Genomic DNA, 112502 nt, shown 5'->3' with positions numbered 1-112502 from the left:
GTGCCGGGCCACGGTCACCCCGGGCAGGTCGAGGCATTCGCCGGTACGCAGGTCGTACACCTGCTTGTGCAGCGGTGACGCGACCGTCGGCACGCCGCCACGGCTGCCCACGATGCCCCGGGACAACACGTACGCGCCGGTGACCGGGTCACGGTTGTCGATCGCGAACAGTCCGTCCACGGTGTGGAAGAGGGCCACCTGCACCCCGTCGACGAGGGCGGCGACACCCCGCTCCGGTTCCAGCCGGTCGAGGGGGCAGACCGCCGTCCAGCCGAGGGTGGTCATTGTGGTCATCGTGATGCTCATCGCCGTACCTCCGGAAGGCCGAGCGTGACGGGACGACGGCCGTGGCCGTCGGATGGGCTGTCGCCGCGCGCCGGCACCGGCTGGCCGCGCTCCACGGCGAAGGTGATCGACGGGTCGGGCACGTCGGGGGCGTTGACGAAGGAGGTGTACCGGCGCAGCCGCTCCGGGTCGTCCAGTACGTCACGCCACTCGTCGGAGTACGACGCCACATGCCGAGCCATGGCCGCGTCGAGGTCGGCGCAGATGCCCAGCGAGTCGTCGACGATGACGGCCCGCAGGTGGTCCAGGCCGCCGTCCATGGCCTCGACCCAGCCGGCCGTGCGTTGCAGCCGGTCGGCGGTGCGGATGTAGTAGATGAGGAACCGGTCGATGAGGGTGACCAGTTCCTCGGTGGACAGGTCAGTGGCGAACAGGTCGGCGTGCCGGGGCCGGAAGCCGCCGTTGCCGCCGACGTAGAGGTTCCAGCCCGTCTCGGTGGCGATGATGCCGAAGTCCTTGCTGCGGGCCTCGGCACACTCGCGGGCGCAGCCGGAGACCGCCGACTTGAGCTTGTGCGGGGCGCGCAGCCCCCGGTAGCGCAGTTCCAGCGCCACGGCCAACCCCACCGAGTCCTGTACGCCGTACCGGCACCAGGTCTCGCCGACGCAGGACTTCACCGTGCGCAGCGCCTTGCCGTACGCGTGCCCGGACTCGAAACCGGCGTCCACCAGCCGCCGCCAGATCTGCGGCAGCTGTTCCACCCGTGCCCCGAACAGGTCGATCCGCTGCCCGCCGGTGATCTTCGTGTAGAGCTGGAAGTCCCGGGCCACCTCGCCGATCACGATCAGCTTCTCCGGGGTGATCTCGCCGCCGGGGATCCGGGGCACCACCGAGTAGCTGCCGTCGCGTTGCAGGTTGGCCAGGAAGTGGTCGTTGGTGTCCTGCAACGACGCCTGCTCCCCGTCGAGCACGTGCCCGCTGCCCAGCGACGCGAGAATCGAGGCCACCACGGGCTTGCAGATGTCGCAGCCGCGTCCCCGGCCGTGCTCGGCGACCAGCCGGGAGAAGGTGCGGATGCCGCGCACGCGCACGATCTCGAACAGCTCCCGGCGGCTCACGTCGAAGTGCTCGCAGAGCGCGGTGGACTGGGCCACCCCGGCCGCGTCCAGGAGCTGCTTGAGCATCGGCACGCAGGAGCCGCAGCTCGTGCCCGCCCGGGTGCACGCCTTCAACGACGGCACGTCCGCACAGCCACCGGCGATGGCGGCGTCCACGTCGCCCCGGGTCACCGCGTTGCAGGAGCAGACCTGCGCGGTGGCGGGCAGCGTCCCGGCGTCCGCACCGCCGCCGTCGGGGGCGAGCAGGGCCAGCGGCGCGGCCGGCAGCGGGCCGCCCACGCTGGCCCGCAGCGTCGGGTACGCGCTGGCGTCACCGACGAGCACCCCACCGAGCAGGGTGTGCGCGTCGTCGGAGAGGACGAGCTTGGCGTACACCCGGGTGGCCGGGTCGGTGAACGTGACGTCCAGGCAGCCCTCGGTGGTGCCGTGCGCGTCGCCGAACGACGCCACGTCGACGCCGAGCAGCTTCAGTTTCGTGGCGGTGTCCGCGCCCGGGAACGTCGCCGCGCCACCGACCAGCCGGTCGGCGACCACCTCGGCCGTCGCGTAGCCCGGGGCCACCAGGCCGTGGCAGGTGCCGTCGACCGCCGCGCACTCGCCGACCGCCCACACCCGCTCGTCGGCGGTGCGGCAGGTCTCGTCGACCAGCACCCCGCCGCGCGGACCCAACGGCAGGCCGGCGGCCCGCGCCAGTTCGTCCCGGGGCCGGATGCCGGCGGCCACCACGACCAGTTCGGCGTCGACCACCCGGCCGTCGGACAGTTCCAACGCGGCCACCGCGCCGTCGGCCCCGGCGCGGATCGCCGTGGTGGCGACCCCGAGATGGGTACGCACGCCCAGATCCTGGACGTAGCGGCGAAGCATTGCGCCACCGGCCTGGTCCACCTGCACCGGCATCAGTCGAGGCGCGAACTCGATCACGTCGGTGCTCAGGCCGAGCAGGCGCAGGGCGTTCGCCGCCTCCAGCCCGAGCAGCCCGCCGCCGATCACCGCGCCGACCCGCCGGCCGGCGGCGTACGCCCGGATCGCCGCCAGGTCGTCGAGCGTCCGGTAGACGAAGACGCCAGGCAGGTCGGCACCGGGCACCGGCGGTACGAACGGGTACGACCCGGTGGCCAGCACCAGCGCGTCGTAGCGGTACTCGCCCTCGGCGGTGCGCACCACCCGCCGGTCCCGGTCGATGGCGGTGGCCGGCTCACCGAGGCGCAACTGCACCCCGTCGTGCGGGGTGTGCACGTTGAGTTCGTCCTCGCTCACCCCGTCGAAGTACGCCGAGAGCCGTACCCGGTCGTACGCCGGGCGCCGCTCCTCGGCCAGTACCGTCACCCGCCAGTGGCCCTGCGGGTCACGGGCGCGCAGCGCGTCCACGAAGCGCTGCCCCACCATGCCGTTACCGACGACGACCAGGTCTGCGCCGCTCATCGCGTCACCTCCACCGATTCCGCTTCGGACAGCCAGTCGACGATGCCGCCGACCGCGTCCCGGCATCCGCCGCATCCCGTGCCGGCCCGGGTGCCCGCCACCACCGCGTCGACCGTCCGCGCGCCGGAGCGCCAGCAGCGCACCAGCGCGCCCTTGGTCACGGTGTTGCACTGGCAGACGACGGCCGCGTCCGGCATCAGCGCCGGTGACGCGCTCGGCGCCGCGACGGCCCCGCCGAGCGCCCGGCCGAGCAGCAGGGCCCGCCGGTCGGCCGGTACCGGATGGCCCCGGTCGAACAGTTGGATCACCGTGCCGATCGCCGGGTTGTCGCCGAGCAGGATCGCGCCGATCAACCGCTCGTCATGGATGCGCAGTCGGGCGTACGTGCCCCGGGTCGGGTCGGTGAACGTCAGCTCCTCGCCCGGCGTGCCGCCGACCGCGTCACCCATCGCGGCCAGGTCGATCCCGGCGGCCTTGAGCCGGGTCACCACCGGGCGGGGCCGGTACCGGGCCAGCGGGTCCGTGCCGGTCAACACGTCGGCGAGCACCCGGGCCTGCGCCCAGGCGGGCGCGACCAGTCCGGTGAGCGTCCCGTCGTGTTCGGCGCAGTCGCCGAGCGCCGAGATGGACCGGTCGCTGGTGCGCAGCCGGTCGTCCACCACTACACCGCGGCGCACGGTCAGCCCGGCGGCCTGCGCGAGGGCGGTCTCCGGGCGTACCCCGCAGGAGAGCACCAGCAGGTCGGCGTGGAGCGACCGGCCGTCGGCCAGGTCTAGCCGGACGCCGGCGTCGTCCGCCGCCACCCCGGCGGCGGGCACCCCGAGCGCGATGGTGACGCCGAGCCCGGTGAGTGTGCCGGCCAGCACCGCGCCGGCCGCCGGATCGAGTTGGCGTTCCATCAGGTGGTTGGTCGGGTGTACCACGGTGGTGGCCAGCCCGCGCGTGGCCAGCCCCCGGGCGGCCTCCAGCCCGAGCAGCCCGCCACCGAGCACGATCGCGCTGCCCGCGTCCCGTGCCACGGCCAGGATGCGGCGGCAGTCGTCCAGGGTCCGGAAGGGGACGACCCGCCGGGGCAGATCGGCCGGGTCGAGGCCGGGCAGGGGCGGCACCACCGCCCGCGCGCCGGTGGCCAGCACCAGGTGGTCGTACCCGATCCGTTCGCCGTCGGCGGTACGGACCTCGCGGGCCGTCCGGTCCACCGCGGCGACCGTGACGCCGGAGCGCAGGTCGATCCCGTGCCCGGCAGCCTCGGTCAACTCCACGTCCGGTTCGCCGATGCGGCCCGCCAGCAGGGTGGAGAGCATGATCCGGTTGTACGCGCGGTGCGGTTCCGCCCCGAGCACGGTGACCTTGCGTTCGTCCCCGCGGGCGTGCAGCTCGGCCGCGAGCCGGGCGCCGGCCATGCCGTTGCCCACGATCACCACCCGGGCGGTCATGCCTTCTCCACCCGGACCGCGCAGATCTTGAACTCGGGCATCCCGGAGATCGGGTCGACCGCGTCGTTGGTCACCGAGTTGGCCCGCCCGGCGCCCGGCCAGTGGAACGGCGCGAAGACCGTGTCCGGTCGGATACCCGGGCTGAGCCGGGCGGGGGCGCGCAGCTCACCCCGGCGGGAGGTGACCCGCACCGGGTCGCCGTCGTCGATTCCCAACCGGGCGGCCAGGTCGGGATGCAGCTCGACGAACGCCTCGGCCGCAGCGCGACGCAACGCCGGCACCCGGCGGGTCTGCGTGCCGGACTGGTACTGGGCCAGCACCCGGCCGGTGGTGAAGTGCAGCGGGTACGTGGCGCACACCTCCTCGGCGGCCGGCCGGTGGTCGACCGGGTGGAACCGGGCCCGGCCGTCCGGCGTGGCGAACCGGTCGGCGAAGAGCCGTGGTGTGTCCGGACCTTCCTCCGTCGGGCAGGGCCAGTAGACGCCGTCGTGGGCGTCGATCCGTTCCCAACTGATGCCGCCGTAGTCGGCGGCCCCACCGGCGGAGGCGCGGCGCAGCTCGGCGAAGACGGTGCCCGGGTCGGCCGGAAACCGGGCCGCCGCAACGGCTTCCGGTCGCGCGGCGGCCGGTGTGGTGCCGGCCGATGCGGCGCTTGTTGGTGCGGCGTCGGCCAGTTCTGCGCCGGGTGCTTCGGCGGCTGCCAGCCTCGCGGCCAGGTCGGCGAGAATCGCCAGGTCGGTGCGGACGCCGGGCGGCGGTGGACGCAACGCCCGCCGACGCAGCACCCGGCCCTCCAGATTGGTCATCGTGCCGTCCTCCTCGGCCCACTGCGCGGTGGGCAGCACCACGTCGGCCAGCGCCGCCGTCTCGGAGAGCAGGAGGTCCGCGACGACCAGCAGGTCGAGGTCGCGCAGCCGGCCCTCGATCCGGGCGGCCCGGGGAGCGGACACCACCGGGTTCGAGCCGAACACCAGCAACGCCCGGGGACCGTCGGCGGTGCCGAGCGAGTCGAGCAGCTGGTACGCCGGCACGCCGGGACCGGGCAACTCGTCGGCCGGTACGCCCCAGACGCCCGCGACGTGCTCCCGGGCCACCGGATCGTCGATCTTGCGATAGCCGGGGAGCTGGTCGGCCTTCTGTCCGTGCTCCCGCCCACCCTGACCGTTGCCCTGGCCGGTGAGGCAGCCGTACCCCGACCCAGGGCGGCCGGGCAGACCCAGGGCGAGGGACAGGTTGACGTACGCGGTGACGGTGTCGACGCCCTTGGCGTGCTGCTCGGCCCCGCGCGCGGTCAGGATGATCACCCGGCCGCCGGTGCCCAGCGCGCGGGCGGTCGCCTCGAGATCGGCCACCGGCACCCCGGAGAGCTGTTCGGCGCGGGCCGGCCACCAGGCGGCGACACTGCGGCGGACCGCGTCGAAGCCGGTGGTGCGCTCGGCCACGTACGCCTGGTCGACCCAGCCCTCGGTGAGCGCGATGTGCAGCAGCGCGTTGGCCACCGCGAGGTCGGTGCCGGGCAGCGGTTGCAGGTGCAGGTCGGCCTGGCGGGCGGTGGCGGTGACCCGGGGGTCGACGACGATGAGCTGCCCGCCGCCCCGGCGTTGCTCGGTGAGCCAGCGCACCAGGGGCGGCATGGTCTCCGCCGGGTTGGCGCCGACCAGCAGCAGCGTGTCGGCGGAGCCCAGGTCGGCCAGGGGGAACGGCAGCCCACGGTCGATGCCGAAGGCGCGCATCCCGGCGGCGGCCGCCGAGGACATGCAGAACCGTCCGTTGTAGTCGATGTTGCGGGTGCGCAGCGCGATCCGGGCGAACTTCCCCAGCGCGTACGCCTTCTCGTTGGTCAGCCCGCCGCCGCCGAAGACCGCCACCGCGTCCCGGCCGGAGCTGTCCTGGATGGCGCGTACGCCCCTGGCGACCCGGTCCAGCGCGGCGTCCCAGGTCGCCGGGCGTAGCTCGCCACTGGCCGGGTCACGCACCATCGGGGTGGTCAGCCGATCCGGGTGGTCGAGCAGTTCGGCGGAGGCCCAGCCCTTCTGGCACAGCCCGCCCCGGTTGGTGGGGAATTCGCGGGGGAGCACGCTCACCCCGGCGTCGTCCGCGCGCAGCGTCATGCCGCACTGAAGGGCGCAGTACGGGCAGTGCGTCGCCACCTGCCGGGGCGTCTGCCCCGGTCGAGTTGCCGGCCGTGCACCGTCTGTCATGTCGGCAAAGCGTGCCGCCGGGCAGTTTCCAGTCCGGGTCCCTTCTGTTTCGGTCCTGTCAAGTGGGCCTCACACCGCACAGGGGCAGCGGGCGCGTTGGCGGGTCTGAGTCGGAGCCTGTGGAGCTGAATCGCTGACGACATCGGTGGTTGAACCGGTGGTTGATTCGTTTGCGACATCAGCTCCGCAACGGCAGCCCACCTCATCTCGCGGGGACGCTCAGCGCAGGTCGGTGCGGTGTGGTTGGCGGGTCAGCGTCAGCCAGCCCAAAAATCGGGCGTGGAGTGCCTGCGGGTCAGGGCGCACGCCTACGGACTACAGGTCGTCAAGCGCGTCGTGCAGGTTCGCTGCCAGGTAGAACGCCAAGGCGATCGAGTGGCCGTAGAACTCGGTCGCCAGGTGGAGCTGAGCCGGCGAACACGGCCAGGGAGCGGCACAGTTGCGGCAGAGCCACGCCGGGCGCATCGGATGGTGCGGGCGAGGTCGGAGGGTCATCGAACACGCACCGGACCGCGCCCGACGGGAGTGCGGGCGGTCGAGCGACGGGCCGCCGGGGCCGACGTGTCCACCCAGATCAGTCCCACGGGCATCACGAACAGAGACCGGCGCGCGATCGCGTCGCCATTCGGGGCCAGCTCGTAAGCGTCGATCCACAGCCACCCGTCGTAGGTCGGCCAGTCCAGCACGCGAATCACGCGGACGAAGATCGGGCGCAGGAACTGCACACTCGCGGCACGCGTCAGGTGCAGGACGTCACCCGCGTGCGGCTTCCGCGGTGTGGGCTCCGGTGTGGGTCTCCGACCCTGCGGCATGTCCGGCATGGTGCTCTCCCCCTGATCGTCACGGTGGAAAGGGGCCGCCCCGGATACCCACTCGTGGAGATCTTGGACAGTTACCGTTCTCTCGGAACGGCAACTGTCCAAGATCTGGACGGGCCGGGGGTGGCCCCGACACGAACGCGTCCGCCGGGTTCGGGTCCCTACCGGCCGCGCCGCCTGGTCTCACCTTGCGGGCGGTGATGGGACAAGAACAGCCCGTAGCGATATGGTCGCGAGACATTCCGCGCATCCGATGGAGGCAGTCGTGAACGATGCGCTCCGAGCCGCGCTAGCAGAGACGGGGCATTCCATTGAGTCCCTGGCAGGGGTAGTCGGGGTCGATCGGAAGACGGTCGCGCGCTGGCTGAACCACGACCACATCCCCCATCCCCGGCACCGGGAAGCGGCGGCGAGTGCGCTCCGACGGCCCATAGGGGACATCTGGCCGGACACTTCAAGACGCCGCGAGCCAATTTGGTTTCGACCATGGCAAGAGATTGAGCGCGAGGCGCTCTCGCTGCGGTCGTTTCAGTCGACCGTCCTCCCCGGCCTTCTTCAGACCGAGGCATATGCCCGCGCCGTGCTCGCCGGGGCCGACGTCATCGCCCGTAGTGACGTCGAGCGACACCTGGCCTCACGGCTCGCCCGGCAGAGCATTCTGACCCGTGAAGACCCGCCACACTTCACGGCCGTTGTCGACGAAGCCGTGTTGCGGCGGCCGGTCGGCGGACGTGCCACCATGCGTGAGCAGGTGCGAGCCCTCGTCGCCGCATGCGAGGCCCCGCACGTCCGCGTGCACATCGTTCCCTCTACCGTCGGCGCGTACGCTGGCCTGAACGGTCCCTTCGTGATCGCTGTGGGGCCCGAGCATCGGATTGCCGGCTACCTCGACAATCAGCTTCAGGGGCAGGTCGTTACCGGCGCCGAAGACGTGGCGGCGATGCTGGCCGCGTGGGAGAACGTGCGCGGTGAGGCGTTGTCCCACTGGCAATCCGTCGATCTACTTGGGGAGATGGCGAAGACATGGAACTGACCGGCGCGCAGTGGCGTAAGAGCACCCGCAGCAGCGGCAACGGCGGCGACTGCGTCGAGGTTGCGGACAACCTGCCTGGAATCGTCGGTGTGCGGGACTCGAAGGACCCGGCAGGGCCGGCATTGGTTTTCGGGCCCGCGGCTTGGCGGGCGTTCCTCGGAATGGCGAAGGCGCACGACCCGACCTGAGCAGCTACAGCACGAAAAGCCCCCGGCTCGCTGGGGGCTTTCGCGTGTCCGGGGTCGGCGATGTTGGCCCAATGGCGCTTATAATGTGGGAAATCTGTCTCACTAAATGGGAGCGCGCGATGGGTGTGGTGGACGTTTTCGACGCGGTGGCCGGCACCTACGACGAGGCGCGACGGCGGCTGGTGCCCTGCTTCGACGCCTTCTACGGCACGGCCGTCGAGGTGGCCGCACCGCCGCTGCGCGCCGCGCTGGCCGCTGGTCGTACCCCCGAGGTGTTGGACCTGGGCGCGGGCACCGGGCTGTTCTCGCTGCTGCTGGCTGCGGCGGTGCCCGGGGTCCGGCTGACCCTTGTGGACGCCGCGCCGGCGATGCTGGCCCGCGCCACCGACGAGTTGTCGGCGCGGTCGGTGCCGCACCGGACCGTCCGGGCAGACCTCTCCGACGAGCTGCCGAGCGGCCGGTACGACGCGGTGGTCAGCGCGCTCGCCATCCACCATTTGGACGACGACGGCAAGCGGGCGCTCTACCGGCGGGCCGCGGCGGCCCTGACGTCCGGTGGGGTGTTCGTCAACGCCGAGCAGGTCGCGGGGCCGACCCCGGCGCTGGACCGGCGCTACGACGAGGTGTGGATGGCGCGGATCACCGAGCTGGGGTCGTCGCCGCAGGAGATCGCCGCGTCCCGGGGGCGGATGCGCTACGACCGCCCGGCCACCGTCGCCGACCAGTGCCGGTGGCTCGACGAGGCCGGTCTGGTCGACGTCGACTGCTACTTCAAGGAGTGGCGTTTCGCGGTGTTCGGCGGGCGCGCCCGCTGAAAAGCGGTCGCGTCCGCTGAGAAGCGCTCGCGTCCGCTGACGATATGCACGTTTCAACGCCCGGGAGCGAGCCGACCAGAGCGTGGATGACTGACGGTCATACCGGTGGGTAGTCTCACCGGCATGACTGCCAAGGTGACGCTGTCGTTCACGGACGAGACGATCGAGGAGGCCCGGCGCTTCGCCAAGCGCGAAGGGCTGTCCCTCTCGGCGTGGATGGACCAGGCGGCCCGGGAGAAGGCGCTGCGCGAGGTCTTCACCGCGCACGCCGCCGCGGTGGGGCGCGCCGGCCTCGACCTGGAGGCCGCCGCCCTCGCCGACGCCCGCGAGGTGGGCATGGTCAACGACCTCTTCGCCGGCCCGCCGCGTGCTGCGTAGGGGTGAGGTCTGGCGCATCGAGGGCGCCCGGGAACGCCTCGGCCTGGTGATCAGCTCGGACGTCTACAACTCCACCGACGTGCCCATCGTGATCGTCGTCGAGGTGGTCGAGGAGTCGCTGCTGCGCGACTCGCCCCTGGCCGTGCCGATGGGCGGGTACGTGGTGATGCCCGACCGGATCTCCTCGCCCATGAAGAAGTGGTTCACCGAGTGCGTGGACGTCGCCGACACCGACACCATGCTCCGGGTCGGTCGCGCGCTGCGCATCCTGCAACAGCTCTGAACCCCGCCTCACCAACGCCCCCGGTCCGTGGTGCGGCGGGCGTTTCCGGGCCGACCCACGAAAGGCACTGCCAGGTAACCCCGCCTCCCTAGCGTCTCTGCTCGTCACACCGACGAGGAGGAGCCGCCGTGAGCACGCTCACCAGCACCGCAGTCACCGCCGATCCGCCTGCCGTCGTCGGACGTCGACGTCCGCTGGACGACTGGCGGCCCGAGGACCCGGACTTCTGGCGCACCACGGGCGCACCGATCGCCCGCCGCAACCTCTGGGTGTCGATCTTCGCCGAGCACGTCGGCTTCTCCGTGTGGAGCCTCTGGTCGGTAACCGTGCTCTTCCTCGGCCCCGCGTACGGCATCGACCCGGCCGGGAAGTTCCTGCTCACCGCCGTACCGGCCGCGCTGGGCGCGGTGCTGCGGCTGCCGTACACCCTGGCGGTGGCCCGCTTCGGCGGGCGGCGCTGGACGATGATCAGCGCGCTTCTGCTGCTGCTCCCGACGGTGCCGATGACGATCCTGCTGGAACCGGGGGTGTCCTACTCCACCCTCATGGTGCTCGCCTGCCTCACCGGCGTCGGCGGCGGCAACTTCGCCTCCTCGATGGCGAACATCAACCTGTTCTACCCGCAGCACCTCAAGGGCCGCGCCCTCGGGCTCAACGCGGGTGGCGGCAACCTGGGCGTACCGGCCGTGCAACTGGTCGGGCTGGCGGTGCTGGCCACCGCCGGCGCCGCGTACCCACGGTTGGTGCCCGCGGTCTACCTGCCGCTGATCGTGCTGGCCGCGCTGGCGGCGGCCCGCTGGCTGGACACCGTGCCCGGGGCGCGCAACGAGCCGGGCGCGCTGCGCGAGGCGGCCCGGGATCCGCACACCTGGATTATGTCGCTGCTCTACATCGGCACCTTCGGGTCGTTCATCGGGTTCGGGTTCGCCTTCGGTCAGGTGCTGCAACTCCAGTTCGCCGACCGGTTCCCCACCCCCGTCGACGCCGCCTGGCTGACCTTCCTCGGGCCGCTGATCGGCTCGCTGATCCGGCCGGTGGGCGGGCACTTCGCCGACCGGCTCGGCGGGGCCCGGGTGACCTTCTGGAACTTCGTGGCGATGGCCCTGGGCGCCGGCACGGTGCTGTACGCGGCCCGCGAGCGCTCGTTCGGGCTCTACCTGACCGGGTTCCTGGCGCTCTTCGTCTTCTCCGGGATCGGCAACGGCTCCACCTACAAGATGATCCCGGCGATCTTCCGGGCCCGGGCCGCGGAGGCGGTGGCCAACGGAACGCGCGACCCGGAGGCCGCCGCGCGGTGGGCGCGACGGATGACCGGCGCGTTGATCGGGATCGCCGGTGCGATCGGCGCCTCCGGCGGGGTGCTGGTCAACATCGCCTTCCGCCAGTCGTTCCTCAGCTCCGGCAACGCGGACGCCGCCTACCTGGCGTTCATCGGTTGGTACGCGCTGTGCTTCGCGGTGACCTGGGTCGCCTACCGCCGCCCGGGGTCGCCCCAGCGGGTCGCCGGCGTGTGAGCCGGGTCACGGCCGCCGCGCTCGAGCGCGGCGGCCCACCCCCGTTTTGACCTGCCGATGGGACGCCGGGTATCGTTGCCTGCTGTTGTACGACATCCAGAGGCGTGCCCTATCAGGTACGCTTGGTCGTTCGTGCGCGCTGGTCCGGCCCGTTAGCTCTGGTCACCTCGGCGCGCGACCCCAGACCGACGACGAGACAAGGTAGACCTGTGCGTACGTACAGCCCGAAGCCGGGTGAGATCGAGCGTCAGTGGCACGTCATCGACGCCTCTGATGTCGTGCTGGGCCGCCTGGCCACCCACGCCGCCACGTTGCTGCGTGGTAAGCACAAGCCGACTTTCGCGCCGCACGTCGACACGGGCGACTTCGTCGTCATCGTGAACGCGGGCAAGGTCGCGCTGACCGGCAACAAGCGCCAGACCAAGGTCGCTTACCGCCACTCGGGTTACCCGGGTGGTCTGAAGCAGGTTGGCTACGACGAGCTGCTGACCAAGCGCCCCGAGCGGGCCATCGAGCTGGCTGTGAAGGGGATGCTCCCGCACAACAAGCTCGGCCGTCAGCTGATCAAGAAGCTGAAGGTCTACGCCGGTGCCGAGCACCCGCACCTGGCCCAGCAGCCGGTGCCGTTCGAGATCAAGCAGATCGCGCAGTGAGCGCGGGCGAAGGAAGCAGCATGACCGACATCACCGAGACCGAGGTTGCCCCCGAGGCCACCGAGGCGCCGGCGCCCGTCGCCCGCGCGCCGCGTGGTGACCGCCCGATCCAGACCGTGGGTCGGCGCAAGGAGGCCATCGTCCGGGTCCGTATCGTCCCGGGCACCGGCAAGATCACCTGCAATGGCCGCGACCTCGAGGCCTACTTCCCGAGCAAGGTGCACCAGCAGCTCATCAAGGACCCGCTGGTCACCGCCGAGAAGCCCGAGGCGTTCGACGTCATCGCCAACCTGCGTGGCGGCGGCACCACCGGCCAGGCCGGTGCGCTGCGGCTGGCCATCGCCCGCGCGCTGATCGTCAGCGAGCCGGACGACCGCCCGGCCCTCAAGAAGGCCGGCTTCCTCACCCGGGACGCCCGGGTCAAGGAGAGCAAGAAGTACGGCCTCAAGAAGGCTCGTAAGGCTCCCCAGTACTCGAAGCGCTGATCTTTCCCAGCGCGTTGTACTTCTGACGGACGGCCGGTCCGCCTCCCCCCGACCGGGGAGGTGGGCCGGCCGTTCCGCTTTCTCCTCATCGGTAGTTGCTCATCGGAGGTTGGCGGGTATGGGTCGGTTGTTCGGCACGGACGGCGTACGCGGGCGGGCGAACGCGGATCTCACCCCCGAATTGGCGCTCGCGCTCGCCGTGGCGGCCGCGCACACACTCGCCGAGACGGACCGCAGTCACCCGCCGCTGGCCGTGGTCGGCCGGGACACCCGGGCCAGCGGCGAGATGCTGGAGGCCGCTGTGGTCGCCGGGCTGACCAGCGCCGGCGCCAACGTGGTACGCGTCGGTGTGCTGCCCACCCCGGCCGTGGCGTTCCTCACCGCCGAGGCCAAGGCCGACCTCGGGGTGGTGCTCTCCGCGTCGCACAACCCGATGCCGGACAACGGCATCAAGCTCTTCGCCGCCGGCGGGCACAAGCTGCCCGACGAGATCGAGATGAAGATCGAGGCCGCGGTGGAGGCGAACGCCACCACCGCCTGGGACCGCCCGATCGGCGCTGGCGTCGGCCGGGTGCACGACCTGCTCGACGGCGCGGACCACTACGTCCAGCACCTCGTCGGGGCGGTGCCGCACCGGTTGGACGGGATCAAGGTGGTGGTCGACTGCGCCAACGGCGCGGCCAGCGAGGTCGCCCCGGTCGCCTACCGCGAGGCCGGCGCGGAGGTCGTCGCGATCCACGCCGAGCCCGACGGGCTGAACATCAACGACGACTGCGGCTCCAACCACATCGAGGCGCTGCGCGAGGCGGTGGTGCAGCACGGTGCCCACCTGGGCATCGCGCACGACGGCGACGCCGACCGGATCGTGGCCGTCAGCGCCGACGGCGACGAGGTCGACGGCGACCAGGTGATGGCGATCCTCGCGCTGGCCATGCGGGAGGCCGGCACGCTCACCCAGGACACCCTGGTGGCGACCGTGATGAGCAACCTCGGTCTGCGGCTGGCGATGTCCGCGCAGGGCATCCGGCTGGTCGAGACCAAGGTCGGCGACCGGTACGTGCTGGAGGAGTTGCGCGCGTCCGGGCTGGCGCTCGGCGGCGAGCAGAGCGGCCACATCGTCATGCCCGCACACGCCACCACCGGCGACGGGGTGCTCACCGGGCTGCACCTGATGGCCCGGATGGCCGCCACCGGAAAGTCGCTCGCCGAGCTGGCCTCGGTGGTCACCAAGCTGCCGCAGGTGCTGATCAACGTGCCGGTCGGCGACCGGACCGTCGGGGCCAACGCGCCGGCCGTCCGCGCCGAGGTCGAGCGGGCCGAGGCGGAGCTGGGGGAGACCGGTCGGGTGCTGCTGCGCCCGTCGGGCACCGAGCCGCTGGTCCGGGTGATGGTCGAGGCCGCCACCGAGGCGGTCGCCCGCGAGGTCGCCGAGCGGATCGCCGCCCTCGTGCGTACCGCCAGCCCCGCCGCGTCGTAGCCGTCCGCACGCCGGGCCGCCGGGCTTGGACCCGGCGTCCCGGCCCGGTCAACGGGTCAGGGCGCGCAGCCGGGTGACCGCCTCAGTCAGCACCTCCGGGCGTTTGCAGAACGCGAACCGGACCAGTCGTCGGCCGGCCTCGACGTCGTCGTAGAAGACCTGGCTGGGCACCGCCACCACGCCGCAGCGCTCCGGGAGCGACCGGCAGAACTCCATCCCGTCGGTGCCGCCGAGGGCGGTGATGTCGGCCGTGACGAAGTACGTGCCCTCCGGGTTCAGCACGTCGAATCCTGCGTCGGTGAGGCCGCCGATGAGTTGGTCGCGCTGCCGCTGCAACGCGTCGCGGAAGCCCGTGTAGTAGTCGTCCGGCAGGGCCAGCGCCACCGCGACCGCCGGTTGCAGCGGCGCGGCGTTGACGTAGGTGAGGAACTGCTTCACCCGCACCACCGCCGAGACGAGTGCCGCCGGGCCGCTCACCCAACCGATCTTCCAGCCGGTGCAGGAGAACGTCTTGCCGGCCGACGAGATGCGCAGCGTCCGCTCCCGCATCCCGGGCAGCGTGGCCAGCGGAATGTGCGCATTGGGCGCGTCCGTGAACACCAGGTGCTCATACACCTCGTCGGTGACCGCGTACGCGTCGAACTCCTGGCACAGCTCGGCCACCAGCGTCAGTTCGGCCGGCGTGAACACCTTGCCGGTCGGGTTGTGCGGCGAGTTGAGCAGCACCAGCCGGGTGCGCGGGCCGAACGCCGCACGCAGCGCCTCCGGGTCGAAGGCGTACCGGCCGTCCGCGCCGGGACGCAGCGTGACCGGCCGCCGGACCGCGCCGGCCAGCGCGATCGAAGCGGCGTACGAGTCGTAGTACGGCTCGAAGCACACCACCTCGTCGCCCGGTTCGCAGAGCGCCAGGATGGTGGCCGCCACCGCCTCGGTCGCGCCTGCCGTGATCACGATCTCGCCGTCCGGGTCGTACGCCAGGTCGTAGAACCGGCGCTGGTGCGCCGCGACGGCCGCGCGCAGGGCGGGGATCCCCGGACCGGGCGGGTACTGGTTCTGCCCGCCGCGCAGCGCCTCGGCGGCGGCGGCCAGCATCTCCGGCGGACCGTCCGTGTCCGGGAAGCCCTGACCGAGGTTGACCGCCCCGGTCCGCACGGCGAGGGCGGACATCTCGGCGAAGATCGTCGTACCGAACGGCCGCATCCGGGCCACCAGCGGGTCGACATCGGTGCTCGTCGTCACCTGCGCCAGCCTACGGTCACCCGCCGATTCGACTCCACCCTCACTCGGGCTCACAACTGGTGGCCCAGGTCCCCTGGGTCTTGTTCGTCACGGGCTCTCCGGCGCCGGTGACCGTGACGGTGCAGCCGATCGGCCTTTCCTCGTAGTCGGACCACCTGGCCTCCACCATGACCCGACTCTGGCCGTTGGTGCGGATGGTCATCCGCCAGGGCAGCTTCGCGCCGTCGACGTGGATGAGATCGCTCTCGGCGTCGAAGTACGCGATGTCCGCCCGGCCCACCCCGGTGACCTCGTAGACCACCGTCACCGGCGCGGGTCCGGATGTCGGGCGGGTGATCGGCTTCTTGGTGGGCACCGCCGTGGGGGTGTCGGGCACGGTGGGCGGCTCGGGCGCGGCGCTCGGCGGCCAGGTGTCGTCGCCGAAGGGGTCGCTGTCGTACGGGTCCTCCGAGACCGTGTCCGGGACCAGTTGGCCGAGCAGTGATCCGGACACGCAGAAGCATCCGCACCCGAGGACGGCGAGTACCGCGACGACCGCGGCGACGATCCCCACCACTCGACCGGCACCGCCGCCGGGGCGGCCGGCCGGCGGATAGCCGGGATAGAGGTACGGCGGCGGGTAGCCGGGCGGTGGGTAGCCCGGTGGTGGGTAGCCCGGTGGTGGGTAACCCGGCGGATAGCCGGCCGGCGGGTGTTCCGGCGGCGGGGGTGGTGGTGTCCAGGCGCCCGGTCCGGCCGGCTCGGGCGTACCCGGGACGGCGGTGGGATCGGGCGTCCACGGGGTGCCGGTGGCGTCGGGTGTCCACCCGGACGCCGGCGGGGGTGCCCAGGGCGCCGGGGGTGCCCAGGGCTGGCCCGGGGCCAGCGGACCCGACGTCGGGAAGGCGTCCGGCGCGTCCCAGCCGGGTGTGGGCCCCACCGGCGTCTGCCCGGGCGGCGGCTCCGGCGACGCCTGCCCGGCCGCCGGTTCCGGTGGCGGGGTGGGATCGGCCGGCTGCGGCGGAGACGACTCGGGCGGCGGCGCGTCGGACATGGCTGCTCCGGGCGGGAGTGGGTAAGGGGTCAGGGAGTCAGCGGAGCGCACGCCGAGCCCGCCGGAAGACTGTCGTACCCGCCGGTCGTCCCGCAACCCCGTCCGGCTCCGTGAAACGGCGGCCCGGCTAGTGACGCTCGTCCCATTGCGGCCCCACAACCGCCGATCGCTCAAATTCGGTGCTTGTTTAGCCGTCTTTCGAGCACCCATGGTGAGCGAAACTGGGTTAGGCTGCGGGCCATGTGTGGAATCGTGGGATACGCCGGCTCGCGCCCGGCGCTGAGCATCGTGCTCGACGGGCTGCGGCGGCTGGAATACCGGGGCTACGACTCGGCGGGCGTCGCGATCGTCTGCGACGGCCAGTTGCTGACCGAGAAGAAGGCCGGCAAGCTCGCCAACCTCGAGAAGGTGCTCTCCGAGCGGGCCGCCGATGACCCGACCTCCTGCGCGGCCAGCCCGATCGGCATCGGTGACGGCACCACCGGCATCGGGCACACCCGGTGGGCCACCCACGGCGGACCGACCGACCGTAACGCCCACCCGCACCTCGCCCCCGACGGCCGCGTCGCGGTGATCCACAACGGCATCATCGAGAACTTCGCCAAGCTCCGCGCCGAGTTGGAGGCCGACGGCGTCCAGTTCAGCAGCGACACCGACACCGAGTGCGCCGCGCACCTGCTCTCCGCCGCGCTGGCGGACCTGCGCGCCGCCGGCCAGCCGGACGGCCCGCAACTGCTCGCCGCCGGCATGCGCGTCGTCTGCCAGCGGCTGGAGGGCGCGTTCACCCTGCTCGCGGTCGACGCCGCGGTGCCCGGCGCGGTGGTCGGCGCCCGGCGCAACTCGCCGCTTGTCGTCGGTCGGGGCGACGGCGAGAACTACCTGGCCAGCGACGTGGCCGCGTTCATCGAGCACACCCGCGAGGCGGTGGAGCTGGGTCAGGACCAGATCGTCCTGATCACCGCCGACAGCATCGAGATCACCGACTTCGACGGCCAGCCGGCCAGCGGCAAGGACTTCCACATCGACTGGGACTCGTCGGCCGCCGAGAAGGGTGGTTACGACTGGTTCATGCTCAAGGAGATCGAGGAGCAGCCGCAGGCCATCGCCGACACCCTGCTCGGCCGGCTGACCGAGAGCGGCGAGATCGCCCTGGACGAGGTCCGCCTCAGCGACCAGGATCTGCGCGACGTCGACAAGATCTTCATCGTGGCCTGCGGCACCGCGTACCACGCCGGTCTGGTCGCCAAGTACGCCATCGAGCACTGGACCCGCATCCCGTGCGAGGTGGAGCTGGCCAGCGAGTTCCGCTACCGCGACCCGGTGCTCGACCGGTCCACGCTGATCGTGGTGATCTCGCAGTCCGGCGAGACGATGGACACCCTGATGGCCCTGCGCCACGCCAAGGAGCAGAAGGCCCGGGTGCTGGCCATCTGCAACACCAACGGCTCGACCATCCCCCGCGAGTCCGACGCCGTGCTCTACACCCACGGCGGCCCGGAGATCGCCGTCGCCTCCACCAAGGCGTTCCTCACCCAGGTCGTCGCCTGCTACCTGATCGGCCTGCACCTGGCCCAGGTACGCGGCATCAAGTTCGCCGACGAGGTCGGCGCGGTGGTGGCCCAGCTCCAGGAGATGCCGGGCAAGCTGCGCGAGCTGCTGGACCGTATCGAGCCGGTCCGCGAGCTGGCCCGTGAGCTGAAGTCCGAGCCGACCGTGCTGTTCATCGGCCGGCACGTCGGCTACCCGGTGGCGCTGGAAGGCGCGCTCAAGCTCAAGGAGTTGGCGTACATGCACGCCGAGGGCTTCGCCGCCGGTGAGCTGAAGCACGGCCCGATCGCCCTGATCGACAAGGGCACTCCGGTGATCTGCGTGGTGCCCTCCCCGGTGGGCCGGGGCATGCTGCACGACAAGGTCGTCTCCAACATCCAGGAGGTCCGGGCGCGCGGCGCGCGGACCATCGTGATCGCCGAGGAGGGCGACGAGGCCGTCGTCCGGTACGCCGACCACCTGATCTACGTGCCGCGTACGCCCACCCTGCTGGCCCCGCTCGTCACCACGGTGCCGCTCCAGGTGTTCGCCGCCGAGATCGCCGCGGCCCGGGGACACGACGTGGACCAGCCCCGCAACCTGGCCAAGTCGGTCACCGTCGAGTAGTCGCCGACCACACCCCGGAGCCCCGGCCACGCCGCACCCGCGGTGGCCGGGGCTCCGTCGTCGACGCCGGGTCGGGTGGCCCGGATCCCGTCGCCCGCAGCCGGTCCGTCGCCGCCCAGGCGGCGCTGCCGTCAACGGCCCAGGCGGCCCGTTCCCGTCACCGGCCCAGCACGACGCGGGCCATCCCGTCCAGCGCCGGGTTGTCCGGCTCCCAGTAGCCGGCGTGTCCGCCGCGACCGCTGCGGACCACCCGGCCGCCGAATCCGGCGTCCGCCGGGTCGTGACCGAACCACAGCTCGTGGCCGGTCCGCTCCGGCCAGGCCAGCGCCGCCGCGAGCGGAGCCGCGCCCATCAGGGCCGGGCGGCCCAGTTCGGCGACCGGCCGGGCCAGGCGGATCACGTCGTCGGGCGCTCTGGCGGCCCACACCTGCCCGGCCGGGACGCCCAGCTCGTCGGCGTGCGCCACACCCACCCCGGGCGAGCCCACGAACATCAACGCGTCGGCCGCCAGCCCGTGCTCCCGGGCGGCCACGCCCACCACCAGCGACCCGTAGCTGTGCCCGAGCACCGTCTGCCGGGCCGGCGGCCCCTCGTGGGTGGCGCGCAACCCCTCCTGGAAACGGTGCAGCGCCGGGCCGGCGTCCCGGGCCTGGCCGGCGGACGACGCCTCGGTGAGGAAGTCCGGGGCGTCGTAATCCAGCCACAGCACCGCCGCGCTGCGCTCACCCGGCGCGAGCGCCGCGCAGCGCTCCAGCACCCGGGCGGCCCGGCCCAGCTCGCCGGGGGCGTCGTCCAGCCCGGCGGTCATCCCCGGCACGTAGGTCAGCACCCGGTCGGCATGATCCGGGTCGTCGAGCGCCACCACCACCCGCCCCTCACCGGTCGGATCCAGCCCCAGCAGGTACGCCCGCGGCTGCCCGCCGGCCAGCCGCTCGGTGAGCGTGTCCAGGCCGGCCAACCGCGCTGCCAGCGCGCGCAGTCGCACCGACGCCAGTGGCCCCGGCGGTACCCGGGCCAGCAACCGCCGCCGCTCGGCCAGCAGCTCCTCGCGCCGCGCGCCGAGCAGCAGGCGGTTGGCCTGGTCGCGGGCCGCCACCGGCACCCCGTCCAGGCCGCCGACCAGGGCCGGTTCGTGCCCGACCAGCCAGCGCCGCTGGGGCGGGGTCAGCCCGGACCACCAGGCGCGTACCACCGGTGGCGACGCCCCGGCGGCCGGCCGGCCGGGCGGCGCCGGGGACGCCCAGCCGGTACCGGCGGCACGGGCCAACTCGGTCAACCGGTCGGCAGCCGCCCGGTCCGCCGCGTCGGCCCGCTCGATCGCCGCTCGCACCGCCACCGCCACGCCCGCCACCGCGATCGCGGCCGCCGGCGTGGAGTGCGACGGGCCGGCCCGTACCCCGCCGGTCCGGTCCACCAGCAGGTCGGCCGCCTCGGCGCGGGCGACCGCCTCGGCGAGTCGCGCCTTCGCCACGGCGAGCTGCCCGGCCAGCTCGGCAAGCGTCTGGTCGGCCTCGATCAGCGCCGGCGTCACCGACGTCAGCTCGGCGCGGAGCCCGGTGAGCCGGGCGTCGGCCGCCGTGGCCGCCGCACCGGACCAGCCGCTCCGCAGCCGTCCAGCCGTGCCGGCCAGCTCGTCGGCGTACCTGTCGACCGGGCCCGTCAACCCCGCCCACGCCGATCCGGCCGCCCGCCAACCGGCCGGATCGGCGGCCCAGAGCTGCCGGTAGCCGACCCCGTTCATCGGGGCACGGTGGCGAACCGACCGGCGGCCCGGTCGTCCACCGTCTCGTACGCCTCGGCCGCGGCACGGACCCCACCGGCGGTCGCCGCCAAGGCCGTGCCCAGCCGGCAGAACCAGGCGTGCCCGGCCGCCTCCAACCCGGCCAACGCGGCGGCCGTACGCCAGCCCGGCGCCGGCACCAGCAGCCCGGGCACCCGCGCCAGACCCCACGCCAACCGGTACGCCTCGTCGTCGAGCGCGCCGGCCTCGGCGCGCAGCTCCTGCGGCCGGACGGCGAACGGCTCCTCGGTCATAGATCCCACCCCCGTGCTGGATCGGCATCGACGCGGTGAACGCTAGGCAGCGCCGGACCGCGTCGGAGTGCCCTGTGGACAGCGGGCCGCGGTCGTACCCCCGGGTGTCCACAGGCGTTGCCCCCGGCGGGCCCGACGGCTAATCTGCCGCCGCCACCGCCGGTAGGGTGGTCTGGTGATCGTCGCTGTCGGCCTCGACGTCGTCCTGGTGGACCGGTTCACCCGGTCCCTGGCGCGGACGCCGCTGCTCGCCGACCGGCTCTTCACCGGGCCGGAGCGGGTCACCCGCTCCGGCGGTCCGCGCTCGCCGGAGTCGTTGGCCGCCCGCTTCGCCGCCAAGGAGGCCGTCGCCAAGGCGCTCGGCGCCCCGGCCGGCCTGCGGTGGCACGACTGCGAGATCGTGCCCGACGCGGACGGGCGGCCGTGGCTGAGCGTTTCGGGCACCGTGGCGGCGGTGGCCGTCGAGCGGGGCATCAACCACTGGCACCTCTCGCTCTCGCACGACGGTGGGATCGCGTCGGCGATGGTGGTCGCGGAACGGTGACGTCGGTCGGGTGGGCCGTGCCGGCCAGCCCGCGAAACGGATGGGACACGGTGACATGAGACCGGTGTGGCGGGTGGCCGACGTACGGGCCGCCGAGGCGGGGCTGATGGGCACGCTGCCGGAGGGCACGCTGATGCAGCGGGCCGCCGCCGGGTTGGCCCGACGGGCCGCCCTGCTGCTCGCCGAGCGCGGCGGCGTGTACGGCGGCCGGGTGCTGCTGCTCGTGGGCTCGGGCGACAACGGCGGCGACGCGCTCTACGCCGGCGAGCGGCTGGCCCGTCGCGGCGTCGAGGTCTCCGCCCTGCTGCTCACTCCGGGCCGGGCGCACGTCGCCGGGCTGGCCGCGCTGCGCGCCGCTGGTGGCCGGCTGGTGGACCGTCCCGCCGGTCCGGTCGACCTGGTCCTCGACGGCATCGTCGGGATCGGCGGCACGGGTGGGCTGCGGGCGAACGCGGACGAGGTCGTCCAGCGCCTGGCCGACCTGCGGGGGCGCGACGGCCAGCGGAGCACCGTCCTCGCCGTGGACGTGCCGAGCGGGGTCGCGGTGGACACCGGGCACGTGCCGCTGTCCGCGTCCGGCCGGCCCACCGCCGTCCGCGCCGACGTGACGGTCGCCTTCGGGGCGCTCAAGCCCGCCCTGGTGGTCGGGCCGGCCGCCGCGCTGGCGGGGCAGGTGGAACTGGTCGACATCGGGTTGGAGCCGTGGCTGCGGGGTAGCCCGGCGCTGCGAGTCACCGAGTGGTCCGACCTGGTGCGGTGGTGGCCGGAGCTGGGTGCCGCCTCGGAGAAGTACACCCGGGGTGTGGTGGGGGTGGCGACCGGCTCGGCGACGTACCCGGGCGCGGCGGTGCTCTCCGTCGGCGGCGCGCTCGCCGGGCCGACCGGCCTGGTCCGGTACGCCGGTGGGGCCCGCGCCGAGGTGCTGCACCAGCACCCCTCGGTGATCGCCACGCCCCGCGTGGCCGACGCCGGCCGGGTGCAGGCGTGGGTGTGCGGCTCGGGGTTGGGCACCGGGGACGACGCGGCGGCCGAGCTGCGGGCCGTCCTGGCGACGTCGGTGCCGGTGGTGCTCGACGCGGACGCGCTGACCCTGCTGGTCGACGGCTCACTCGCCGACCGGTTGCGCGGCCGGGACGCCCCGATCGTGGTCACCCCGCACGACCGGGAGTTCACCCGGCTGTGCGGGGAGGAGCCGGGCGGCGACCGGGTCGGGTCCGCGCTGCGGCTGGCCGCCTGGATGAACGCCGTGGTGCTGCTCAAGGGGGACCGCACGGTGATCGGCACGCCGGACGGCCGGGCGTACGTCAATCCGACCGGCACCCCGGCGCTGGCCACCGGCGGCACCGGCGACGTGCTGGCCGGGTTGCTCGGCTCGCTGCTGGCGGCCGGGGTGCCGGCGGACCGGGCGGCCGCCGGGGCCGCGTACCTGCACGGGCTGGCCGGTCGGGAGGCGGCCCGCGGCGGCCCGGTGACCGCGCCCGACGTGGTGGCCGCGCTGCGCCCGGTCATCGCCCGGCTGTCGTGATCGTCCCGTATCGACCCGAGGAGTACGCCGGGCCGAGCGTCGCCGCCCACGGTGATCAGGCTGGAAAGTAGGCTGGGCGCATGTGGCAGGCCGAGGTACGTGTCGATCTTGACGCGATCCGCGAGAACGTGAGCCGGCTCCGCTCCGGCACCACCGCCGAACTGATGGCGGTGGTGAAGGGCGACGGGTACGGCCACGGCATGCTCCCGGCCGCCCGGGCGGCGCTGGACGCCGGGGCCGACTGGCTCGGCGTCTGCACCCTCGACGAGGCGCTCACGCTGCGCCGGAACGGGATCACCGCGCCCGTGCTGGCCTGGCTGCTCGCGCCCGGGTTGCCGCTGCACGAGGGCGTCAGCGCCGGGGTGGACCTCGGTGCCGCCAGCCTGCCGCAGCTCGACGAGATGATCGAGGCGAGTCGGCGTGCCGGGCGTCCCGCCCGGCTGCACCTGAAGATCGACACCGGATTGTCGCGGGGTGGCGCCACCGTCGCCGACTGGCCGGCCCTGCTCGACGCCGCCGCGAAGGCCCAGGCCGACGGCCTGGTTGAGGTGGTCGGGGTGTGGAGCCACTTCGTGTACGCCGACATGCCCGGCCACCCGACCACCGACCGGCAGCTCGCCGTCTTCCACGAGGGCCTGGCCATGGTCGAGCGGGCCGGACTGCGTCCCCGCTGGCGGCACCTGGCCAACTCGGCGGCCACCCTGACCCGCCCCGACACGCACTTCGACCTGGTCCGTCCCGGGCTGGCCGTCTACGGTCTGTCCCCGGTGGCCGGCGAGACGTACGGGCTGCGTCCGGCGATGACCGCCCGGGCCCGGGTGATGTTGACCAAGCGGGTGCCCGCCGGCACCGGCGTCTCCTACGGCCACACCTACACGACGGAGTCGGACGCGAACCTCGCCGTGGTGCCGCTCGGGTACGCCGACGGGGTGCCCCGGCACGCGTCCAACACCGGGCCGGTGCAGCTCGCCGGCGCGCGGCGGACGATCTCCGGACGGGTCTGCATGGACCAGTTCGTGATCGACTGCGGCGACGACCCGGTGGCCGACGGCGACGTGGCGACCCTGTTCGGCAGCGGCGCCGACGGCGAGCCGACGGCCGACGACTGGGCCGAGGCGGTCGGCACCATCAACTACGAGATCGTCACCCGGTTCGGCAGCACCCGGGTGCCGCGCGTCTACGACGGCGAGCGCCCCTGATGGCGTACCGCATCCCGCGTCCGCGGACCGCGGCCGGCCGCGTGGCCGGCCTGGTCGGCGCGGCCGTCGGGGTGGCGGCGGCCGGCCTGGCCGCCGGCGTCGCGACCGAACGCACCCTGGTCCGCCGGCTCAAGGCCGACCCGGCCGACCGCTACGCCGAGGAGACGTTCGGGGAGCAACGGTACGACGAGGCGTTCCGGCTGGAGCTGCCGGACGGCACCGACATCCACGTCGAGGTGGTCGAGCCGACCCGTCCGGTGCCGGGCCACCCGACGGTGGTGCTGGTGCACGGATTCTGCCTGGACATGGGCACCTTCCACTTCCAGCGCAAGATGCTCGCCGCGCGCGGCGACTACCGGATCGTGGCGTACGACCAGCCCGGTCACGGTCGCTCCGGCCGGTTGGAGACCGGCGAGTACGACCTGGCGGTGCTCGGCCGGACCCTGCGCCGGGTGATCGACCGGGTCGCCCCGGACGGACCACTGGTGCTGGTCGGCCACTCGATGGGCGGCATGACCATCATGGCGTTCGCCGAGCTGTTCCCGGAGCTGTTCGGTGACCGGGTGGTCGGCACGGTGCTGATGGCCACGTCGGGCGGTCTCGTCGCGGAGACCAAGCTGGTCGCGCCGGCGCTGCTGGGCCGGGTCGGTGGTCCGGTGCTCTACATGGTCAGCAACGCCACCCGGTACGGCGGTCCGGTGATCGACAGGGCCCGCAAGTCGACGTCGAACGTGGCCTGGTTGCTGACCCGCAAGTACGGCTTCGGCACCCGCAAGCCCAGCCCCCGGCTGGTGTCCTACGTGGAGACAATGAACTCCCGGACCTCGGCCGACACGGTGACCCGCTACCTGCGTACCCTCGCCACGCACTCGCGTTTTCCGGCGCTCGCGGCGTTGGCGAACGCGCCGGTGCTGGTGGTCGTCGGCGACAAGGACATGATCACGCCGGTGACGCACTCCGAGGAGATCGTCCGGCGGCTGCCGCACGCCGAGTTCATCAAGATCAAAGATAGTGGTCACGTGGTGATGCTGGAGCACGCCGACGAGGTCAACGCCGCGCTGGCGCGGTTCCTCGAATCACTGGAGAGCATGGAGGACCGGTGAGTTTCGTCGTCAAACTGCCGACCGTCGAGGACACTCGGGAGTTCGGCCGCCGGCTCGCCGGGCTGCTGCGCGCCGGTGACCTGGTGCTGTTGACCGGCCCGCTGGGCGCCGGCAAGACCGCGCTCACCCAGGGCGTCGGCGTCGGGCTCAACGTCCTCGGGGACGTCACCTCGCCGACGTTCGTGATCGCCCGCGTGCACCAGCCCGATCCGGCCCGGGGCGGTCGGGTGGCCCTGGTGCACGCTGACGCGTACCGGCTGGGCGCCGCCACCGACCCGCGCGCCGAGATCGACGACCTGGACCTGGACGCCTCGGTGGACGACTCGGTGACCGTCGTGGAGTGGGGCGAGGGCCTGGTGGAACAGTTGGTCGACGCGCACCTGCGGGTCCGCATCGACCGCCGTGACGACGACACCCGGGTCGTCGAGCTGGACCCGGTCGGTGGCGACTGGGCCCGACGGTTGGCCGAGCTGGGCTAGGGCCGGCGTTGTCGGACCTGGTGCCTAGAGTGCGGGGGACCGACCCGCGCTGGAAGAGGTTCCTGATGCCCGACGATGCCCCCGCCCTGGATCTGCTGGCGCTGCTGCCGGAGCAGTGGCGTGCCGTGCTCACCCCGCACCTCGATCCGGCCCGCACGGCCGCGCTGGGCGAGTTCGTCGCCCGGGAGTACGCGACGCAGACCGTCTTCCCGCCGCTGGAGGACCTCTTCTCGGCGTACCGGCTCTGCCCGCCGGAGGCCACCCGGGTGCTGATCCTCGGGCAGGACCCGTACCACCGGGCCGGGCAGGCGCACGGGCTGAGCTTCAGCGTCCGCGAGGGCGTGTCGGTGCCACCGTCACTGCGCAACGTCTTCAAGGAGTTGGGCGAGGACGTGGGCGTGCCCAAGCCGCGCAGCGGCAACCTCGACGGCTGGGCGGCGCAGGGCGTGCTGCTGCTCAACGCGGTGCTGACCGTCCGCCAGGCCACTCCCGGCTCGCACGCGAACGCCGGCTGGGAGGAGTTCACCGACGCCACCATCCGGGCGCTGGACGCGCTGCCGGACCGGGTGGTCTTCCTCCTCTGGGGCGGCTACGCCCGCAAGAAGGCGGGCCTGGTCACCAACTCCCGGCACGTCGTGCTGGAGGCCGGTCACCCGAGCCCGATGAACCCGCGCGGCTTCCTGGGCAGCCGCCCGTTCAGCGCTGCCAACAAGGCCCTCGCCGACGCCGGCCGTCCCACCATCGACTGGGAGCGCACCGCCGGCTGACCCCTTGGTGCGTGCCGTGCCGTCGGCTTGTCGGGCCGTGCGGCATGGCGCGACGAGACCCCGTGGCCCTCGCCGCGCGATCGGGTCAGCCCTGGGCGGCGCGGTGCCGGGCCCGGTAGCGGCGCAGCAGGTCGGCGGCCCGCGGCTCGGTCAGCTCCAACTCGACCAGCGGCACCACCCGGTAGTCGCGGCCACCGTGACGCACCTCGATCGTCTCCGGCAGCTCGTCGCACATGGTCGCCCTGATCTCGCCGTACCGGGTCGACCAGCGATGCTCGCCCGGCTCCTCCGGCTCCAACCACACCCCGCCGAACTCCTCCCAGCGGGCGTTCCAGCGCTGCCCGTAGTTCGCCTCCAGCCAGGCGGTGAACCGCTTCGAGTCCTCCCACCGGAGGGCGATCTCCACGGCATCGACCGGCACCGGCGCGCCCTGCAACAGTGCCGCCGTGCCGCCGGTGAGCACCTGCGGAAGGTCGGGGAGCCGGTCGAGCATCTCATCCAGGCCCAGCTCGTCGATGCGTTCGGCGATCGGCTTGGCTGCCAGTTCGTCGATGCGGGCGTCGAGGTGCGCGTCCAGCGGCTCGACCGCGACCGCCAACTGCACGTCCATCGCGGCGAACAGCCGCTCCAGCGCCGGGATGCTCGGCGAGCGCTCGCCGCGTTCGATCCGGGCCACCGCCGTCTGGCTGACCTCGGCGAGCCCGGCGAGCTGACGCTGGCTCAGCTCGCGTCGTTGACGTTGTTGCCGTAGCGCGGCGCCGAGGAGGTTGCCGAGGCGAGTCGATGACATCCCGGCATGCTGGCCCAGATCGAGGCGTTCCCGACAGCCTGCGGCGGATTGACGACTCAGTGCGGTTGCCCACCGGGATCGGCGTGGGTTCCGGCCGCTGGCTGAAGATGGCGGCGGTCACCCCGGTGAGCGTGATGCCTCTCCGTCATCTAGATGACTCTCCGGCATCACGCTCACCGGGGTTGTCGCCGTTGCCGTTGCCGTCGCCGTCGCCGTCGCCGTTGCCGTTGCCGTCGCCGTCGCCGTCGCCGTCGTCGCCGTTGCCGTTGCCTGGTCGCTTCGTCGCTGGTCGCCCGGGTGTGCCGGGGCGTGTGGCACGAGGGGTTCGGATCGCCCGTCGCCCGTCGCCCGTCGCCCGTCGCTCCTCGTGGTGCCGGTCAAGGGTGTTCAGCGGCGGTCGGCCGGCACGCCGTGCGGTCACGGGGCGGGGCGTGACCGGGGGCGGTGGCGGGGCCGCTAGGCTGGCTAACCGTGCTCGTACTCGTGGTGGACAGCTCGACCCCCGCGGTGACCGCGGCGTTGGTGGAGATCTCGGCGGACGGCGTGACGTCCCGGGCGCACCGGTGCACCGTCGATGCCCGCGCGCACGGTGAACTGCTCGCGCCGCAGGTCGACGCGGTCCTCGCCGACGCCGACGCGCGCCCGCGTGACCTGGGCGCGATCGTCGCCGGGCTCGGCCCAGGGCCGTTCACCGGCCTGCGGGTCGGCCTGGTCACCGCCGCCACCATGGGGCAGGTGCTCGGCGTACCCACGTACGGTGTCTGTTCCCTGGACGCCATCGGCCACCCGGCGGCCGCCGGCGAGCCGGTGCTGGCGGCCAGCGACGCCCGCCGCAAGGAGCTGTACTGGGCCGTCTACGACGGCGCCGGCCAGCGGATCGTCGGCCCCGAGGTGTCCGCGCCGGCGGTGGCCGCCGCCCGCGCCCGGGAGCTGGGTGCGACGGTCGCGGTCGGCGACGGCGCGCACCGGTACGCCGAAGCTCTGGACCTGCCGGTACGGGTCGAGCCGCGCTACCCGGAGGCGAGCGTGCTGGCGCTGCTGGCCGCCGAGCGGATCCGGGCCGGCGCGCCCGGCGAGCGACTCACCCCGCTCTACCTGCGCCGTCCCGACGCCGTGGCGGCCACCGGTCGCAAACCGGTCCTCCCGTGACATCCGTCCGGCTGGAACGGTTCCGCTGGTGGCACGTCGAAGAGGCGATGCCGCTCGAGGCGGACCTGTTCGGCGCCGGGCAGTGGTCGCCGGCCATGTTCTGGAACGAGTTGGCCAACGGGCACCACTACCGGGTCGCCGTCGACACCGACGGGGCGGTACTGGGCTACGCCGGGCTCGCCGGCGCTCCACCCGATGAGGTGTGGGTGCAGGTCATCGCCGTCCGGCGGGACGTCCAGCGGCGTGGCATCGGCCGCGTCCTGCTGGAGGAACTGCTCGCCGAGGCGAACCGTCGGGGCGCCCGCAGCACCCTGCTGGAGGTGGCCGTGGACAACGCCGCCGCCCAGCGTCTCTACGCGACGTACGGGTTCGAGCCGATCGGGGTGCGTCGCGGCTACTACCAACCGAGCAACACCGACGCGCTGGTCATGCGGCGCGACGCCGAGCCGACCGGGGACGGACCACACGACCATGGCTGATGAACCGCTGATCCTGGGCATCGAGACTTCGTGCGACGAGACCGGCGTCGGCATCGTACGCGGGCACACCCTGCTGGCCGACGCGCTCGCGTCCAGCGTCGAGGAGCACGCCCGTTTCGGGGGCGTGGTGCCGGAGGTGGCCAGCCGGGCCCACCTGGAGGCCATTGTGCCGACCATGCAGCGGGCGCTGACCGACGCCGGCGTCACCCTCGCCGACATCGACGCCATCGCGGTCACCTCCGGTCCCGGTCTGGCCGGCGCGCTGCTCGTCGGCGTCGCCGCCGCCAAGGGGTACGCCCTCGCCGCGGAGAAGCCGGTGTACGGCGTCAATCACCTCGCCGCGCACGTTGCGGTGGACACCCTGGAACACGGCCCGCTCCCCGAACCGGCCATCGCGTTGCTGGTCTCCGGCGGGCACTCGTCCCTGCTGCTGGTCGACGACCTGGCCCGGGGCGTCACCCCGCTCGGCGCGACCATCGACGACGCGGCCGGTGAGGCGTTCGACAAGGTCGCCCGGCTGCTCGGGTTGCCGTTCCCGGGCGGTCCGCCGATCGACCGGGAGGCCCGCTCGGGTGACGCGGCCTCGATCGCCTTCCCGCGCGGCCTCACCGCCGCGAAGGACCTGGCCGCCCACCGGTACGACTTCTCGTTCTCCGGCCTGAAGACGGCGGTGGCCCGTTGGGTGGAGGCACGGCAGCGCGCCGGCGAGCCGGTGCCGGTCGCCGACGTGGCCGCGTCCTTCCAGGAGGCGGTCTGTGACGTGCTGACCAACAAGGCGATCGCCGCCTGCCGGGCGCAGGGAATCGAGACGTTGGTGATCGGCGGGGGAGTGGCGGCCAACTCCCGGCTCCGGGCGATGGCCGAGGAGCGGGCCGAGAAGTACGGCATCCGGGTCCGGGTGCCGAGGCCGAAGCTCTGCACCGACAACGGGGCGATGGTGGCCGCGCTCGGATCGCACCTGGTCGCCGCCGGGGTGGCGCCGAGCCGGCTGGACCTGCCGGCCGACTCGGCGCTGCCGCTGACCACGGTCAGCGTGTGACGGGACGCCGGAGATGATCGTGCGGATGTGGGAGGCGCGCGCGGAGGCGTACGGCGTCGCCGACCTGATCACCTGGGTGTGCGACACCGCCCTGCCCGAGTTGGAGCACGACCCGCTCCACGTGTCCAGCGAGGTCTTCTCGTCCACCGACCATCGGGTCGTGGTCATCTCCAAGTGGCGCAGCAACCCTCGTCCGCTGCCCGACCCGCCCGCCCTGCTGGTGGCCCGCGCCCCGCACTCCTGGGACTTCACCCAGGTCGACCGCTGACTCCGGGCCACCTCGCCGGTCGGTCAGCTACGGCGCAGCATCCGGTAGGTGGCGATCCCGCCGGTACCGAGGGCGGCGAGGAAGACCAACCAGACGACGGTGCTGCTCACCCCGACCTGCGGTCCCGCGTTCGCCCCGGCGGCGGCGAGCAGGCCGTCCTTGCCGGGCGCGGGCAGCGCGGCCGGCGGCAGCTCGGGCCACCGGACCAGTCCGGTGGACTCCAACATCTGCATGTGGTGCTGCACGAAGGCGTTGGCGTCCTCGCAGAGCTTGCGGACGGTCGCGTCGCGGGTGCTGGCCCGCACCGCGCCGATCACCGGGAAGATCTTGCCGTGGGCGACCCGGAGTCGGGTCACGAAGATCTGGTCGAACCGGGCGCCGGAGGCTTTCTGCATCTCCGACAGCCAGCCCTTCTGTTCGGCCGTCGGCTCGGAAGGGATGGTGGCGCCGAGTTTGTTGGCCGCCTCGACGACCAGTTCGTCGAGCTTCTGGTGCTCGCCGGCGATGTTGGCGCCGATCTCGCGTACCTTGGCCGACTGTCCCTTCTCGGCGGCCATCTGCCCGGCCGGCATCTCCCACAGTCCGGCCAACCGCACCCCGTTGAGCAGCGTCATGTCGGCGGCGTTGAGTTGCTGCCCACCGGCGGGGGCGGCGATGGCCACGCCGGGCAGGACACCGACCCCCGCGATGATCGCGATGAGCAACATCGCCGCACGGTGCATCCGGTGTCCCGGCCGGCGACGGACGGTTCTGAGCGGTGCCATGTCTGCGGTGCCTCCTCGGTCCGGACCGAAACGCGTCTGGACCGGGCAGCCGCACTTCTGCCGGCCGCCCGTCCGCCCACTGGTACGGACTGATCGTCCGATCAGTTCACCGCCGCCGCGCCGAATAGCGGACGCGGGTCAGCGGGTGACGGCGAGGAAGCCGCCGAGCAGCAGCAGGGTGAGCGCGGCGACGGCGAAGAGGACCAGCAGCTCCCGGCGGCCGTGCCCGATCCCGCCGTCATCCCTGGCCGCGGCTGCGGGGTCGGGCAGGGCCGGCAGGTCCCGGGTCAGGGCGGCGAGGTCGCCGAGGGTACGGGAGGTCCACACCGCGCCGACCCGCTCGGAGAACTCGTCCAGGGTGAGGCGGCCCGCCGTGGTGTGCCGGTGCAGCTCGGCGACCACCCGGTGACGGTCGTCGTCGGAGGCGCGCAGCTCGACGTCCACGCCGGACAGCGTACGCGGGTCAGCCGACGTCGAGGGGGTCGGCGAGCAGTCGTTCGAAGGCCAGCTCGGCGGCGCCGACCAGGGGCGCGTCCGGGCCGAGTTTGGGGGTGCGCAGCCGGACGTGTTCCAGGCACGCGCCGAGGGCGTTGGAGTTGAGCCGGCTGCGGATCTGGGCCGCCGCCGCGAGATAGAGGTCGCGCATGGTGCCACCGAAGATGACCATCTCGGGGTTGAAGACGTTGACCAGGTTGGCGACCCCGAAGCCGAGCCAGTCGCCGGCCTGGCGTACCGCCGTCTGGGCCCGGGCGTCCCCCCGGTCGGCGGCGTCGAACACGGCCAGCAGGGCGTCGCGGCCCCGCGCGTCGGAGCGTCCGGCCGCGCGCAGCAGGCCGTGCTCGCCGATCTCGGTCTCCCAGCAACCGCGGGCGCCGCACTCGCAGGGCATCCCGTCGCGGACCACCTTCATGTGCCCGACCTCGCCGCTGTACCCGCCGTGTCCGGTGAGCCGCCGCCCGCCCGCGATGATCCCGGCCCCGACGCCGACGTCGCCGTACAGGTAGATGACGTTGTCGCAGCCGGCCGCGACGCCCCTGGTGTGCTCGGCGAAGGCCGCCACGTCCGCCACGTTGCCGACCGTGACCGGCACGTCCAGGCCCAACTCGGCTCCGAGCGCCGCGCCGATCGGTTCGTCCACCCAACCGGTGGTGGGGCCGAGCCGGACCAGGCCGTCCTCCCGGCGGACCATGCCGCAGACCGCGACGCCGGTGCCGACGCAGATCGCGCCGGCCGGCACCGCCTGCTGCATCTCCTTGACCGCGCCGGCCAGCAACGGCGCGGCCTCCGCGGCGAGCAGGCCGCGTGGGCGGTCCAGCTCCCGGCGGTCCAGCACCGCGCCGCCCAGACCGACCCGCGCGGCCCGCAGCCGGTCCACCTCGACGGAGTACGCGTACGCGTACACCCGGGCCGACTCGGGCCGGACGACGATTGACGGTCGTCCGGCCCGGCCGGTCTCCTTCGGCGTTCCCTCGCTGACCAGCCCGACGCCGGCCAGGTCGGCGGTGAGCGCGCCGATGGTGCTCCGGTTCAACCCCAGGGCCGTGGTGAGTTCGGCGCGGGTGGTCGCCCCGTGGACGTGCACGTACCGCAGCAGGGCCCCCAGGTTCTGCCGGCGGACCTCCTCCTGGCTGGGCGCCGGGCGCATGCTGGTGCTACCTCCCGCGCGGTCAGCGGGTGCCGGTGGCTGCCGCGCGACGGCGGGAGAGCGCGTCGACGCTCGCGGCCAGCAGGAGCACGATGCCGGTGACCACGTACTTGACTCCCGCGGTGTATCCCATCAGGCCCATTCCGTTCTCGATGACCGCGACCACCGCGCCGCCGAGTACGGCGTCCAGGACGCGACCCTTGCCACCGAAGAGGCTGGTGCCACCGATGACGGCCGCGCCCACGGCGTAGAGGAGTACGTTACTGCCCCCCGTGTTCGGGTCGACCGAGTTGGCCCGGCTGGCGGCCACGATGCCTCCGACGGCGGCCATCGACGAGCAGATCACGAAGGCCGAGATCCGGATGCGGTCGACGCCGATGCCGGCCCGGCGGGCCGCTTCCCGGTTGCCGCCCACGGCGTAGATGTGCCGGCCGTAGCTGGTGCGTTGCAGGACGAACGTCCACACGACCAGCAGCACCGCGATGATCGGCACCACGATCGGCACGCCCTTGAGCGAGCTGATCAGGACGTTGCGGCTGCGCTCCAGGTTGAGGACGTACACCGCCGCGCCGAGGATGACGGCGAGTCCGGCGATCCGCAGCGCCACCACGGCGATCGGGTCGCTGATCAGGCCGCGGGCCACCCGGTTGCGGTGCCGCAGTAGTTGTACCGCCGCGTAGCCCACGACCGCGATGACGGCCAGCGCCCAACCGAGGGTGGGGGCGAGGTTGCGGTTGGCGATTGCGACGAGCACGTCGTCGCGGACGGAGATGTTGGTGCCATCCTTCACCAGCAGCAGCACGATGCCCTGGAAGGCGAGGAAACCGGCGAGGGTGACCACGAAGGACGGAATGCCGATCTTCGCCACGAGCAGACCGATGGTTGTGCCGATCACCAGGCCGGTGGCGATCGCCGCGAGGACGGCGACCCACCAGGGGTAACCGAGCACCGTGACCACATTGGCCAGTACCGCCGCGCAGACGCCGCTGGCGAAGCCGGCGGAGAGGTCGATCTCACCGAGCAGCAGCACGAAGACCAGGCCCATGGCGATCACCGTGACCGCCGCGCCCTGGGTGAAGAGGTTGGCGAAGTTGCCCGCCGACAGGAACGACGAGGGCCGCATGACCGCGAACACCGTGCAGAGCACGATGAGGCCGAGTACGGCCGGCAACGCGCCGACGTCGCCACCGCGTACCCGACTCAGGTAGTTGCGGGCGTGCCCGCCGACGGTCGGCGGCGGTGTGACGGCCGCCGGGCCGTCCTTGCGCACGGCGGTGGTGGTCATCGGTCGCCTCCTGGAATCGATTCGGCCGGCTGCGGGCCGTCGCCGTTGCTGCCCGGCTCGGTGGCGAGACCGAGTGCGCCCGAACGCCCGGCGGTGATCAGCTCGACGATCTGGGCGTGGGTGATGTCGGTGGTCTTCACCTGGGCGACCATCTGGCCGAGGTAGAGCGCGGCGATCCGGTCGGCGACGGCGAAGACGTCGTTCATGTTGTGCGAGATGAGCACCACGGCCAGGCCGTTGTCGGCGAGGCGGCGGACGAGTTCGAGCACCTGGGCGGTCTGCGCCACACCGAGCGCGGCGGTCGGCTCGTCCAGGATCACCAGCTTGCTGTTCCACAGCACCGCCTTGGCGATGGCCACGGTCTGGCGTTGACCACCGGAGAGGCTGGACACGTGCTGGCGCAGCGAGGTGACGGTGCGGACGGAGAGCCCCGCGAGGGTCTCGGCGGCGAGCTGCTCCATGGTCGGCTCGTCCAGGACGAGACCGCTGCGCTTCTCCCGGCCGAGGAACATGTTCTGCACGATGTCCAGGTTGTCGCAGAGCGCCAGGTCCTGGTAGACGACCTCGATGCCGAGGGCGGCGGCGTCGCGGGGGCTGCCGATGTGCACCGGCTCGCCGTTGAACAGGAATTCGCCGGCGTCGGTGGGGTGGATGCCGCTGATGCACTTCACCAGGGTCGACTTGCCGGCGCCGTTGTCGCCGACCAGCGCGGTCACTTCACCCGGGTGGACGGTCAGGGCGACGTCGCGGAGCACCTGGACGGGACCGAAGCTCTTGTCGATCCCGCGGAGCTCCAGCAGGGGGGTCGCGGACACGGGGGTCTCCTTCTTAAGGGAGGGTCGGGGCCCGTCCGGCGGGCGCCGCCCGGCACGGGAGGGGTGCTCCCGTGCCGGGCGGCGGTGGTCGTCCCGGCGGGTACTGCGGCGTCGGTCAGCTGATGCCGGCGTCGGCGCAGGCCTTGGCGTACGCCGCGGTGCAGACCGCTTCCTTGGTCACGTAGCCGTCGGCGATCACGTCCTTGACGTTGTCCTTGTAGATGGCCTTCGGGGTGAGCAGCACCGATGGGACGTCGCGGTTGCCCTCCGGGTCCTTGACCGTCTGGCCGGTGTCCTTCCGCTCGCCCTTGGCGAGCGCGATGGCCAGGTCCGAGGCGGCCTTGGCCTCTTCGCGGACGGCCTTGTAGACGGTCATGCACTGGTCACCGGCGAGGATGTTCTGCAGGCCCTCGGTGCTGGCGTCCTGGCCGGTCACCGGCACCTTGCCGTTGAGCTTGTTCTTCTTGAGGATCGAGATGGCGGCGTTGCCGAGGCCGTCGTTCGCGGCCAGCACACCGTCGATCTTGCCGTTGGCCTTGGTGAGCTGCTGCTCGAAGATCGTCGCGGCCTGGGCGTTGTCCCACGCCGGCACGGCGTCCTCGGGGCCCTTGACGTACTCCTTGGAGTCGAACTTCGGCTTGAGCACCGAGTCGTAGCCGGCCTTGAACAGGGTGGCGTTGTTGTCGGTGGGGGAGCCGTTCAGGTACGACACGACGGGGTTCTTGGCGCCCTTCTCGGTCAGGCACTTCGACAGGCCCTCGCCCTGGAGCTTGCCGACGACCTCGTTGTCGAAGCTCACGTAGTACTGGGCCGAGCCGCCCAGGGTGAGTCGGTCGTAGTCGATGGTGGCGACGCCCTGCGACTTGGCCTTGTCGAGCACGGCCTTGCCGGTGCCGGAGTCCAGGTTGACGATCATCATCACGGTGACGCCGCTGGTGATCATCTGGTCGGCGATGGTCTGGAACGCGGTCTTGTCGTTCTGGGCGTTCTGGATGTCGTACTGGACGCCGGCGGCCTTGAACGCCTCCTCGAGGAAGCGACGGTCCGCGGTCTCCCAGCGGACGGACGACTTGCTGTCCGGGAGGATCACGCCGATCTTGGGAGTTTTGGCGGAGCTGCCGGAGCCGGAGTCGTCGTCGCCGCACGCGGTCAAACCGCCGGTCGCGAGCAGGCCCACGGCGGCGATGGTGAGGATCCCCTTACGCATGTGCAGGGTCCTTTCGGAGGTGGGGGAGGTGTTGTTTTGTTGTGTCCGGCAACGTATTCCGCGTCACACCAGCACCACAAGACCGCGCAGGTCCCAAGTTTGTTGGAAGCGATAACAATTCAGCAACGCAACTGTTACTCGCCGAACATCCCACCAAAAGAACGATGTAACGACAGGTCAGCGGGCCTGCAACGGCGCGGTACGGGCACCGGTGAGCGCCACCAGGTCCGCCGCCGCCAGTTCGAGCTGCAGCCCGCGTCGACCAGCGGAGACGTAGATCGTGGGCAGGTCCAACGCGGAGTCGTCGAGCACGGTGGGCAGTCGCCGCCGCTGCCCGAGCGGGCTGATCCCACCCCGCACGTAGCCGGTCGCCCGCTCGGCGACCGTCCGGTCGGCGAGCGCCGCCCGCTTGCCGCCGACCGCCGCCGCGAGCGCCTTCAGGTCCAGCTCGCCGGTCACCGGTACGACCGCCACGGTGAGGACGCCATCCACCTCGGTCACCAGCGACTTGAAGACCCGCTCCGGCGCCACACCGAGCGCCGCCGCCACCAGGGCGCCGTAGTTCGGGGCGTCCGGTGCGACCCGGTACGGATGGGTACGGTGCGCGATCCCGCGCTTGACCAGTAGTGCCGTTGCCGGAGTGCCCTGTCCCGCCACGCCCCGAACCTAGACCACGGGCCGGCCGATAAGCACGGTCGGCGCTCCGGCCACCCGAGTCAGCACCAGGCTCGCCGCCTGGTCCCCGGCCAAGCGTAGGTCCCGCCGCAACTGCTCCGGCGTCAACGCCGAACCCCGCTTGAGGATCTCCACCCGGCCCACCCGACGCTCGCGCAGCAACGCCCGCAGGCGCTTGAGCGAGAACGGCAGCACGTCGGTGATCTCCAGGCAGCGCGCGTACGGGGTGCGGGTCGGGCGGTCGGCGTAGAGGTACGCGATGCTCTCATCGGCCAGGCCGGCGTCCAGCTCCGAGGCCAGCTCGGCGACGAGGTGCGCGCGGACCACCGCCGGGTCCGGGTCGTACAGGTAGCGGCGCGGGGGCCCGACCGGCGCCTCGGTGTCCCCCGAGCCGGTGAGCCGGTGGATCTCCTGCCGGTACACGCTGGCGCGGCGGGGCACCTCGGCCAGCTCACCACACCAGAGCGCGGCCTCGACCAGGTCGCCGTCCACGGAGACCCACTCCGCCTCCGCGCCGGCCGGGATGAGCGCGTGATCCAGGCCCGGCGCCACCTTCACCACCGTGCGCGGCACCCGCTCGGCCAGGCCGGTCACGAAGTCCCAGGGCGGCGAGTAGGCACGCGGGTCGAAGATCCGTCGTCCGGTGCCGGTGGCCCGCCGGGCCGGGTCGCAGAAGACGCCGTCCACCCGGGCGACGTCGAACGCGGTCGCGTCGCCGCACTCGACCGTGAACAGGTCGGCCAGCCCGGCGGCGGCCGCGTTGGCGGCGGCCATCGCCGCGGTCACCGGGTCGGCCTCCACCCCGTACACCCGGATGCCGGCACGGGCGGCGGCCAGCGCGTCCGCGCCGAGGCCGCACCCGAGGTCGGCCAGGGTGCGCACGCCGGCCGCGCGCAGCCGGGCGGCCCGCCGGTCGGCGACCACCCGGCGGGTCGCCTGTTCCAGGCCGGGCCGGGTGAGGAACATCCCGGCGGCGGCCGGGCCGAACTTGCCCACCGCCCGGTGCCGCAGCTCGGCCTGGGTGAGGGCCGCCGCCGCCAGCGTGGGGGGCACCCCGGCCGCCCGCAGCGCCGACGCCGCGGCCAGTGGATCGCCGCCGGCCAGCTCGGCCGCCGCCGTGAGGGCGGCCGACCCCTCGGGGGTACGCAGTGCCGCCAACTGATCGAGATCCACCGGCCCATTCTCCCGGCCGAGGGGAAAATACCCGCTGGCGGGGCGCGACGCGCTGGCACTCTCCTTGACGGAGTGCTAGCCACGGAATAACCTGCGATTAGCACTCTCGCCCTGAGGGTGCCAGCTTCCGGGTCTCGCGACCCGGGTGCGCACGCCAGGCGGACCGGCACCCGCGACGACGGCCCCGCCCGGTGGCATGAGGCAGATTGACGCTGGTCAGCCCCGCTGGCCGGCAACGAAACCAGTACCCCAGGAGGGTATGCCCGTGACTACCGCGACCAAGGTTGCGATCAAGCCGCTCGAGGACCGCATCGTGGTCCAGGCGAACGAGGCTGAGACCACCACGGCGTCGGGCATCGTGATCCCCGACACCGCCAAGGAGAAGCCGCAGGAGGGCACCGTCCTCGCTGTCGGTCCGGGGCGCGTCGACGACAACGGCAACCGGGTCCCGGTTGACGTGCAGGTCGGCGACACCGTCCTCTACTCGAAGTACGGCGGCACCGAGGTCAAGTACGCCGGCGAGGAGTACCTGGTGCTCTCCGCCCGCGACGTCCTCGCGGTCATCGAGAAGTAAGCAACCGATCAGTGTCGCTGCCCCGGTCCGGCTCGCCGGGCCGGGGCAGCGGCGCTTCGAAGGGACATTCATGGCGAAGATCCTCAGCTTCTCGGACGACGCCCGACACCTGCTGGAGCACGGTGTCAACGCCCTCGCTGACGCGGTCAAGGTCACCCTCGGGCCGCGCGGGCGCAACGTCGTCCTGGACAAGAAGTTCGGTGCGCCGACGATCACCAACGATGGCGTGACCATCGCGAAGGAGATCGAGCTCACCAACCCCTACGAGAACCTCGGCGCGCAGCTGGTCAAGGAGGTGGCGACCAAGACCAACGACGTCGCCGGCGACGGGACCACCACCGCGACCGTGCTGGCGCAGGCGATGGTCCGCGAGGGCCTGCGCAACGTGACCGCCGGAACCAACCCGGCCGGCCTCAAGCGGGGCATCGACGCGGCGGCCGCCAAGGTCTCCGAGGCGCTGCTCGGCCGGGCCGTCGAGGTCGCCGGCAAGGAGTCGATCGCGAACGTGGCGACGATCTCCGCGCAGGACGCCACCATCGGCGAGCTGATCGCCGAGGCGATGGAGCGGGTCGGCCGCGACGGTGTCATCACCGTTGAGGAGGGCTCGATGCTCACCACCGAGCTGGAGGTGACCGAGGGTCTCCAGTTCGACAAGGGCTTCATCTCGCCGAACTTCGTCACCGACCTGGAGAGCCAGGAGTCCGTCCTGGAGGACGCGTACATCCTGGTCACCACGCAGAAGATCTCGGCGATCGAGGAGCTGCTGCCGCTGCTGGAGAAGGTCCTGCAGAACAGCAAGCCCCTGCTGATCATCGCCGAGGACGTGGACGGTCAGGCGCTCTCCACCCTGGTGGTCAACTCGCTGCGCAAGACCCTCAAGGTCTGCGCGGTGAAGGCCCCGGGCTTCGGTGACCGGCGCAAGGCCATGCTCCAGGACATCGCGATTTCCACCGGCGCCGAGCTGGTCGCGCCGGAGCTGGGCTACAAGCTCGACCAGGTCGGCCTGGAGGTGCTCGGCACCGCCCGGCGCGTCGTGGTCGACAAGGAGAACACCACGATCGTCGACGGCGGCGGCCAGAAGGCCGAGGTCGACGACCGGGTGGCCCAGATCCGCAAGGAGATCGAGGCCTCCGACTCCGACTGGGACCGGGAGAAGCTGGCCGAGCGGCTGGCGAAGCTCTCCGGCGGCATCGCCGTGATCAAGGCGGGTGCGGCGACCGAGGTCGAGATGAAGGAGCGCAAGCACCGCATCGAGGACGCCATCGCGGCGACCAAGGCCGCGGTCGAGGAGGGCACCGTGCCCGGCGGTGGCGCCGCCCTGGTGCAGATCCTCCCCGTGCTCGACGACGACCTGGGCTTCACCGGCGACGAGAAGGTCGGCGTCTCGATCGTGCGCAAGGCGCTGGTCGAGCCGCTGCGCTGGATCGCGCAGAACGCCGGCCACGACGGCTACGTGGTGACCCAGAAGGTCGCCGGCATGTCGTGGGGCAGCGGTCTCGACGCGGCCACCGGCGAGTACGGCGACCTGGTCAAGTCCGGCATCATCGACCCGGTGAAGGTGACCCGCAACGCCGTCACCAACGCCGCGTCGATCGCCGGCCTGCTGCTCACCACGGAGAGCCTCGTGGTGGACAAGCCGGAGCAGCCCGAGCCGGCCGCCGCCGGTGGTGGGCACGGCCACGGCCACGGCCACCAGCACGGCCCGGGTTTCTAGGGCCTGTAGCGACACCCGTTCCGGGGCACACCGCCGTACGGCGGTGTGCCCCGGTTTCGTCTGGGCGATCATTACCAACCGCTGACGTCGTTGGCGACCGGCCGAGATGATCGCGCACACTGGGCCGATGAGCACCACGTCACGGCGGTACGCCGCGTTGGCCGGAGTCACCGCCGCCGCCGTCGCGATCGGCAGCGCGGAGCCGGTGGCGGTGCTGACCGGACCCCGGTCGGCACCGCTGGTCGCGGTCGGCGGGGTGGTCGTCGACGCCGTTCCCGAGCCGCTCAAGCAGTTCGCCATCGACGTCTTCGGGACCGCCGACAAGATTGCCCTGTTGACCGGAACGGCCCTGCTGCTGGCCGGGTTCGCCGCCCTGCTCGGCATGCTGGCGGTCCGCTGGCTGGCCGTGGGTCAGGCCGGTATCGCGGCGTTCGGCCTGGTCGGTGTGGCCGCCGCGCTGACCCGCCCCGGCGCGGACGTCTTCGACGCGCTGCCGTCGCTGGTCGGCGGCGCGCTCGGCGCTCTGGTGCTCTGGCTGTTCATCGCCGGCCCGTTCGAGCTGGACCCCTGGCCCTGGACCCCACCCGCGCCGGTGTCGCCGGCCGCTCCTGGCTCGCCGGCCGCTCCTGGCTCGCCGGCCGCTCCTGGCTCGCCGGCCGGGCCTGGTGGCTCGTCGGCCGGGCTTGGTGGCTCGTCGGCCGGGCTTGGTGGCTCGCCGGGCGCTCCTGATGGCTCGCCGGGGGGCGCTGGCGAGCCGGTGTCGCCGGCCGGGCCGCCGGTCCCGGTGACACCGGCCGCGCCGGTCGAGGGGGTCGACCCGGAGTCGCGCCGGCGGTTCCTCACCGGCACCGGAGTGCTGCTCGGTACGGCGGCCGTGGCCGGTCTCGGCGGGCGTTGGCTGGCCGGCCGACGGGGTGTCTCGGCCGCCCGGGACGCGATCCGGCTGCCCGCACCGGCCGTACCCGCACCGGCCGTGCCGGCGGGCGCGGACCTGTCCCTGGCCCAGCTCGCGCCGTACGTCACCCCGAACTCCGGGTTCTACCGGATCGACACCGCCCTGGTGGTGCCGCAGGTGAACCCGGACACCTGGCGGCTGCGCATCCACGGCCGGGTGGGCACCGAGCGCACCTACAGCTACGCGGATCTCCTGGCCCGACCGTTGGTCGAGCGGTACGTCACGCTGGCCTGTGTCTCCAACGAGGTCGGCGGGGACCTGATCGGCAACGCGCGCTGGCTCGGCGTACCGCTGCGGGAACTGCTGGACGAGGTCCAGCCGGACGAGGACGCCGACCAGGTCGTCGGCCGGTCGGTCGATGGCTGGACGTGTGGCACCCCCACCGCCGCGCTGCGCGACGGGCGGGACGCGCTGCTGGCGATCGGCATGAACGGCGAGCCGCTGCCGGTCCAGCACGGCTTCCCGGTCCGGATGGTGGTGCCCGGTCTCTACGGCTACGTGTCGGCCTGCAAGTGGGTGACCGAGCTGGAACTGACCCGCTTCGCCGACTTCGACGCGTACTGGGTGCCGCGCGGATGGTCCGCCCAGGGGCCGATCAAGACCCAGTCGCGGATCGACGCGCCACGGCGGCGCAACCGGCTGACCGCGGGTCCGGTGACGGTGGCCGGCGTGGCCTGGGCGCAGCACCGGGGGATCAGCCGGGTCGAGGTACGCGTCGACGACGGCCCCTGGCAGGAGGCGGAGTTGGCCCCGACGGTGTCCGTGGACACCTGGGTCCAGTGGTCCTGGCGCTGGGACGCGACGCCGGGCGAGCACCGGCTCCAGGTCCGGGCGACGGACGCGACCGGCGAGACCCAGACCGAGCGCACCCAGAGCGTCGCCCCGGACGGCGCCACCGGCTACCACACGGTCACGGTCAACGTCCGCTAACCCCAACCCGCCCCACCCACCCCACCCGGGCCCCCGCTCAGCCCTCGGTGATCATGAAGTTATCGCCACGCTCACGGCGTATCGCGGGTAATAACTTCATGATCACCGAGGCGGGGCCGGCGGGTCAGGGGCCGGGGTGGGTGGGTGGGTACGGCTGAACCGCGCTCCCGCTGGGCGGGAGCGCGGTTCGTGATGTCGGGGTGGTGTGTCGGGTCAGGCCACGTTGCGCTGGGCCGGGACCGTCGACTTGTGCGGGCGGCCCAGGCGGGCCTCCAGACGGGCCACGTCGACCCGGATCTGCCGGCGGTCCGCCAGGTCCTCCCAGCCGACGGCGAGCAGGCGCAGCCGCTCCGACTCGCTGAAGCCGCCCCACACGCCGTACGGCTCGCGGACCGACAGCGCGTGCGCGGCGCACTCGGCGCGGACCGGGCAGGCGCGGCAGACCGACTTGGCCTGGGACTCCCGCCGCAGCCGCGACGACCCACGCTCTCCGTCCGGGTGGAAGAACTGCGCGCTGTCCCGGCCTCGGCAGGCACCGAGCCGCTGCCAGTCCCAGAGGTCGACGATGGGTCCGGGCAGTCTACGTACGTTCGACATCAGCACCCCTCCTCCCGCGCGGCACCGCGAGAATGCTTGTGGCCGGCTTCCGGGCGGCGGGCCGCGCAGGCGCACCGTTCCCGGCCTGGACCCCCCGGTACCCGGGTCGTTGCCGGCTCACACGTCTGTGATCCAAAACGCCTGGCAACTTGCGGCTTTTGCCCCATCTGTCGGAAAAGTTCAGATGATTGCCGGGAACCTCCTCCCCAGCCGACGCCGTCATGGTCTGCTCGTGTGCGGAGAGGAGACCAACACAGTGCGTACCGTTCTTGTGTGCGTTCGGACACCGCTCGCGGCTCAGCACCTCACTTCTGCTGCCGCACGGCTGGGTTTGTCCGCGATCGTTCGTACCGCCGTCTCCGACCCCGAGGTGATGCTGCGACTCGCCGAACGGCCGGCCGACGTGGTTCTGGCCGACACGGCCCTGACGCGGCCGGACAGCGCGGGCTTCGTCCGCCGGGTGCTGGCCCGCGCACCGCAGGCCGCGGTCGTGCTGCTCGGCGCCGAGGAGTCCGAGGCGGCGGCCGCCACCATCAGCGCCGGCGCCCGTGGGTTGATCCAGAACGCCGACCACGACCTCACCAGCGCGGTCGCCAAGGCCCTGCTCCTGCTGACCGCGCCCGGCCGGGCCTCCCGGCAGCGCGTCACCGACCCGGCGCGGGACGCGGCGGCGGTCGGCGGCTCGGGCCGCTCCGCGCCGTCGGTACGCGGCGCCACCGAGCCCGGCTGGACCGCCGCGACCGGCGACGGGCCGGCGGGCGTGGCATCGGTACCGGTGCAGCGGGGCGACGACGAGGTCGAGTCGGCGACCGACGGGACCGCCACCGGGCAGTCCGACACCGTCCGGCCCGGTTCGGGCACCCGTGCCGGCCGGTCCTCGATCGGGCTCACCGAACGGGAACTCCAGGTGCTGCTGGGCATGGCCGAGGGCAAGAGCAACGCGGAGATCGGCCGGGAACTGTTCGTCTCGGAGGACACCGTCAAGACACACGCGCGTCGGCTGTTCCGCAAGCTCGGTGCCCGGGACCGCGCCCACGCGGTCGCCGCCGGCTTCCGAGCCGGCCTGGTCTCCTGAACGCCCGAGCCGCACCCCGCCCTTGATCGTGCTCGAACCCGGAAGTAGTGGTCTCCCCGCGCGGCGAGGCCACTACTTCCCTGTTCCTGCACGATCTTGAGCGAGCGGTCCGGAGGCGCCCCGGACGGCGCGAACGTCAGTCGGCGGTGGCGGTGCCCGGTTCGTCCTCGGTGCCCTCGGTCAGGGTGTCGTGCACCCCGTCGGCGTAGCCACGGGCGTAGTCCCAGGTCACATAGTGGTCCGGATCCGGGTCGTACGCCGGCTCGTGCACCCGGGGCCGCCCGGAGTTGAGCAGGTGCCGCAGGTTGCCCCGCAGCAGGTCCCAGTCGAAGTAGTGCGGTTCCCGGCAGTCCTCGCACTCGATGACCAGCCCGCGCACCCCGATGGGGGCCAGCAGGGCCTGGTAGATCTCCAGGTCGGCGAGGTCCTCCAGCACGTCCTGCCGCTCGACGTCGGTCAGCGGATCCGACGTCGCGTCGTCGCCCGGATCGTCCAGCCCGGCGGTCGGGTCGGCCGGGTCGCCGTTGAACGGGTCGATGGGCTCGTCGTGCACCCCCTCACCGTAGACCCAACGCGGCGCGGCCGTCCGCCCCCGGGCACCGCGCCGAGGCAGCCGCCGCCGATCCAGCTCGCGCAGGTCACTGGGTACGATGGGACGACGTGCCGGCACCGTGGCGTGTTCCGGTGCCCGCCCGCGCCACCTCGCTGAAGCCCATCCGAGCAGCTCAGGGGAGCAATCGTGGAAAATTCGCCCAGCACTGATCTTCCGGCCGGCGGCGAGCACGCCGACCTGGGCGGCCACCTGCCCGAGCTGCCCGCGGGCTCGGCCCGGGTCGTTCCGCTCGGGCTCACCTTCGACGACGTGCTGCTCCAGCCGGGCGAGTCGGACGTCGTGCCCAGCCGGGTCAACACCCGGACGAAGCTCACCCGCAACGTCGAACTGACCGTTCCGCTGCTGTCCAGCGCCATGGACACGGTCACCGAGGCGCGGATGGCGATCGCCATGGCCCGCCAGGGTGGCATCGGCGTGCTGCACCGCAACCTCTCCCTCGAGGACCAGGCGCTCCAGGTCGACCTGGTGAAGCGCTCCGAGTCCGGCATGATCACCAACCCGGTGACCGCCAGCCCGGACGACACGCTGCGCGAGGTGGACGAGCTGTGCGGGCGGTACCGCATCTCGGGCGTCCCGGTGGTGGACGGCAACGGCCAGCTGGTCGGCATCGTCACCAACCGCGACATGCGCTTCGTCTCCGAGCCGGACACCCCGGTCCGCGAGATCATGACGCGGACCCCGCTGGTCACCGCCCAGGTCGGGGTGAGCAAGGACGAGGCGCTCGCGCTGCTGCGCCGGCACAAGGTCGAGAAGCTGCCGATCGTGGACGACTCCGGCCGGCTGCGCGGGCTGATCACCGTGAAGGACTTCACCAAGAGCGAGCAGTACCCGAACGCCACCAAGGATGACGCGGGCCGGCTGCGGGTGGCCGCCGCCGTCGGGGTCGGCGAGGACGCGTACAAGCGGGCCCGCACGCTCGTCGACGCGGGCGTCGACGTGCTGATCGTGGACACGGCGCACGGGCACCAGCGGGCCGTGCTGGACATGGTCCGCCGGCTCAAGAAGGACGTCACGATCGACATCGTGGGCGGCAACGTGGCCACGTACGCCGGTGCGAAGGCGCTGGTCGACGCCGGCGCCGACGGCATCAAGGTGGGTGTGGGCCCGGGCGCGATCTGCACGACCCGGATCGTCGCCGGTGTCGGCGTCCCGCAGATCACCGCGATCATGGAGGCGGCCCGGGCCGCCCGACCGGCCGGCGTGCCGGTGATCGGCGACGGTGGCATCCAGTACTCGGGCGACATCGCCAAGGCGCTGGTCGCCGGTGCCGACACGGTCATGCTGGGCAGCCTGCTGGCCGGTTGCGAGGAGAGCCCCGGCGAGCTGATCTTCATCAACGGCAAGCAGTACAAGGCGTACCGCGGGATGGGCTCGCTCGGCGCGATGCAGTCCCGGGGGCAGGCCAAGTCGTACTCGAAGGACCGGTACTTCCAGCAGGACGTGCTCGCCGAGGACAAGTTGGTCCCCGAGGGCGTCGAGGGCCAGGTGCCCTACCGGGGCCCGCTGTCCGCGGTCGCCCACCAGCTCATCGGCGGGCTGCGGGCCGCCATGGGGTACGTCGGCGCGGAGAGCATCCCCGAGCTGCACCGGCGTGGCCAGCTGATCCGGATCACCGCGGCCGGGCTCAAGGAGAGCCACCCGCACGACATCCAGATGACCGTCGAGGCGCCGAACTACCACTCCCGCTGACCATCCCCCAACAATCTGGAGTCCCCCATGCGTGACGTGGTCGAGATCGGGCTGGGCAAGACCGCGCAGCGCGGTTACCACCTGGACGACATCGCCATCGTGCCGAGCCGCCGGACCCGGGACGTCGACGACGTCTCGACCGCGTGGCAGCTCGACGCGTACCCGTTCGGCATCCCCTGCGTCGGGCACCCCTCGGACGCCACGATGAGCCCGTCGTCGGCGGTTCGGCTCGGCCAGCTCGGCGGTCTCGGCGTGCTCAACGTCGAAGGGCTGTGGACCCGCTACGAGAACCCGACGAAGGTGCTGGACGAGCTGGCCGGCCTCGACGAGGACGCCCGTGCCACCAAGCGGCTCCAGGAGGTGTACGCGGAGCCGATCCGTCCCGACCTGATCGCCGAGCGGGTGCGCGAGCTGCGCGCCGGCGGCGGCACGGTGGCGGTGCGGGTCTCCCCGCAGCACACGCTCGCGCTGGCGCCGGTGATCCTGGACGCCGGGGTGGACATCCTGGTCATCCAGGGCACCATCGTCTCGGCCGAGCACGTGTCGACGACCGACGAGCCGCTGAACCTCAAGGAGTTCATCGCCGACCTCGACCTGCCGGTGATCGTGGGCGGCTGCACCGACTACAAGACGGCGCTGCACCTGATGCGGACCGGCGCGGCCGGCGTCATCGTGGGCATCGGCGGCGACGAGTGGTCGACGACCGAGTCGGTGCTGGGCATCCGGGTGCCGATGGCCACCGCCATCGCGGACGCCGCCGCGGCCCGCCGGGACTACCTCGACGAGACCGGTGGCCGGTACGTGCACCTGATCGCCGACGGTGACATCCAGACCTCCGGTGACATCGCGAAGGCCCTCGGCTGCGGCGCGGACGCGGTGATGCTCGGCGAGCCGCTGTCGCTCTGCGACGAGGCGCCGGCCGGTGGCGCGTGGTGGCACTCGGCGGCCAGCCACCCGTCGCTGCCCCGGGGTGCCTTCGAGGTGTCCGGTGAGCCGCTCGGCTCGATGGAGCAGTTGCTCTTCGGTCCGGCGGACGAGGCGGACGGCCAGCTCAACCTGTTCGGCGGGCTGCGCCGGGCGATGGCCAAGTGCGGCTACCGCGACCTCAAGGAGTTCCAGAAGGTCGGTCTGGTCCTCGACCGCTGACGCGCTCACCCCGTACGCGAAAAGGGCCGGCCCGCGACGTCGCGGGCCGGCCCTCGCGCTACTTCTTGAGGTAGATGGTCAGGTCGGACATGTTGCGGTAGCTGAGCGCCGCGAAGTCCAGTGACTGGCCCCGGTTCGTGGTGCCGCCGGGGGCGGTGTCCATCTCCCAGTTGGCGTGGTGGAAGTCCCGCTCGCCGATGGTCTGGAAGAACTGCTGGAAGTTGATGTCGCCCTCGCCGAGCGGGACCATCTGGTGGCCGTTGGGCACGCTGGTGTCCCGGTCGCCGTCCTTGGCGTGGAAGAGCGGGAACCGGTTGGTCCGGTCCGCCACGTTGAGGATCGGGTCGAACAGGTCGGTCTGCTCCCGACCGGTCGGGTCGACGTACTTCTGGTGCTTGTACCGGGCCACGTAACCCCAGTAGATGTCGAACTCGAAGAAGACGTACCGGGGATCGGTCCGGCCGAAGAAGTACTCCAGCCGCCGGATGCCCGACGAGCGGGTGGGTCGGCCCTGCGCGTCCAGCGGCCCGGAGTCGAGCAGGAAGCTGTACGCGACGTCGTGGTTGTGCGTGTAGAGCCGCATGCCGCGGGCGTGCGCCTGCCGGCCGAGTTCGTTCCAGGTGTCGGCGGCGGCGTCCCAGTCGGCCCGGTACGCGCTGTTGGTCGGGTCGCTTCCGGTGCCGATGTTCTTCATGCCGAGTTCCTCGGCGATGTCCAACTGTTGCTGGAAGGTGGCCGCCTGGATCGAGGCGTGCGTGCCGTTGGCGACGAGGCCGTTGTCGTCGAGGATCTTGCGGATCTCACGGGGGGTGATCTGCCGGCCGAGGATCTCCGTGCTCTGGGTGTAGCCGGCGAACTCGATTTCCTTGTAGCCGATCTCGGCGAGACGGGCGAGGACGCGCTCGAAGCCGTACGGCACGCCGCTGTCGTCGGGCGCGGCGGTGATCCGGTCCCGGACGCTGTAGAGGATGATGCCGCGGTTCTTCGCCGGGATCAGCGGTTCGACCCGCAGCTTGCTCCTGCCCTTGTCCTTCGGATGGGCGAGCGCGGGGGTTCCGGTGGCGAGGACCGGCAGGCCGGCGGCGCCGAGCGCGGCGGCCGCGCCGGCCGAGGCGGCGAGCAGGGAGCGGCGGCTGAGCCGACCGGCGGGGGAGGCGTGGGGGGCGGTGTTTTCTGGCATCGTTCCACCTTTCGCGACGGCGGTTGCCGTCGGTGACGATCAGCAGAGGTGCGACGAGGGATCGGATCGCGGGCGCCGCCGAGCGCCTGTTCGGCGTTCCCGGCGAGGCCAGGGACGGTGATGTTCCGAACGTGTTACATCTTGGGGTCAGACACTAACGTCGGTCGAAGCCGAAAGAAAGCATCGATTCTCTCGAACTTTTGCTTGCATCAACGAAAGTTACTGATGATCGTCAATACCGACGTCCGGCCCGACGTCGCTGACTACGCTCGTGACCGGGAGTCGGCACCGAGGGAGTCGTGCATGGTCCGGAGCGGACGGAGACCGTACCGCCGTCGGCTGACCGCCGCGGTGACGGCACTGAGCTGCGCCGTCGCGCTGGCCACGGCCGGCTGCACGGGCGACGACGGCTTCGCACCCGGTGCGGCGGACGCCGGTGACCCGTACGTCCCGGGGCGCGGCAACGGCGGCTACGACGTCACGCACTACGGGCTGGACGTCCGCTACGACCCGAAGACCGACCGGCTCACCGGCCGGGCCACCATCACGGCGACACCCACCCAGGACCTGTCCCGGTTCAACCTGGACCTGGTCGGCCTCACCGTCGACGAGGTCACCGTCGCCGACAAGCGCGCCGGGCACCGCCGCGACGACGGCGAACTGGTCATCACCCCGCACGACGGGCTCGCCCGCGGCCGGTCGTTCACGGTGACCGTCGACTACGCGGGCGTGCCCACCCCGGTCGACGACGGCGCGTTGGGCAGCGGCGGTTTCCTGCACACCGCCGACGGGGCCATCGCGCTCGGCCAGCCCGACTCGGCGGCCACCTGGTTCCCGGTCAACGACCACCCGTCCGACAAGGCCGGCTACGACATCACGGTGACCGTCCCGGACGGACTGTCCGCGTTGAGCAACGGGGTACCCGGCCCGCGCAGCAGCGCCGACGGCTGGACGACCTGGCGCTGGTCGGAGCGCACCCCGATGGCCAGCTACCTGAGCACCCTGGTGATCGGGAACTACCGGGTGGTCACCGGCACCCACGCCGGACGGCCGATCGTCACCGCGGTCGCCGCGAGCCTGCCGGAGACCGGTGGCGCGGCCGGTTCGGTGGCGCGCACCGGCGAGATCGTCGACTTCCTGGCCAGCCGTTTCGGCCCGTACCCCTTCGACTCGTACGGCGGGATCGTGGTCGCCGACGAGCGGATCGGGTACGCGTTGGAGACGCAGTCCCGGCCGGTCTACGGGCCCGCCTTCTTCACCGGGGACCGCCCCAACCCGGGCGTGGTCGCGCACGAGCTGGCCCACCAGTGGTTCGGCGACAGCGTGTCCCTGCGCCGGTGGAGCGACATCTGGCTCAACGAGGGCTTCGCCAGCTACGCCGAGTGGCTGTGGGAGGAGCACGACGGCGGCCGGACCGCGCAGCGCAACTTCGAACTGCAGTACGCGTCGACCGACTGGTCACAGCCATCGGTCGAGCCAGGCCGGGAGGAGATGTTCGGCACCGCCGTCTACAAACGCGGCGCGCTCGCCGTGCACGCGCTGCGCCGGACGGTCGGCGACGACACCTTCTTCCGCATCCTGCGCACCTGGACGTCCGAGCGGGCCACCGCGAACGCCACCACCGCCGACTTCGTGGCGCTGGCCGAACGGGTGGCCGGCCGACCGTTGCGGCCCCTGCTCGACGCCTGGCTGGTCGGCGGAGCCGCCCCGAGCCTGCCGTGACGACGCCGTGATCATCGGTCGATAGGCTGCCGCCTGCGATCGGGCAGGAGCGCCGGTCGCGCGAGGTGGCCATGCCATCCGCACGGGGCGTACGGGGAGGTTTCGTGATGCGGGGTACGCGGCACAGACTGCGGGCGGGCGTCGGTCTACTGGTGACCGGGGCGCTCCTGGTGTCCGGGTGCGACTCGTCCACACCGGAGGCGGCGGCACCGTCGCCGAGCGCGTCCCCGACCCCGTCGCGGGCCTTCACGGCCGGCGCCGCCGGCGTCGGCGACACGTACTTCCCCAGCTACGGCAACGGCGGGTACGACGTCGGGAAGTACACCGTCAAGGTGCGGTACGACCCGGCGAAGGACCGGCTGACCGGTACGACCACCGTGCAGGCCACCGCGACGGCGGACCTGTCGTCCTTCAACCTCGACCTGGCCGGCCTGACCGTCAAGACGGTCACCGTGGACGCCGCGCCGGCCACCCACACCCGGAACAAGAACGAGCTGGTGATCACGCCGGCGGCCGGCCTCATCACCGGCAACGGGTTCGTGGTGGAGATCGCGTACGAGGGTGTGCCGAAGCCGCTGAAGAACGAACTGCTCGGCGAGGGCGGGTTCCTGCACACCGCCGACGGCGCGATCGCGCTGGGCCAGCCCGAGTCGGCGAGCACCTGGTTCCCGGTCAACGACCACCCGTCGGACAAGGCCGCGTACGACTTCGAGATCACCGTCCCGCAGGGGCTGACCGCGGTCAGCAACGGGGTGCCGGGCGGCAGCACCACCGCGGACGGCTGGACCACCTGGAAGTGGTCGGAGAAGTCGCCGATGGCCAGCTACCTGAGCAACGTGGTGATCGGCAAGTTCCGGATCACCACGGGCCAGCACAAGGGGAAGCCGGTCTACAGCGCGGTCACCACAAAGGTGGCCAAGGGCGCCTCCGACGCGTCGATCGCGCAGACCGTCAAGGTGGCCGACTACCTGGAGACCGTCTTCGGGCCGTACCCGTTCGACGCGTACGGCGGGGTGGTGGTCTCGGACAGCCGGATCGGGTACGCGCTGGAGACGCAGAGCCGCCCGGTCTACTCGGCCGGTTTCTTCAAGCGGGGCGAGAACACCGAGGTGGTCGCCCACGAGCTGGCCCACCAGTGGTTCGGCGACAGCGTGGCGCTGGCCAGGTGGGAGGACATCTGGCTGAACGAGGGCTTCGCGACGTACGCGGAGTGGCTCTGGGCGGAGCACACCAAGGAGTACACCGCCAAGCAGGCGTTCGACATCCGGTACCAGCGGGTGCCCGCCACGGTGTGGAAGACCCCGCCGGGCAAGCCGGGCGTGAAAGACCTGTTCAGCGAGTCGGTCTACCAGCGCGGCGGGATGACCCTGCACGCGTTGCGGGTGGCCGTCGGCGACAAGGCGTTCTTCGAGATCGTCAAGACGTGGGCGGCGGAGAAGCGCAACGGCACCGCCACCACCGCCGAGTTCGTGGCCCTCGCCGAGCGGATCTCCGGCAAGCAGCTCGACGCCCTCTTCGACGCGTGGCTGTACGGCACCAAGAAGCCCGCCCAGCCCAAGAAGCTCTGACCCCCACTCCCCGCGATCTTGCACTTTCTGCGCCGGCAAAAGGGGCGAGTGCGGCCCAATCGGCAACCGAAAGTGCAAGATCGCGGGGGTTCAGGGGGGGCGGGGTCAGTTCTTGACCACCAGGTTGGGGTGGGTTTTCAGGTACGCGTCGGCGCGACCGGCGCGGAGTTCCGTGATGAACTTCCGGCCCTCGCTGGTGAGCTGTTCGCCCTTGTAGGCGCTGCCCTTGCCGACGCCTGAGCCGGGCAGGCCGACCAGGGTGAACTGGTTCTCCGGCACCCCGCTGAGGGCGTACGCCAGGTCGACGATCCGGTTGCCACCGACGTACACCAGGGTGTTGCCCAGGGCGGCGACCACCTGGTCGACGCGCTCGGGCTGCCGGGCCAGGCCCTCGTCGAGGATCTTGCGGGTCAGGGCCTTGATCAGCTGCTGCTGGTGACGCTGGCGGGCGTAGTCACCGCCGGTGATGTAGCGCTGCCGGGCGTAGTCCAGCGCCTGCCAGCCGTTGAGGTGCTGCTCGCCCTTCTCGTAGACCTTCTGCGGTCCGGTGTAGCCACCGGGCGCGCTGTCCCGGTACGTGCCGTCCGGCTTGCGGTGCAGGGACGCGACCCGCTGGTCGACGTAGATGTCGACCCCGCCGAGCGCGTTCACCAGCTTGTCGAACCCGCCGAAGGTGAGCACCGCGCCCGCGTCGATCCGCAGCCCGGTGTAGCCGCTCACCGTGCTGCGCAGCAGCTCGTACCCCTGGGCCGTGCTCGGCTGCTTGGGCTTGCCCGGCACCCGGCTGCCGAAGCTCATCGCGTGGGTGAGCTTGGTCTTGCCGCCCTTGTAGCCGGCCTTGGGGAACGGCGGGATGTCCACCAGCAGGTCGCGGGGGAGCGAGAAGAGGTACGCCCGGCCCAGGCCCTTCGGCACGTGCAGCACCAGAACGGCGTCGGAGTGCGGCTCCCAGCCGGGCACGCTGACCCGGGTGTCCACGCCGACCAGCAGCAGCGTCAGCGGGCCGGTGATGTTCGCGCCCGGCGGTGGGCCGGTCGGACTCGGGCTGGGCGTGGCGGCCGCCGACGGGCTCGGCGAGCCGGCCACCGGGGTGCCGGCGGGCGTGTCGTCGCCGCTCAGCCGCGTGATCACCGCTGTTCCGCCCACGATCAGCGCGACGACGGCGAGTGCCGCCAGCCCGAGCAGCAGCCAGCGTCGGCGCGGCTCCATCGACCCCAGAATCATCCTGTGCTTCCCTCCACCCGTATCCGGAACAACGCTCCGACGGGTGCTCCGGGTTGCGGCCGGGAGGCGCCGGGTCGGTCGGCCGGTGCATGATCGCGCGAAAACGGGCCCTGGCGCGAGCGCTACTGGCGAGTAATGATGCGTCCATGCGGTACGACGTGGTCGTCATCGGGTCCGGCTTCGGCGGCGGCGTCACCGCGCTCCGGCTGGCCGAGAAGGGCTATTCCGTCGGTGTCGTCGAGGCCGGCCGACGCTTCGCCGACGACGAGTTCCCGCAGACGTCGTGGCGTCTGCGCCGCTTCCTCTGGGCGCCCAGGCTGGGCTGCTACGGCATCCAACGGCTCACCCTGCTGCGCTCGGCCACCGGCAGGTCCGGCGGCGGCGTGCTGGTGCTCTCCGGGGCGGGCGTGGGCGGTGGGTCGCTGGTCTACGCGAACACGCTCTACGAACCGCTTGACGCCTTCTACACCGATCCGCAGTGGCGCGACGTCACCGACTGGCGCGACGAGCTGGCCCGCCACTACGACCAAGCGAAACGGATGCTCGGCGTCACCACGTACCCCATCCAGACAGGCGCGGACCGCGCCATGCGGGCGGTGGCCGACCGGATGGGGGTGGGCCACACCTTCCACGCCACCCCGGTCGGCGTGCACATCGGCCGACCCGGTGAACGCGCCGCCGACCCCTACTTCGGTGGCGTCGGCCCGGAGCGCACCGGCTGCCTGCACTGCGGCTCGTGCATGACGGGCTGCCGGCACGGTGCCAAGAACACCCTGGCCAAGAACTACCTCTGGCTCGCTGAACGGCTGGGCGCCACCGTGCACCCGCTGACCACGGTGACGGCCGTCCGGCCGGCCGCCGGCGGCGGGTACGAGGTGCACACCGAACGCACCGGGGCGTGGTTGCGCCGGCGGCGGCAGGTGATCCACGCCGACCAGGTGGTCTTCGCGGCCGGCGCGCTCGGCACCCAGCGGCTGCTGCACGAGATGAAGGCCACCGGGGCGCTGCCCCGCCTCTCCGACCGGCTGGGCGCGCTGACCCGGACCAACTCCGAGGCGATCCTCGGCGCGTCGATCCCCCGGCAACGGGCCCGGCAGCAGCGGACCGACTTCACCGAGGGGGTTGCGATCACCAGCTCGTTCCACCCCGATCCGCAGACCCACATCGAGCCGGTCCGCTACGGCCGCGGCTCCAACGCCATGGGTCTGCTCCAGTCGCTGCTTGTCGACGGCGGACCGCACCGGGTCCGGCGCTGGCTGGGCAGCATCATCCGGCAGCCGGTCCTGGCCGCCCGGATGCTGACCGTGCGCGGCTGGTCGGAGCGGACCGTGATCGCCCTGGTGATGCAGTCGGTGGACAACTCGTTGACCACCCGTTGGCGGCGCGGCCCGTGGGGCCGCCGCCTGGTCGCCGGGCCGGGTCACGGCACCCCGAGCCCGACCTGGATCCCGGCCGGCAACACCGCCACCCGACTGCTCGCCGAGGAGATCGGCGGTACGCCCGGCGGCTCGCTCACCGAACCGTTCGACATCCCGGTCACCGCGCACATCCTGGGCGGGGCGGTGATCGGCGCGACCCCGGCCGACGGCGTGGTCGACCCCTGGCACCGGGTGTACGGCCATCCGGGGCTGCACGTCGTCGACGGCGCGGCCGTGTCGGCGAACCTGGGCGTGAACCCGTCGCTCACGATCACCGCGCAGGCGGAACGGGCGATGTCCTTCTGGCCCAACCGGGGCGACGAGGACCCTCGGCCTCCGCTCGGAGATCCGTACCGACGGCTGACGCCCGTACCCCCGCGCACGCCGGCGGTGCCCGCGGACGCCCCGGCCGCGCTACGCCCCTGACAGGGGCCGGCGCAGGATGTGGTTGACGCCGAACACGGTGTCGCTGACGCGGACGTCGGTGTAGCCGATCCGCTGGTAGAAGCCGTGTGCGGTGTGGCTGGCGCCGGTCTCCACGAACGTGTGCCCCTCGGCCCGGGCCAGCTCCTCGACGTGCCGCATCAACCGACGGCCGATGCCGCGGCCGTGCGCGTCCGGGTCGACGAACATCGTGTAGACCTTGTTGCCGTCGCGGGACACCGTGCCGACCGGGTGTCCGTCCTGCTCGGCGACGTAAATCCGCCGCTCGGCACTGAGTTCGCGGAACCGGTCGGCGGTGAAGTGGTCGCACATCCGGTCGATCAGCTCGGCCGGGTAGTCGCGGCTGTTCACCTCCCGTAGACAGCGGCCGACCAGGGCCGCCAGCGCGTCGCCGTCACCGGGGCGGAACGCCCGGATGCTCAGCTCGGTCATCGGTACGCCTCCGTCCGGTCCGTACGGGGATCGTCGCCGACCGTATCGGGACGCGAAAGGCCCTTGCCGTCCGGACGGACATCACGGGGCATATCGCCAACGACGCGGCCGGCGCGCCGGGTCCGTGGGGCGCGGGTCGGGCCGGCGGTGACACTCGGTAGGCTTTGTGCACATGAGCCTGCCTCGCCCCGTCCTCGTGGTGGACTTCGGAGCCCAGTACGCCCAGCTCATCGCGCGCCGGGTCCGGGAGGCGAAGGTCTACTCCGAGATCGTGCCGCACTCCATGCCGGTCGCCGAGATGCTGGCGAAGAACCCGGCCGCGATCATCCTCTCCGGCGGTCCCTCCAGCGTGTACGCGCCGGGCGCCCCGCAGGTCGACGCCGGCCTGTTCACGGCCGACGTGCCGGTCTTCGGCATCTGCTACGGCTTCCAGGCGATGGCCCAGGCGCTCGGCGGCACGGTGGCCCACACCGGCAACCGCGAGTACGGCGGCACCCCGCTGCGTCCGCGTCTCACCGAGCCGGGCGTGCTGCTCCGCGACCTGCCGGCGGACCTGCCGGTGTGGATGAGTCACGGCGACTGCGTCACCGAGGCCCCCGAGGGCTTCACGGTGACCGCCGAGTCGGCGGGCGCGCCGGTCGCCGCCTTCGAGGACGTCGCCGGTCGCCGGGCCGGCGTGCAGTTCCACCCCGAGGTCGGGCACACCGCGCACGGCCAGGAGATGCTGACCCGCTTCCTGTACGACATCGCCGGCATCGAGCCGACCTGGACGCCCGAGAACATCATCGACGAGCAGGTCGCCCGGATCCGGGCGCAGGTCGGCGACAAGGAGGTCATCTGCGGCCTCTCCGGCGGGGTGGACTCGGCGGTCGCCGCCGCGCTGGTGCACCGGGCGGTCGGCGACCAGCTCACCTGCGTCTTCGTCGACCACGGCCTGCTGCGCGCCGGCGAGGCCGAGCAGGTCGAGAAGGACTACGTAGCGGCCACCGGCATCAAGCTCAAGGTGGTCGACGCGGCGGACCGGTTCCTCGGCGCGCTCGCCGGGGTGACCGACCCCGAGCAGAAGCGCAAGATCATCGGCCGGGAGTTCATCCGGGTCTTCGAGGCCGCCGCCCGTGAGATCGCCTCGCACGGTGACGTGGAGTTCCTCGTCCAGGGCACTCTCTACCCGGACGTGGTCGAGTCCGGTGGCGGCACCGGCACCGCCAACATCAAGAGTCACCACAACGTCGGCGGCCTGCCGGAGGACCTGAAGTTCGCGCTCGTCGAGCCGCTGCGCACGCTCTTCAAGGACGAGGTCCGGGCGCTCGGCCTCCAGCTCGGCCTGCCCGAGGCGATGGTCTGGCGGCACCCGTTCCCCGGCCCCGGTCTGGCCATCCGGATCATCGGCGCCGTCGACCGGGAGCGCCTCGACCTGCTGCGTCAGGCCGACCTGATCGCCCGCGAGGAGCTGACCGCCGCCGGCCTGGACCGGGGCGTCTGGCAGTTCCCGGTGGTGCTGCTCGCCGACGTGCGCAGCGTCGGGGTGCAGGGTGACGGGCGCAGCTACGGGCATCCCGTGGTGCTGCGCCCGGTCTCCAGCGAGGACGCGATGACCGCCGACTGGTCCCGGCTGCCCTACGAGGTCATCGCCCGGATCTCCACCCGGATCACCAACGAGGTCGCCGAGGTGAACCGGGTGGTGCTGGACGTGACCAGCAAGCCGCCGGGCACCATCGAGTGGGAGTGAGCCGGCCTCACGCGGCCGGCGGGGTCGTCGGCGGGTAGGGCGGCGTCGGGGCGTACCCCGGCTGTGGACCGCCGGGCGCGGACCCGGCGGTCGGCGCGACGCCCGCCGGGTGCGGCCAGGCGGGCGCGCCGGTGGGCTCCTCGGGCATCAGGAACCACATGATCGGGTACGCGAGCAGCGCGAGCCCGCCGGTGAGCAGTCCGGTGACCGCGAAGGCCACCCGGACCAGTGTGGGGTCGACGTCGAAGTAGCGGCCGAGGCCACTGGCGACCCCCGCCACCATGCGGTCGGTGGTGGGTCGCCGGAGCTGCTTGTACGGGGCCTGGGGAGCGGCGGTAGGTGTCATGCCTCCACGGTCCGCGCCGACGACCGGCCTGCCCTCGGTGACCGCCCGGATCCCTACCCTGATCGATCCCTGAGCGCGAGCGAGGAGTCAGGAATCCGACTCTTTTCCGTTCCGGTAACGCGGCCCGGGGAGAATTTGGTTCCGTGACCACCATGCTGGAGCCGCTTCGCAGGATCGCGGCATACGCAGTTTGTGCTGATTCAGACGGCCGAGTGTTGCTGGTCCGCGCATCGGAGCGCTCCGGCACACCCGGCACCTGGTCCCTGCCCGGCGGGGCGGTCGACCACGGCGAGGACCCCAACCACACGGTGGTCCGCGAGACCGCCGCCGAGACGGGCCTCTCGGTCGCCGTCTCGGGCCTGGCCGACGTGCTGGCCGACATGCGGGCACTGCCCGAGCGCGGCATCACGATCCACACCGATCGCCTGATCTACCGGGTGGCGGTGCGCGGCGGCACCCTGGCCGACCGCACCGGCGAGCGCCCCACCGACCTGGCCCGGTGGTACACGCTGGACGAGGCGCGGCAGTTGCCACTGCGCTCCTTCACCGCCCGCACCCTCGGCCTCCCCGCCTCCTCGGCCGACGTGGTGCCCGAGGAGGCCCCCGAGTTCCCCTCCTTCTACGCGGTCCCCGGCCCGGACGGGCTGCACCGCGCGCAGCGCTTCGCCGCGTACGCGGTGTGCACCGACCCGGCCGGTCGGGTGCTGCTCACCCGCATCTCCGACGGCTACCCGGGTGCCGGCTGCTGGCACCTGCCCGGCGGCGGCACCGACTACGGCGAGCAGCCCGGCGCGGCGCTCATCCGGGAGTTGGTCGAGGAGACCGGCCAGGCCGGCCGCCTCGTCGAGCTGCTCGGTGTGGCGAGCCACCGCGACGCCGCCTCGCTCGGTCCGGAGGGTTACCCGATCGACTGGCACGGCGTACGCGCCTTCTACCGGGTCGTGGTCGACCAGCCCAACCCGCTGATCATCGGTGACGTCGGCGGTTCCACCTGCGAGGCGCGCTGGTTCGCCCGCGAAGAACTCGGTGCCCTCCCCACCGACCGCCTGACCGAGGTAACCGCCGAAGCAGTCCAAGCCGCCCGCCTCACCTAACCCCACCCCCACCCACCCACCTCCCCGCGTCCCCCCGCGTCGCGGTGATCATGAAGTTATTGTCAGGACACGCCGAGATGGACGGCGATAACTTCATGATCACCGGATCGGTGGCGGGGACGGGGGGAGTGGGGACGTGGGGGATTCGGGGGTTGGTGGGGTGGTTTTGGTGCGGCGGGTGGCTGCTTATGGTCTTCTCGGGGACTTGGGGCGGTTTCTGGTTGTTCGGGGCGATGGTGAGCGGGCCTGGTCGCTGCCGGGCGGGGTCGTTGCGCACGCCGAGCACCCGGAGCGGGCCGTGCTGCGCGCGTTCTCCGCGCAGACCGGGTCGACCGCGTCGGTGCAGCGGTTGCGGGCCGTCGTCGCGGACGTGAGCGGTGACACGGGCGGCGTCTCGGTGCACACCGACCGGTTGCTGTTCGATCTGGCCGGACGGGACGGTGTGCCGGAGGTCACCGACGGTGGCGTCGAGACCCGCTGGGTCGGTCCCGAGGCGGCGAGCGAGTTGCCGTTGACGCCGTTCAGCGCCGAACTGCTCGGTCTGCCCGCCGTCCCGCTGCCGGCCGACGCGTACCCGACCGCCCCGCCCGCGCCGTCGCATCCGGACCGCCGGCTGCGCTTCGGGGCGTACGGGCTGGTCACCGATCCGGCCGGACGGATCCTGCTGACCCAGATCGCCGACGGCTACCCGGGGGCCGGCAAGTGGCACCTGCCCGGCGGCGGCACCGACCACGGTGAGCAGCCGACCACCGGGCTGCTCCGGGAACTGGTGGAGGAGGGCGGTCAGGTGGGCCGCGTGGTGGAGCTGCTCGGCGTGGACAACCTGCACAACCCGGCCGCGCTCGGCCCGGAGGGCCGGCCGCTGGACTGGCACGGCGTCCGGGTGGTCTACCGGGTGCTGGTGGACGCACCGACCGACGCCGTGGTCACCGAGTCCGCCGGTGGCTCGACCGCACGGGCGGGCTGGTTCACCGCCGCCGAGACCGTTGACCTGCCGCTGACCGGTATCGCTGCCTCGGCAATCGGACAGCTGGGCGGATAGCACTCGGCTCAGCGAGCCGAGTTGGCTACCCTCCGGTAGAGTCGGGGATGGGAATGGTGGAGGAAACGGGCGATGAAGCCCGGGATGGGAATTAGAAGGCGGTTCGCGCGGTTTACACCAGATAAGTACCGCCGGCAGCTATCGCCAAGCCCCGTTCCCCTGTGCGATGGTGTACTCCGCCAAAACGGCTGCCGGGCCACGCAAGGTCCGGCACGAGACAGCCGGACACCCGCCCCCCGAGGGCGGCAAGCCGATCCGGTGATGGAGGAAACGTGCCGAGAGCCCCTTGGCGCCGGCGTCGTACGACTGACAGTCCGCGCCCCGCAGGGCGTCGCTGGGCGGGCCGGTTGCGCCGCAGCAGCACGTTCGCCCGCCAGGTGTTGCTGGTCCGCGTGGGCCGCCGCGACGGTGACCTGCGGACCACCGACCTGACACTCCCGGAGCACCGGTACGCCAACCGCCAGCGCCGTCGCTACGGTCTGGACCGGCTCAGCCGCCCGGCCGGCGTCACCCGCGCCGACATCGAGGCGGTCATGCCGGTCAGCCCGGCGCTGCCGATGACGCACACCGACGAGGCCACCGCCGGATCGATCCCCCTGCTCCCCGGCGAGCGCACGATGGCCCGCCGGATGAAGTTCGCCGTGGTCAACGCCTGCACCCTGTCCAGCCTGATGCTCGGCATGCTGGCGATCTTCCTGGCCATGCAGGGTGAGGTGCGCATCGCCGCCCTCTGCCTGATCGCCTGCGTCGTCTTCGACGGCCTGGACGGCGCGTTGGCGCGTCGGCTCGGCGTCGCCAGCCCGTTCGGCGCGCAGATGGACTCGCTCGCCGACATGTGCTCGTTCGGCCTCGCCGCGCCCGTGGTGGTCTACGCCTCGCTCGCCGGTTCCGTGTCGACGGCCGCGGCCGCGGTCGCCTGTGCGCTGGTCGCGGCGTGTGCGGCGATCCGACTGGCCCGCTTCAACGTGTCGCCGAAGGACGGCCGCTTCTTCTGCGGTGTCCCCACCACCATGGCCGCCGCCGTGCTCGCCGTGACCGTGGCGATCGGTCTGCCGGTGCCGGGCCTCGTGCTCGTGGCCGGCGTGGCGCTGCTCGCCTTCGCGATGGTGTCCAGCTTCCCGTACGCCAAGCTCGCACGCCTGGTGAAGCTGCCGCCGTGGCTCTGGCTCGCCCCGGTGCTCGGCGCGCTCGTCGACGTCCGGCTCACGTTCGCCCTGATCGTGGTCGGCTACCTGGTCAGCGGGCCGGTGCTCTGGCTGCGCCAGCGTCGTACCGCCTGATCCGACGTACGAAGAACGGGGCGCCGCGGACAGCGGCGCCCCGTTCTTCGCATCCTGGTCTCAGCGCCAGCGGGCGATGACCGTCGCGCCGCCGACCACCTTGTCGCCCGGCCCCACCAGCGGCTCCGCGGCGTCGGCCGGCAGGTAGACGTCGGTCCGGGAGCCGAACCGGATGAGCCCGAACCGCTCGCCCTTGGCCAGCAGCGCGCCGATCGGCGCGCGCTGCACGATGCGGCGGGCGATCAGGCCGGTCCGCTGCGCGACCACCACCGTGCCTCGGCTGGTGTCCAGCACGGTGTACGCGGCGACGTTGTGCTCGGCGTCCGGCTTCATCGCGTTGACGAACCCGCCGTCGGCGACGAAGTAGTCCACCACCTTGCCGGCGACCGGAGCGCGGTTGACGTGCACGTCCAGCACGGACAGGAAGACCGCGACGCGCAGCCACTCGCCGTCACCGAACCGCTCGTCGTGCAGCCGCTGCACCGACAGGACCTTGCCGTCCGCGCTGGCCACCACGGCGTTCGGGTCCTCCGGCACGTCCCGCTCAGGGTCCCGGAAGAACGCGGCGACCGGGCCGGCCGCCAGCGCCGGCAGCAGCCACAGCTTGGACGACGGACGCGCCACCCGGGCCAGCGCCGCCAGACCCAGCGTGATGCCCGCCGCCGCCACTCCGTTGGAGTCGATGTGCATGCCTCTGGTCAGCGGCACGCTGGACGGCCGGTACGCCGGGGCCAGCCGGTCGGCCGCCGCCGGACTGGCGGGCGTGAATCGCAGCCGGTGGACCCTAAGCGGCGGCGAGTTGCGCAGCACCAGGTCGTTGCCGACGCCGTACAGGGCGTCCTGCCGGCCCAGTTCGCCGGCCGCGCCGGCGGTCCGGCCCGGAGTCGCGGTGGTGGCGATGCTCAACACGGCGCCGTCGACGAGGTACTTCGACAACCCCTGGATGCCGGTACGGGCCTCCTCGGCGGTGCCGGTGAACGCCTCACCGGCGATGACCACCGCCCCGGCCTCGGCGTCGTCGAGCGAGTCGACCACGCGTACCCGGTCGGCGACCCACCGGCCCTGCGCGGTGACGTGCTCGCGGAGCGCGGCGGCGGTGGACGACTCGGCGGGCACCACGGTGAGCCGGTCGCCGGGGAGCAACGCCTCGATCGCCGCGGCCAGGACCGCGGACTCCGGGCTCGCGCCGACCAGCAGGGCGACCTTCGGGTCGTTCATCCGGGCAAGCTCGGAGACGAGCGTACGGGCGGCTCGCTCGCCGATGCGGACCGGACCGGACCGGCCGGTGGTACGCACGGCGGGGGACTGCGTCATGACGGGCGGGCTCCTGACGGGGTAGAGACGGGAATCGCGGCGGGGGCGCCATGGCGGGACGGGCCGGCCGGCGGAGGCGAGATCTCCACCGGCCAGCATATGCGCCTGTCCACGCCCGCCGCACCGGCGAGCCCTCCGGCCCGGACCGGAAGGCCGGTCAGGAATCCTGCCGCCGCCCCGGTCGCTCGTTCGTGCCCGCCGGATCGTCGGCGGCCGCGTGGTCGTCGTGGACCACCGGATTCTTGTCGGCTGCCGACTCCTCCCGCGGTGGATCGCCCACCCGGTTCTCGCCGTCCGGGGTGACCGGGTGGTCGACCCGGGTCGCCTCGGTGGCCGGTGCGGACTCCGGCTCCGCCGGGGCGTGGGCCAGCCAGGCGGGGTGGACCATGCCGGCCGCCGGCGCGTCGGGCGTGCGCAGTTCGGCCGTGGGCGGCTCCGGCGTGCGCAGCTCGGCGGTGGGCGCGGCGTCGGGCGTGGGCTCGTACGTGGGCTGTTCGTACGTGGGCTGCTCGTACGTCGGCGGTTCGTACGCGGCGGTCGGCGGCGTGCCCTGCTCGGTGGCGACGGCCCCGGGCGCGACCGTGGTGGCGGAGGCCGGCGCCCCCGGCCCGGCGGAATCGTTCGGCTCCGGGCGGCTGGAACTGCCGGAGCGCAGCGCGCCGACCAGACCGAAGATCCCGATCAGGATCAGCGCGCCGGCCAGGAACCAGCCGACCGGCGGCAGCGCGAGCCCGAGCAGTTGGGCCAGCAGCCACCAGGCCGACAGCCCCAGGAACACCAGCCCGAAGGCGAACGAGAGCAGATCCGTACGGTGCGCCTTCACCGGGTCACCTCCAGGTTGCCGGCGTTGACGTGGATGTACAGCCGCAGCTTCCCGCCGCCCGGGCCGTCCGCGCCCAGGTCGGTGGACTCGCGCAGCCGGCCGTCGATGCCGCCGGATCGGTTGCCGAAGACGGTGGCGTCGCCGGCGTTGACGTCGGCCACCGTGGTGACGTCCACGTTGGGCGGTACGACCACGGTCGCCTGACCAAAGTTGATCGCCACGGTCACCTGGGTGTCCCGCTTCGTGAAGTCGATGCCGCGCAGGTCGAGGACGGCGTCACCGAAGCTGTTCTCGTACCGGTCGGCGAGGTCGCGGTAGTCGGTGGGCGCCCAGGTGACCGCGCCGTCCACGCCCCGGATCCGGTCGTAGGACTCGGCTACGGTCGCCGTGCCCAACGCGGCTGCCGTCACCAGGCCCAGCGCGATCAACCAGCGCGCCCGGCCGAACCAGGTGCCGACCAGCAGCCCCAGCCCGATGGTGGCCAACGCGGCGGCGAAATACGCCGAGGCGCCGACGTCGAAGACGTCCAGGAGGTCGAGCAGGGCGACCACGCCGAGCGCCAGGAAGATCAGCGAGAAGGTCACCGGACCGAGCGGCGACCGCTCCCGGGGCCGCTTGGGCGGCTTCGGTGGCTTGGGCGGGGGGTACGCGACCGGCGCCGGTGCGGCGTACGGACCGTGTGGCGCGAACGGCGGGCGGTACCCACCCGGCGTCGTCGCACCCGGCTGGGTGGCCGGGCCGGCGGCGGGTACGGCGGTCACCGGCGCGGCCGGCCAGCCGCTGGTGGGCGTGGCGACGGTGGGTGTGCCGCTGGCCGGCCAGCCGGTGCCCTGCGGGGTGGCCGGCTGTGCGGACACCGGAGCGGCCACGGACCCCGTCGCCATCGGGGACATCGGCTGCGCGCCGACGGTCGGCTGCCCGGTGACGGGCGGCTGACCACCCGGGACGGTCGGGTACCCGCCCTGCGGCGCGGGGGCGTACGTCGGGGCGTCGCCGGCCAGCGGCGCGGTCGCCGGCGGACCGCTGGGCGGTACCGTGCCGTACGCGGGAGCGGGCCAGGCGACCGGCGGGACCGGTCCGGCTGGCGTACCCGCCGGGGAGGGCGGCACCGGCCCACCGGAGGGCTGTGGCCCACGGTTGTCCCGGTTGAGCAGCAACGCGCCGCCGATCAGGATGGCCGCGCCGAGCAGCACCGCGCGGAAGGCGTCGGTGACGATGTAGCCGAAGCTCGCGGCCACCAGGATGCCCAGGATGATCACGGTCACCGGGGACATGCTGGACCGGCCCCGCCCCAGCATGGACTCCACGGGGGAGGCCGTGTCGCCCTCGTTGGGGATGATCAGCCAGGCGGCGACGTACACCAGGATGCCGATACCGCCGAAGAACCCGAGCACCGCGAGGAGCACCCGCCACAGCACCGGGTCGGTGTTGGTGGCCCGTCCGATCGCCGCGCAGACGCCGGCGAGGTACCGGCCGTCGCGGGGTCGCACCAGCCCGTACCGAGAGGTGAAGCCGGTGCCGCCCAGCGGGCCCACGGACGGTCCGGGCGCACCGGGCCCGCCAGGCGTACCCGCGGCGCCGCCGGGCCCGTAGCCCGTGCCGGTCGTACCCCCGGGGCCGTAGCCGGTGCCGGCTGCGAAGCCGGCGCCCGGCGCGTAGCCGGCGCTCGACGGCTCGTGGGCCGTCGGGCCGGTGGGCGGGCCGAAGGCGGTCGGCTCGGTCCAGCCGGTGGGTGTCGTAGGCGGTGCGGGCGGTACTGAACCGCCCGGCTGTGCCGGCCCGTGGCGGGGCGGCGGGGCAGCTTCCTCGGTCATGCCTCGATCCTGCTGCCGACCTCGCCCGAACGACCTCAGGACCCGACCCTGACGCCACCCTGAGATCCGAGGGGTCGGAATGTCGGGGGCGTCCCCGTGGTCGGCGGACGCCGCAGCGTGTGACGATCGGACTCACCGAACCACGCCCAGCCCACCACCCTGACCAGGGAGCCTGTGATCAGCACCGTGACCCCGCCGCCGCGCCTCTACCGAGCCCCCGAGCATCGGATGGCCGCCGGCGTCGCCGCCGGCATCGCCGACCACCTCGGCATCTCGGTGCTGCGCGTGCGCGTCGCGTTCATGGTGCTGCTCGGGCTCAGTGGGCTCGGGCTGCTGCTGTACGCGGCGTTCTGGGCGGTGGTGCCGCTGCGCCCCGGTGACACCGCCGTGCCGCCCCGGCGGGACGTGGGCCAACTCCTGCCGTTCGTCGGGATCGGGCTCGGTGTCCTGTTGATCCAGGTGATGGTCTTCGACTCGGTCGGCGCGGCGGGCACCGCCGGCTGGCTGGTCGCCATCATCGCGGTCGGCGCGGGCGTGATCTGGCACCAGTCGGCGCCCGAGCGGCGACGTCGTTGGGGCGAGACGATGCCGGTCCCGTGGCTCGGCGCGGTCGTCGAGGAGAGTGACCGGCGGGCCTTCGTGCTCCGGTTCATCGGCGGTGGGGTGCTGGTCGCGGTCGGCATCATCGGTGTCGCGGCGGTCTACTCGCCGGCGCAGAACTTCGACGCGGTGATCAACGGAGTGATCTTCGCGCTGGTCGGACTGGCCGGGGTCGGCGTGGTCGCGGCACCGGTGCTCTGGCGGACGTACAACCAGCTCCGCGCGGAGCGCGAGGGCCGGATCCGGGAGCAGGAGCGGGCCGAGTTGGCCGCGATGGTGCACGACCAGGTGTTGCACACCCTGGCGCTGATCCAGCGCAACGCCGGCGACGTCAAGACGGTGCAGCGGTTGGCGCGGGGGCAGGAGCGCTCGCTGCGCAACTGGCTCTACAAGCCCACGGCCTCGCCGAACGAACGCTTCGCCGCCGCCCTGGAGCAGGCCGCCGCCGAGGTGGAGGACACTTTCGCGATCACCGTGGAGGCGGTGGTGGTGGGGGACCGTGAGACCGACGAGAAGGTCGGCGCGCTGGTCGCCGCCGCCCGGGAGGCGCTGGTGAACGCGGCGCGGCACGCCGGCGTGCAGACCGTCTCGCTCTACGCCGAGGTGGAGCCCGATCAGGTCAGCGTGTTCGTCCGGGACCGGGGTAAGGGCTTCGATCCGGATACGGTGGAGGACCACCGGCACGGCGTACGCGGTTCGATCATCGGACGGATGAAGCGGCACGGCGGACGGGCCGAGATCCGGTCCGGCCCGGGGGAGGGGACCGAGGTCCGGTTGATCCTGCCGATCTCCCGGGACTCGTCCGCGGCGGAGAGGAACAGATGACCATGGCCGAGCAGCCGACGGAACAGCCGGCCCCGAGCCGCCCCGAACGCCTGCGGGTCTTCCTCGTGGACGACCACGCGATGTTCCGGGCCGGGGTACGCGCCGAGTTGGGCGCGCACGTCGAGGTGGTGGGCGAGGCGAGCACGGTGGCTGAGGCGGTCGCCCGGATCGCCGTCACGCTGCCCGACGTGGTGCTGCTCGACGTCCACATGCCCGACGGCGGTGGCCGCGCGGTGCTGGAGGCGATGCGGCGCACTCACCCGCAGGTCAAGTTCCTGGCCCTGAGCGTCTCCGACGCGGCCGAGGACGTGATCGGGCTGATCCGGGCCGGTGCCCGGGGGTACGTCACCAAGACCATCTCGCCGGACGAGTTGGCCGCCGCGATCCGCCGGGTGGCCGACGGTGACGCCGTGTTCAGCCCTCGGCTGGCCGGGTTCGTGCTGGACGCGTTCGCGGCCCGCCCGGACGCGCCGGTCGCCGACCCGGAGTTGGACCAGCTCACCAACCGTGAGCGGGAGGTGCTGCGCCTGCTCGCCCGGGGATACGCGTACAAGGAGATCGCCAAGGAGTTGTTCATCTCCATCAAGACGGTGGAGACGCACGTGTCGAACGTGCTGCGCAAGCTTCAGATGTCCAACCGGTACGAGCTGTCCCGCTGGGCTGCGGACCGCCGGCTGGTGTGATCAATTCCTCCGCCCTGGCATTTCGGGCAGATGCCACGGATGTTACGGGGCGGGGCTGACAAAAGATCAATCGTGGCTCCATACTGCCCCGGTCCCGTTTCCGCGCGTGGGTCTCGCATCCCGCGGAAACGGCGGCTCACGAGCGTGCCCGCGACGGCGGGTCACCCCTGGGGGAGAGGTACCACTTCTGATGTTCGGACAACGAGGACGACGCTGGGCGCGGGTCGCCCTGGCGGCTGTGGCCGGCAGCGCCCTGGCGTTCGGCGTGGCGGGCGCCGCCGCTGCCGCTCCGGCCACCGGTGTGGCCAAGGTGGTCGATGGCACCGAGCTCATCCTGAAGCTCGACGGCACGACGCGCCCCACGTCGGCGCTCGCTCTGAAGATCGACGGCAAGATGGTGCCGGCGTTCTGCATCGACTACCGCACGAACGTGAAGAACAACGGTACGTACGAGGAGGGCACCTGGGACGAGTCCCAGGTGAAGAACCTCGGCAAGGTGCAGTGGGTGCTCACCCACGGCTACCCGAACGCCGACGCCACCAAGCTGCTCGCTGCCGCCGGCGTGGACACCAAGATCGGCAAGAAGCAGCTCGACAACCTGCTCTACTTCGGCACCCAGACCGCCGTCTGGCACTTCAGCGACGGCATCGAGCTGGGCCCGTGGGAGAAGGGTCTGCTCGAGAAGAAGCAGTACGAGGTGATCACGAAGGTCCGTGACTACCTGGTCAACAACGCCACCGACCAGCCGGAGCCGCGTGCCGAGCTGTCCGTCGACCCGGCCAGCGCCACCGCGACGGTCGGCGGCAAGGCCGGTCCGTTCACGGTGAAGGGCCCGGCGGGCGTCATCACCGTCGCGGCCACCGGCGGCACCGCCGTCGACGCCGAGGGCAAGCCGGTCACCACGACCACCAACGGCGGGCAGTTCTGGCTGGCCGCCGAGGCCGCCGGCGCGGTGAACGTGACCCTGACCGCGCAGGACTCGGTCTCCTTCGGCCGGGTGTTCCTGTTCACCGGCCCGAAGAAGGCGCAGAAGCTGATCCTCGGTGGCAGCACCGGCGCGACCGTCACCGCCCGGGCGGCGGCCACCTTCACCGCCGTACCCACCACCCCGCCGGCCACCCCGTCGGCGACCCCGAGCGCGTCGGCCTCCCCGACCACCCCGTCGGCCACGCCGTCGGACTCGGTGCAGCCGGCCAGCCCGGCCCCGTCCACCTCGCCGGCGAGCAACGGTGGCGGCCTGCCGCTGACCGGTTCGCCGATCGCGGCGGCGGCGACCGCTGGTCTGCTGCTGCTCGCCGCGGGCGCGGTGGCCGTCCTGGTGGTGCGTCGCCGCAAGGTCCGCTTCACCGCCTGATCCACCTCGCCGCACCATCGGCCCCGGCACCGCGCAAGCGGCGCCGGGGCCGATGTCGTTCCGGCGCAGTCGTCGGTGCGCAGAAGGTCGTCCGGGACGCACTCGTCCACCCAGCCGGTGCTGGTGCCCGGGTAGCGGACGAGGGCATCGTCCGGACGGGTAAAGAACGGTGCGTGTCGGACTGGTTACGGATCGGCGGCGGCGGCCTTCGGGCGATCCGCCGAGGCCGGACCTGAGCGCCGCTCGGGTCTCCTAGCAGGCCATCTGCGTCGAGGTGGAGGACCTGCACCGCGACCGTTTTATGATCATTTTTCAAGTATCGGCAACGTGGCGGGCAACTAACGGCTTGATAACGGCACCTTCACGGAAGAGGCCGGTGGGTGTCACAGTGGCAGCACCCCACCCTCGGTGTGTGGCACTCCGTACGGCCCACGACCATGTTCTCCGCTGCTACCGGCGGGTTCGTGGTCGCGACGCCTGCGTAGGGTCGTGTCCCGTCGGGTGGGGAGCCCGGCGGATCGGAACATCAGGGGTGTCCCCAAACTTCCCTGTGGTCCCGGCGACCTCCGCCCCGAGGTAGCCGGGCGGTGTCACCCCCAAACGTGCGTGAAACCCACGACGGAACCAGGTTAGAAAGAGGAGGCCCCTCGGAATGAGAGTCTCGAAGCGGGCGACGAGCGCGATCGCGCTCAGCGCGGCCGCCGCGCTTGTCGCGAGCGGTTGCTCGAGCGGTGACAGCGACGGCGACGCCGCCGCCACCAAGGATGGCGCCATCGTCATCCACGGCGTCCAGCCGGAGAACCCGCTGGTTCCGTCGAACACCACGGAGACCGGCGGTGGCAAGATCATCGACTGGCTGTGGACCGGCCTGGTCGAGTACCCGAACGACGGTGGGGCCCCGCGCAACGCGCTGGCCGAGTCCATCGACACCAAGGACTCCAAGGTCTTCACGATCAAGATCAAGAAGGGTACCAAGTTCCACGACGGTACCGAGGTGAAGGCGAAGAACTTCGTCGACGCCTGGAACTGGGCCGCGTACTCGCCGAACGGCGCGCAGAACGGCTCCTTCTTCTCGGACATCGCGGGCTTCGACAAGACCTACACCGAGGACCCGGACGGCGCGGACGGCCCGCAGAAGGCCCCGGAGCCGTCGGCCAAGGAGCTCTCCGGTCTGAAGGTCATCGACGAGCAGACCTTCGAGGTCACCCTCGCCGCCCCGACCGCGGTCTTCCCGACCAAGCTCGGCTACAGCGCCTTCATGCCGCTGCCGGACAAGTTCTTCACCATGAAGCCCGAGGAGTTCGGTAAGAACCCCATCGGTAACGGCCCGGTGAAGTTCGTCTCGTGGCAGGACAACGTCCTCATCAAGCTCACGCGCTTCGACGACTACAACCTGCGTGACAAGATGAAGATCAAGGACGTCGACGTCAAGCTGTACCAGGACGAGACGGCCGCGTACGCCGACCTGCTGGCCAACAACCTCGACTTCATGGAGGTTGTCCCCACCTCGGCGCTCGCCGGTGACAAGTGGAAGACCGACCTCGGCGACCGGGGCCTGAACACGGTCACCCCGTCGACCGCGTTCATCGCGTTCCCGATCTACGACAAGCGCTTCCAGAACCCGAAGCTGCGTCGCGCGGTCTCGCTGTCGATCAACCGGCAGGAGATCTCCGACAAGATCTTCTTCGGTACCCGCAAGCCGGCCGACAGCTGGGCGAACCCGCTGACCCCGGGCGCCAAGCCGGGCAACTGCACCGCCTGCAAGTTCGACCCGACCACGGCCAAGCAGCTGCTGACCGAGGCCGGCGGCTTCACCGGTGAGATGGTCTTCTACTACAACGCCGACTCCAGCCACAAGGACTGGATGGACGCCGTTGCGCAGCAGGTCAAGACCAACCTCGGCATCGAGGCTCGCGCCGAGGGCATCCCGACCTTCGCGGTCTTCCGGCAGAACATCAACGCCCACAAGATGACCGGCCCGTACCGTGCCGCGTGGCAGCAGGACTACCCGGACGTGGAGAACTGGGTCAACCCGCTCTACGTCAAGGGTGGCTCCTCGAACGACGGTCTCTACAGCAACCCGCAGGTCGACACCCTGGCCAAGCAGGCCAGCGCCGCGCCGAGCCTGGAGGCCTCGCACGAGGCGTTCGCCAAGGCCGTCGAGGTTGTCGACCAGGACGTCCCGAGCATCCCGATCTACTTCTACGGCCAGCAGTCCGGCCACTCGGAGAAGATCAAGAAGCTCGAGCTGAACAACGTCGGCGAACTCGACATCACCTCGGTCGAGCTCTGATCCGTACGGTCTGACCCCGGGTCGGGCTCGCCACATCCGGTGAGCCCGACCCGGGGCCGTTCCGCGAGTGGGTGCTACAACATGCCACTCGCCACGTTGTCACCACCGTGTCGGCCGTCCGACGCGCCCCCTGTCTGGAGGACCACCCCATGGGCCGTTATCTGTTGAGACGGCTGCTCCAACTCGTGCCGGTCTTCATCGGCTCGACCTTCCTGATCTACGCCCTCGTCTGGGCCGTTCCGGGCGACCCGTTCGCCGGCAAGTGCGGCGAGCGGCGCTGTCCGGATCAGTACGTCGCGTACATGACCGAGAAGTACCACCTGGACCAGAACGTCTTCGTGCAGTACGGCAACTACATGAAGAACCTCCTCCAGGGCGACTTCGGACAGACGTTCTCGCAGCGCGACATCGGCGACATCATCGCGAACGCGTACCCGAACACGCTGAAGCTGGCTCTGGTCGCGCTCGCCATCGAGGCCGTCATCGGCCTCGGCGCCGGCATCCTGACCGGTCTGCGTCGCAACGGTTTCCTGGACAACCTGGTCCTGGTCTCGACCCTGTTCCTGCTCGCGCTGCCGGTGTTCGTCGTCGGCTTCGTGCTGCAGTGGCTGCTGGGTGTGCAGTGGGGCATCGTCAAGCCGACCGTCTCGTCCGAGATGCGGTTGTCCGAACTGATCGTCCCGGGCTTCGTGCTCGGTAGCGCGTCGGTCGCGTACATCGCCCGGGTGGCCCGCACGAGCATCGCGGAGAACCGCCGCGCCGACTACGTGCGTACCGCCATCGCCAAGGGCCTGCCGATGCGCCGGGTCGTGGGTGTGCACCTGCTGCGCAACTCGCTCATCCCGGTGGTCACCCTGCTCGGCACCGACCTCGGCGCCCTGATGGGCGGCGCGATCGTCACCGAGGGCATCTTCGGCATCAACGGCATCGGCCGCGAGGTCTACCGGGCGATCGTCACCAAGGAAAGCGCTACCGTGGTTGGCATCGTGGTCGTACTGGTGGTCGTCTATCTGGTGATGAACCTGTTGGTCGACCTGCTCTACGCCGCCCTGGACCCGAGGATCCGTTATGAGTGACCCAAGCACCGCATCGATCGTCAGCACCCCTCCCGCTCAGGCGACGGACACCCCGACGACTCCCGGGCCGCAGGGCAACGAGAAGCCGCGCGGTCTGCTCGGTGACGCCTGGCGCGACCTGCGCCGCAAGCCGCTGTTCTGGATCTCGGCGACGTTCATCGTCATCTTCCTGTTGATGGCGGCCTTCCCGTCGCTGTTCGCCCCCGGCGACGCGGTCAACGGCTCGCTCTCGCGCAGCCTCGAGAAGGCGTCCGGGAACGCCTGGTTCGGGTACGACCTGCAGGGTCGGGACGTCTACGCCCGAGTCATCTACGGCGCCCGTGCCTCCGTCGTGGTCGCCGTGCTCTCCGTGGTCGGCACGCTGCTGGTCGGCGGCACCATGGGCATCATCGCCGGCTACCTCGGCGGCTGGGTCGACACGCTGCTCAGCCGGATCGCCGACGTGTTCTTCGGGATTCCGTTCGTGCTCGGCGCGATCGTCATCCTGACCACGTTCAACGGCTCGGGCAGCACCAACAGCAAGGCCGAGATCATGGGCCTGGTGATCATCTCGCTGATCGTGCTGAGTTGGCCGGTCGTGATGCGGTTGATGCGCTCCTCGGTGCTCGCCACCCGGGAGGCCGACTACATCGTCGCGGCCCGCGCGCTGGGCGCCGGCAGCGGTCGGATCATCCTCAAGCACCTGCTGCCGAACTGTCTGGCCCCGCTGCTGGTCTACGGCACGATCATGGTCGGCTCGTTCATCGGCGCCGAGGCCACCCTGTCGTTCCTGGGTGTCGGCCTGAAGTCGCCGGTGGTGTCCTGGGGCATCATGATCAGCGAGGGCAAGGATTTCATCCGGGTCGCGCCGGGGCTGGTGTTCTTCCCCGCAGCCTTCCTCGTCGCCGCAGTGCTGAGCTTCGTGATGCTCGGCGAGGCGGTCCGCGAGGCCCTCGATCCGAAACTCCGCTAGGGGAGATCCAGTGTCCGACATTCTCGTGTCCGAGCAGTCCGCGCCGGGATCCGGCGGGTCCGGACGTCCCTCCGGCCGGCTGCTCGAGGTCGACGACCTGCGGGTGGAGTTCCGTACCCGGGACGGCGTCGCAAAGGTCATCAACGGGGTCACGTACCACGTCGACGCGGGGGAGACCCTCGCCGTGCTCGGCGAGTCCGGCTCCGGCAAGAGCGTCACGGCGCAGACCATCATGGGCATCCTCGACACGCCCCCCGGGTTCGTCACCGGTGGGCAGGTCCGCTTCCACGGCAAGGACATGCTCAGCATGTCGGCCGAGGAGCGCCGCCGCATCCGCGGTGAGGGCATCGCGATGATCTTCCAGGACGCGCTCTCCGCCCTGAACCCGGTCTTCACCGTCGGGTTCCAGATCGCCGAGCAGTTCCGGATCCGGCGGGGCATGGGTCGCGCCGAGGCCAAGAAGCGCGCGATCGAGATGCTCGACCAGGTCAAGATCCCGAACGCCAAGGGCCGGTTCAACAACTACCCGCACCAGTTCTCGGGTGGCATGCGGCAGCGCGCGATGATCGCGATGTCGCTGGCGCTCGACCCCGAGGTGCTGATCGCGGACGAGCCGACCACCGCGCTCGACGTGACCGTGCAGGCCCAGATCATGGACCTGCTCGCGGAGCTCCAGCGTGAGCGGCAGATGGGCATGATCCTGATCACCCACGACCTCGGCGTGGTCGCCGATGTCGCGGACCGGATCGCCGTCATGTACGCGGGTCGCATCGTCGAGGAAGCCGACGTGTACGACCTGTACGCCAAGCCGGCGCACCCGTACACGATGGGTCTGATCGACTCGATTCCGCGGCTCGACGAGAAGGGGCAGCAGCTCCGGACGATCAAGGGTCTCCCGCCGAACCTGATGAACATCCCGCCGGGCTGCCCGTTCAACCCGCGCTGCCCCATGGCTCAGCCGGTATGCCGGGAGAAGGTCCCCCCGCTGCTTCAGGTGGGCCACGCCCGGGCCAGCGCCTGCCACTTCGCCGAGGAGCTGGTGAACCGTGTCTGAGAACATCCTCGAGGTCCGTGACCTGGTCAAGCACTACCCCGTCACCCAGGGCGTGGTGTTCAAGAAGACCGTGGGTCACGTCAAGGCCGTCGACGGGGTCTCGTTCGGTCTGGGGGCCGGCGAGACGCTCGGTGTCGTCGGCGAGTCCGGCTGCGGCAAGTCGACCCTCGCCCGGGTTCTGATGAACCTGGAGAAGCCGACCGCCGGTGGGGTGATCTACAAGGGCCAGGACATCTCCAAGCTCTCCGGCGGCGCGCTGCGTCGGCTGCGTCGGCAGATCCAGCTGGTCATGCAGGACCCGTACACGTCGCTGAACCCGCGCATGACGGTCGGCGACCTGATCGGTGAGCCGTTCGAGATCCACCCGGAGGTGGCGCCGAAGGGCAGCCGTCGGGCCAAGGTCCGCGAGCTGCTCGACCTGGTCGGGTTGAACCCGGAGCACATCAACCGGTACCCGCACCAGTTCTCCGGCGGTCAGCGTCAGCGCATCGGCATCGCCCGGGCGCTCGCGCTGCGGCCCGAGGTGATCGTCTGCGACGAGCCCGTCTCGGCGCTCGACGTCTCCATCCAGGCCCAGGTGATGAACCTGCTGGAGAAGTTGCAGGGTGAGCTGGGGCTCTCGTACATCTTCATCGCCCACGACCTGTCGGTGGTCCGCCACCTGTCGGACCGGGTGGCGGTGATGTACCTCGGCAAGATCGTCGAGATCGGCACCGAGGACGAGATCTACGAGCGGCCGACCCACCCGTACACCCAGGCGCTGCTCTCGGCGGTGCCGGTGCCGGACCCGACCCAGCGGAACAACAAGACGATCATCCGGCTCACGGGTGACGTGCCGTCGCCGATCAGCCCGCCCTCGGGCTGCCGGTTCCGGACCCGCTGCTGGAAGGCGCAGGATGTCTGCGCCGAGCAGGTCCCGCTGCTGGAGATCCGCCGCGACTCGGACCACCCGAGCGCCTGCCACTTCGCGGAGCGACGCGAGATCGTCGCCACCCACGAGGCGTGATTCACCGGAACCGCCTGCCGACGTCACCACGACGACGGCAGGCGGTTTCGTCTGTCCGGGCTCGCCCGTCAGAGCGGGCCGCGGCCGGCGCGTAGCAGCAACAGCGCCAGTTGCGTGCCGTCGGCGCCGAGCGCGAGCCGGAAGCGTTCCAGGATGTCCCGTTCCCGGGAGAGCACCAGCCGGGTGCCTCCGGAGGCCATCCGGGTCGCGCCCACCTCCCGCGACAGTGCGGCCCGCTCCTGCCAGAGCGTGATCAGGGCATGGTCGATCTCGTCGATCCGCTCCCTGATCTGCACGATCCGCGCGGCGGCGGTCGGCTCCACCGTGCCGGTCCGCGCGTCGGCCGGGTCGCCGGATTCCGCCGGAGGGCCCGCTGGCGGCACGCTCCCGTCCGCCAGGGCCTGTGCCGGGTCCGGCCGCGCCGGGCCGCCGTTCTGCTCCACCACGTCTGTCATCATCGGGTACCTCTCGCGCTCTGGTGCCCCGTGCCCGCAACCCGGGACGAAAAAGCCCCGGACTCCAGGAGCCCGGGGCTTTTCGCAGGTCTGATCGATCAGGCGCGACCTACGGCAGCCGGACTCCCGGTGCCGTAGTAAAAGTAGTAGCGCGCAGCGATCACGCCGTTGAGTATGCCCACCCCGGTCCCCGGTACGCAAGCAGCCGGCGTCGACGGGTCGGCCCGCACCGGTCGGGAAGTGTCCGGCTGGCGGCATAGACTTGTCGCGCGATGCATCCTCTCTTCGACATCCCCGCGTCCCCGCCCGCGCCGGAGTCCGCGCCGGCCCGCCCGCACCGGCCCGGGTCGGCCTCCGCCCACCTCGATCCGCGGCAACTCCTCGACGGGTTGAACGGGCCGCAGCGCGACGCGGTCAGCCACGCCGGCTCCCCGTTGCTGATCGTGGCCGGCGCGGGTTCCGGCAAGACCCGGGTGCTCACCCACCGGATCGCCTACCTGCTCGCCGCCCGGGACGTCCATCCCGGCGAGATCATCGCCATCACCTTCACCAACAAGGCGGCGGGCGAGATGAAGGAGCGCGTCGCCGCGCTTGTCGGCCCTCGGGCCCGGCTGATGTGGGTGTCGACGTTCCACTCCGCGTGCGTCCGCATCCTGCGTGCCGAGCACGAGCACGCCGGCCTCAAGTCGACATTCTCGATCTACGACGCGGACGACTCCCGTCGGCTCATGCAGTTGGTCACCCGTGAACTGGATCTCGACCCGAAGCGTTACCCGGCGCGTGGGCTGGCCGCCCAGGTCTCCAACCTCAAGAACGAGTTGGTCGACCCCGAGCAGTTCGCCGCGCGGGCCAACGGGCCCAACGAGCGGGCGCTCGCCGAGGCGTACACGCTCTACCAGCGCCGGCTGCGCGAGGCGCACGCGCTGGACTTCGACGACCTGATCATGACGACGGTGCACCTGCTCCAGTCCCACCCGCACGTGGCGGAGAGCTACCGGCGGCGGTTCCGGCACGTGCTCGTCGACGAGTACCAGGACACCAACCACGCCCAGTACGTCCTGATCAAGGAGCTGGTCTCCGGCACCGACGGGCTGGCACCGGCCGAGCTGTGCGTGGTCGGTGACGCCGACCAGTCGATCTACGCGTTCCGGGGCGCGACGATCCGCAACATCCTGGAGTTCGAGCGGGACTTCACCGACGCGCGGACGATCCTGCTGGAACAGAACTACCGCTCCACGCAGACCATCCTCAACGCGGCCAACGCGGTGATCGACCGGAACACCTCCCGCAAGCCCAAGCGGCTGTGGAGCGAGGCCGGCGACGGCGAGCGGATCGTCGGGTACGTGGCGGACACCGAGCACGCCGAGGCCGACTGGGTGGGCCGGGAGATCGACCGACTGGTCGACGCCGACGAGACCCGTCCCGGTGACGTCGCGGTCTTCTACCGCACCAACGCCCAGTCCCGCGTCTTCGAGGAGGTGTTCATCCGGGCCGGCCTGCCCTACAAGGTCGTCGGCGGGGTGCGCTTCTACGAGCGCAAGGAGGTCCGCGACGCGCTGGCGTACCTGCGTTCGGTGGTCAACGACGACGACACGGTGAGCCTGCGGCGGGTGCTGAACACCCCGCGCCGGGGGATCGGCGACCGCGCGGAGGCGTGCGTCGAGGCGTTGTCCAGCCGCGACCGGATCTCCTTCGGCGCGGCGCTGCGGCGTGCCAAGGACGCCCCGGGCATCTCCACCCGGGCGGCCAACGGCATCGCCGACTTCGTGGCGCTGCTCGACGGCGCGCGGGAGCTGGCCGAGACCGGCACCCCGGAGGAGGTGCTGGAGGCCCTGCTGACCCGTTCGGGCTACCTCACCGAGCTGGAGGAGAGCCTCGACCCGCAGGACGCCGGTCGGGTGGACAACCTCCAGGAGCTGGTCAGCGTCGCCCGGGAGTACACCGAACGGATCGAGTCGCTGGGCGCCGACGGGGAGCGGGCCACCCTGGCCGGTTTCCTGGAGCAGGTCGCGCTGGTGGCCGACGCCGACCAGATCCCCTCCGACGACCCCGATCACCAGGGGGTCGTCACGCTGATGACGTTGCACACCGCCAAGGGCCTGGAATTCCCGGTGGTCTTCCTGACCGGTCTCGAGGACGGCGTCTTCCCGCACCTGCGTTCGCTGGGCGACAGCCGTGAGCTGGAGGAGGAGCGCCGCCTGGCGTACGTCGGGATCACCCGTGCCCGACAGCGGCTCTACCTCTCCCGGGCGGTCACCCGCTCGGCGTGGGGGCAGCCGTCCTACAACCCGCCGTCACGGTTCCTGGAGGAGCTGCCGCCGGAGCTGGTGCGTTGGGAGCGCACCGAGGGGTCGTACACCTCGTGGGCCGGCGGGGGCGGCGGCGTCGGTGGCCGCGCGGACCGCGCGCCCGGCGGGCGCGGCACCTTCACCGGGGGTACGCCCAAGGCGGCCCAGCTCGCCCAGCGGCTCGGCGTGGACGGCAGTCGCCTGACCACGGCCAGCGAGCTGCCGCAGGGGCCGAAGGTGGCGGCCGGCGACCGGGTCAACCACCAGCGCTACGGCCTGGGGCGGGTGCTCGCCGTCGAGGGGCACGGCCCAGGCGCCCGCGCGCAGATCGACTTCGGCGACCAGACCATGTGGCTGGTCCTCCGCCACGCCCCGGTAGACAAGCTCTAACCCCGCCCCCTTCCCGCGCCGATCTTGCACTTTCTGCGGCGACATAACGGGCACGAGCCCTCATGTCGACAACCGAAAGTGCAAGATCGGCGCAGGCGGGGGAGGGTCAGCAGCCCAGGTTGACGCCGCGGGCGCGCATGAAGGGGGCCGGGTCGATCTGGTTCCACATGCCCTGGTGCACCTCGAAGTGCAGGTGTGGGCCGGTGGCGTCGCCGGTGGCGCCCTCGTAGCCGATCACCTGGCCCGCTTTGACCGCCTGGCCGACGGTGACGGCGATGCGGCTCTGGTGGGCGTAGTGGGTCAGGTAGCCGTTGCCGTGGTCGATGAAGACGGAGTTGCCGTACCCGTCGGCGGCGTCACCGGCCTGGGTGACCGTGCCGGCCGCCGCGGCGCGGATGGGGGTGCCCGAGGGCAGCGCCAGGTCGATCCCGGCGTGCAGGGTCCCCCAACGCTGGCCGTAGCAGGAGGTGACCGAGGCGCCGGGCATCGGGTCGACCCAGGCGGCCGTCGGCTTGGTGGTCTTCTTCGGCTTCGGCTTCGGCTTGGCGGAGGCCGTCTTGGTCGGGGACGGGCTGGCGGTGACCGGCGACGGGCTCACGGTCGGGCTGGTCGACGGGGAGGCGGGCGCGCTCGACTCGCGGGCCGAACGGTCGGCCCGGCTGGCGGCATCGGCCCGGGACTGCGCGTCGAGCGAGACGGCGGTGGGCGCCGGGCGGTCGGGTCCGGTGGTGGCGACGGCGACCCCGCCCAGGCCGAGGGCGACCAGGCCGGCAGCGCCGAGCACGATGAGGCGGTTCCGCCGGCGGGCACGCCGAGGCTGCTCACCGGTGGTGTCGGGGGTGTTCTCGTTCTGGACGGGGCTGTCTTCCTGCACGGCGGACCTTCACAGTCGAGGGGGCACTTGACCTCGAAATACTGGTGCCGGGCGGAACGGGGCGACCGCCGGGACCGGACGCCCGACCCGCAGGCGGGTACGGAAGCGGTCCGTTATGCAGAGGTCTGCGGCGTTCTGTCGGTAAAAGTGATCATGTCGGCCGTGGGCTGGGTCACAGTCGTCGTTGTGACCCAGGAAACATGGCCGGACGCGAAACCGCCCGGATCGAAAGATCCGGGCGGTTAACGGTCAGTACGCAGCGTCAGGACGCGGCTACCTCGCTGTAGATTGCCTCGACTTGCAGCTTGATGTCCACTCCGCGCTCCTGCAGGTACGGAACGGGGTCGATCGGCGCGCCCTTGACATGAAGCTCGAGGTGCAGGTGGGTGCCGTAGGCGTGACCGGTCTGGCCCACCAGGCCGAGCTGGTCGCCCGCCTTGACCTGCTGCCCCTCCTTGACGCTGACCGCGGAGGAGTGGCCGTAGATGGCCTCGCTGCCGTCGGCGTGCTGCACGATCACCGTGTAGCCGTAGCCACCGAACCAGCCGGCCTTGGTGACCAGCCCGTCGTGGACGGCCACGTACGGCGTGCCCTCGGGGACGACCAGGTCGACGCCGGTGTGCAGCTTGCCCCACCGCATGCCGTACGGGGAGTTGAAGTCGTAGCCCTGCAGCGGCAGCATCCAGACGTCGGGCTCGGCCGCTTCCTTGCCGCGGCTGTCCCGGGAGGCGCGGTCGGCGTTGTCCGCCCGGGCCGCGGCGTCCTGGCTGGTGATCGACGCCTGCTTGAGCTCGTCGAGGACCGAGGGGCTGACGTCCTTGGCATCCGGCATGGCCGACGCGCCCAGCGCGACGATGCCCGCGCCGACGAACGCGGTGGTGACGACGGCCGCGTAACGGCTACGCGGGGGGGTGGGTACGCGGCGGCGGCCGCGATATCTATCGGGCTCAGACGACAGGCGCTGGCGCACGCACACCCTCCGTTGTCGGGGTTCCGAAGCGACCGGTGGACGTTCGTGAAGCTCGGGTGAACGTCTGCCGACCGCGTCGTCACCCGTCCATGGACCTGATGACAACCGTGGACACGTTAGCCAACCACCAGGCGAGTCACAAGCCAGAGCGCCGAATTGGCGTGTCAATCTGTCCCTTTCCGTCCGTGATTGTCATGCATCGCGTCGTCGAACGGTGCCCCCGTAACCACCCGTTCGTCGCCGAGCGTGACCGATCCGGCGGAGTAGTCCGGCTTGACGCCGGGGCCGGGTGAGGGCGGGTGCCGCCGGGCACGTCCCGCGTCGCCGGCATGTCGGGCGTGTTTCCAGCCCGGATTTCCCGACCCCGGTCGGGCGGGTTACCGTTCGTTCAGGTGAAGGCCGTGGAGCCGGTGAAAGGTGTGCGCTGATGAGCTCTCGAATTCGGGTCGTCGTCGCCAAGCCAGGTCTGGACGGCCACGACCGCGGCGCGAAGGTCGTCGCCCGGGCCCTGCGGGACGCCGGCATGGAGGTCGTCTACACCGGCCTGCACCAGACGCCGGAGCAGATCGTGGAGACGGCCATCCAGGAGGACGCCGACGCGGTCGGACTCTCCGTGCTCTCCGGCGCGCACATGACGCTCTTCCGTCGGGTGCTGGAGTTGCTCACCGAGCGCGACTCCCGGGACATCGTCGTCTTCGGTGGCGGCATCATTCCGAACGACGACATCCCGGAGCTGGAGAAGCTGGGCGTCGCGAAGATCTTCACGCCGGGCGCCACCACCCAGGCGATCGTCGAGTGGGTCCGCGAGAACGTGGCGCAGCCGGTCTCCTGAGCGGCACGGGGATCCGGGCACGGGGGAGGGGCCGGACGCACCCCTCACACGTCCGGCCCCTCTATGCACGATGCCCCGCCGCCACCCCTCGACCGACAGGGCATCGGCCGTATCCCGTCTTTGCGCTGCTCAGCGCGCCGACACCTGACTCAACGACGCCCCGACGGGCGGGTTACGGACCCTCGGCAACATCCTCCGGACGATTGACGCCGCGCACGACGCGGCCGGAATCCGCACCACTCGACAGGGAGTTGTGCATTACCGCACACCGCGCACCCGCTCGGTTGCCGGCCGTGCCCACCTCGCTAGGCTGCCGCCAATGGCCTGTTTCAACTGATGACAGGCGTCAAACTGTTTTCTGAACGCTGGTGGCGGCGCGACGGCGCGCCGCGGAGACGGGACGGGACGCGCAATCGTGGACCTGTACGAGTACCAGGGGCGGGACCTGTTCGAGCGGCACGGCTTGCCCGTGCTGGCCGGCGGCGTCGCCACGACCCCGGAAGAGGCCCGCGCGATCGCCGAACGCCTCGGCGGTCGAGTGGTCGTCAAGGCGCAGGTGAAGGTCGGCGGCCGAGGCAAGGCCGGTGGCGTCAAGCTCGCCGAGGGCCCGGATGAGGCGGTGGCGCGGGCCACCGACATCCTCGGCATGGACATCAAGGGTCACACCGTCCACAAGGTCATGATCACCGTGACGGCGGACGTGGCCGAGGAGTACTACTTCTCGTACCTGCTCGACCGGGCGAACCGCACCTTCCTCTGCATCGCCAGCGTCGCCGGCGGTATGGACATCGAGCAGGTCGCCGCCGAGACCCCGGACCGCGTGGTGAAGGCGCCGATCGACGCCAACACCGGCGTGGACGAGGCCAAGGCGCGGGAGATCGTCACCGCGGCCGGCTTCCCGGCCGAGGTCGCCGACCAGGTCGTCGAGGTGGCCGTCGGTCTGTGGCAGGCGTTCGTCGCCGAGGACGCCACCCTGGTCGAGGTGAACCCGCTCGCCAAGAACGGTGACGGGCGGCTGCTGCTGCTCGACGCCAAGATCACGCTGGACGAGAACGCCGCGTTCCGGCACCCGGACCACGAGGCCCTGGTCGACCAGGCCAGCGTGGACCCGCTCGAGCAGGCGGCCAAGGAGAAGGACCTCAACTACGTCAAGCTCGACGGTGAGGTCGGCATCATCGGCAACGGCGCGGGTCTGGTCATGTCGACCCTCGACGTGGTCGCGTACGCCGGCGAGCGGCACGGCAACGTCAAGCCGGCCAACTTCCTCGACATCGGCGGCGGCGCGAGCGCCGCGGTGATGGCGAACGGCCTGGAGATCGTGCTCTCCGACCCGGCCGTGAAGAGCGTCTTCGTCAACGTCTTCGGTGGCATCACCGCCTGCGACGCCGTCGCCAACGGCATCGTGCAGGCGCTCGACCTGCTGAAGCAGCGGGGCGAGGAGGTCACCAAGCCGCTCGTCGTCCGGCTCGACGGCAACAACGCGGAGGCCGGTCGGGCGATCCTCGACGGCGCGAACAACCCGCTGATCCAGCGGGTCGACACCATGGACGGCGCGGCCGAGCGGGCCGCCGAGCTGGCAGCTGCGGGGGTCTGACAATGGCTATCTGGCTGACCAAGGACTCCAAGGTCATCGTGCAGGGGATGACCGGTTCCGAGGGTTCCAAGCACACCCGGCGGATGCTCGCCGCCGGCACCAACGTGGTGGGCGGCGTCAACCCGCGCAAGGCGGGCCAGAAGGTCGACTTCGACGGCACCGAACTGCCGGTCTTCGCGTCCGTGGCGGACGCCATGGCCGAGACCGGCGCCGACGTCACCGTCATCTTCGTACCGCCGCAGTTCACCAAGGCCGCCGTGGTCGAGGCGATCGACGCCGCGATCGGCCTGGCCGTGGTGATCACCGAGGGCGTGCCGGTGCACGACACCGCCGCGTTCTGGGCGTACAACCTCGCGCAGGGCGAGCGGACCCGGATCATCGGGCCGAACTGCCCGGGCATCGCCTCGCCGGGCGCGTCCAACGCCGGCATCATCCCGGCCGACATCACCGGCTCCGGCCGGATCGGCCTGGTCAGCAAGAGCGGCACGCTGACCTACCAGATGATGTACGAGCTGCGCGACATCGGCTTCTCCACCTGCGTCGGCATCGGCGGTGACCCGATCATCGGCACCACGCACATCGACGCCCTCAAGGCGTTCGAGGCCGACCCGGAGACCGACGCCATCGTGATGATCGGTGAGATCGGCGGCGACGCCGAGGAGCGGGCCGCCGAGTTCATCAAGGCCAACGTCACCAAGCCGGTGGTGGGCTACATCGCCGGCTTCACCGCGCCCCCCGGCAAGACCATGGGCCACGCCGGCGCGATCATCTCCGGCTCGGCCGGCACCGCCGAGGCGAAGCAGGCGGCGCTCGAGGCCGTCGGGGTGAAGGTCGGCAAGACGCCGACCGAGACCGCGAAGCTGATGCGGGAGATCATGTCCGGCAGCTGAGCCGACAGGGCACCAGCGAAGGGGTCGACCGGAACCGGTCGACCCCTTCGTCGTACCGCCCGGTCAGTCGTTGTTCCAAAACGGGTAGTTGCCGGTGAGCCGCAGGATCGACCCACCGATGATGTTGATCACGCCGAAGACGATGGCGAGGTAGCCGAGCACCGGTGACTGGCCGTTGCGCCGCGCGTCGCGCAATGACAGGTAGCCGAAGATGATGCCGAGGATGCCGCAACAGATCAGGCCGAGGACGATGCCCAGCACGCCCCAGAGCGTCGTGCGGTCCCGGCCCCTGGCCGGCGGTGGCGGCGGGTATGCGGTCGTCACGACTACCTCCGGTGGGTCGTGGGCGGCCGACCGACCCGGGTCGCGACCGGCGGGTGGGGCCCGACGGCGGCGACGGCCACCCCCTCAGGGCCGACGCTAGACCCGTCCGGGTCGCCCGGACCCCGGTTCGCCCAACTCGCCGCCCTCCGGGGCGGGTTATCGGACTGCCACAGCCCGCGCGACGTGCCAGAGTAGAGCGGATGTCCCCCGTCACCCCTGACCGTCCCAGCCGTGCGGGCGGCGTACGCGCCGACGACCGGCCGGTCGACCGCGCCGCGCCGCGCCGACGGGTGCCCGCGCCCCGCGCCGGCGAGTCGCCACGCGGTCGGGCGCCGCTGCCCGTCGCCGCCGGGGTGGCCGCCGGTGGGGCCGCACTCACCTCGTACCTGCCGGTGGCCATCGTGCTCGGCCTGGTCCAGCTCGGGGCGGACTCCACCACGCTGGGCGGCACGCTGCGCACGGCGTTGGCCGGTTGGCTGGTGGGGCACGGCGTTCCACTGCACACCGAGGCCGGGCCGTTCGGGCTCGCCCCGCTGGCGCTGACCGTGCTCGCGCTGTGGCGACTCACCCGGGCCGGGGTGCACGTGAGCCGCGCGATCGGCGCCCGCGACAGCCAATCACCGCGCCGGGCGCTGATCGCGGCCGGAGCGGTCGGTCTGGCGTACGCGCTGCTCGGCGCCCTCGCCGCGGTGCTGATCGGCGCGCACGGCCCACAGGTGTCGCCGGTGCGGGCGGCGGTCACCTTCGCGGTGGTCGGCACGCTCGGCGCGTTGGTCGGCGCGATCCGCGTCACCGCCGTGACCCGGCTGCTCGTCACCCGGATACCCGGCCCGCTGCGCGACGGCGTCCGCACCGGTCTGGTGGCGGCGCTCCTGCTCCTCGGGGCGGGCGCGGGTGCGGCCGGCCTGGCCGTGGCCACCGGCGGTGGCGACGCGGCGGACATGATCGGCGCGTACCGGACCGGGGTGGCCGGGCAGGCCGGGATCACGCTGGTCAGCACGGCGTACGCGCCGAACGCGGCGATCTGGTCGACGAGCTATCTGCTCGGGCCGGGCTTCGCGGTCGGCGTCGACACAGCCGTGCGTACCAGCGAGGTCTCCGTCGGCGCGCTGCCGGCCGTACCCCTGCTCGCCGGCCTGCCCCGCGGCCCGGTGGACGGCCTCGGCGGCCTGCTGCTGGCGGTGCCGGTGCTGGCCGGGATGGTCGCCGGCTGGCTGCTCGCCCGCCGACTGGCCCGCGTCGCCGGGCCGGAGCGTGCCCCGCGGCGCTGGTCGGAGTTGCTGGTGCCGGCGGCGCTGGCCGGCCCGGTGGCCGGCGTGCTGCTCGGCGTCATCGCCGCGGCCTCCGGCGGACCGCTCGGGGCGGGGCGGCTGGCACAGCTCGGGCCGGTGGCCTGGCAGGTCGGTGCCGTGGCGACCGGCGTCATCGCGGTCGGCGCGCTGCTCGGCGCCGTCGCCACCCGGGTGCTCGCCCGCGCCCCCCGTCCCACCCCAGCACCGCGCCCCACCGCCTGACCTCGCGGCGGGAAAGGGCGCGGGGCGCCCCGGAGGAGATCCGGAGCGCCCCGATACGAGCCGAGCCGATCAGGGCTCGGTGGGCAGGTTCACGTTCGCGATGATGCCCAGGATGAACAGCAGGATGCCCAGGCCGACGCCGACCGCGCCGCAGATCAGACCGGCCTTGGCCTGGCCCGCGTTGCTGGCCTGGCCCTGCGCCACCTTCTGCTTGGCGAGGTAGCCGGTCACGACGCCCGCGATGCCCACCGGGATGCCCAGGTAGAGGCAGCAGACCAGCGGGATCGAGGCGATGCCGAGGATCATCGACACCAGGCCGAGGGTGTTGTTCTGCCCCTGGGCCTGCGGGTACCCGGCGTTCGGGTACGTCGGAGCGCCGTAGGGCGGCTGCTGCTGCCCGTACGGCGCCTGCGGCTGCTGCCCGTACGGAGCCTGCGGCGCGCCGTACGGGTCCTGCGGCGGCTGGCCGTAGGGCTGGCCCGAGGTGGGCTGGCCGTACGGCTGACCCGACGTGGGCTGCTGGCCGTACGGGGCGGCCGGCGGCGGTGCGTACGGGTCGTGCGGCGGCTGGGGTGCGGTCGGGTCGTTCGGCTGCTGGCCGTACGGGTCCTGACCGGGATTACCGGGCTGCATTCGAGAGAACTCCTTGGTTGGTTCCGTCAGTTGGTGCTGCTGTCCCCACTCATGATCGCGCCCAGGCCACCCAATGCACAGCACAGCAGCACGATGACAAGCCACGCGATGCCCACGATGAGGGCCCACTTGGACCACTTCCGCGACTCCGTCGCGGCGGCCTGGGCGCCGGCGTAGTCACCCTGCTGGAGCAGCGGGTTGACCTTCGACGCGTTGATGATCGCCGGGATGGCCAGCGGCCAGAACAGGAAGATGGCGACGATCGACATCGTCATGTTGTTGTTGATCGGCGGCTGCTGCTGGGGGTGTGCGCCGGGATGCATCGGGGGTGCTCCTCATTCAATCGGCACGCTCGCCGTGCCGGTTCACTGACAGGGGTGCGGGCCGGCACGGTGTCCAGCCCGGGCGACCGGCAGCGTACCGGGTCGATGCCCGTCCGCACCGGCCCAGATTCGGCGCGCCGCCCGGTCGAAGGGCGTTCGTGACCTGCCCGATAGGGTGTTGCGGTGACCGAGCCCGCGTCCGTCGCCCGCATCGTCGTCCTCGTCTCCGGCTCCGGGAGCAACCTCCAGGCCCTGCTGGACGCCGCCGTCGACCCCGCGTACGGCGCCCAGGTGGTGGCGGTCGGCGCGGACCGCGACGGCATCGCCGGACTGGACCGGGCCGAGGCCGCCGGGGTGCCGACGTTCGTCGAGCGGGTCCGGGACCACGACAGCCGGGAGGACTGGGACCGGGCGCTCACCGCGCACGTCGCCAAGCACCAGCCCGACCTGGTCATCTCCGCCGGGTTCCTCAAACTGGTCGGCCCGCACTTCCTCGCCGCCTTCGGCGACCGTTACCTGAACACGCACAACACGCTGCTGCCGGCGTTTCCCGGCATCCACGGCCCGCGCGACGCCCTCGCCTACGGCGTGAAGCTCACCGGGGCCACCCTGTTCTTCGTCGACGCCGGCATGGACACCGGGCCGATCGTGGCGCAGGTCGCGGTGCCGGTGCTCGACGACGACGACGTGGACACCCTCACCGAACGCATCAAGGAAGCCGAGCGCCGCCAGCTCGTCGAGCAGGTCGGTCGGCTGGTCCGCGAAGGCTGGACCATCACCGGAAGGAAGGTCACGGTTCCGTGAGTCCCACTCAGGACGGGCGTCGCCCGATTCGGCGGGCGCTGGTCAGCGTCTACGACAAGACCGGTCTGGTCGAGCTGGCCCAGGCCCTGCACGCGGCCGGCGTCGAGATCGTGTCCACCGGCAGCACGGCGGGCACCATCGCCGCCGCCGGGGTGCCGGTGACGCCGGTGGAGACGGTGACCGGTTTTCCCGAGGTGCTCGACGGGCGGGTGAAGACGCTGCACCCGAAGGTGCACGCGGGCCTGCTCGCCGACCTGCGCAAGGACACCCACGTCGCACAGCTCGACGAGCTGGGGGTGGCCGCGTTCGACCTGCTGGTCTCCAACCTCTACCCGTTCCAGGCGACCGTCGCCTCCGGGGCCGGCGTCGAGGAGTGCGTGGAGCAGATCGACATCGGCGGCCCGGCCATGGTGCGCGCCGCCGCCAAGAACCACGCCTCGGTCGCCGTGCTCACCGACCCGGCCGGCTACCCGGCGCTGCTCGGCGCTCTCGACGAGGGTGGCTTCACGCTGGCCCAGCGTCGCGCGCTGGCGGCACGCGCGTTCGCCGACATCGCCGAGTACGACGTGGCGGTCGCCCAGTGGTGTGCCCGGGAGCTGGCCCCGGCCGACGACACCTGGCCGGCGTTCGCCGGTTCGGCGCTGCGCAAGTCGACCGTGCTGCGGTACGGCGAGAACCCGCACCAGCCCGCCGCGCTCTACACCGACCCGGACGCCCCGGCGGGGCTGGCCCAGGCCGAGCAGTTGCACGGCAAGGAGATGTCGTACAACAACTACGTCGACGCGGACGCCGCCTGGCGGGCCGCCAACGACTTCGCCGACCAGCCGGCCGTGGCGATCATCAAGCACGCCAACCCGTGCGGCATCGCGGTCGGCGTCGACGTGGCCGAGGCGCACCGCCGGGCGCACGCCTGCGACCCGGTGTCGGCGTTCGGTGGCGTGATCGCGGTCAACCGTTCGGTCTCGGTCGAGATGGCCCGGCAGGTGGCGGAGATCTTCACCGAGGTGGTGGTCGCCCCCGGCTTCGACGAGGGCGCGGTCGAGGTGTTGCAGGGCAAGAAGAACATCCGGCTGCTGCGCGCGCCCGCCTGGACCCCGGCGAGGATCGAGTGGCGGCCGGTGACCGGTGGCGTGCTGACCCAGGTCGCCGACCGGGTGGACGCCCCCGGCGACGACCCGGCGAACTGGCAGTTGGCGACCGGCGAGGCCGCCGACGAGGAGTTGCTGCGCGACCTGGCGTTCGCCTGGCGGGCGGTGCGCGCGGTGAAGAGCAACGCGATCCTGCTCGCCAAGGACGGCGCGACCGTCGGGGTGGGCATGGGTCAGGTCAACCGGGTCGACTCGGCGCAGCTCGCGGTGAGCCGCGCCGGCGCCGACCGGGCCCGTGGCTCGGTGGCCGCCTCGGACGCGTTCTTCCCGTTCGCCGACGGCCCGCAGATCCTCATCGACGCGGGCGTCCGCGCCATCGTCCAGCCCGGCGGCTCCATCCGCGACGAAGAGGTCATCGAAGCGGCCCGAAAGGCCAACGTGACGATGTACCTGACCGGAACCCGCCACTTCTTCCACTGACCCCCGCGCCTCGACACCTCGTCGATCATGAAGTTGTTGCCCTGACACGCCGATGTGCAGGGCAACAACTTCATGATCAACGGGGGGGTCAGGCCGTGGTGGGGGAGCGGAGTTCGGCGAAGTGGCAGGCGGAGGGGTGCGGGTCCGCTGCTCTCGGGACCGTTGCCGGGTCCTCGACGGCGCAGATCTCCTGGGCCTTCCAGCAGCGGGTCCGGAAGTGGCAGCCGCTCGGCGGGTCGGCCGGGCTGGGCACGTCGCCGACCAGCCGGATCATGGTGCGTTGGTCGCGTACCTCCGGGTCCGGCACCGGCACGGCCGACAGCAGGGCCTGGGTGTACGGGTGGGTGGCCCGCTCGTAGATCTCGTCCTCGGTGCCGATCTCGACGATCCGCCCGAGGTACATGACCGCGACCCGGTCGGCGATGTGCCGCACCACGGACAGGTCGTGGGCGATGAAGATGTACGAGAGCCCGAACTCCTCCTGGAGCTGCTCCAGCAGGTTGATCACCTGGGCCTGGATGGAGACATCGAGCGCCGAGACGGGCTCGTCGCAGACGATCACCTCGGGTCGCAGCGCGAGCGCCCGGGCGATGCCGATGCGCTGGCGCTGACCGCCGGAGAACTGGTGCGGGTACCGGTTGATGTGCTCCGGGTTCAGGCCGACGACGTCCAGCAGCTCCTGGACCCGCTTGGCCTTGCTGCCCTTCGGGGCGGCGTCCGGGTGGATCTCGAACGGTTCGCCGATGATGTCGCCGACGGTCATCCGCGGGTTCAACGACGTGTACGGGTCCTGCATGACCATCTGCATGTTCCGGCGCAGCCGGCGCAGCTCCGACCCGGAGGCCTTGAACAGGTCCCTGCCCTCCAGGGTGGCGCTCCCGGAGGTCGGCGTCTCCAGCCGCATGAGCAGCCGGGCGAGGGTGGACTTGCCGCAGCCGGACTCGCCGACCACGCCCAGCGTCTCGCCCCGGCGCAGCTCGAAGCTCACGCCGTCGACGGCCTTGACCGCGCCGATCTGCCGCTGGAACAGCACACCCTGACTGATCGGGAAGTGCTTCACCAGGTTGTCGACGGAGAGGATGGTCTCGCCCCGGACCTTGCCGGAGCTAGCGGGCGCTGTCATCACGGACCTCCTGCGCGAAGTGGCAAGCGCTGGTCCGGCCGTCGCCGAGGACCAGGTCGTGCGGCACCACATCCACGCAGACCTGCTGCGCGTACGGGCACCGGGGGTGGAAGGGGCAGCCGGAGGGGATGCGCATCAGGTTCGGGGGCAACCCCTTGATCGTCGACAGTTCCTGGCCGCGGACGTCCAGGCGGGGGATCGATTCCAGCAAACCCTTGGTGTACGGGTGGGCCGGCGCCTTGTACAGCGAGCGGACGTCGGCGTGCTCGACGATGCGGCCCGCGTACATGACCGCGATCCGGTCCGCGACACCGGCGACCACCCCGAGGTCGTGGGTGATCAGGATCATCGCCATGTTGAGGTCCCGGCGCAGGTCGGCGAGCAGGTCCATGATCTGGGCCTGCACGGTGACGTCGAGCGCGGTGGTGGGCTCGTCGGCGATCAACACCTTCGGGTCGAGCGCCAGCGCCATCGCGATCATGACGCGCTGCCGCATACCGCCGGAGAACTGGTGCGGGTAGTCACCGATCCGCTTGGCGGCGCCGGGGATCTTCACCAGGTCCATCAGCTCGATGGCGCGCCGACGGGCGTCGCCCCGGGACATGCCGGAACGCTGGCGCAGCGTCTCGCCGATCTGCCAGCCGACCGGGAACACCGGGTTGAGGGCGGACAGCGCGTCCTGGAAGATCATCGCGATCTCCTTGCCGCGGACCTGCCGGCGCTGCTCCTCGGAGGCGCTGAGCAGGTCCTGACCCTGGTAGAGGATCTGGCCGGAGCGGACGAACGCGGGCGGGGTGTCCAGGATGCCCATGATCGCCTGGGCGGTGACCGACTTGCCGGAGCCGGACTCACCGAGCACGGCGAGCGTCTCCCCGGCGTCCAGGTGGTACGACACGCCATTGATCACCCGGGCCACACCCTCGTTGGTCCGGAACTCGACGTGCAGGTCCCGCAGTTCCAGCAGGTGGCCGCCCTCGGGCGTGGCGGAGGCGGGCGTGGGTTCGACGGTCATGAGGAAGTCACCGCAGCTTCGGGTCGAAGGCGTCACGGATCGCGTCGCCGAGCATGATGAACGCCAGCACGGTCAGCGCGAGGAAGGCCGACGGGACGATCAGCGGCGTCGCCGCCTCCCGCATGTGGATCCGGCCGGTGTCGATGTCCTGCCCCCAGGAGATGGTCGGCGCCTTCAGGCCGATGCCCAGGAAGGAGAGCGTGGCCTCGGCGGCGATGAACGATCCGAGCGCGATGGTCAGCACGACGATGGCCGGGGCCAGCGAGTTCGGCAGGATGTGCCGCCACATGATCCGGCCGTTGCCGGCGCCCAGCATCCGGGCCGCGGCGACGTAGTCCTGCTCCTTGGCGGTGATCACCGAGGAGCGCACCACCCGGGCGGCGGTGGTCCAGCCCAGGATGGCCAGCACGAAGATCACGGCCGCGATCCGGGCGTTCTCGCTGTCGCTGGACACCCGCTTGAGCAGCACGATCGCGGCCAGCAGCAGCGGAATGCCGAGCACCACGTCGATCACCCGCGAGAGCACGGCGTCGACCCAGCGCCCGAAGTAGCCGGCCAGCATGCCGACGATCAGCGCGATGATGCCGGTGCCGAGCGCGGCGAGCGCGCCGACCAGCAGCGACGCCCGCGTGCCGTAGACCGCCCGGGAGTACGTGTCGCAGCCCTGGAAGTCGTACCCGAAGATCGCCCCGCCGGACGGCCCGGCGTGCTGGCGGGAGAGCAGACAGTCGTTCGGGCTGTTGGCGGTGAACACCCCGGGGGCGATCGCCATCAGGGTGAAGACGACGACGAGCGCCAGCGAGATCCAGAAGATCGGGTTGCGGCGCAGGTCGCGCCACGCGTCCCCGGCCAGGCTGCGCGGCTTCTGCGGCGCGCCGACCTGGTTGGGGGTGCCCGGCTCGCCCGAGGGGCCACGCCGCGCGGCCTGGTTCTCGGTGGCCGCCACAGTTTCGAAGTCACTCATAGCGGATCCTCGGGTCGAGTACGGCGTACAGGACGTCCACCACCAGGTTCGAGATCAGGTAGACCACGACGAGCACGCTGACGATGCCCACCACCAGGGGGCCGTCCTCGGTGCGGATGCCGCGGAAGAGGTTGAAGCCCACGCCGGGGATGTTGAAGACGCCCTCGGTGATGATCGCGCCGCTCATCAGGTTGCCCAGCTCCACGCCGAGGAAGGTGACCACCGGGATGAGCGAGTTGCGCAGCACGTGGACGGTGACGATGCGGCGCTTGACCAGGCCCTTGGACCGGGCGGTCCGGACGTAGTCGGCGCGCAGATTCTCGGCCACCGAGGTACGGGTCAGCCGCAGCGCGGTGGCCAGCGACAGCGAGCCGAGGACGATGCCCGGCAACAGCAGCGCGTAGAACGTCGGCTGGGAACCGGCGGTGGGCGGGAAGAGCTGCCATTTGACGCCCAGCAGGTACTGGGCGAGCGGCGCCAGCACGATGGTCGGGATGCCCAGCACCAGCAGGGTCAGCACCAGGGTCGAGTTGTCGAAGATGCTGGCCCGCCGGATGCCGGCGACCACGCCGGCGGTGACCCCGAAGATGATCGCCACGGCGAGCGCGATGAGCGCGAGCTTGAGGGTGACCGGCCAGGCCGCCTGGAGGATGTCGCCGATACTGCGCCCGGTCAGCGACTGGCCGAGGTCACCCTGGAGCAGGCTCTTGACGTAGTCGAAGTAGCGGTAGAAGAAACCACCGACGCCGGTCGCGTCGAGGTGGTACTTCTCCGTCAGGTAGGCCCGCTGGGCCTCGGTCACCGGGCGTTCGCCCGCGAGGGCCTGGATGGGGTCGCCCTGGCCGGCGAACATCAGCGCGTAGACGATCAGGGTGGTCCCGAAGAACGCAAGGACCATCTGGAGTAGGCGCCGCAGGATGTAGCGGAACATGCTTAGCAGTCTCTCCGGAAATGTGCGAAAGGGTCGCAGGACGGCATCTCTGGTCGTACCCGAAATATCCGAGACGTGCCGTCCGGCCCGGGGGAGGCCGGCGCCACCGGTGTTCCGGGCCCCTGGCGGGCCCGGCCGGGACAGCGCGGTCCGGGCCACCCGGGCGTCGTCGCCCGGGTGGCCCGAATCCCTTGGTCAGCTCAGCTGGCCGCTTCGATCTTGACCAGGTTGACCCGCTGGAACAGGTCCATCTGCACGTTCTTGACCTTGGACGAGTGGCCGAAGACGTTCTGGCCGAAGCGCAGCGGGATCACCGGCATGTCCTTGGCCAGGATGTCCTCCGCCTGCTGGTACTTGGCGATCGCCTCGTCCTGCGTCTTGGCGGCGGAACCCTCCTTGACGAGCTTGTCGAACTCCGGGTTGCTGTAGCCGTAGTAGTTCGACGAGCCGTTGGTGCTGTACAGCGGGCCGAGGTAGTCCTCCATGGAGGGGTAGTCCATGACCCAACCCATCCGGAAGGCGCCCACCGGCGTCTTCTTCTCGACCTTGGTCAGCAGGTCGGCGAACTTCGGCTCGGCGACACCGACGGCGTCGACACCCAGGTTGGCCTTGAGCTGGTTGACCGTGGCGTCGACCCAGTCCTTGTGACCGCCGTCGCCGTTGTACGAGATGACGATCTTCGACGGACCGCCGGCGGCCTGGTAGAGCTTCTTGGCCTCGGTCGGGTTGAACTCGCCCACCTTGCCGGTGGTGTCCTCCCGGTAGCCCGGCAGGACCGGCGAGACGAAGGAGCGCGCCGGGGTCTGCGAGCCCTTGAAGACCGACTTGGTGATCTCGTCACGGTCGATCGCCATCGAGATCGCCTTGCGGACGTCCGGGTTGGCGTAGTCCTTGTCGAACGTCGGGAACGCGAGGAACTGGAACGACGACATCGGGCTGGTCTGGTACCGGTTGCCCAGGTCGGTCGGCGCGGTGCTCAGGCTCTCGGTCGGGATCGTCGGCAGCACGTCCAGGTTGTCCGCCAGGACGTCCGCGTAGGCCGCGGTGAGCTGCTGGTAGATCCGGAACTCGATCTCCTTGACCTTGGGCTTCTCGCCCGGGTACGCGTCGTAGCGCTCGACGTCGATCTTGCTGTCGTGCTGCCAGGTGCCCTTCATCTTGAAGGGGCCCTGCCCGATCGGCGCCTGCTCGTAGGAGTCCTTGAGCACGCCCGGGGCCGAGAACGCGGCGTCCGGCATCGGGTAGAACGCGGTGTAACCGAGCATCGTCCGGAAGTCGATGTACGGGTCGGAGAGCGTCACGGTGAAGGTCAGGTCGTCGACCTTCTTCAGGCCGGACATCTCCTTGGCCTTCGGCGTCTTGCCCTGCAGGTCCGCGTAACCAGCGATCTTCTCGAAGAAGAAGTTGCTGTCCTGGCCGTTGGGGGCGTACGCGCCGTAGTTCCACGCGTTGATGTAGTCCTCGGACGTGACCTTCTCGCCGTTGTGGAAGGTGTAGCCGTCCTTCAGCTTGATCGTCCAGACCTTGTTGTCGGACGAGGTGATCGACTGCGCGGCGACCTCGTACGGCTTGTTCTGGGCGTCGTAGTCGACGAGCGGGCTGAACAGGCCGGTGAGGACCTGCGCGCCGGACGTCTCGGTGGTGTTGGTGGGAACCAGGTGCTTCGGCTCGCCGATCTGGATGCTGACGGCCGAACTGCCGCTGCCGCCGGATCCACCGTCTCCGCCGCTGCCGCAGGCCGCGAGGCCCAGCGTCACCGCGAGCGGGAGGGCGGTCCAGGCGGCGAGTCTACGAACTCGCATTGAGCCTCCTCATCTCCTCACGCTGCGCAGTCAGGCCCGACGCTGGGTTTACGCTGCGCAACAAGCGGTAACGGTAGGTCGATTACCGGCCGTCGACAACGGCCCGGTTGCGGGCGCGTAACGGTCCGAGGACACCTTCCTTGCGGGGTGCCGTGCCGCGTGCTAGCCCAAACCGGATGTACGGCGCTGAGCTGCGCGATCGCCGACATGTCCGTCCCTTGCCGGGGTGGATTTGGTGCTGGTTGGCGCCTCATCCGTTATCGGCCGACTACGCGGAGTTCGACCGTTTCTACGGTGAGGATGTCCACAGGGCGTCACGGAGGGTGATGAAGAGCACGTAACTCTTCGTTACCAAATCGGGTGTGACCGGAGCCTCGACGGCCCGCCGGAGCGAGGTCCCGGGAACGGCAGGTGCCGGACATGAGACGATCTGCTCGTGACGGCGACGCTTCTGGACGGCAAGGCGACCGCAGCGGAGATCAAGGACGAGCTGCGGACACGGGTGAAGGCTCTCGCGGAGCGTGGCATCACCCCCGGGCTCGGCACGGTCCTGGTCGGTTCCGACCCGGGTAGCCAGGCGTACGTCAACGGCAAGCACCGTGACTGCGCCGAGGTGGGCATCGCCTCGATCCGCCGGGAACTGCCGGCCGACGCCACCCAACAGCAGGTCGACGACGTGATCGCCGAGCTGAACGCCGACCCGGCGTGCCACGGCTACATCGTCCAGCTGCCGCTCCCCGCCCACCTGGACACCCAGCGGGTGCTGGAGCTGATCGACCCGGACAAGGACGCCGACGGCCTGCACCCGGTCAACCTGGGTCGCCTCGTTCTCGGCTACGACGGTCCGCTGCCCTGCACCCCGCGCGGCATCGTCGAGCTGCTCCGCCGCCACGACGTGGCGCTGCGGGGCGCCACCGTGGCGGTCGTCGGCCGGGGCAACACCGTGGGTCGTCCGCTCGGCCTGCTGCTCACCCGCCGTAGCGAGAACGCCACCGTGACCCTCTGCCACACCGGCACCCTCGACCTCGCCTCGCACACCCGGGCCGCCGACATCGTCATCGTCGCGGCCGGCGTACCCGGGCTGCTGACCGCCGACATGATCAACCCCGGTGCGGTGGTCGTGGACGTCGGCATCACCCGGGTGATCGGTCCCGACGGCAAGGGCCGCTACACCGGGGACGTCGACCCGGAGGTCGCCGAGACGGCCGGCGCGCTCGTCCCGATGCCCGGCGGCGTCGGCCCGATGACCCGCGCCATGCTGCTGACCAACGTGGTGGAGCGCGCCGAGCGCGGCTGATCCGCGCCCGGGGGACGCTGGTGACGTTCGCCCCATCCCGGCGAAGGCCGCCGCCCCTGACCCGATCGGTGCCAGGATGGCTGATACGGTCCGGAAAACCGACTGGTATCAGGGAGTGGGACGACCATGGGTAAGAAGGTCACTGTCGTCGGGGCTGGCTTCTACGGCTCCACCACCGCACAGCGCCTGGCCGAGTACGACGTCTTCGACACCGTAGTGATCACCGACATCGTGGAGGGCAAGCCCGCGGGTCTCGCGCTCGACCTCAACCAGTCGCGGGCCATCGAGGGTTTCGAGACCAAGGTCGTCGGCGTGACCACCGGCCCGAACGGTGAGGGCTACGAGGCCATCGAGGGCTCCGACGTCGTCGTCATCACCGCCGGTCTGCCCCGCAAGCCGGGCATGAGCCGGATGGACCTCCTGGAGACCAACGCCAAGATCGTCCGCCAGGTCGCCGAGAACGTCGCCAAGTACGCCCCGAGCGCCGTCGTCATCGTCGTCTCCAACCCGCTGGACGAGATGACCGCCCTGGCGCAGATCGCCACCCAGTTCCCCAAGAACCGGGTCCTCGGCCAGGCCGGCATGCTCGACACCGCGCGGTTCAGCAACTTCGTCGCCGAGGCGCTGAACGTGCCCGTGGCCTCCGTACGCACCCTGACCCTCGGCTCGCACGGCGACACCATGGTCCCGGTGCCGTCGCAGAGCACCGTCAACGGCAAGCCGCTGCGCGACGCCATGCCGGCCGAGCAGATCGAGGAGCTGGTCGTCAAGACCCGCAACGGCGGTGCCGAGGTCGTCGCGCTGCTCAAGACCGGCTCGGCGTACTACGCCCCGTCCGCCGCCGCCGCCCGGATGGCGAAGGCCGTGGCCGAGGACTCCGGCGACGTCATGCCGGTCTGCGCCTGGGTCGACGGCGAGTACGGCATCTCCGGCGTCTACCTGGGCGTCGAGGCCGAGATCGGCGCCGAGGGCGTCCGTCGGGTGGTCGAGACCGACCTGGACGCCGACGAGCTGGCCAGCCTCAAGGAGGCCGCCGAGGCCGTCCGCGCCAAGCAGAGCGACATCTCCAGCATGTAAGACCCACGAACGCAGAAAGGGCGCGCCGGCTCCGCCGACGCGCCCTTTCGCGCACCCACCCACTCCGCGCCGCCCCGGTGCCCCGCCCCTGCCCCCCGACCCCGGTCCGGCCCCGGTGCCCCCGACCCTGCGCCCCGACCCCGGTGCCCCGCCCCTGCGCCCCGACCCCGGTCCGCCCCCGCGCACCGCCGGGCTCGGCCCCTGGTCCGCCCCCGCGTCGGCCCGCGCACCGGCCGGGCCCACCCCTGCGTCCGGCTTGCCGCGCCCGCCCCATCCCGGTGATCAAGAGGTTCGCGTCACCGAAACCCCGATTCCTGACGCCAACCTCTTGATCACCGGGGCCGACACCGGTGATCACCAGCCGACAGCGGGTCTGCGCGCCGATCCGCGCGTTGATCATGAAGTTAGCGGCGCGACACGCCGCGCCGGAGGGCAATAACTTCATGATCAACGGGGTCGAGGTCGGGGTCGAGGTCGAGGTCGAGGTCGAGGACGGGGTGGGGGGTGAAGGGGGCGGTTAGGTGGGGGGTGGCCAGCAGGGTGGGGGAGTGGGTGCGCAGGGTGGTGACGCGGGAGGCGCGGGCTTCGTCGGGGTCTTCCTCGTGGGCGTACGCCAGGTCGGGGTCGACCAGTTGCACTGCGTGGACCAGCAGGTCGCCGGTGAGCAGTAGGCGCTCGTCGGCCACCGTCACGAGCACCGACTGGTGGCCAGGGGTGTGTCCGGGGGTGGACAGCAGTCGTACCGCTGGGGTGAGGTCCGTGTCGCCGTCGATCACCCGGAGCTGGCCGGCGGCGCGCAACGGCGCGATCAGGCCGGCCGGCAAGTCCGGGTTGAGCGCCTCGGCGGCGGCCACCTCGGCGCGCTGTAGCAGGTAACTCGCGTTCGGGAAGTAGGGGCGGCCGGGTGTGCCGGTGACCGCCCAGCCGATGTGGTCGCTGTGCAGGTGGGTGAGTACCACCGTGTCGACGTCGGCGGGGTCGATGCCGGCGGTGGCCAGTTCGGCGGGTAGCCGACCGGGCACCGGCGCCCAGCTCGCGGCGGGCGCATCGGTCGGGCCGATTCCGGCGTCGACCAGGGTCACCGGCCCGTCGCCGGAGCGGATGGCGAAGCTGCGGAACGGCAGCCACCACTGCCCGTCCGCGGTGACCGACTCGGGGTCGCGGCGGTCGGCTTCCGCCCAGTGCTCGGGCGTGGCCTGCGGAAACGCCTCGTCGCGGGGCTGGAAGAACGCGCCCTCGCCGTCGGTGAGCGCGGTGATCGTGATAGACCCGAAGGTGCGGCTCAGTGGCATCGCGCGATCGTGGCAGGGAACTGCTGTGCCGTGCAGCCCGGTTTCACCGGCCGGCGGAGGCCGGCTGAGGGCTGCCGGCCCAATTGCAGTACGCTCGTACTGCTTGAGCACGTGTCCCCCGAGAGGAGCGCCGGCCGATGGCGAAGATCAAGGTAAACAACCCGGTCGTGGAGCTCGACGGCGACGAGATGACCCGGATCATCTGGAAGCAGATCCGGGAGCAGCTGATCCTGCCCTACCTCGACGTCGACCTGCACTACTACGACCTGTCGATCCAGTACCGCGACGAGACCGACGACCAGGTCACCATTGACGCCGCCAACGCCATCAAGGAGCACGGCGTCGGCGTCAAGTGCGCCACCATCACCCCGGACGAGGCCCGGGTCGAGGAGTTCGGCCTGAAGAAGATGTGGCGGTCGCCCAACGGCACCATCCGCAACATCCTCGGCGGCGTCGTCTTCCGTGAGCCGATCATCATGTCCAACGTGCCGCGCCTGGTCCCCGGCTGGACCAAGCCGATCATCATCGGCCGGCACGCCCACGGTGACCAGTACAAGGCCACCGACTTCGTCGTCCCCGGCCCGGGCACGGTGACCATCACCTACACGCCGGCCGACGGCGGCGAGCCGATGGAGATGGAGGTCGCCAACTTCCCCGGCGGCGGCATCGCCATGGGCATGTACAACTACGACGAGTCGATCCGGGACTTCGCCCGGGCCTCGTTCCGGTACGGCCTGGACCGTAACTACCCGGTCTACATGTCGACCAAGAACACCATCCTCAAGGCGTACGACGGCCGGTTCAAGGACATCTTCGCCGAGGTGTTCGAGTCGGAGTTCAAGGCCGAGTTCGACGCCGCCGGCCTGACCTACGAGCACCGGCTCATCGACGACATGGTCGCCGCCGCGCTCAAGTGGGAGGGCGGGTACGTCTGGGCCTGCAAGAACTACGACGGTGACGTGCAGTCCGACACCGTCGCGCAGGGCTTCGGCTCGCTGGGCCTGATGACCTCGGTGCTGCTCTCCCCGGACGGTCGTACCGTCGAGGCCGAGGCGGCGCACGGCACGGTCACCCGGCACTACCGGCAGTACCAGAAGGGCGAGAAGACCTCGACCAACCCGATCGCGTCGATCTACGCCTGGACCCGGGGCCTGGCCCACCGGGGCAAGCTGGACGGCACCCCGGCGGTCACCGAGTTCGCCAACACCCTGGAGCAGGTCATCGTCGACACCGTCGAGGGCGGCCAGATGACCAAGGACCTCGCGCTGCTCATCTCGCGCGACGCCCCGTGGCTGACCACCGACGAGTTCATGAACGCGCTCGACGAGAACCTGGCCCGCCGGCTCGCCGCCTGATCCGACAGCGTCACCACCGGAGCCCGCCGGCACCCGCCGGCGGGCTCCGCTGTGTCCGGCGGGTGACACGTACGTGGCGTCACCCGGCCTGGCGCGCCTCGTTGACCAGGGTGGACGAGATGCCAGTCGCGTCCGAGAAGGTTGACCGAGGTCGACCGCGGTGTGCGTGCCGATCAGCCAGCCTTCCCGGCTGTGTCGAGCACAGCCAGCCGTCCCTTCCCTGCGGGGGGCCCTGTCCCGGGCCCCCCGCGCCCTGTTCCCCGGCGCTCGCGAGCGAGCTCACGGCCGACGTGCGGCAGCGCCCGGCGCTTGCCGCCGAGCCTCCGGCCGACGTGCGGCGGTTCGGGGGGACGGTCAGGCGGCGCGCAGCAGTTCGGCGGCCCGCTCGGGGGAGATGTCGTTGATGAAGACGCCCATCCCCGACTCGGAACCGGCCAGATACTTCAGCTTGTCCTTGGCCCGCCGGATGCTGAAGAGCTGAAGGTGCAGGTGCCCCAGCTCGCGGTCGATCCGTACCGGTGCCTGGTGCCAGGCCGCGATGTAGGGCATCGGCATGTCGAACAGCCCGTCGAAGCGGCGCAGCAGATCCAGGTAGAGCGGCCCGAAGGCGTCCCGCTCGCTGTCGTCGAGCGCCGGGATGTCCGGCACCACGCGCCGCGGCGCGACGTGCACCTCGAACGGCCAGCGGGCCGCCGCCGGCACGAACGCCGTCCAGTGCTCGTTCTCGGTGACCACCCGGTCGCCGGCCGCGCGTTCGGCGGCCAGCACGTCCGCGTACAGGTTGCCCCCGCCGGTGCGCTCGGCGTGCCGGCGGGCCGCGGCCAGCAACGCCCGGGTGCGCGGCGTCACGAAGGGGTACGCGTAGATCTGCCCGTGCGGGTGGTGCAGCGTGACACCGATCTCCACACCCCGGTTCTCGAAGCAGAAGACCTGCTCCACGCCGGGCAGTTCGCCGAGCACCTCGGTCCGGTCGGCGAGCGCGTCCAGGACGGTACGGACGCGGCGCGGCGGGAGGCTGGTGAAGGAGGCGTTGTGGTCGGAGGTGAAGCAGACCACCTCGCACCGCCCGACGCCTGGTCGGACCGGCGTGAACGGGGTGATCTCGCCGGGCTCGTCGGCGACCCGACCGCTCAACGAGGGAAACCGGTTCTCGAAGACCACCACGTCGTAGTCGCCGGCGGGGATCTCGGTCAGCCGGTCGCCCTCGGACGGGTCGAGCGGGCACTCGTTCGCGGGCGGCAGGAACGTGCGGGTCTGCCGGTGCACGGCCACCGCCACCCACTCGTCGGTCAGCGGGTCGTACCGCAGCTGCGACGCGGGTGGCGGCGGCGGCAGGTCACGGCGGTCCGGCTGGTCGCGGACGGCGTCGTCGTTCTCGTCGAAGTAGATCAGTTCCCGGCCGTCGGCCAGGTTGATCGCGGTGCGCTTCACGGCGCCGTCCCCTCACTCGTCGGCGTGCGCGTCGCGCGGCCCGCCCTCGTCGCCTTAACCATGATCAATTCGCCCACCTGTTCGCCGAGTACCCGTCGCGCGGTCGGAGGCAACGCCTCGTCGCTGACCAGTACGTGGGCTGCCGCCAGGTCGACGATCGAGGAGATACCGACCGTGCCCCACTTCGTGTGGTCGGCGAGCACCACCAGCCGGTCCGCCGCGGCGACGAGCGCCCGGTCGATCTCGGCCTCCATCAGGTTCGGGGTGGTGAAACCGGCCCGCTCGGTGATGCCGTGGACGCCCAGGAAGAGCAGATCGAGGTGCAGCCGGCGAACGGCAGCGACCGCGAGCGGGCCGACCAGCGCGTCCGACGGGGTCCGGACGCCGCCGGTGAGCACCACGGTCTGGTCGGACCGGCCCCCGGCGTGCAGGATCTCGGCCACCGGCAGCGAATTGGTCACCACGGTCAGGCCGGGAACGTCAACCAACCTGCGGGCCAGCTCGGCGGTGGTGGTGCCGGCGCTGAGGGCGACCGCCGCCCCGGGTCGGACCAGCAGCGCCGCCCGGTCCGCGATGGCCGCCTTCTCCGCCGGCTGCCGGACGGACTTGGCGTGAAAGCTCGGCTCGTCGGTCGAGCTGGGGCCGGCCGTGGTCGCCCCGCCGTGCACCTTGGCCAGCAGGCCCCGCTCGTGCAGCGCATCCAGATCGCGCCGGATGGTCATGTCGGAGACGCCGAACTCGGTCGCCAGGTCGGTCACCCGGACACCGCCGGTGGCACGGACCCGGTCCAGGATGGCCGACTGCCGCTGCCGTGCGAGCATCCGCCGTGCCTCCCAGGGGTCCACGTACTCTCACGCGGTCGAACGTGTTCCAACAAAGATGAACACTAGCGCGTGCCCGGAAGCGGCGGAAGGAAAGGGGGTGGACGTCGGCTCAGGCGGACTGGATCTTCAACTCCACCCAGCCGGTCTCGGTCAGGTGATCGAGTACGGCCTGCACCGCCTCCGCGACGCTCATGGTGCTGGTGTCCAGCACCAGGTCCGCGTCCGTCGGCTCCTCGTACGGGTCGTCGATGCCGGTCATCCCGGTCAGCAGACCGGCACGGGCCCGCGCGTACAGGCCCTTGCGGTCCCGCTGCTCGCAGACCTCGAGCGGGGTCGCGACGTGGACCAGCACGAAGCCCGCCCCGGCGGCCAGGGCCATCTCCCGGGCCGTCGCGCGGGCGGCGGCGTACGGGGCGATCGGGCAACAGATGCCCATCCCGTGGTGTCGGGCGATCTCGGCCGCCACCCACCCGATCCGGCGGACGTTGAGATCCCGGTCGGTCTTGCTGAAGCCCAGCCCGGCGGAGAGTTCCCGTCGTACGACGTCGCCGTCGAGGAGGGTCACCGTCCGGTCGCCGTGCTCCCGCAGGGCGTCGGCCAGCCCTCGGGCGATGGTGGACTTGCCGGAGCCGGAGAGGCCGGTCAGGAACACCACGAGCCCCCGGTGCCGACGCGGCGGCCGAGCCCGGGCCAGCTCCTTCGCCACCGCCGGAGGGGTGTGCCACTCGGGCAGAGGGAAGCCACGGTCGAGCAGATCGTCGATCTCGTCCTGGGTCAGCGCGAGGCGGCGGTTACGCGGCGGGATGTCCTCCCGCCAGCGCCACTGCCCGTCCCGGTTGTCGTACGCCAGCTCGCGCGGCACCAGCACCCGCAGGCCCGCGCCGGAGAGCATCTCCCCGGTGGAGAGCAGGTGGGTGACCCCGTACGAGGCGGAGACGCGGGCCCGCAGCAGCGCGTCGCTGATCTCGTCCCGGCGGTGTGACAGCGGTACGGCCACCAGGGTGGCCGGGGGCATCCGGTCCCGGGCCGCGAAGATAGTACGCACCAGCGCCTCCGGTGCGAGCCCACCGACACCGCCCTCGCCGACCGGGATCATCACCAGCAGGTGGGCGGCCAGGGTGCGGGCGGCGTGCGCGATCTGGGCGAGCTGCGGCCGGTGCAGCGGCCGGTCGGCGATGACCCCGAGGACCCGACCCGGAGGCAGCAGCGCCCGGACCTCCTCGGGGCTGCGCCGCAACCGCTGGAACGGGCCGTGGGCGCCGTCGCCGAGCCGCCGCAGCGGGCCGCCCAGGCCCGCGACGCCCTCGCGTACCGGCCAGACGTCCGCCACGTCCAGGGCGGCGGCCGGCGCGCCCTCGGCGTCGGTCAGCACCAGGGCCCGGCGGGCCTCGTCGCGCGGGTCGAAGCCCTGCGCCAGCGCGGCCGGCACCTGCAGGGTCACCGGCACCTGCCACGGGGTGCCGTCGGCCAGCCGGCCGCGTCGACTCACCGACACCAGGTCGGCGCGGGTCATGAAGCCGGTCAGGGGGGCGTACGCACCGGTCAGCAGCAGCTCAAGATCCGCGAGCTCACCGGGACGCGGCGTGTACGCCGGCGCGTCCCGGAGCACCTCGTCGGGCAGCACCCAGCCGTTGTTCATCCACACCCCCCACTCGCTGACGGCACACAGTTTCGCAGCCGACCGCCGTTCGGTCGAGGCCGCCACTCCACGACGTCAGCGGCGGACCCGCCGCCCCACCGCCGACCGCAGCCGGTTCCAGACCTTCCGCTCGTCACGGATCCTCGGCTTCGCGCCGTCGGCCGGGCAGATGAAGAGCAGCGGCAGCCGCGCGTCCTCGGTCCACCCGGCGCTGGTGATCCGCGCCTTGAGGAGCCAGCTACCCCGCGTACGACCGCCGTTGAGGGCCCGGAAGTCGATCGTGGTGGTGGCGCGGTGCACCAGGTGGACGGTGTCGGCGTCGGGAGCGGCGACCCGCTCGATCTGGAACGTCACCGGCAGGAAGATCTCGTCACCGGTCTCCCGGCGGCGGGCGACCACGTCCAGGCGGGCCTTGCGGACCTGCGCGGTGGAGTCGAGCACCTCGGGGGAGATCTCGTCGACCGGGAGCACCAGCACGTCGCGCTCGCCGTCGGCCCGGAAGCCGATCCGCTGGTCCGCGGAGCGCAGTTCGGCGGCCACGCTGACCGTCACGGCGTGCTCGTCCGGCCGCAGGGCGTCGATCTGGCCGTGCCCGGCGATGCCCGCCTCCCACCGGGCCAGCCGCCGCAGGTCGGCGACCCGTCCCCGCTCGACGAGGTACGCCACGGCCCGTTGCAGCGGTGGCAGGCCCGCCGCGACACCGGGGGCGAACCGCTCCTGGATGATCTTCTGGACCTCGGCGGCGACCTGCTCCACCCAGTCCTCGGGGGCGTCCAACAGCCGCTTGCCGCGCAACCGGTTGATCATCTCGTTGCGGAGCCACCGCCGGTGCAACCGGTCGCGCAGCGGCCCCGGTTCGGTGTGCGCGTCGACCACGTCCAGCGCGTCGCGCACGCTCGCGAAGTAGCCCACCGGCTCCAGCCGGCTCGCGGTGACGTTCTTGGCATCGGCCCGCTGGATGTGGTGGTAGCAGGTGTAGTCGGACAGCACGCAGGTGCGGCGGGACGCGAAGTAGGCGCGCACCACGAACGAGTGGTCCTCGAGCCGCCGCTTGCCGCCCTCCGGGAACCGCAGCTTCTGCTCGTTGAGGAAGGCACGGCGGAACAGCTTGTGGCAGGTCAGGCTGTCGATCAGCGGCGCGTTCTCCAGCGTGGCGTCGAAGCGGTTCTTGCGGAACAACTCCCGGGGCACGCCGCGCCCGTGCCCGGCCATCTTCCCGATCACCAGGTCCGCGTCGTACTTCTTCGCGCAGTCGTAGAGCCGTTCCAGTGCCTGGTCGGCGAACCAGTCGTCGTCGTCGGCGAAGAAGACGTACTCGCCCCGGGCCCGCTCGATGCCGATGTTGCGCGGGCGCGACGGCCAGCCCGAGTTCTCGATGTGCACCACCTGGATGTGCGGGTGCTCGGCGGCCAACCGGTCCAGCCGCGCGCCCGTCTCATCGGTGGAGCCGTCGTCGACGAAGATCGCCTCGAACTCGTCGGCCGGTAAAGACTGGCGCAGCAGCGACGCCACCAGCTTCTCGATGTGCGGGCCGGTGTTGTACGCGGGCACCACGACACTCACCTTGGGGACGCCAACCTCGACCATCACGATCCTTCCCGCGTCGGCGGTCGAATATCCCCCGGAACACTGCCCGGTGAACGGGAAGTGAATCGTGCCACCCCGGAGTGGACTTTCCGGCGGCGGGGTCGGACCGAGCGCGAGACCGGCGCAAACGCCCACAGACCCTAGGGGTGCGGCGCGACGAGGATCAGGGGAGCGCCGGGGGCGCGCCGGTGTCGGTGGCAGGCATCGACTCCCTACGCTGGCATGGTGACACTGATCGCGACCCAGTCGCTCACCAAGACGTACGGAGGTCGGGTCACCGCGCTCACCGACCTCACCGTCGCCGTCGAGCCCGGGATCATCGGCCTGGTGGGCGCGAACGGCGCCGGCAAATCCACCTTGATCAAGATCCTGCTCGGCCTGCTCGCCCCGACCAGTGGCCAGGTCTCGGTGCTCGGCATCGACCCGACCACCGAACCGGCGGCGGTCCGCGCCCGCGTCGGCTACATGCCCGAGCACGACTGCCTCCCACCCGACCTGTCCGCCGCCGAGTTGGTCACCCACCTCGGTCGGATCAGCGGCCTGCCGCGCACGGTGGCCCGCGAGCGCGCCTCCGAGGCGCTGCGCCACGTCGGGCTCTACGAGGAGCGTTACCGACCGGTGGGCGGCTACTCCACCGGCATGAAGCAGCGGGTCAAGCTGGCCCAGGCGCTGGTGCACGACCCCGACCTCCTGTTGCTGGACGAGCCGACGAACGGTCTGGACCCGGCCGGACGGGACGCCATGCTGGCGCTCGTGCACCGGATCGGCACCGAGTTCGGCATCTCCGTCCTGGTGTGCTCGCACCTGCTGGGCGAGGTGGAGCGGATCTGCGACACGCTGATCGCCATCGACGGTGGCCGGCTGCTGCGCGCGGACCACATCTCCGCGATGACCTCGGCCACCGACGTGCTCGCCGTGGAGGTCAGCGAGGGCACCGAGGAGTTGGCCGCCCGACTCGCCGCGCTCGACCTGCCGGTGGCGCGCGACGGCCGGCTGCTGCTCGTACCGCTCGCCGACGACAGCACCTACGACCTGATCCTCGGCGCGGTCGCCGAGCTGGACCTGCCGCTGCACCGGCTGGACCAGCGCCGGCACCGGGTGGCCGAACTCTTCGCCACGAGGGAGCTCACCCATGCCTGAGCCGTCATCCGCCGTGCGGTCCGCGCCGGCCGGCGTCATCCACGACATCGGCTACCAGCGCTATGAGGGCCCCCGCCTGGGCCGCCGGCACGTCTTCGGTGCGCTCTACCTGCACGGGGTGCGCACCATCTTCGGGCTCGGCCGCAGCGCCAAGGCCAAGATCTTCCCGTGGCTGGTGATCGGCATCGTCACCCTGGTCGCGGTGGCCCTGGCCGCCGTACGCAGCCAACTCGGTGAACCGGTCGCCACGTACGCCCAGTTCGCCGACGCGATGAGCTGGCTGGTCCTGTTCTTCGTCGCGGTGGCCGCGCCGGAGCTGGTCTCCCGTGACCTGCGCAGCGGTGTGCTGCCGCTGTACTTCTCCCGCCCGCTGCCCCGCGCCGACTACGCGATCGCCAAGCTGCTGGCGCTGGTCACCGGCCTCTGGCTGCTGCTCGGTGGGCCGCAACTGATCATGTTCCTGGGCGCGGCGTTCACCACCAAGGACGGCCTGAAGGGCGTCTGGAACGAGCTGCTCGACCTGCTCCCCGGGCTGCTCTACGCCGGGCTGTGGGCGGTGGTCTTCGCCTCGGTGGGGCTGCTCGTCGCGTCGCTGACCGGCAAGCGCGCGTTCGCCGCCGGTGGGGTCGTCGCGGTCTTCCTGATGACCACGCCGATCGTGGGCGTGCTGAGCATCCTGCCGTCTCGTGCGGCCAACGAGCTGGCCGGGCTGGCCTCGCCTTCCACCCTGGTCCAGGGGGTGGGCATCTGGTCGCTCGGTGACCTGCTGGTCCCCGACAACCAGGGCGGCGGCCCGTCGATCGGTGGGTTCGGCCCGATCTACGCCCTGGTCGCGGTGCTGCTGGTCGCCGGCGCGACCACCCTCCTGCTGGCCCGCTACCGGAAGGTCGCCTCCTGATGAGCAGCACGCTGAGCCTGACCGGGGTGTCCCGGTGGTACGGCAACGTGGTGGCCGTCAACGACATCAGCATGAACCTCGGCCCCGGGGTGACCGGTCTGCTCGGCCCGAACGGCGCCGGCAAGACCACGCTGCTGCACATGATGGCCGGGTTCCTCGCCCCGTCGCGGGGCACGGTGACCCTCGACGACGAGCCGACCTGGCGTAACCCCGACGTCTACCGCCGGCTGGGCCTGGTCAGCGAGCGCGAGGCGGTGCAGAGCTTCCTCACCGCGTACGAGTTCGTGCTCGCCAGCGCCAAACTGCACCGGCTGGCCGATCCGGCGGCGGCGGCCCGACGGGCCATCGACCTGGTGGAGTTGGAGTCGGCGCAGGACCGCCGGATCGGCACGTACTCCAAGGGCATGCGCCAGCGCGCGCGGGTGGCCGCGGCGCTGGTGCACGACCCGCAGGTGCTGCTGCTCGACGAGCCGTTCAACGGGATGGACCCGCGCCAGCGGCTGCACATGATGGAGCTGCTGCACTCCCTGGGCGACTCGGGCCGGACGATCCTGTTCAGCTCGCACATCCTGGAGGAGGTCGAGCAGGTCTCCGGCACGGTGCAGGTGATGGTGGCGGGCCGGCTCGCCGCCTCCGGTGACTTCCGGACCATCCGCCGGCTGATGACGAACCGGCCGCACGTCTTCGCGGTGCGCTCCACCGACGACCGGGCGCTGGCCGTCGCCCTGATCGCCGAGCCCTCGGTGAGCGGCGTCGAGCTGGACCGCGCCGGCCTGACCGTGCGCGCCGGCGATTACGGCGCGTTCACCCGGGCGCTGCCCCGGATCGCCCTGCGCCAGGGCATCCGGGTGCGTCAGCTCGTGCCGTCCGACGAGTCCCTGGAGAGCGTCTTCTCCTACCTGGTGGAGGCCTGAGAACATGTCCACGATTACCTGGATCACCGCGCGTGGGCTGTTCGGCCGGCGGCGTTTCCTGCTGCTGCTCCCACTGCCGCTGGTACTGCTCGGCCTGGCCGTCCTCTGCCGGTCGCTCGGTGTCGACCCGGGCGAGTGGGGCCCGCCGGTGCTGGTCGGCCTCGGTCTGGCGGTGGTGCTGCCGGTGGTGGCGCTGATCATCGGCACCGGCGTGCTGGGTGCGGAGATCGACGACGGCACGGTCGTGCACATCCTCACCAAGCCGCTGCCGCGCTGGCAGATCGTGCTGCCGAAACTCGCGGTCGCCACCGCGGTCACCGCGGCCACCGTCGCGGTGCCGCTCTACGTCGCGGGCGTGCTCGCCGATTCGGTACGCCTCGGACTGGCGCTCGCCGCCGCGTCCGCGCTCGGCGCGCTGGCGTACTCGGCGCTGTTCCTCGCGCTCAGCCTCCTCACCCGCCGTCCGGTGCTGCTCGGCCTCGTCTACGTGCTGATCTGGGAGGGGCTGCTGGGTAATTTCGTCAGCGGTACGAAGGTGCTCTCCATCCAGCAGTACGTGATCGCCCTCGCCGACCGGCTCGCCCCCAGCGGGCTGCTGGAGACCAGCGTGTCGGTACCGGTCGCCGCCGTGATGACCGCGCTGGTGAGTGTCGGCTTCACCGTGTTGGCGATCGACCGCCTGCGCTCGTTCAGCGTGGCCGGCGAGACGAGCTGACGCGGTACGGGTCCGGCCAGCCCTCCGGCGACGGGTAGGGCTGGCCGGATGGACTCCACCGGTGCCACCCGCGAGGCTGGTGGACGTGACTGTCGAAGCGGAGCGCAGACCCTTGGCCGACCCGTACTCCCGCAGCAGCCGGCCGTGGCTGATCAGCCTGGCCGCTGCCGGCCTGGCGTCCGCGACGGTCGCGACGGCCGCCCAGGGCAGCGGCCGGTTCCACTGGTGGGCCGGCTTCATCCTGATCCCGGCCGCGCTGATCGCGGCCAGCGGCGGGCCGCTGCTGGCTCGCGGCGGTGGTCGCGCCTTCGCCGGCTACGTCGTCGCCTGCGTCGGCGCGCTGGCGTTCGTGGTGGGCGCGCTGCTGATGTTCGGGGTGATGGGCAAGGGCTGGCCCCTGCTGGTGGTGCTGCCCTGCCTGGCGGTCGCCGGCACGTACCGCTGGCGGGCGCTCCACCCGCTGGCCCGTGGTCTGCACCGCGCGGTGGCGCTGCTCGCGTTGACCGGCGCGCTGGTCGGGGTGACCCTGCAACTGCTCCACGCCCGGGTGATCCACCTGGAGACGGGCTGGTGGGGCGGATTCATGATCCTGGCCGGGGTCATTGTGCTGGGCAACGCGGCTGAGCTGGCCCGGTACCGGATGCCGTACCGGCTCCAGGCGATCACCCTGCTGGTCGGGCCGTCCGTGGTGGCCATCCTGCTCGGTCTGCGCTTCCTGCGCGGCTGGTGACGGCCGGTCCGCCGCCGCCCAGGGCGTGTGTCAAAGTCCTCGGTCGAGCCGAGGCGGAGTCCAGGTGGCGGTCCGGCAAGGCGGAGATGGGTTCGGATACCGGTGTTGTATCCGAGCCCATCTCCAACGCCGCCGGCCGTCGTCTGGGCCCGCCGCAGGCCGGCCAGGGGCTTTGGCACACGCCCTAAGGGGGTGGGCGGCGGCGGATCCCGGTCAGAAGGCGCAGGCGATGACGAGCTCCGGGGTGCGGTCCGGCAGGAGGTCGAGCTTGCCGATCCGACCGGCCGCCCGCAGGTCGTCGGCGACCAGGGTGAGCTGCTCCAGCAGCGCCGCCGGGCCCAGCGCCTCGGCCAGCGGCACCTCCGCCCTCATCGACAGCTTCCGCTCCGACTTGGCCCGCCGCACCTGGCCCAACGCGTCCCCGGCCAGCCGCAGCAGCGCGGGGTCACCGGTGCCCTCGATCGTCCGGTCCACCTCGTACGTGGTGGGCCAGGGCGCGCGGTGCACCGACCCGTACCGCCACCACGACCAGATCTCCTCGGTGACGTACGGCAGCACGGGGGCGAAGAGCCGCAACTGCACCGACAGCGCCGAGGCCAACGCGGCCCGGGCCGAGTCGGCGGCCGCTCCGGTGCCGTACGCCCGTTCCTTCACCAACTCGATGTAGTCGTCGCAGAACCGCCAGAAGAACGCCTCGGTCACCTGTAGGGCGGCCGTGTGGTCGTACCCGTCGAAGGCCCTGCTCGCGGCGCTGACCACCGTGCCCAGTTCGGCGAGCATGGCCCGGTCCAGCGGGGCGGTCGCCGACGCGCGCAGCGCGTCCGCCGCGCCCAGGCCGAGCGCGAACTTCGACGCGTTGAGCAGTTTGGTGGCCAGCCGACGGCCGACCTTGATCTGCGCCGGGTCGAAGGCCAGGTCCATGCCGGGCTTGCCGCTGGCCGCCCAGTAGCGCACCGCGTCCGAGCCGTGCTGTTCCAGCAGCGCGAGCGGGGTGACCACGTTGCCCTTGGACTTGGCCATCTTCTTGTGGTCCGGGTCGAGGATCCAGCCCGACAGCACGGTGTCCCGCCAGGGCAGCACCCCGTGCTCGAAGTGCGAGCGGATCACCGTGTCGAACAGCCAGGTCCGGATGATCTCCTGCCCCTGCGGGCGCAGGTCCATCGGGAAGACCCGCGCGAACAACTCCGGGTCGGTCTCCCAGCCACCGACGATCTGCGGGGTCAACGACGACGTCGCCCAGGTGTCCAGCACGTCCGGGTCGCCGACGAAGCCGCCCGGCCGGCCGCGCTGCGACTCGTCGAAACCGGGCGCCGGGTCACTTGACGGGTCGACCGGCAGCGCCGACTCGTCCGGCGTGAGAGGGTGGGACCAGTCCGGCTCGCCAGTGTCGTCGAGCCGGTACCACACCGGCACCGGCACCCCGAAGAAGCGCTGGCGGCTGACCAGCCAGTCCCCGGTCAGGCCGCCCACCCAGTTGTCGTAGCGGTGCTTCATGTGCGCCGGCACCCAGCGCAGCTCCGCGCCCCGGGCCAGCAGCGTCGCCCGCAGGTCGGCGTCCCGTCCGCCGTTGCGCAGGTACCACTGGCGGGTCGAGACGATCTCCAGTGGCCGGTCGCCCCGTTCGTAGAACTTCACCGGGTGGGTCACCGGACGCGGCTCGCCGATCAGGTCACCCGCGTCGGCCAGCATCCCGACGATCTCCCGGCGCGCGCCGTTGACGGTCTGCCCGGCCAGCGCCGCGTACGGCCCGGCGGGCACACCGGCCGGCGGCTCCGGCAGCAGACGACCGTCCCGGCCGATCACCACGCGGGTGTCCAGCCGCAGCTCACGCCACCAGGTCACGTCGGCGAGGTCGCCGAACGTGCAGACCATCGCGATGCCGGTGCCCTTCGCGGGGTCGGCGAGCGGGTGGGCGCGCACCGGCACCTCGACGTCGAACAGCGGGCTGCGCACGGTGGCGTCGACCAGGTCGGCGTACCGCTCGTCGTCGGGGTGGCAGACCAGCGCGACGCAGGCCGGCAGCAGCTCCGGTCGGGTGGTGTCGATGAGCACCTCGCGCCCGCCGGGCCCGGCGAACCGCAGCCGGTGGTACGCGCCGGGACGTTCCCGGTCCTCCAACTCGGCCTGGGCGACCGCGGTGGCGAAGCCGACGTCCCACAGCGTCGGCGCCTCCGCCTGGTACGCCTCACCCCGGCGCAGGTTGCGCACGAACGCCCGCTGGCTGGTGGCGCGGGCCACCCGGCCGATGGTGGTGTACGTCAGGGACCAGTCCACCGAGAGCCCGAGCCGCCGCCAGAGGGCCTCGAAGACCTGCTCGTCGGCGACCGTCAGCCGCTCGCACAGCTCGATGAAGTTGCGCCGCGAGATCGGCGTCGGGTCACGGCGGGCGGCGTCGTCGACCGGGGTGGCCGGGGGCCGCCACACCGGGTCGTACGCCAACGCCGGGTCGCAGCGCACCCCGTACACGTTCTGCACCCGACGCTCGGTGGGCAGCCCGTTGTCGTCCCAGCCCATCGGGTAGAAGACCGCCTTGCCGCGCATCCGCTGGTAGCGGGCGACGGTGTCGGTGTGCGTGTACGAGAAGACGTGCCCCATGTGCAGCTCGCCCGATACGGTGGGCGGCGGGGTGTCGATGGCGTACACGTCGTTCCGCTGCTTTCCGCGGTCGAACGCGTACGTGCCCTCCTCCTGCCAGCGCTGCGCCCAGCGCTCCTCGAGCCCGTCCAGACTGGGGCGCTCGGGAACGCCGGCACGGGCCGTCCTCGCCGTATCGGTCATCTGCCGATCGTAGGCATCAGCAGGATGCCGGGCCACGGAGTTGCGTATCGCCGGTCCTAGTAGTGCTTTGTTAGGTTCGGTGGCGTTTGTTGCGGTGTAGGGGTTTCACGGGTTGGTGGCAGGTGAGGCAGGCGCCGGTCCAGGTCGCGAGGAGTCGTTGCAGCTCGCGGATGACGGTGTAGAGGGTCAGGCCGGCGCAGCCGCTTTTGGGTCCAGGCGTAGTTCGGTGATGAACAGGTGCGCGGCGGTGACCAGGGTGACGTGGCGGTGCCAGCCGATCCAGGAGCGGCCTTCGAAGTGGTCCAGGCCGAGGCCGGTCTTCAGTTCGCGGTAGTCGTGTTCGATGCGCCAGCGGATCTTGCCGTAGCGGACCAGGTCGGTGTGGTTGGTCGCCTCGGGGAGGCTGGACAGCCAGTACTTGACCGGCTCGGCCTGGTCGTCGGGCCACTGAGCGATCAGCCACCGCTCGGGCAGGAGGCCGTCGGCGTCGCGGGCGACGCGGTGGCCTGCCGGACGTACCCGCAGGAAGATGAACTGGGAGCTCATCGTGCCTTTCGAGCCTTCCCGCCAGGTGATCGTCTCCGCCGTGTCGCGTCCGGCGGCGCGGATGTGTTCGACCAGGCTGATCGCTGTCTTCGGGTAGCGCGGGTCGGTGCGGGTGGGCGGGCGGCCCCGCCCGGACCACACCCGCTCGCCTGGCCGCACGCCTGGCTTGTGGGCGAGGGCGTCGCCCTTGACCTGCATGATGTAGCCGATCCCACGCTGGTCCAAGGCGCTGCGGAACTGGCTGTTGTCGCCGTAGCCGGCGTCAGCGGCCAGTAGCGGCGGGTGCAGGCCGCAGTCGGCCAGCCCGTCGAGCATCTCCACGACCAGCGCCCACTTCGGCCGATGACGCTCGTCCTCGGGGATCCCGCAGCGGCCCCGCCGAGCGGCCACCCCGGGCCGGTCGGCCTCGTCAACGGCGTGGTCGTCCCACGACGTCGGGAGAAACAGCCGCCAGTCCAGAGGGCACGATGCGGTGTCGGTGACGGCGTGGACGCTGACCCCGATCTGGCAGTTCGCCACCTTGCCCAACGTGCCGGAATACTGCCTGGCCACGCCCGGCGAGCTCTTGCCGTCCTTCGGGAAACCGGTGTCGTCGACCACCCACGCCACCGGCTTGACCACGTCGAGGGCCCGGCGGGCCAGCCGCATCCGCACCGCCGTGGTGTCCCACGTCGAGGTCGTCACAAACTGCTGCAGCCCTTGATGATCCACCCCGAGCCGCTGCGCCATCGGCTGCATCGACTTGCGCCGCCCGTCCAGCAGCAGCCCTCGCAGATACGTCTCACCCTTGACCCGCTGATCCGACCGCATCAGCGGGGCGAACACGTCCACGGCAAACGCCTCAAGCCGTTGCCGCACAAGGGAAAGCTCGTCAGGGGTCACCGCAACATCGAACTACCCAAACCACTCCGACGACTCAGCGACACGCCGACCTAACAAAGCACTACTAG

General features: G+C 71.8%; 103 protein-coding genes (1 of these 103 running past the window's edge). 56 read left to right on the top strand and 47 right to left on the bottom strand.

Going from position 1 to position 112502, the window contains the following annotated elements; translation table 11 throughout:
* The 6 genes from nirD to AC3EN4_RS18760 form a co-directional block, all read right to left on the bottom strand.
* A protein-coding gene (nirD, locus tag AC3EN4_RS18785; protein ID WP_435207158.1) for a nitrite reductase small subunit NirD crosses the window boundary here: on the bottom strand, window positions 1-294 show its 5' portion. Its footprint begins 54 nt before the window's first position; the window shows 294 of its 348 coding nt (coding positions 1-294); the start codon lies at window positions 292-294; its stop codon lies beyond the left edge, outside the window.
* An 8-nt stretch (window positions 295-302) separates the two neighbouring features.
* A complete protein-coding gene (nirB, locus tag AC3EN4_RS18780) occupies window positions 303-2825 on the bottom strand; it encodes a nitrite reductase large subunit NirB (RefSeq protein ID WP_435207134.1) in 2523 nt (840 codons plus the stop codon).
* Window positions 2822-4261: an FAD-dependent oxidoreductase gene (locus tag AC3EN4_RS18775; RefSeq protein ID WP_435207133.1), complete on the bottom strand. Its 1440-nt coding sequence runs from the start codon at window positions 4259-4261 to the stop codon at window positions 2822-2824. Before AC3EN4_RS18775 ends, nirB begins: the two co-directional genes overlap by 4 nt.
* Window positions 4258-6462, bottom strand: a complete 2205-nt coding sequence (locus AC3EN4_RS18770) for a molybdopterin oxidoreductase family protein (protein WP_435207132.1) — start codon at window positions 6460-6462, stop codon at window positions 4258-4260. Before AC3EN4_RS18770 ends, AC3EN4_RS18775 begins: the two co-directional genes overlap by 4 nt.
* 315 nt (window positions 6463-6777) lie before the next feature.
* The gene (locus tag AC3EN4_RS18765; RefSeq protein ID WP_435207131.1) at window positions 6778-6957 is read right to left on the bottom strand and encodes a hypothetical protein; all 180 of its coding nucleotides are present in this window, start codon (window positions 6955-6957) and stop codon (window positions 6778-6780) included.
* Window positions 6954-7274 carry a hypothetical protein gene (locus AC3EN4_RS18760; RefSeq protein ID WP_435207157.1) on the bottom strand — a complete coding sequence of 107 codons (321 nt, stop codon included), beginning with the start codon at window positions 7272-7274 and terminating at the stop codon, window positions 6954-6956. Before AC3EN4_RS18760 ends, AC3EN4_RS18765 begins: the two co-directional genes overlap by 4 nt.
* A 271-nt stretch (window positions 7275-7545) precedes the next feature.
* On the opposite strand from AC3EN4_RS18760, the gene AC3EN4_RS18755 reads away from it, so the two are divergent.
* The 9 genes from AC3EN4_RS18755 (at window position 7546) to glmM (ending at window position 14106) form a co-directional block, all read left to right on the top strand.
* Window positions 7546-8313, top strand: coding sequence for a helix-turn-helix domain-containing protein (locus tag AC3EN4_RS18755; protein ID WP_435207130.1), 768 nt, complete (start codon window positions 7546-7548; stop codon window positions 8311-8313).
* The gene (locus tag AC3EN4_RS18750) at window positions 8304-8501 is read left to right on the top strand and encodes a DUF397 domain-containing protein (RefSeq protein ID WP_435207129.1); all 198 of its coding nucleotides are present in this window, start codon (window positions 8304-8306) and stop codon (window positions 8499-8501) included. Before AC3EN4_RS18755 ends, AC3EN4_RS18750 begins: the two co-directional genes overlap by 10 nt.
* 119 nt (window positions 8502-8620) lie before the next feature.
* A complete protein-coding gene (locus AC3EN4_RS18745) occupies window positions 8621-9316 on the top strand; it encodes a class I SAM-dependent methyltransferase (RefSeq protein WP_435207128.1) in 696 nt (231 codons plus the stop codon).
* A gap of 123 nt (window positions 9317-9439) precedes the next feature.
* Window positions 9440-9694: a DUF6364 family protein gene (locus AC3EN4_RS18740; protein WP_435207127.1), complete on the top strand. Its 255-nt coding sequence runs from the start codon at window positions 9440-9442 to the stop codon at window positions 9692-9694.
* A complete protein-coding gene (locus tag AC3EN4_RS18735) occupies window positions 9684-9977 on the top strand; it encodes a type II toxin-antitoxin system PemK/MazF family toxin (RefSeq protein WP_435207126.1) in 294 nt (97 codons plus the stop codon). The genes AC3EN4_RS18740 and AC3EN4_RS18735 overlap by 11 nt, the downstream gene beginning before the upstream one ends.
* 128 nt (window positions 9978-10105) lie before the next feature.
* On the top strand, window positions 10106-11491 hold the full coding sequence (locus AC3EN4_RS18730; protein WP_435207125.1) for an MFS transporter: 1386 nt from the start codon (window positions 10106-10108) through the stop codon (window positions 11489-11491).
* 209 nt (window positions 11492-11700) lie between these two features.
* Window positions 11701-12144, top strand: coding sequence for a 50S ribosomal protein L13 (rplM, locus tag AC3EN4_RS18725; RefSeq protein ID WP_007465158.1), 444 nt, complete (start codon window positions 11701-11703; stop codon window positions 12142-12144).
* Window positions 12145-12164: 20 nt separating this feature from the next.
* Entirely contained in the window at window positions 12165-12629 is a 465-nt protein-coding gene (gene rpsI / locus AC3EN4_RS18720) for a 30S ribosomal protein S9 (RefSeq protein ID WP_139582597.1), read from the top strand.
* 118 nt (window positions 12630-12747) lie between these two features.
* A complete protein-coding gene (gene glmM / locus AC3EN4_RS18715; protein ID WP_435207124.1) occupies window positions 12748-14106 on the top strand; it encodes a phosphoglucosamine mutase in 1359 nt (452 codons plus the stop codon).
* 48 nt (window positions 14107-14154) lie between these two features.
* Here glmM and AC3EN4_RS18710 read toward each other — a convergent pair whose 3' ends face one another.
* Complete coding sequence (locus tag AC3EN4_RS18710) at window positions 14155-15345, bottom strand: pyridoxal phosphate-dependent aminotransferase (protein ID WP_435207123.1); 1191 nt, start codon at window positions 15343-15345, stop codon at window positions 14155-14157.
* Window positions 15346-15385: 40 nt separating this feature from the next.
* On the bottom strand, window positions 15386-16378 hold the full coding sequence (locus AC3EN4_RS18705; protein WP_435207122.1) for an MmpS family transport accessory protein: 993 nt from the start codon (window positions 16376-16378) through the stop codon (window positions 15386-15388).
* A 240-nt stretch (window positions 16379-16618) separates the two neighbouring features.
* Here AC3EN4_RS18705 and glmS point away from each other — a divergent pair, with 240 nt between their 5' ends.
* Entirely contained in the window at window positions 16619-18532 is a 1914-nt protein-coding gene (gene glmS, locus AC3EN4_RS18700) for a glutamine--fructose-6-phosphate transaminase (isomerizing) (protein WP_422736926.1), read from the top strand.
* Between the two features lie 157 nt (window positions 18533-18689).
* Here glmS and AC3EN4_RS18695 read toward each other — a convergent pair whose 3' ends face one another.
* Both AC3EN4_RS18695 and AC3EN4_RS18690 read right to left on the bottom strand, forming a co-directional pair.
* Window positions 18690-20273: an alpha/beta hydrolase gene (locus tag AC3EN4_RS18695; protein WP_435207121.1), complete on the bottom strand. Its 1584-nt coding sequence runs from the start codon at window positions 20271-20273 to the stop codon at window positions 18690-18692.
* Entirely contained in the window at window positions 20270-20566 is a 297-nt protein-coding gene (locus AC3EN4_RS18690) for a hypothetical protein (protein WP_435207120.1), read from the bottom strand. Before AC3EN4_RS18690 ends, AC3EN4_RS18695 begins: the two co-directional genes overlap by 4 nt.
* Window positions 20567-20741: 175 nt before the next feature.
* Here AC3EN4_RS18690 and AC3EN4_RS18685 point away from each other — a divergent pair, with 175 nt between their 5' ends.
* The 6 genes from AC3EN4_RS18685 to ung all read left to right on the top strand — a co-directional run bounded on the left by AC3EN4_RS18685 (window position 20742) and on the right by ung (window position 26183).
* Complete coding sequence (locus AC3EN4_RS18685; protein ID WP_422736923.1) at window positions 20742-21110, top strand: holo-ACP synthase; 369 nt, start codon at window positions 20742-20744, stop codon at window positions 21108-21110.
* 55 nt (window positions 21111-21165) lie between these two features.
* The gene (locus AC3EN4_RS18680) at window positions 21166-22635 is read left to right on the top strand and encodes an NAD(P)H-hydrate dehydratase (RefSeq protein ID WP_435207119.1); all 1470 of its coding nucleotides are present in this window, start codon (window positions 21166-21168) and stop codon (window positions 22633-22635) included.
* An 80-nt stretch (window positions 22636-22715) separates the two neighbouring features.
* Window positions 22716-23834: an alanine racemase gene (gene alr / locus AC3EN4_RS18675; protein WP_435207118.1), complete on the top strand. Its 1119-nt coding sequence runs from the start codon at window positions 22716-22718 to the stop codon at window positions 23832-23834.
* Window positions 23834-24937, top strand: a complete 1104-nt coding sequence (locus tag AC3EN4_RS18670; RefSeq protein WP_435207117.1) for an alpha/beta fold hydrolase — start codon at window positions 23834-23836, stop codon at window positions 24935-24937. The genes alr and AC3EN4_RS18670 overlap by 1 nt, the downstream gene beginning before the upstream one ends.
* On the top strand, window positions 24934-25416 hold the full coding sequence (gene tsaE, locus AC3EN4_RS18665) for a tRNA (adenosine(37)-N6)-threonylcarbamoyltransferase complex ATPase subunit type 1 TsaE (RefSeq protein WP_422736919.1): 483 nt from the start codon (window positions 24934-24936) through the stop codon (window positions 25414-25416). The genes AC3EN4_RS18670 and tsaE overlap by 4 nt, the downstream gene beginning before the upstream one ends.
* A gap of 65 nt (window positions 25417-25481) precedes the next feature.
* Window positions 25482-26183, top strand: a complete 702-nt coding sequence (gene ung / locus AC3EN4_RS18660) for a uracil-DNA glycosylase (RefSeq protein WP_435207116.1) — start codon at window positions 25482-25484, stop codon at window positions 26181-26183.
* 85 nt (window positions 26184-26268) lie between these two features.
* Here the strand turns inward: ung and AC3EN4_RS18655 are convergent, their stop codons facing one another.
* Window positions 26269-26973: a helix-turn-helix domain-containing protein gene (locus AC3EN4_RS18655; RefSeq protein ID WP_435207115.1), complete on the bottom strand. Its 705-nt coding sequence runs from the start codon at window positions 26971-26973 to the stop codon at window positions 26269-26271.
* A 145-nt stretch (window positions 26974-27118) separates the two neighbouring features.
* Window positions 27119-27394, bottom strand: coding sequence for a hypothetical protein (locus AC3EN4_RS18650; protein ID WP_435207114.1), 276 nt, complete (start codon window positions 27392-27394; stop codon window positions 27119-27121).
* Between the two features lie 50 nt (window positions 27395-27444).
* On the opposite strand from AC3EN4_RS18650, the gene tsaB reads away from it, so the two are divergent.
* The 4 genes from tsaB to AC3EN4_RS18630 are packed head-to-tail and all read left to right on the top strand — an operon-like array spanning window position 27445 to window position 29908.
* Window positions 27445-28122 carry a tRNA (adenosine(37)-N6)-threonylcarbamoyltransferase complex dimerization subunit type 1 TsaB gene (gene tsaB / locus AC3EN4_RS18645; protein WP_435207113.1) on the top strand — a complete coding sequence of 226 codons (678 nt, stop codon included), beginning with the start codon at window positions 27445-27447 and terminating at the stop codon, window positions 28120-28122.
* Window positions 28119-28601 (top strand): ribosomal protein S18-alanine N-acetyltransferase, encoded by a 483-nt coding sequence (gene rimI, locus AC3EN4_RS18640; protein WP_422736915.1) that lies wholly within the window; start codon window positions 28119-28121, stop codon window positions 28599-28601. The genes tsaB and rimI overlap by 4 nt, the downstream gene beginning before the upstream one ends.
* Entirely contained in the window at window positions 28594-29640 is a 1047-nt protein-coding gene (gene tsaD / locus AC3EN4_RS18635; RefSeq protein ID WP_435207112.1) for a tRNA (adenosine(37)-N6)-threonylcarbamoyltransferase complex transferase subunit TsaD, read from the top strand. The genes rimI and tsaD overlap by 8 nt, the downstream gene beginning before the upstream one ends.
* Before the next feature lie 13 nt (window positions 29641-29653).
* Window positions 29654-29908: a hypothetical protein gene (locus AC3EN4_RS18630; RefSeq protein ID WP_053660576.1), complete on the top strand. Its 255-nt coding sequence runs from the start codon at window positions 29654-29656 to the stop codon at window positions 29906-29908.
* A 23-nt stretch (window positions 29909-29931) separates the two neighbouring features.
* Here AC3EN4_RS18630 and AC3EN4_RS18625 read toward each other — a convergent pair whose 3' ends face one another.
* The 8 genes from AC3EN4_RS18625 to AC3EN4_RS18590 form a co-directional block, all read right to left on the bottom strand.
* Window positions 29932-30672 (bottom strand): DUF4142 domain-containing protein, encoded by a 741-nt coding sequence (locus tag AC3EN4_RS18625; RefSeq protein WP_435207111.1) that lies wholly within the window; start codon window positions 30670-30672, stop codon window positions 29932-29934.
* A 138-nt stretch (window positions 30673-30810) separates the two neighbouring features.
* On the bottom strand, window positions 30811-31116 hold the full coding sequence (locus AC3EN4_RS18620) for a DUF1707 SHOCT-like domain-containing protein (RefSeq protein WP_435207110.1): 306 nt from the start codon (window positions 31114-31116) through the stop codon (window positions 30811-30813).
* 19 nt (window positions 31117-31135) lie between these two features.
* On the bottom strand, window positions 31136-32317 hold the full coding sequence (locus AC3EN4_RS18615) for an ROK family protein (RefSeq protein ID WP_435207109.1): 1182 nt from the start codon (window positions 32315-32317) through the stop codon (window positions 31136-31138).
* 22 nt (window positions 32318-32339) lie between these two features.
* Window positions 32340-33602 (bottom strand): sugar ABC transporter permease, encoded by a 1263-nt coding sequence (locus tag AC3EN4_RS18610; RefSeq protein WP_435207108.1) that lies wholly within the window; start codon window positions 33600-33602, stop codon window positions 32340-32342.
* A complete protein-coding gene (locus AC3EN4_RS18605) occupies window positions 33599-34417 on the bottom strand; it encodes an ATP-binding cassette domain-containing protein (protein ID WP_435207107.1) in 819 nt (272 codons plus the stop codon). The genes AC3EN4_RS18610 and AC3EN4_RS18605 overlap by 4 nt, the downstream gene beginning before the upstream one ends.
* A 115-nt stretch (window positions 34418-34532) precedes the next feature.
* Window positions 34533-35624 (bottom strand): sugar ABC transporter substrate-binding protein, encoded by a 1092-nt coding sequence (locus AC3EN4_RS18600; protein ID WP_435207106.1) that lies wholly within the window; start codon window positions 35622-35624, stop codon window positions 34533-34535.
* Window positions 35625-35801: 177 nt separating this feature from the next.
* Window positions 35802-36281: a Cys-tRNA(Pro) deacylase gene (gene ybaK, locus AC3EN4_RS18595; protein WP_435207105.1), complete on the bottom strand. Its 480-nt coding sequence runs from the start codon at window positions 36279-36281 to the stop codon at window positions 35802-35804.
* 9 nt (window positions 36282-36290) lie between these two features.
* On the bottom strand, window positions 36291-37472 hold the full coding sequence (locus tag AC3EN4_RS18590) for a THUMP-like domain-containing protein (protein ID WP_435207104.1): 1182 nt from the start codon (window positions 37470-37472) through the stop codon (window positions 36291-36293).
* A 259-nt stretch (window positions 37473-37731) separates the two neighbouring features.
* On the opposite strand from AC3EN4_RS18590, the gene groES reads away from it, so the two are divergent.
* The 3 genes from groES (at window position 37732) to AC3EN4_RS18575 (ending at window position 41645) form a co-directional block, all read left to right on the top strand.
* Window positions 37732-38046, top strand: a complete 315-nt coding sequence (gene groES / locus AC3EN4_RS18585; protein WP_030330046.1) for a co-chaperone GroES — start codon at window positions 37732-37734, stop codon at window positions 38044-38046.
* Window positions 38047-38116: 70 nt separating this feature from the next.
* The gene (gene groL / locus AC3EN4_RS18580; protein ID WP_422736905.1) at window positions 38117-39760 is read left to right on the top strand and encodes a chaperonin GroEL; all 1644 of its coding nucleotides are present in this window, start codon (window positions 38117-38119) and stop codon (window positions 39758-39760) included.
* A gap of 127 nt (window positions 39761-39887) precedes the next feature.
* Entirely contained in the window at window positions 39888-41645 is a 1758-nt protein-coding gene (locus AC3EN4_RS18575; RefSeq protein WP_435207103.1) for a molybdopterin-dependent oxidoreductase, read from the top strand.
* A 213-nt stretch (window positions 41646-41858) separates the two neighbouring features.
* On the opposite strand, the gene AC3EN4_RS18570 is transcribed toward AC3EN4_RS18575, so the two are convergent.
* Entirely contained in the window at window positions 41859-42242 is a 384-nt protein-coding gene (locus AC3EN4_RS18570; protein ID WP_355050692.1) for a WhiB family transcriptional regulator, read from the bottom strand.
* A 256-nt stretch (window positions 42243-42498) separates the two neighbouring features.
* On the opposite strand from AC3EN4_RS18570, the gene AC3EN4_RS18565 reads away from it, so the two are divergent.
* Window positions 42499-43317, top strand: a complete 819-nt coding sequence (locus AC3EN4_RS18565) for a helix-turn-helix transcriptional regulator (RefSeq protein ID WP_422736903.1) — start codon at window positions 42499-42501, stop codon at window positions 43315-43317.
* Between the two features lie 136 nt (window positions 43318-43453).
* Here the strand turns inward: AC3EN4_RS18565 and AC3EN4_RS18560 are convergent, their stop codons facing one another.
* Complete coding sequence (locus AC3EN4_RS18560) at window positions 43454-43870, bottom strand: DUF5319 domain-containing protein (RefSeq protein ID WP_422736902.1); 417 nt, start codon at window positions 43868-43870, stop codon at window positions 43454-43456.
* A gap of 186 nt (window positions 43871-44056) precedes the next feature.
* Here AC3EN4_RS18560 and guaB point away from each other — a divergent pair, with 186 nt between their 5' ends.
* Window positions 44057-45619, top strand: coding sequence for an IMP dehydrogenase (gene guaB / locus AC3EN4_RS18555; RefSeq protein WP_435207102.1), 1563 nt, complete (start codon window positions 44057-44059; stop codon window positions 45617-45619).
* Between the two features lie 27 nt (window positions 45620-45646).
* Window positions 45647-46765, top strand: coding sequence for a GuaB3 family IMP dehydrogenase-related protein (locus tag AC3EN4_RS18550; RefSeq protein ID WP_421473148.1), 1119 nt, complete (start codon window positions 45647-45649; stop codon window positions 46763-46765).
* A gap of 58 nt (window positions 46766-46823) precedes the next feature.
* On the opposite strand, the gene AC3EN4_RS18545 is transcribed toward AC3EN4_RS18550, so the two are convergent.
* Window positions 46824-47945 (bottom strand): sugar phosphate isomerase/epimerase family protein, encoded by a 1122-nt coding sequence (locus AC3EN4_RS18545; RefSeq protein ID WP_435207101.1) that lies wholly within the window; start codon window positions 47943-47945, stop codon window positions 46824-46826.
* 303 nt (window positions 47946-48248) lie between these two features.
* On the opposite strand from AC3EN4_RS18545, the gene AC3EN4_RS18540 reads away from it, so the two are divergent.
* Together AC3EN4_RS18540 and AC3EN4_RS18535 are read left to right on the top strand one after the other, a co-directional pair.
* Window positions 48249-49667: a M1 family metallopeptidase gene (locus AC3EN4_RS18540; RefSeq protein WP_435207100.1), complete on the top strand. Its 1419-nt coding sequence runs from the start codon at window positions 48249-48251 to the stop codon at window positions 49665-49667.
* 107 nt (window positions 49668-49774) lie between these two features.
* Window positions 49775-51235: a M1 family metallopeptidase gene (locus AC3EN4_RS18535; protein ID WP_435207156.1), complete on the top strand. Its 1461-nt coding sequence runs from the start codon at window positions 49775-49777 to the stop codon at window positions 51233-51235.
* A gap of 105 nt (window positions 51236-51340) precedes the next feature.
* Here the strand turns inward: AC3EN4_RS18535 and AC3EN4_RS18530 are convergent, their stop codons facing one another.
* Entirely contained in the window at window positions 51341-52444 is a 1104-nt protein-coding gene (locus tag AC3EN4_RS18530; RefSeq protein WP_435207099.1) for an LCP family protein, read from the bottom strand.
* Between the two features lie 161 nt (window positions 52445-52605).
* Here AC3EN4_RS18530 and AC3EN4_RS18525 point away from each other — a divergent pair, with 161 nt between their 5' ends.
* Complete coding sequence (locus AC3EN4_RS18525; RefSeq protein WP_435207098.1) at window positions 52606-54303, top strand: FAD-dependent oxidoreductase; 1698 nt, start codon at window positions 52606-52608, stop codon at window positions 54301-54303.
* Here the strand turns inward: AC3EN4_RS18525 and AC3EN4_RS18520 are convergent.
* Window positions 54292-54753, bottom strand: a complete 462-nt coding sequence (locus AC3EN4_RS18520; protein WP_435207097.1) for a GNAT family N-acetyltransferase — start codon at window positions 54751-54753, stop codon at window positions 54292-54294. The two genes, AC3EN4_RS18525 and AC3EN4_RS18520, sit on opposite strands and share 12 nt — an antisense overlap.
* Before the next feature lie 172 nt (window positions 54754-54925).
* Here AC3EN4_RS18520 and guaA point away from each other — a divergent pair, with 172 nt between their 5' ends.
* Entirely contained in the window at window positions 54926-56482 is a 1557-nt protein-coding gene (gene guaA, locus AC3EN4_RS18515) for a glutamine-hydrolyzing GMP synthase (protein WP_422736896.1), read from the top strand.
* Window positions 56483-56489: 7 nt separating this feature from the next.
* Here the strand turns inward: guaA and AC3EN4_RS18510 are convergent, their stop codons facing one another.
* A complete protein-coding gene (locus AC3EN4_RS18510) occupies window positions 56490-56828 on the bottom strand; it encodes a PspC domain-containing protein (RefSeq protein WP_435207096.1) in 339 nt (112 codons plus the stop codon).
* A 143-nt stretch (window positions 56829-56971) separates the two neighbouring features.
* Between AC3EN4_RS18510 and AC3EN4_RS18505 the strand changes: the two genes are divergently transcribed.
* The 3 genes from AC3EN4_RS18505 (at window position 56972) to AC3EN4_RS18495 (ending at window position 60244) form a co-directional block, all read left to right on the top strand.
* On the top strand, window positions 56972-57922 hold the full coding sequence (locus AC3EN4_RS18505; protein WP_422736894.1) for an NUDIX hydrolase: 951 nt from the start codon (window positions 56972-56974) through the stop codon (window positions 57920-57922).
* A gap of 160 nt (window positions 57923-58082) precedes the next feature.
* A complete protein-coding gene (locus AC3EN4_RS18500) occupies window positions 58083-58964 on the top strand; it encodes an NUDIX hydrolase (RefSeq protein ID WP_435207095.1) in 882 nt (293 codons plus the stop codon).
* Window positions 58965-59311: 347 nt separating this feature from the next.
* Window positions 59312-60244: a CDP-alcohol phosphatidyltransferase family protein gene (locus AC3EN4_RS18495; protein ID WP_422740828.1), complete on the top strand. Its 933-nt coding sequence runs from the start codon at window positions 59312-59314 to the stop codon at window positions 60242-60244.
* Between the two features lie 60 nt (window positions 60245-60304).
* On the opposite strand, the gene AC3EN4_RS18490 is transcribed toward AC3EN4_RS18495, so the two are convergent.
* The 3 genes from AC3EN4_RS18490 to AC3EN4_RS18480 all read right to left on the bottom strand — a co-directional run bounded on the left by AC3EN4_RS18490 (window position 60305) and on the right by AC3EN4_RS18480 (window position 64195).
* Window positions 60305-61558, bottom strand: a complete 1254-nt coding sequence (locus AC3EN4_RS18490) for a phosphatidylserine decarboxylase (RefSeq protein ID WP_422736892.1) — start codon at window positions 61556-61558, stop codon at window positions 60305-60307.
* A 157-nt stretch (window positions 61559-61715) separates the two neighbouring features.
* The gene (locus tag AC3EN4_RS18485) at window positions 61716-62381 is read right to left on the bottom strand and encodes a hypothetical protein (RefSeq protein ID WP_435207161.1); all 666 of its coding nucleotides are present in this window, start codon (window positions 62379-62381) and stop codon (window positions 61716-61718) included.
* Entirely contained in the window at window positions 62378-64195 is a 1818-nt protein-coding gene (locus AC3EN4_RS18480; RefSeq protein ID WP_435207094.1) for a PspC domain-containing protein, read from the bottom strand. The genes AC3EN4_RS18485 and AC3EN4_RS18480 overlap by 4 nt, the downstream gene beginning before the upstream one ends.
* 159 nt (window positions 64196-64354) lie before the next feature.
* Between AC3EN4_RS18480 and AC3EN4_RS18475 the strand changes: the two genes are divergently transcribed.
* The 8 genes from AC3EN4_RS18475 (at window position 64355) to AC3EN4_RS18440 (ending at window position 74038) form a co-directional block, all read left to right on the top strand.
* Complete coding sequence (locus tag AC3EN4_RS18475) at window positions 64355-65620, top strand: PspC domain-containing protein (protein WP_422740827.1); 1266 nt, start codon at window positions 64355-64357, stop codon at window positions 65618-65620.
* Window positions 65621-65622: 2 nt separating this feature from the next.
* Window positions 65623-66303 (top strand): response regulator, encoded by a 681-nt coding sequence (locus AC3EN4_RS18470; protein WP_435207155.1) that lies wholly within the window; start codon window positions 65623-65625, stop codon window positions 66301-66303.
* A gap of 190 nt (window positions 66304-66493) precedes the next feature.
* Complete coding sequence (locus tag AC3EN4_RS18465) at window positions 66494-67657, top strand: thioester domain-containing protein (protein WP_435207093.1); 1164 nt, start codon at window positions 66494-66496, stop codon at window positions 67655-67657.
* Window positions 67658-68309: 652 nt separating this feature from the next.
* Window positions 68310-69950 (top strand): peptide ABC transporter substrate-binding protein, encoded by a 1641-nt coding sequence (locus AC3EN4_RS18460; protein WP_435207092.1) that lies wholly within the window; start codon window positions 68310-68312, stop codon window positions 69948-69950.
* Window positions 69951-70099: 149 nt separating this feature from the next.
* Window positions 70100-71026 carry an ABC transporter permease gene (locus AC3EN4_RS18455; protein WP_422736888.1) on the top strand — a complete coding sequence of 309 codons (927 nt, stop codon included), beginning with the start codon at window positions 70100-70102 and terminating at the stop codon, window positions 71024-71026.
* Complete coding sequence (locus AC3EN4_RS18450; RefSeq protein ID WP_422736887.1) at window positions 71019-71978, top strand: ABC transporter permease; 960 nt, start codon at window positions 71019-71021, stop codon at window positions 71976-71978. Before AC3EN4_RS18455 ends, AC3EN4_RS18450 begins: the two co-directional genes overlap by 8 nt.
* 25 nt (window positions 71979-72003) lie before the next feature.
* Window positions 72004-73032: an ABC transporter ATP-binding protein gene (locus AC3EN4_RS18445; RefSeq protein ID WP_435207154.1), complete on the top strand. Its 1029-nt coding sequence runs from the start codon at window positions 72004-72006 to the stop codon at window positions 73030-73032.
* A complete protein-coding gene (locus AC3EN4_RS18440) occupies window positions 73025-74038 on the top strand; it encodes an ABC transporter ATP-binding protein (RefSeq protein WP_435207091.1) in 1014 nt (337 codons plus the stop codon). The genes AC3EN4_RS18445 and AC3EN4_RS18440 overlap by 8 nt, the downstream gene beginning before the upstream one ends.
* A 68-nt stretch (window positions 74039-74106) precedes the next feature.
* Here the strand turns inward: AC3EN4_RS18440 and AC3EN4_RS18435 are convergent, their stop codons facing one another.
* Entirely contained in the window at window positions 74107-74496 is a 390-nt protein-coding gene (locus tag AC3EN4_RS18435; RefSeq protein WP_435207090.1) for a chorismate mutase, read from the bottom strand.
* 269 nt (window positions 74497-74765) lie between these two features.
* Here AC3EN4_RS18435 and pcrA point away from each other — a divergent pair, with 269 nt between their 5' ends.
* A complete protein-coding gene (pcrA, locus tag AC3EN4_RS18430) occupies window positions 74766-77171 on the top strand; it encodes a DNA helicase PcrA (protein ID WP_435207089.1) in 2406 nt (801 codons plus the stop codon).
* Window positions 77172-77277: 106 nt separating this feature from the next.
* Here pcrA and AC3EN4_RS18425 read toward each other — a convergent pair whose 3' ends face one another.
* Window positions 77278-78045 carry a M23 family metallopeptidase gene (locus AC3EN4_RS18425; protein ID WP_435207088.1) on the bottom strand — a complete coding sequence of 256 codons (768 nt, stop codon included), beginning with the start codon at window positions 78043-78045 and terminating at the stop codon, window positions 77278-77280.
* Window positions 78046-78307: 262 nt separating this feature from the next.
* Entirely contained in the window at window positions 78308-79015 is a 708-nt protein-coding gene (locus AC3EN4_RS18420) for a M23 family metallopeptidase (RefSeq protein WP_422736882.1), read from the bottom strand.
* 427 nt (window positions 79016-79442) lie between these two features.
* Between AC3EN4_RS18420 and icmB the strand changes: the two genes are divergently transcribed.
* The 3 genes from icmB to sucD all read left to right on the top strand — a co-directional run bounded on the left by icmB (window position 79443) and on the right by sucD (window position 82331).
* Complete coding sequence (gene icmB / locus AC3EN4_RS18415) at window positions 79443-79847, top strand: coenzyme B12-dependent isobutyryl CoA mutase small subunit (protein WP_422736881.1); 405 nt, start codon at window positions 79443-79445, stop codon at window positions 79845-79847.
* 415 nt (window positions 79848-80262) lie between these two features.
* Window positions 80263-81441 (top strand): ADP-forming succinate--CoA ligase subunit beta, encoded by a 1179-nt coding sequence (gene sucC, locus AC3EN4_RS18410; RefSeq protein ID WP_422736880.1) that lies wholly within the window; start codon window positions 80263-80265, stop codon window positions 81439-81441.
* Window positions 81442-81443: 2 nt separating this feature from the next.
* A complete protein-coding gene (gene sucD, locus AC3EN4_RS18405) occupies window positions 81444-82331 on the top strand; it encodes a succinate--CoA ligase subunit alpha (protein WP_422736879.1) in 888 nt (295 codons plus the stop codon).
* 63 nt (window positions 82332-82394) lie between these two features.
* Here the strand turns inward: sucD and AC3EN4_RS18400 are convergent, their stop codons facing one another.
* On the bottom strand, window positions 82395-82655 hold the full coding sequence (locus AC3EN4_RS18400) for a DUF4190 domain-containing protein (RefSeq protein WP_422736878.1): 261 nt from the start codon (window positions 82653-82655) through the stop codon (window positions 82395-82397).
* 200 nt (window positions 82656-82855) lie between these two features.
* Between AC3EN4_RS18400 and AC3EN4_RS18395 the strand changes: the two genes are divergently transcribed.
* Complete coding sequence (locus AC3EN4_RS18395; protein ID WP_435207087.1) at window positions 82856-84169, top strand: cell division protein PerM; 1314 nt, start codon at window positions 82856-82858, stop codon at window positions 84167-84169.
* Window positions 84170-84238: 69 nt separating this feature from the next.
* Here AC3EN4_RS18395 and AC3EN4_RS18390 read toward each other — a convergent pair whose 3' ends face one another.
* Both AC3EN4_RS18390 and AC3EN4_RS18385 read right to left on the bottom strand, forming a co-directional pair.
* Window positions 84239-84802, bottom strand: coding sequence for a DUF4190 domain-containing protein (locus AC3EN4_RS18390; protein ID WP_435207086.1), 564 nt, complete (start codon window positions 84800-84802; stop codon window positions 84239-84241).
* A gap of 26 nt (window positions 84803-84828) precedes the next feature.
* Window positions 84829-85125, bottom strand: coding sequence for a CD225/dispanin family protein (locus tag AC3EN4_RS18385; protein WP_422736875.1), 297 nt, complete (start codon window positions 85123-85125; stop codon window positions 84829-84831).
* A gap of 183 nt (window positions 85126-85308) precedes the next feature.
* Here AC3EN4_RS18385 and purN point away from each other — a divergent pair, with 183 nt between their 5' ends.
* Together purN and purH are read left to right on the top strand one after the other, a co-directional pair.
* Window positions 85309-85929 (top strand): phosphoribosylglycinamide formyltransferase, encoded by a 621-nt coding sequence (gene purN, locus AC3EN4_RS18380; protein WP_421473123.1) that lies wholly within the window; start codon window positions 85309-85311, stop codon window positions 85927-85929.
* Window positions 85926-87497 carry a bifunctional phosphoribosylaminoimidazolecarboxamide formyltransferase/IMP cyclohydrolase gene (gene purH / locus AC3EN4_RS18375; RefSeq protein ID WP_435207085.1) on the top strand — a complete coding sequence of 524 codons (1572 nt, stop codon included), beginning with the start codon at window positions 85926-85928 and terminating at the stop codon, window positions 87495-87497. The genes purN and purH overlap by 4 nt, the downstream gene beginning before the upstream one ends.
* An 88-nt stretch (window positions 87498-87585) precedes the next feature.
* On the opposite strand, the gene AC3EN4_RS18370 is transcribed toward purH, so the two are convergent.
* From AC3EN4_RS18370 to AC3EN4_RS18350, 5 genes are all read right to left on the bottom strand, one after another.
* Complete coding sequence (locus tag AC3EN4_RS18370) at window positions 87586-88620, bottom strand: ABC transporter ATP-binding protein (RefSeq protein ID WP_435207084.1); 1035 nt, start codon at window positions 88618-88620, stop codon at window positions 87586-87588.
* On the bottom strand, window positions 88604-89632 hold the full coding sequence (locus tag AC3EN4_RS18365) for an ABC transporter ATP-binding protein (protein ID WP_435207083.1): 1029 nt from the start codon (window positions 89630-89632) through the stop codon (window positions 88604-88606). The genes AC3EN4_RS18370 and AC3EN4_RS18365 overlap by 17 nt, the downstream gene beginning before the upstream one ends.
* Before the next feature lie 7 nt (window positions 89633-89639).
* A complete protein-coding gene (locus AC3EN4_RS18360; RefSeq protein ID WP_435207082.1) occupies window positions 89640-90596 on the bottom strand; it encodes an ABC transporter permease in 957 nt (318 codons plus the stop codon).
* Window positions 90589-91527, bottom strand: coding sequence for an ABC transporter permease (locus AC3EN4_RS18355; RefSeq protein WP_435207081.1), 939 nt, complete (start codon window positions 91525-91527; stop codon window positions 90589-90591). Before AC3EN4_RS18355 ends, AC3EN4_RS18360 begins: the two co-directional genes overlap by 8 nt.
* Window positions 91528-91727: 200 nt before the next feature.
* Window positions 91728-93329: a peptide ABC transporter substrate-binding protein gene (locus AC3EN4_RS18350; RefSeq protein ID WP_435207080.1), complete on the bottom strand. Its 1602-nt coding sequence runs from the start codon at window positions 93327-93329 to the stop codon at window positions 91728-91730.
* Between the two features lie 436 nt (window positions 93330-93765).
* Between AC3EN4_RS18350 and AC3EN4_RS18345 the strand changes: the two genes are divergently transcribed.
* On the top strand, window positions 93766-94626 hold the full coding sequence (locus AC3EN4_RS18345; RefSeq protein ID WP_435207079.1) for a bifunctional methylenetetrahydrofolate dehydrogenase/methenyltetrahydrofolate cyclohydrolase: 861 nt from the start codon (window positions 93766-93768) through the stop codon (window positions 94624-94626).
* 126 nt (window positions 94627-94752) lie between these two features.
* A complete protein-coding gene (locus tag AC3EN4_RS18340; protein ID WP_435207078.1) occupies window positions 94753-95703 on the top strand; it encodes a malate dehydrogenase in 951 nt (316 codons plus the stop codon).
* 404 nt (window positions 95704-96107) lie between these two features.
* On the opposite strand, the gene AC3EN4_RS18335 is transcribed toward AC3EN4_RS18340, so the two are convergent.
* On the bottom strand, window positions 96108-96995 hold the full coding sequence (locus tag AC3EN4_RS18335; RefSeq protein ID WP_435207077.1) for an MBL fold metallo-hydrolase: 888 nt from the start codon (window positions 96993-96995) through the stop codon (window positions 96108-96110).
* Window positions 96996-97132: 137 nt separating this feature from the next.
* Here AC3EN4_RS18335 and AC3EN4_RS18330 point away from each other — a divergent pair, with 137 nt between their 5' ends.
* Window positions 97133-98350, top strand: coding sequence for an NADP-dependent isocitrate dehydrogenase (locus AC3EN4_RS18330; RefSeq protein WP_422736865.1), 1218 nt, complete (start codon window positions 97133-97135; stop codon window positions 98348-98350).
* 354 nt (window positions 98351-98704) lie between these two features.
* Here AC3EN4_RS18330 and galT read toward each other — a convergent pair whose 3' ends face one another.
* The 4 genes from galT to AC3EN4_RS18310 all read right to left on the bottom strand — a co-directional run bounded on the left by galT (window position 98705) and on the right by AC3EN4_RS18310 (window position 103831).
* Window positions 98705-99781 carry a galactose-1-phosphate uridylyltransferase gene (gene galT / locus AC3EN4_RS18325; RefSeq protein ID WP_422736864.1) on the bottom strand — a complete coding sequence of 359 codons (1077 nt, stop codon included), beginning with the start codon at window positions 99779-99781 and terminating at the stop codon, window positions 98705-98707.
* On the bottom strand, window positions 99778-100602 hold the full coding sequence (locus tag AC3EN4_RS18320; RefSeq protein ID WP_435207076.1) for a DeoR/GlpR family DNA-binding transcription regulator: 825 nt from the start codon (window positions 100600-100602) through the stop codon (window positions 99778-99780). The genes galT and AC3EN4_RS18320 overlap by 4 nt, the downstream gene beginning before the upstream one ends.
* Window positions 100603-100714: 112 nt before the next feature.
* Window positions 100715-102244, bottom strand: coding sequence for an adenylyl-sulfate kinase (gene cysC, locus AC3EN4_RS18315; RefSeq protein WP_422736862.1), 1530 nt, complete (start codon window positions 102242-102244; stop codon window positions 100715-100717).
* 75 nt (window positions 102245-102319) lie between these two features.
* Window positions 102320-103831, bottom strand: coding sequence for a glycosyltransferase family 2 protein (locus AC3EN4_RS18310; protein WP_422736861.1), 1512 nt, complete (start codon window positions 103829-103831; stop codon window positions 102320-102322).
* A 225-nt stretch (window positions 103832-104056) separates the two neighbouring features.
* Between AC3EN4_RS18310 and AC3EN4_RS18305 the strand changes: the two genes are divergently transcribed.
* The 5 genes from AC3EN4_RS18305 (at window position 104057) to AC3EN4_RS18285 (ending at window position 108228) form a co-directional block, all read left to right on the top strand.
* Window positions 104057-104971 carry an ABC transporter ATP-binding protein gene (locus AC3EN4_RS18305; protein ID WP_422736860.1) on the top strand — a complete coding sequence of 305 codons (915 nt, stop codon included), beginning with the start codon at window positions 104057-104059 and terminating at the stop codon, window positions 104969-104971.
* Window positions 104964-105869, top strand: a complete 906-nt coding sequence (locus AC3EN4_RS18300) for an ABC transporter permease (protein WP_435207075.1) — start codon at window positions 104964-104966, stop codon at window positions 105867-105869. Before AC3EN4_RS18305 ends, AC3EN4_RS18300 begins: the two co-directional genes overlap by 8 nt.
* Complete coding sequence (locus tag AC3EN4_RS18295; RefSeq protein WP_422736858.1) at window positions 105869-106783, top strand: ABC transporter ATP-binding protein; 915 nt, start codon at window positions 105869-105871, stop codon at window positions 106781-106783. Before AC3EN4_RS18300 ends, AC3EN4_RS18295 begins: the two co-directional genes overlap by 1 nt.
* Window positions 106784-106787: 4 nt before the next feature.
* Entirely contained in the window at window positions 106788-107498 is a 711-nt protein-coding gene (locus tag AC3EN4_RS18290) for an ABC transporter permease subunit (RefSeq protein WP_422736857.1), read from the top strand.
* 85 nt (window positions 107499-107583) lie between these two features.
* A complete protein-coding gene (locus AC3EN4_RS18285) occupies window positions 107584-108228 on the top strand; it encodes a hypothetical protein (protein WP_435207074.1) in 645 nt (214 codons plus the stop codon).
* Between the two features lie 213 nt (window positions 108229-108441).
* Here AC3EN4_RS18285 and valS read toward each other — a convergent pair whose 3' ends face one another.
* Together valS and AC3EN4_RS18275 are read right to left on the bottom strand one after the other, a co-directional pair.
* Window positions 108442-111006 carry a valine--tRNA ligase gene (gene valS, locus AC3EN4_RS18280; RefSeq protein ID WP_435207073.1) on the bottom strand — a complete coding sequence of 855 codons (2565 nt, stop codon included), beginning with the start codon at window positions 111004-111006 and terminating at the stop codon, window positions 108442-108444.
* 186 nt (window positions 111007-111192) lie between these two features.
* Window positions 111193-112434 (bottom strand): IS701 family transposase, encoded by a 1242-nt coding sequence (locus AC3EN4_RS18275; RefSeq protein WP_435207072.1) that lies wholly within the window; start codon window positions 112432-112434, stop codon window positions 111193-111195.
* Window positions 112435-112502: the final 68 nt, after the last annotated feature.

The organism is Micromonospora sp. bgisy143, assembly GCF_057708145.1.
The sequence above is the reverse complement of the archived record's forward strand: the minus strand, read 5'-3'. Positions and strand labels throughout refer to the sequence as shown.

What these genes read in the sequence shown, in the direction of transcription:
- nirB (WP_435207134.1), bottom strand. Translation starts at nt 2,825, where the DNA reads ATGAGCGGCGCAGACCTGGTCGTCGTCGGTAACGGCATGGTGGGGCAG.
- AC3EN4_RS18775 (WP_435207133.1), bottom strand. Translation starts at nt 4,261, where the DNA reads ATGACCGCCCGGGTGGTGATCGTGGGCAACGGCATGGCCGGCGCCCGG.
- AC3EN4_RS18770 (WP_435207132.1), bottom strand. Translation starts at nt 6,462, where the DNA reads ATGACAGACGGTGCACGGCCGGCAACTCGACCGGGGCAGACGCCCCGG.
- AC3EN4_RS18765 (WP_435207131.1), bottom strand. Translation starts at nt 6,957, where the DNA reads ATGACCCTCCGACCTCGCCCGCACCATCCGATGCGCCCGGCGTGGCTC.
- AC3EN4_RS18760 (WP_435207157.1), bottom strand. Translation starts at nt 7,274, where the DNA reads ATGCCGCAGGGTCGGAGACCCACACCGGAGCCCACACCGCGGAAGCCG.
- AC3EN4_RS18750 (WP_435207129.1), top strand. Translation starts at nt 8,304, where the DNA reads ATGGAACTGACCGGCGCGCAGTGGCGTAAGAGCACCCGCAGCAGCGGC.
- AC3EN4_RS18745 (WP_435207128.1), top strand. Translation starts at nt 8,621, where the DNA reads ATGGGTGTGGTGGACGTTTTCGACGCGGTGGCCGGCACCTACGACGAG.
- AC3EN4_RS18740 (WP_435207127.1), top strand. Translation starts at nt 9,440, where the DNA reads ATGACTGCCAAGGTGACGCTGTCGTTCACGGACGAGACGATCGAGGAG.
- rpsI (WP_139582597.1), top strand. Translation starts at nt 12,165, where the DNA reads ATGACCGACATCACCGAGACCGAGGTTGCCCCCGAGGCCACCGAGGCG.
- glmM (WP_435207124.1), top strand. Translation starts at nt 12,748, where the DNA reads ATGGGTCGGTTGTTCGGCACGGACGGCGTACGCGGGCGGGCGAACGCG.
- AC3EN4_RS18705 (WP_435207122.1), bottom strand. Translation starts at nt 16,378, where the DNA reads ATGTCCGACGCGCCGCCGCCCGAGTCGTCTCCGCCGCAGCCGGCCGAT.
- glmS (WP_422736926.1), top strand. Translation starts at nt 16,619, where the DNA reads ATGTGTGGAATCGTGGGATACGCCGGCTCGCGCCCGGCGCTGAGCATC.
- AC3EN4_RS18695 (WP_435207121.1), bottom strand. Translation starts at nt 20,273, where the DNA reads ATGAACGGGGTCGGCTACCGGCAGCTCTGGGCCGCCGATCCGGCCGGT.
- AC3EN4_RS18690 (WP_435207120.1), bottom strand. Translation starts at nt 20,566, where the DNA reads ATGACCGAGGAGCCGTTCGCCGTCCGGCCGCAGGAGCTGCGCGCCGAG.
- AC3EN4_RS18680 (WP_435207119.1), top strand. Translation starts at nt 21,166, where the DNA reads ATGAGACCGGTGTGGCGGGTGGCCGACGTACGGGCCGCCGAGGCGGGG.
- alr (WP_435207118.1), top strand. Translation starts at nt 22,716, where the DNA reads ATGTGGCAGGCCGAGGTACGTGTCGATCTTGACGCGATCCGCGAGAAC.
- AC3EN4_RS18670 (WP_435207117.1), top strand. Translation starts at nt 23,834, where the DNA reads ATGGCGTACCGCATCCCGCGTCCGCGGACCGCGGCCGGCCGCGTGGCC.
- ung (WP_435207116.1), top strand. Translation starts at nt 25,482, where the DNA reads ATGCCCGACGATGCCCCCGCCCTGGATCTGCTGGCGCTGCTGCCGGAG.
- AC3EN4_RS18655 (WP_435207115.1), bottom strand. Translation starts at nt 26,973, where the DNA reads ATGTCATCGACTCGCCTCGGCAACCTCCTCGGCGCCGCGCTACGGCAA.
- tsaD (WP_435207112.1), top strand. Translation starts at nt 28,594, where the DNA reads ATGGCTGATGAACCGCTGATCCTGGGCATCGAGACTTCGTGCGACGAG.
- AC3EN4_RS18630 (WP_053660576.1), top strand. Translation starts at nt 29,654, where the DNA reads ATGATCGTGCGGATGTGGGAGGCGCGCGCGGAGGCGTACGGCGTCGCC.
- AC3EN4_RS18625 (WP_435207111.1), bottom strand. Translation starts at nt 30,672, where the DNA reads ATGGCACCGCTCAGAACCGTCCGTCGCCGGCCGGGACACCGGATGCAC.
- AC3EN4_RS18615 (WP_435207109.1), bottom strand. Translation starts at nt 32,317, where the DNA reads ATGCGCCCGGCGCCCAGCCAGGAGGAGGTCCGCCGGCAGAACCTGGGG.
- AC3EN4_RS18610 (WP_435207108.1), bottom strand. Translation starts at nt 33,602, where the DNA reads ATGACCACCACCGCCGTGCGCAAGGACGGCCCGGCGGCCGTCACACCG.
- AC3EN4_RS18600 (WP_435207106.1), bottom strand. Translation starts at nt 35,624, where the DNA reads ATGCGTAAGGGGATCCTCACCATCGCCGCCGTGGGCCTGCTCGCGACC.
- groES (WP_030330046.1), top strand. Translation starts at nt 37,732, where the DNA reads ATGCCCGTGACTACCGCGACCAAGGTTGCGATCAAGCCGCTCGAGGAC.
- groL (WP_422736905.1), top strand. Translation starts at nt 38,117, where the DNA reads ATGGCGAAGATCCTCAGCTTCTCGGACGACGCCCGACACCTGCTGGAG.
- AC3EN4_RS18575 (WP_435207103.1), top strand. Translation starts at nt 39,888, where the DNA reads ATGAGCACCACGTCACGGCGGTACGCCGCGTTGGCCGGAGTCACCGCC.
- AC3EN4_RS18570 (WP_355050692.1), bottom strand. Translation starts at nt 42,242, where the DNA reads ATGTCGAACGTACGTAGACTGCCCGGACCCATCGTCGACCTCTGGGAC.
- AC3EN4_RS18550 (WP_421473148.1), top strand. Translation starts at nt 45,647, where the DNA reads ATGCGTGACGTGGTCGAGATCGGGCTGGGCAAGACCGCGCAGCGCGGT.
- AC3EN4_RS18545 (WP_435207101.1), bottom strand. Translation starts at nt 47,945, where the DNA reads ATGCCAGAAAACACCGCCCCCCACGCCTCCCCCGCCGGTCGGCTCAGC.
- AC3EN4_RS18540 (WP_435207100.1), top strand. Translation starts at nt 48,249, where the DNA reads ATGGTCCGGAGCGGACGGAGACCGTACCGCCGTCGGCTGACCGCCGCG.
- AC3EN4_RS18535 (WP_435207156.1), top strand. Translation starts at nt 49,775, where the DNA reads ATGCGGGGTACGCGGCACAGACTGCGGGCGGGCGTCGGTCTACTGGTG.
- AC3EN4_RS18530 (WP_435207099.1), bottom strand. Translation starts at nt 52,444, where the DNA reads ATGGAGCCGCGCCGACGCTGGCTGCTGCTCGGGCTGGCGGCACTCGCC.
- AC3EN4_RS18525 (WP_435207098.1), top strand. Translation starts at nt 52,606, where the DNA reads ATGCGGTACGACGTGGTCGTCATCGGGTCCGGCTTCGGCGGCGGCGTC.
- AC3EN4_RS18520 (WP_435207097.1), bottom strand. Translation starts at nt 54,753, where the DNA reads ATGACCGAGCTGAGCATCCGGGCGTTCCGCCCCGGTGACGGCGACGCG.
- guaA (WP_422736896.1), top strand. Translation starts at nt 54,926, where the DNA reads ATGAGCCTGCCTCGCCCCGTCCTCGTGGTGGACTTCGGAGCCCAGTAC.
- AC3EN4_RS18510 (WP_435207096.1), bottom strand. Translation starts at nt 56,828, where the DNA reads ATGACACCTACCGCCGCTCCCCAGGCCCCGTACAAGCAGCTCCGGCGA.
- AC3EN4_RS18490 (WP_422736892.1), bottom strand. Translation starts at nt 61,558, where the DNA reads ATGACGCAGTCCCCCGCCGTGCGTACCACCGGCCGGTCCGGTCCGGTC.
- AC3EN4_RS18480 (WP_435207094.1), bottom strand. Translation starts at nt 64,195, where the DNA reads ATGACCGAGGAAGCTGCCCCGCCGCCCCGCCACGGGCCGGCACAGCCG.
- AC3EN4_RS18470 (WP_435207155.1), top strand. Translation starts at nt 65,623, where the DNA reads ATGGCCGAGCAGCCGACGGAACAGCCGGCCCCGAGCCGCCCCGAACGC.
- AC3EN4_RS18465 (WP_435207093.1), top strand. Translation starts at nt 66,494, where the DNA reads ATGTTCGGACAACGAGGACGACGCTGGGCGCGGGTCGCCCTGGCGGCT.
- AC3EN4_RS18460 (WP_435207092.1), top strand. Translation starts at nt 68,310, where the DNA reads ATGAGAGTCTCGAAGCGGGCGACGAGCGCGATCGCGCTCAGCGCGGCC.
- AC3EN4_RS18455 (WP_422736888.1), top strand. Translation starts at nt 70,100, where the DNA reads ATGGGCCGTTATCTGTTGAGACGGCTGCTCCAACTCGTGCCGGTCTTC.
- AC3EN4_RS18450 (WP_422736887.1), top strand. Translation starts at nt 71,019, where the DNA reads ATGAGTGACCCAAGCACCGCATCGATCGTCAGCACCCCTCCCGCTCAG.
- AC3EN4_RS18435 (WP_435207090.1), bottom strand. Translation starts at nt 74,496, where the DNA reads ATGATGACAGACGTGGTGGAGCAGAACGGCGGCCCGGCGCGGCCGGAC.
- pcrA (WP_435207089.1), top strand. Translation starts at nt 74,766, where the DNA reads ATGCATCCTCTCTTCGACATCCCCGCGTCCCCGCCCGCGCCGGAGTCC.
- icmB (WP_422736881.1), top strand. Translation starts at nt 79,443, where the DNA reads ATGAGCTCTCGAATTCGGGTCGTCGTCGCCAAGCCAGGTCTGGACGGC.
- sucD (WP_422736879.1), top strand. Translation starts at nt 81,444, where the DNA reads ATGGCTATCTGGCTGACCAAGGACTCCAAGGTCATCGTGCAGGGGATG.
- AC3EN4_RS18395 (WP_435207087.1), top strand. Translation starts at nt 82,856, where the DNA reads ATGTCCCCCGTCACCCCTGACCGTCCCAGCCGTGCGGGCGGCGTACGC.
- AC3EN4_RS18390 (WP_435207086.1), bottom strand. Translation starts at nt 84,802, where the DNA reads ATGCAGCCCGGTAATCCCGGTCAGGACCCGTACGGCCAGCAGCCGAAC.
- AC3EN4_RS18385 (WP_422736875.1), bottom strand. Translation starts at nt 85,125, where the DNA reads ATGCATCCCGGCGCACACCCCCAGCAGCAGCCGCCGATCAACAACAAC.
- AC3EN4_RS18370 (WP_435207084.1), bottom strand. Translation starts at nt 88,620, where the DNA reads ATGACAGCGCCCGCTAGCTCCGGCAAGGTCCGGGGCGAGACCATCCTC.
- AC3EN4_RS18365 (WP_435207083.1), bottom strand. Translation starts at nt 89,632, where the DNA reads ATGACCGTCGAACCCACGCCCGCCTCCGCCACGCCCGAGGGCGGCCAC.
- AC3EN4_RS18360 (WP_435207082.1), bottom strand. Translation starts at nt 90,596, where the DNA reads ATGAGTGACTTCGAAACTGTGGCGGCCACCGAGAACCAGGCCGCGCGG.
- AC3EN4_RS18355 (WP_435207081.1), bottom strand. Translation starts at nt 91,527, where the DNA reads ATGTTCCGCTACATCCTGCGGCGCCTACTCCAGATGGTCCTTGCGTTC.
- AC3EN4_RS18350 (WP_435207080.1), bottom strand. Translation starts at nt 93,329, where the DNA reads ATGCGAGTTCGTAGACTCGCCGCCTGGACCGCCCTCCCGCTCGCGGTG.
- AC3EN4_RS18340 (WP_435207078.1), top strand. Translation starts at nt 94,753, where the DNA reads ATGGGTAAGAAGGTCACTGTCGTCGGGGCTGGCTTCTACGGCTCCACC.
- AC3EN4_RS18335 (WP_435207077.1), bottom strand. Translation starts at nt 96,995, where the DNA reads ATGCCACTGAGCCGCACCTTCGGGTCTATCACGATCACCGCGCTCACC.
- AC3EN4_RS18330 (WP_422736865.1), top strand. Translation starts at nt 97,133, where the DNA reads ATGGCGAAGATCAAGGTAAACAACCCGGTCGTGGAGCTCGACGGCGAC.
- AC3EN4_RS18320 (WP_435207076.1), bottom strand. Translation starts at nt 100,602, where the DNA reads ATGCTCGCACGGCAGCGGCAGTCGGCCATCCTGGACCGGGTCCGTGCC.
- cysC (WP_422736862.1), bottom strand. Translation starts at nt 102,244, where the DNA reads ATGAACAACGGCTGGGTGCTGCCCGACGAGGTGCTCCGGGACGCGCCG.
- AC3EN4_RS18310 (WP_422736861.1), bottom strand. Translation starts at nt 103,831, where the DNA reads ATGGTCGAGGTTGGCGTCCCCAAGGTGAGTGTCGTGGTGCCCGCGTAC.
- AC3EN4_RS18300 (WP_435207075.1), top strand. Translation starts at nt 104,964, where the DNA reads ATGCCTGAGCCGTCATCCGCCGTGCGGTCCGCGCCGGCCGGCGTCATC.
- AC3EN4_RS18295 (WP_422736858.1), top strand. Translation starts at nt 105,869, where the DNA reads ATGAGCAGCACGCTGAGCCTGACCGGGGTGTCCCGGTGGTACGGCAAC.
- AC3EN4_RS18290 (WP_422736857.1), top strand. Translation starts at nt 106,788, where the DNA reads ATGTCCACGATTACCTGGATCACCGCGCGTGGGCTGTTCGGCCGGCGG.
- valS (WP_435207073.1), bottom strand. Translation starts at nt 111,006, where the DNA reads ATGACCGATACGGCGAGGACGGCCCGTGCCGGCGTTCCCGAGCGCCCC.